This window comes from Streptomyces sp. NPDC056452, assembly GCF_042796085.1.
In the GTDB taxonomy this organism is placed as follows: Bacteria; Actinomycetota; Actinomycetes; order Streptomycetales; family Streptomycetaceae; genus Streptomyces.
Genome location: NZ_JBHTRI010000025.1, coordinates 1 through 111,095, shown reverse-complemented (window position 1 = coordinate 111,095; position 111,095 = coordinate 1). Strand labels below are relative to the sequence as shown.

The window sequence follows — 111,095 nt, the reverse complement described above, 5'->3', positions numbered from 1 at the left end:
AGGCACGGGGTCCGCGTCACCGCGGTCACGCTGGCCGAGGAGCAGGCGGCCTACGTACGCGGTCAGGTCGCGGAGCGCGGCCTGGAGGATCTCGTCGAGGTGCACTGCTGCGACTACCGCGACGTCGCCGCCCTGCCCGGCTTCCAGGGCGGGTACGACGCCGTGTCCACCGTCGAGATGGGGGAGCACGTCGGGGACGCCGAGTACCCGGCCTTCACCGCGCTGCTGCACTCGGTGCTCCGGCCGCAGGGGCGCGCCCTGGTCCAGCAGATGTCCCGCGACTCCACCGCTCCGGGCGGCGGGGCCTTCATCGAGTCGTACATCGCGCCGGACATGCACATGCGCCCGCTCGGTGAGACCGTCGGACTCCTCGAAGGGGCGGGGCTGGAGGTGCGTGACGTGGAGTCGATGCGTGAGCACTACGTGCTGACCGTCGAGGCCTGGCACCGGACCCTGGAGGAGCGCTGGCCCGAGGTCGTCGCCCTGGTCGGCGAGGAGACCGCGCGCGTGTGGCGGCTCTACCTGGTGGGCGGCGCCCTGGCGTTCGAGGAGCGGCGCATGGGCGTCGACCAGATCCTGTCCGTGCGGCCGGATGCGGATGGATCGGCCGGCCTGCCCGCAACCCGGCACGACTGGCACACGGGCCTCGGCGCCGCGGCCGGCCAGGACGGTCGCGCCCCCGCCGAACCGGTCATCGCGGGGCCCCGCCCAGGCTCCGGCCGGTGAGCGGCTTCGCCTGGGCGGCATTCGCCCAGAACCTGGCCGCGGCGGCGGGTGCCGCGCTCGCCGTCATGCTCGTGACGTTCCTGATCGCCCTGCGCAGGCGCCTGCACCGGATCGTCGACGTGGCGTGGGGCGTCGGCTTCGCGGCCGTCGCCCTCGTCTCCTACGCCATGTCGGCGCAGGACGGGGACCAGGCGCGCAGGCTCCTGGTGAGCGCGCTCACCGTCGTCTGGGGGCTGCGGCTCGCCGTGCACATCGGACGACGGGGCCGGGGCCACGGGGAGGATCCGCGGTACGAGGCCATGCTGGCCAAGGCGCCGGGCAGTCCCGACCTGTACGCCCTGCGCAAGGTGTACCTGCTGCAGGGGGCGTTGGTCTGGCTCATCTCCTTGCCGGTACAGGCCGGTTACTACGTGCCGGAGCCGCTGGACGGGTGGGCCTGGGCGGGCACCGCGCTGTGGGCTGTGGGGCTCGGCTTCGAGGCGGTGGGGGACCGGCAACTGGCCCGGTTCAAGAGCGATCCGGCGAACAAGGGCCGGATCATGGACCGGGGGCTGTGGTCCTGGACCCGGCACCCGAACTACTTCGGCGACTTCTGCGTCTGGTGGGGGCTCTTCCTCGTCGTGTGCTCCGACCCCGCGGTCGCGGCGGCGACCCTCGTGGCGCCCGTGGTGATGAGCCTCCTGCTGATCAAGGGCAGCGGCAAGGCGCTGCTGGAGCGGCACATGGCCGGACGGCCCGGTTACGAGAGCTACCGGGCCCGCACCAGCGGATTCCTCCCGTGGCCGCCGGGCAGAAAACGCTGAACAGCCCCTGGGCGCACGCGCCCAGGGGCTCCTGGCCCGGACTCAGGCGCCCGGGAAGTCCATCAGGGCCAGCGGCGCCGAGGTCGGCTGCTCGGATCCACCCGCCGGCTCGACGGTGATGCCCATGCCGGACGCCCCGTCGACCGGCCCGTCCAGCAGTACGGCGTCGTCCGGCGCCGACGGGTTCATCAGACCGGCGGACCGCATGGTCCCGTCGTCGTTGAACCAGAGCTGGTAGACCTTGCCCCCGGGCGGCCGGGCCAGGCCGGAGGCCAGGAAGACCGCCTGGTTCTCGCTCTGCGAGACGACGACGGCCCCGCGTGCCCCGCCGTCCAGGGCTCCCGAGCCGGTCCTGGCATCCGGCGCCGAGAGCACTCGGGCCAGCTGCTCGTTGTGCTGCTGTGCCCGGTGCGCCTCCTGACGGGCGTCCTGCGCGACCTGGTTCTGCCACACGGCGACCCCGCCGAACGCGGCAGCGGCGGCGACACATGCGGCGAGCGCGTACGTCGACCAGCGGCCCGCCCGGCCCGCGGGGGCACCGGCGCGGCCGCTCCGGCCGTGGGCCGGCGGCTCCTGCCGCACCGTCGTGATCTCCCGCAGCACCCGGTCGCGCAACGCGGGCGGCGCAGTGATGGACACCGCGAGTCCGAGCCGGGCGGCGGTGGCGGACAGCTCCCGTACCTCCTGGGTGCACGCCTCGCAGGCCTCCAGATGCCGCTCGAACGCGAGGCGTTCGTCCTCCGGCAGAGCGTGCAGGGCATACGCCCCGGTCAGCGTGTGCAGATCGGCGGTGCTCATGCGTTCACCCCCAGGCAGTCGCGCAGCCGGATCAGCCCGTCGCGCAACCGTGTCTTGATCGTTCCCAGTGGTACGGAGAGCAGCTCGCCGACCTCGCGATAGGTCAGCCCCCGGTAGTACGCCAGGGTCACGGACTGACGCTGGAGCTCGGAGAGCGTCCGCAGGCAGCGCCGGACCTGTTCCCTCTCCAGCCGGGTCTCGACCTGTTCGGAGACTTCGTCGAAGTCGGGCGTGCGGTCCAGCAGCGCAGCCCTGTGCTCCCGCGCCGCGCTCGCCTCGGCCGACCGGACCCGGTCGACGGCGCGGTGGTGGGCCAGGGTGAGGACCCAGTTCATCGCACTGCCGCGGGACGGCTGGAAGCGGGCGGCCGTGCGCCACACCTCGACCAGCACCTCCTGGGCGACTTCCTCGGACTGGGCGGGGTCGCGCAGGACACTGCGCACCAGGCCGAGGACCGACCCGCTGACCATGTCGTACACCTCGCTGAAGGCGTCCTGGTCCCCACGGGCGACCATGACGAGCAGCGCCTGCAGATCGGGCCCCGGCGCGGGTGCCCCGCTGATGTATACGGCCTCTTTCACGCGGATGTTCCTCCCAGGGCACGCATCGGTTTCCTGGGTGATTCGAAGCCGACGGCCGTACGGATTGGTCGGTGGGCCGGAATCGTCGCACGGCCCGGCCACCGTCGACGGGACAGGGACCGGGCCGCAGGGGTGGTCGGGCTCGCTACGCGGCCTTCTCCTGCTCGCGCTCGACCTGCTCGTTCCACTCGCGCTTGACCGAGCGCCAGGCGTCGTCGTTCTGGCCGAGGCGCCAGTAACCGGAGATCGACAGCTGGGCGAGCGGGATACCGCGCTCCAGCCGAAGGTGCCGGCGGATCTCCTTCACGAAGCCCGCCTCGCCGTGGACAAAGGCCTGCACCTCGCCCTCGGGGAAATCGAGCCCTGTCACCGCGGCGGTGAGAGCCTCTCCGACGGGACGGCCGCCCCGGTGCAGCCAGGTCACCACGGCTCCGTCGGGCGTGACGATCTTCTGCTCCTCCGCGGCGTCCGCGACCTCGACGAAGGCGTGCACCAGCGCGCCCGCCGGCATCTGCTCCAGGGCCACGGCGATCGCCGGCAGCGCGCTCTCGTCGCCGACGAGCAGGTGCCAGTCGGCCGAGGCCTGCGGCCCGTAACCGCCGCCGGGGCCCAGGAACGTCACCTGGTCGCCGGGCTGTGCCCGGCTCGCCCACGGACCCGCGAGGCCCTCGTCGCCGTGCACCACGAAGTCGATGGCGAGCTCACGGGCGGCCGGGTCCCAGGAACGCACCGTGTACGTACGGGTGGTGGGCCACTGCTCGCGCGGGTACTCCTCGCGGATCCTGGCCATGTCGAAGGGGTGCGCGTAGTCCGCGCCCTCGGGCGCGAAGCACAGCTTGACGTAGTGGTCGGCGAACCCCGCGAGCTCGAAGCCTGCCAGGCCGTCGCCGCCGAGAACGACCCTCACCATGTGCGGGGTGATCTGCTCGGTGCGCACGACCTGCGCCCCCTGCGCCGTCGGTGCCCGGCGTTCCTGCCGCTCTGCCACAAGGGACTCCCTGCTCTGGTGGGCAATGAACCTCTGTACTTAGGTTTGCCTAAGTTAGCACTTTCACGCCTGGAGTGTGACGAGCAGGCGCTGCAGTGCGCCGCCCAGGCCCCACTGGGCCGCGAGGGCCTCGAGAGCCGCCGGGTCGCGCGGCTCGTCGGGAAGTGCCGGGTCGAATGCGGGCAGCGGTACGTCGCCGGCGACCCGGACCACCTTCGGCGCGACCGCCACGTAGTCCCGCGCCTCGTCGAGACGCTTGCGCTGCGACGGGGTCAGCTTCGAGGCCGGATCGTCGACCGCGGCCATGATCCCGGCCAGATCGCCGAAGGCGTCCAGCAGCTTCGCCGCCGTCTTCTCGCCGATGCCGGGGACTCCCGGCAGTCCGTCGCTCGGATCTCCGCGCAGCAGTGCGAGATCGACGTAGCCGGCGCCGTCGACGCCGTACTTCTCCCGCAGCCATGCCTCGTCGGTCATCTGGAGCGTGCCCACGCCCTTCAGCGGGTACAGCACCCGCACCTCACGGGCGTCGTCGACCAGCTGGTACAGGTCGCGGTCGCCGGTCACGATGTCCACCGGGCCGGTGGCCCGGCCGGCGAGCGTGCCGATCACGTCGTCCGCCTCGTACGGATCGACGCCCACCCTGGCGATGCCGAGTGCGTCCAGGACGTCCTCGATGATCGGGACCTGCGGGGAGAGGGTGTCGGGGGTCTCCTCCTCGTCCGGGACCCCGGCGGGTGTCTCGGCCGCCACCCGGTGCGCCTTGTAGGTGGGGATCAGCTCGACCCGCCAGTGCGGCCGCCAGTCCGCGTCCATGCAGGCGACCAGGTCGTCGGGCCGGTGGTCCTGGACCAGCCGGGCGATGAAGTCGAGCAGCCCGCGCACGGCGTTGACCGGGGTGCCGTCCGGTGCGCGCACCGAGTCCGGTACGCCGAAGTAGGCGCGGAAGTAGAGGGAAGCGGTGTCGAGGAGCATCAGGCGTCGCGTCACACCCCGATGATGCCGCACCGCACCGACACCGCCCGGCGCCTACGCCTGCCGTCCCTCGGCCGCCGTCCCTCGAAGGTGAACTGGATCACACACGTGTTTGGGTTGCGTAAGTGCGGGCAGGCGCGCCACCGGAGCGGACCACGTCCATTTTTCCCGATGCACGTGTTTTGCGGACCGAATCCGCACTGCTCCACGGTCTGCCGGTGGGGGTGGCAGACCGTTTTGGTTCAACGCGTGAGGTGTATGTGTCAAGGCTGCAAGCAGAACACCTGTACAAGGTGTTCGGCAGACGACCCGATCAAGCCGTGCAGAAGCTCGAGAGCGGTACCCACCGCGACGAACTGCGCGCCGACGGAACGACCGCAGCGGTGATCGACGCCTCGTTCACCGTGGAACCGGGCCAGATCTTCGTCGTCATGGGGCTCTCCGGATCCGGAAAGTCCACATTGCTGCGGATGCTCAACGGGCTGCTCGAGCCCACCGCCGGACGTGTGCTGTTCGACGGGCAGGACCTGACCGCCCTGAGCCCTCGCGAGCTGCGCGGCGTCCGCTCCTCCAAGATCAGCATGGTGTTCCAGCACTTTGCGCTCTTCCCCCACAGGAGCGTGCTCGAGAACGCCGCGTACGGGCTGGAAGTGCAGGGCGTACCGCGTGCCGAGCGCGAGAAGCGCGCCGCCGACGCCCTGGAGATGACCGGCCTCGCCGGCTGGGAGAAGTCCTGGCCCGACGAGCTGTCCGGCGGTATGCAGCAGCGAGTCGGCCTGGCCCGCGCGCTCGCCACCGACGCCGATCTCCTGCTGATGGACGAGTCCTTCAGCGCCCTCGACCCGCTGATCCGCCGCGACATGCAGGACCAGCTGCTCGAACTGCAGAAGCGCCTGAAGAAGACCATCGTCTTCATCACCCACGACCTCAACGAGGCCATGCGCCTCGGTGACCGCATCGCCGTGATGCGGGACGGCGAGATCGTCCAGCAGGGCACCGCCGAGGACATCCTCGTCCGGCCGGCCAACGACTACGTGGCCTCCTTCATCCAGGACGTCGACCGCTCCCGCGTGCTCACCGCCGGATCGATCATGGAGAAGCCCGAAGCGGGCCGCTCCGACGAGGACCTGATGGCCGAGGCCCCCGCGACGGTGTCCGCCGAGACGCCCATCGCGGAGCTCTTCACCCCCTGCTCCACCAGCGGGGTCGCCGTAGCCGTCACCGACGCGGAAGGCGGCGTCATCGGCGTCGTGCCGCGCAACCGTCTGCTCGCCGCACTCGGCGAGGAACCGAAGGTCGAGAACGTGCTGCCGGCCCAGCGTGACATCAAGAAGGTGAACGCCGGTGCCTAGGGTCTCCTTCGGCGAGTGGGTCGAGAGCGCCGTCGACTGGCTCCAGTCGAACCTCACCTGGATCTTCGACGCCATCAAGGCCGTCCTCGGCGGCATGTACGACGGTGTCAACGCGGTGCTCGGCGGCGGTGAGCCGCTGCTGATGGCGGCGATCTTCGCCGTGATCGCCTTCTGGCTGCGCGGCATCGTCCCGGCCGTGCTCACCTTCGCGGGCTTCGCGCTGATCGACTCCCTCGCCCTGTGGGACGAGGCGATGGCGACGCTCTCGCTGGTCGTGGTGGCAGCCGTCATCACCATCGTGATCGCGGTGCCCATGGGTATCTGGGCCGCGCGCAACAACAGGGTCAGCGCCGCGCTGCGGCCGGTGCTCGACGTCATGCAGACGATGCCGGCCTTCGTCTACCTGATCCCCGGCGTCATGTTCTTCGGCGTCGGCGTCACCCCGGGTGTCATCGCCACCATCGTCTTCGCGATGCCCCCCGGCGTCCGGATGACCGAGCTCGGCATCCGCCAGGTCGACAGCGAGCTGGTCGAGGCGGCCGCAGCGTTCGGCACCACGCCCAAGGACACCCTGACCCGGGTGCAGCTTCCGCTCGCGCTTCCGACGATCATGGCCGGAATCAACCAGGTCATCATGCTGGCCCTGTCGATGGTCGTCATCGGCGGTATGGCCGGCGCCGGAGGCCTCGGCGAGAAGGTGTACGCCGCGATCACCCAGCTCCAGGTCGGCCTCGCCGCCGAGAGCGGGATCGCCGTCGTCATCCTCGCCATGTACCTCGACCGGATGACCGGAGCGCTCAACGAGCGGGTCTCGCCGCTCGGCCGCCGAGCGGCCGCCAAGGTCGCCGCCGGTGCGCGTCGTCTGAAGTTCACGCACTACAAGCCGGGAACCGCCGTGGCGATGACCGGTGTCGTCGTCCTCGCGCTCGTCGCGGGCGGTCTGAACATCGCCGGCCCGGGCTCGAACGACTCCGGGACCGCCACGGCCGACAGCGGGAACGTCGGCAAGGGCCAGAAGATCAACCTGGGCTACATCCCCTGGGACGAGGGCATCGCCTCCACCTTCCTCTGGAAGGAGCTCCTGGAGCAGCGCGGCTACACCACGGGCATCACCCAGCTCGACGCCGGCCCGCTCTACTCCGGCGTCGCCCGTGGCGACATCGACTTCCAGACGGACTCCTGGCTGCCGACCACGCACAAGGACTACTGGGACAAGTACAGCGGCCAGCTGGACGATCTCGGTTCCTGGTACGGGCCGACCTCGCTGGAGCTGACCGTTCCCTCGTACGTCAAGGGCATCGACTCGCTCGATGACCTCAAGGGCCAGGGCAAGAAGTTCAACGGCAAGATCATCGGCATCGAGTCGAGCGCCGGGATGATGGGCACGCTGAACGAGAAGGTGCTCAAGGAGTACGGCCTGGAGGGCGAGTACAAGGTCGTCTCCTCCAGTACTTCCTCGATGCTGGCCGAGCTGAACGCCTCGATCAAGAAGAAGGAGCCCGTCGTGGTGACCCTGTGGTCGCCGCACTGGGCCTACGGCAAGCACGACCTGAAGAAGCTCAAGGACCCCAAGGGTGCCTGGGGCAAGGGCGAAGAGGTCCACACCGTCGCCCACAAGGGCTTCGCCAAGAAGGCTCCGGCTGTCGCCGACTGGCTGAAGAAGTTCAAGCTCACCGAGAAGCAGCTCACGAGCCTGGAGAACGAGATCCAGGGAGCCGGCCAGGGCAAGGAGCAGGACGGCGTACGCAGCTGGCTGAAGAAGAACCCCGGCCTCGTCGACAAGCTGGCGCCGGTGCCCGGCGGTGCGGGCGGCGCGAAGCAGGGCAAGGACGCGGGCAAGACCGTCAACATGGGGTACTTCCCGTGGGACGAGGCCATCGCCTCCACCTACCTCTGGCAGAACATGCTGGAGGACCGCGGGTACAGGACCACCGTCAAGCAGCTCGACCCGGGCCCGCTCTACACCGGCCTCGCGCAGGGGCAGCTGGACGTCCAGTTCGACTCCTGGCTGCCGACCACGCACAAGGACTACTGGGAGCGGTACAAGGACAACCTCACCGATCTCGGTTCCTGGTACGGGCCGACCTCGCTGGAGCTGACCGTTCCCTCGTACGTCAAGGGCATCGACTCGCTCGATGACCTCAAGGGCCAGGGCAAGAAGTTCAACGGCAAGATCATCGGCATCGAGTCGAGCGCCGGGATGATGGGCACGCTGAACGAGAAGGTGCTCAAGGAGTACGGCCTGGAGGGCGAGTACAAGGTCGTCTCCTCCAGTACTTCCTCGATGCTGGCCGAGCTGAACCGGTCGATCAAGAAGAAGGAGCCGGTCGTGGTGACCCTGTGGTCGCCGCACTGGGCCTACGGCAAGCACGACCTGAAGAAGCTCAAGGACCCCAAGGGTGCCTGGGGCGAGGGCGAGCAGATCCACACGGTCGCCAAGAAGGACTTCGCCAAGGACTTCCCGGAGTTCACCGGCTGGCTGAAGGACTTCAAGCTCACCGAGGCGCAGCTGGCCTCGCTCGAGGTGGAGATCCAGAAGGGCGGGGCGGGCAAGGAGAAGGAGTCCGCCCGCCACTGGATGGACGCCAACCCGGATGTGGTGGACCAGCTGGCCCCCGTCGGCAGCTGAGTCGTCCGCGTCAGCCGTCAACACCCTGAAGGGGACGGTCCCGGCAGTGAGCCGGGGCCGTCCCCTTCGGGCTGGTCGGAGCCCTCCCGGAACGTTTCCCGGCCATTCACTTCGCCTCCATCGCGCAAACGACATGCGTAGGGTGCTGGCAACCGGGAGGATGGCGATCCGGGGAGGGAGCCGGACATGGACGACAAGGAAGCCCTTCGAGTGGGTGCCGCGGTTCGCCGACGGCGCAGGACCCTGGGCCTCACGCTGGCCGCGGTGGCCGGGCGCAGCGGCCTGTCCGTGCCGTTCCTCAGCCAGATCGAGAACGAGCGGGCCAGACCCAGCGCCCGTTCCCTGGACCGGGTGGCCGAAGCACTGGAGACCACGACCGAGCGGCTGCGGGCCGCGGCGGACTCGGCGCGTTCCGTGGACGTCGTGCGGGCGGGTGACGACGACGGCGTACGCAGACTGGTGCGCGGACGCCACCAGCTCAGCGTCCTGGAATTCGTCGGCGAGCAGGACCTCGGACGTGAGTTCCAGCACCGCAACGACGAGGTGATGTACGTCGTGGAGGGCGCCGCAGAGGTCGAGGCCGAGGGCCAGGCCTACCGGCTGGGCCGTGGCGACACCCTCTTCCTCTCCGGCGGGGTCCGGCACCGGTGGCGCGCGACGGTACCCGGCACCCGGCTGCTCGTCGTCGCCGTCGCCGAGCACATCGACGCGACGTACGACTCGCGTCGCTGAGCCGAAAGGGTTTCGCCGTGCGCGTCGTGTCCCTGGTTCCCTCACTGACCGAAGCGGTGGCCGTCACCGCCCCCGGCCTGCTCGTCGGTGCCACCGACTGGTGCACCCACCCGCCGGAGCTCACCGCCGCCCGGATCGGCGGTACGAAGAATCCCGACGTGGCGGCCGTCGTGGCACTGCGCCCCGACCTCGTCGTGGCCAACGAGGAGGAGAACCGGGAACCCGACCTCGCCGTCCTGCGGGAAGCCGGACTGAACGTCCTGGTCACCGAGGTCCGCACCCTCGGCCAGGCCTTCACCGAACTGGACCGGGTCCTGGTCACCGGATGCGGCCTGAGCCGGCCGCGCTGGCTGGACGAGGCCGAGGCCGCCTGGGCGGCGCTGCCGCCTCCCGCCACCCCGCGCCCCGCGGTCATCCCGGTCTGGCGCAGGCCCTGGATGGTGCTGGGCCGCGACACGTTCGCCGGTGACCTGCTGGCACGGTTCGGCGTACGCAACGTCTACGCGGACCACCCGGAGCGCTATCCCCGTATCCCGGTGGCCGAGCTGAACGCGGCAGGCGCCGAGCTTGTCGTCCTGCCCGACGAGCCGTACCGCTTCACCGCCACCGACGGCCCCGAGGCCTTTCCCGGACTGCCCGCCGCGCTCGTCGACGGGCGTCACCTCACGTGGTACGGGCCGTCGCTGACCGAAGCGGCTGCGGCGCTGCGAGCAGCACTCCGCTGAGCAGCCCCCGCAGCGTCCGCACGCCCGCCACCGCCCAGGCGGCCACCAGCAGCACGTAGAGCGCGACGGCCAGCCAGACGAATGCGGTGAGCCCGGTGTGCCTGGCCAGTCCCGCCGCGCCCGTGACACACGTACCGACCGGGAACGTGAAGCCCCACCACGTCATCGTGAACCGCATACCGCGCCGCGCGGCCCGCACCACCATCGCCACGGACAGAGACAGCCACAGCAGCGCGAACCCCATCACCGGCACCCCGTACAGCACGGCGAAGGCGCCGAACGCCGAGGCGTACGGCGCCCCGATCGCACCCGGCGCCACATCGGCCAGCTGATTGACCGCGGTCGTCGACTGGCCCAGCGGGCCGAGCACCAGGAAGAGGGTCGGTGTCAGCGCGAGCGGCAACGGGCCCTGGTGCACCAGCCGGCCGAAGACCAGCGGAACGATCACCAGGGTCGCCAGCAGCGACAGCCCGAACATCGCGTAGCAGGCGAGCAGCAGCGCCTCGCGCCACTGGCCCGCGGGCAGTTCCGGCACGAGCAGCGGACCGACAGCGGCGGAGACCATCGGCGCCACGAGGGGGAGCAGCCAGACCGGCGACGCGGTGCCCGGTGCCGGACGGTGCCGTACGACCATGAGGTACGGGATCGCGACCGCCGCGGCGAGGCCGGCCACCGTGCCGAGTGTGAACAGCACCGCGTCCACGGCGACCGCGGCGGAATGACCGATGACGTCCCGGCCGACCAGCAGGGTGCCCGCGCCGACGGCGAGCAGCGCCATGGAGAGGCAGCCGTAGAACGGGGCGACGGCAGGATCCAGGAGGTGGGCACGGGCCTGGTCCCGGTGCAGGATCCAGTGCCCGGCGCGGGCCGCGAGGACCACGACGAGCAGTACCGCGGACACGGCCCAGACCGCGAGGCAGACACCGCGCAGCCCCGGCACATGGACGGGCAGCCCTGCCCCTGCCGTGGCGACGATCGCCGTGCCCATGACCGTCGCGTACCAGTTGGGGCCGAAGTACCGCAGGGACGGGAGCCGGAGAGGGGCGGGAGCGGGGGCGAGCACCCGGGACTGGATCTGCGGAAAGATGGCCATGCCACGATTCTCGGCGGGCGGGTTCCTGCCCACCAGGGAGCCCGGACCTATGACGTCATAAGCTGGGCTTATGTCCCGATCGATGTCCAGCGCCCCGCCGCCCAGCCCCGATGACGAACACGGCCCCCTGTCCCACCGGGTCCCCGACCTCGGAGCGATGGTGCTGCTGCTGGCCGTCGCCCGGCACGGCAGCCTGGGCCGCGCCGCGCGGGACGTCGGTATCACCCAGCCCGCTGCCTCCAGCCGCATCCGGTCGATGGAGCGGCAGCTCGGCGTCGCGCTCCTGGACCGTTCGCCACGCGGCTCCCGGCTGACCGACGCGGGCGCCCTCGTCACCGACTGGGCGCGCAGGGTCGTCGAGGCGGCCGAGGCGTTCGACGCCGGTGCGCAGGCGCTGCGGGACCGGCGTGACTCCCGGCTGCGGGTCGCGGCGAGCATGACCATCGCGGAGTACCTGCTGCCGGGCTGGCTGATCGCCCTGCGCGCCGCACGCCCCGGAACCGCCGTGTCCCTGACCGCGGGCAATTCGGCTGTGGTCGCCCTGCGGCTGCTCGCCGGTGAGGCCGACCTCGGCTTCGTCGAGGGGCTGTCGGTGCCGGAGGGGCTCGACGGCACGGTGATCGCGCACGACCGCCTCGTCGTCGTGGTCGCGCCCACCCACCCGTGGGCCCGCCGCCGCAGTCAGCTGACCCCGCAGGAGCTGGCGGCGACACCCCTGATCCTGCGGGAGCACGGCTCGGGCACCCGGCAGGTCCTGGACGCCGCACTCGCCGTGCACGGCGGACTCGCGCGGCCGCTGCTGGAGCTCTCCTCGACCACGGCGGTGAAGGGGGCGGCGGAGAGCGGGGCCGGTCCCTGTGTGCTGAGCGAACTGGCTCTCGGTGAGGAGCTGTCGGCCCGGCGCCTGGTCAAGGTCCCCGTGGCGGGTGTCCGGCTCAGGCGTCAGCTGCGGGCGGTCTGGCCCGCGGGCCACCGCCCCACGGGCCCCGCCCGCGACCTGCTCTCACTGACGGCCGACGAGTCGTAGGCCCCGGGACCTGTCCGCTTCCCGGGCCCCGCTGCTCCTGGCCCCGCTGCTCCTGGGCCCCGGACCGCTCCGCGGCCGTTGTCCTCAGACGGCGGACGGGCTCGTCCGCGCCAGGGCCGCCGTGACCAGGGCCCGCATGATCCGGAGGTCCTCGCCCATCTCGGGGTGCCACTGCACCCCGAGCACCCACTGCGGACCCGGCAGTTCGACCGCCTCGACCGTGCCGTCCGCCGCGTACGCGGACACCACGAGACCCGGAGCGAGCCGGTCCACGGCCTGGTGGTGGTAGGTGGGTACGGACGCCTCGTCGGGCACGAGCGAGGCGTACAGCGTCCCCGCCACCGGCGACACCGCGTGCTCGCCGAGGACCCCCGCCTTGCCGAACGGACCGGTGTGCCCGTCCAGATGCTGGCTCAGTGTGCCGCCAAGGGCCACGTTGAGCAGCTGCATGCCGCGGCAGATGCCGAGCACCGGGGTGCCGGCCTCCATCGCCGCGCGGAGCAGCGCGAGCTCCCAGGCGTCGCGCTCGTGCGCGGGCGGCCCCGTCCTGAAGTCGCGCTCCGCGCCGTACAGTCCGGGGTCGATGTCCGCGCCGCCCGCGATCACGAGCCCGTCGAGCCTGGCGACGACGGCCGACGCGCGCTCCGGGGCGTCCGGCGGCAGCAGGGCCGCCAGGCCGCCGGACCGCTGGACCAGCCGGGGATACGCCGAGGGGAGCACCGCTGCAGGGAGCTCCCAGACACCCCAGCGAGCCGCCGGCTCCAAGTAGGTGGTGACGCCGATGAGCGGTTCGTGCATGGTGCGGTCCCTCCGGCGGGCGGTCCGCGGACCGGGCCCGGTGCAATGGTGATGCGTCATACCTTTGTGCGTACCGGGCCGGTACGCAAGAGACGCGATCCGGAAGATCGGGTTCAAGCCAGGAAACCGCGGAGCAGCGCCGCCGTTCCGGCGCAGTGCTCGCGCATCACCGCGCGCGCGGCCTCCTCGTCGCCGTCGAGCACCGCGTCGACGAGCACCGTGTGCTGGTGCTGCGAGTGCTCGAGGTTCCGCACCAGCAGGGGTATGCAGTCCAGCAGGTCGTTCACGGTCGCCCGGACGGCGGCGTACTGGGCGGTGAGCGAGGGGGAGCCGGAGAGCTCGGCCAGCGTCAGGTGAAACAGGGTGTCGAGCCTGCGGTAGTCGGGCAGGGGTGCTTCGTGTGTCGCGATCAGTGCCCTGCGCAGCCGGTCCACGCCCTCGTCGTCGAGGCCGTGCGCCGCGCACAGCCCGGCCGCCCCGGCATCCAGCACCTCGCGGAAGCGCAGGACGTCCTCGATGTCGACCCCCTCCACCCGGCGGCGCAGCTCGCCGCCGCCGGCCCCGCCGGCGCGGGGGAGGACGAACGTGCCGCCGTACCTGCCCCTCCTGGACTCGACCAGCCCCTGGTCCTGGAGCACCTTCAGGACCTCGCGCAGGGTGACGCGGCTGATCCCCAGCAGCTCCGCCAGATCCCGCTCGGCGGGCAGCCGCCCTCCGCCGGGCACCAGGCCGAGCCGGACCACCTGGAGGACCTGCTCCAGCGCCTCCTCGAAGCCGTTGCCCGCGCGCACCGGCCTCAGCACGGGCAGCAGCCGGTCGAAGGGCCCGGTCTCCCCGGTCTCCTGCGCCACGTCCCGATCCCCTTCCCCTCAATGGTTCTGTCCCATACCTTAAGCCTTCCGGCTGACCGAACGAGGAGTACCCCGTGGCAGACCGAACACCCCCGCTCCGGCCCGAGGAGCTGCGTCTGCTCGTCGCGAGCGGCGAGATCGACACCGTCGTCCTTGCCTTCCCCGACATGCAGGGCCGGCTGCAGGGCAAACGGTTCGCGGCGTCCTTCTTCGTCGACGAGGTGCTGGAACACGGCACGGAGGGCTGCAACTACCTGCTCGCCGTCGACACGGACATGAACACCGTCGACGGATTCGCCATGTCCTCCTGGGCCAACGGCTACGGCGACTTCGCGATGCACCCCGACCTGGCCACCCTGCGCAGGGTGCCCTGGCACGAGGGCACGGCCATGGTCCTCGCCGACCTCGCCTGGGAGGACGGCTCGCCCGTCGTCGCCGCGCCCCGCCAGATCCTCCGCCGCCAGCTGGAGCGGCTCGCCGCGCACGGCCTGACCGCCCATGTCGGCACCGAGCTCGAATTCATCGTCTTCAAGGACACCTACGAGCAGGCCTGGGACCGCAACTACCGCGATCTCACCCCGGCCAACCAGTACAACATCGACTACTCCGTCCTCGGAACCGGCCGCATCGAGCCCCTGCTGCGCCGCATCCGCAACGAGATGGCGGCCGCCGGCCTCACCGTCGAGTCGGCCAAGGGTGAGTGCAACCCCGGCCAGCACGAGATCGTCTTCCGCTACGACGAGGCACTGGTCACCTGCGACCAGCACGCCGTCTACAAGACGGGTTCCAAGGAGATCGCCGCCCAGGAGGGCGTCGCGCTCACCTTCATGGCCAAGTTCAACGAGCGCGAGGGCAACTCCTGCCACATCCACCTCTCCCTCCGGGACGAAGGCGGACAGAGCGTCATGGCCGGCGAGGACGGCACGATGTCCCCCGTGATGCGGCACTTCCTTGCCGGACAGCTCGCCGCCCTGCGCGACTTCTCCCTGCTCTACGCGCCCAACATCAACTCCTACAAACGCTTCCAGCCCGGCTCCTTCGCCCCGACGGCCGTCGCCTGGGGCCACGACAACCGCACCTGCGCCCTGCGCGTCGTCGGACACGGCCGCTCGATGCGCTTCGAGAACCGGCTCCCCGGCGGAGACGTCAACCCGTACCTCGCCGTCGCGGGCCTCGTCGCCGCCGGACTCCACGGCATCGAGCACGGACTCGAACTCCCCGAGGCCTGCGAGGGCAACGCCTACACCGCCGGATACGACCAGGTCCCCACCACACTCCGCGAAGCGGCCGCCCTCTGGCAGGACAGCGACGTGGCCCGGGATGCCTTCGGCGAGGAGATCGTCGCGCACTACCGCAACATGGCGCGTGTCGAACTCGAGGCCTTCGACGCCGCGGTGACCGACTGGGAACTCCGCCGCTCCTTCGAACGCCTGTGAGGCACCTGTGATCACCGAGCACCGCGTACTGAACCCGGCGACCGAAGAGCTCGTCGCCACCGTCCCCGCCACCACCGTCGCCGAGGTGGACGCCGCCGTCACGCGGGCCGCGGCGGCGCAGCAGGTGTGGGCCGCCCTGGCGCCCGCCGACCGTGCCCGGCTGCTGCGCCGCTTCGCCGTCCTCGTCGACGAACAGGGCGAACGGCTCGCGCGGCTGGAGGTCACCGAGGCGGGCCACACCCTGGGCAACGCCCGCTGGGAGGCCGGCAACGTCCGCGATCTGCTGGACTACGCGGCCGGGGGAGTGGAGCGCCTCACCGGGCGTCAGATTCCCGTGCCCGGCGGAGTCGACATCACCTTCCTCGAACCCCTGGGCGTCATCGGGGTGATCGCCCCCTGGAACTTCCCCATGCCGATCGCCGCCTGGGGCGTCGCCCCGGCACTCGCCGCGGGCAACGCCGTACTCCTCAAACCGGCGGAGACGACCCCGCTCACCGCCCTGCACCTGGCCGGGCTCGCCCGGGAGGCGGGGCTGCCCGAGCACCTCTTCCAGGTGCTGCCCGGCGCGGGCGAGGTCGCGGGCAGGGCCCTGGTGGAACACCCCGGAGTGGCCAAGATCGTCTTCACCGGCTCCACCCGGGTCGGCAAGCAGATCATGGCCGCGTGCGCCGACCGCGTGAAGCGGCTCACCCTCGAACTCGGCGGCAAGAGCCCCAGCATCGTCTTCGCGGACGCCGACATCGAGGCCGCCGCAGCCGCCGCACCCATGTCCTTCCTGGACAACGCGGGCCAGGACTGCTGCGCCCGCAGCCGCATCCTCGTCCAGCGCTCCGTCCACGAACGCTTCCTCGAACTCCTCGCCCCCGCCCTCGCCTCGGTGGTCGTGGGCGACCCCTCCGACGAGAAGACCCAGATGGGCCCGCTGATCTCCCGCACCCAGCTGGAGCGGGTCCGCAGTCACGTCCCCGACGGCACCGCCGGCCTGCGGGGCAGCGCCCCCGAAGGGCCCGGATTCTGGTTCCCGCCGACCGTCCTCACCGACGTCCACGAGAACGCGCCCGTCGCCACCGAGGAGGTCTTCGGGCCGGTCGCCGTCGTGCTGCCCTTCGAGGACGAGGCGGACGCGGTCCGGCTCGCGAACGCCACCGAGTACGGCCTGGCCGGCTCCGTCTGGACCCGCGACGTGGGCCGTGCGCTACGGGTCTCACGGGCGGTGCGGGCCGGGAACCTGTCCGTCAACTCCCACTCCGCCGTTCGCTACTGGACACCGTTCGGCGGCTACAAGCAGTCCGGACTCGGCCGCGAACTGGGGCCCGACGCCCTCGCGGCATTCACCGAAACCAAGAACGTCTTCATCGGCACGGAGGCCTGAACACGCATGACCACCGACACCGGGAACATCTGCCGCCGCCTGGCCGGCCGCACCGCCGTCATCACCGGAGCGGGCAGCGGAATCGGTCTCGCCACCGCCCGCAGGCTGGCATCCGAAGGCGCCGATGTCGTCTGCGGCGACATCGACGAAACCGCGGGCCGAGCGGCAGCCGAGGAAGCCGGAGGCATTTTCGTACAGGTCGACGTGACCGACCCCGAGCAGGTCGAGGCGCTGTTCAAGGCGGCGTACGACACCTACGGGTCCGTGGACATCGCCTTCAACAACGCCGGAATCTCGCCCCCCGACGACGACTCCATCCTCACCACCGGGCTCGAGGCGTGGAAGCGCGTCCAGGACGTCAACCTCACCTCCGTCTACCTCTGCTGCAAGGCGGCCCTTCCCTACATGCGGCGCCAGGGGCGCGGCTCGATCATCAACACCGCGTCCTTCGTGGCCCGGATGGGAGCGGCGACCTCCCAGATCTCGTACACCGCGTCCAAGGGCGGGGTGCTCGCGATGTCCCGCGAACTCGGTGTGCAGTTCGCCCGGGAGGGGATCCGGGTCAACGCCCTGTGCCCGGGGCCGGTCAACACCCCGCTGCTCCAGGAACTGTTCGCCAAGGACCCGGATCGGGCCGCCCGCAGGCTGGTGCACATCCCGGTCGGCCGCTTCGCCGAGGCCACGGAGATCGCGGCCGCCGTCGCCTTCCTGGCCAGCGACGACTCCTCGTTCGTCAACGCCACCGACTTCCTCGTCGACGGCGGGATCTCGGGGGCGTACGTGACTCCCCTCTAGGGCCGCCCGCACCGGAATCTAGAGTGGGGGCATGAGCAACGCGACCCCTCCCGGCTGGTACCCGGACGCGAGTGCCTCCGGCGTCGAGCGCTGGTGGGACGGCACGGCCTGGACCGGGCACACCCGGCCATCCGCCGTCGCACAGCCCGTCGCGTTCCAGCAGCAGTTCGCACCCCAGGCTCCGGCCCCCGCCCCGGGCGGCGGCCGGACCACCCGGGTCGTCGCCGTCGCGCTGGCGGTCCTGGTGATCGCCGGCGCGGCCGTCACCGGAATCGTGGTGCTGGGCCAGGACGACGGGACCGGCACGCAGGCAGGCCCCGGGCCCAGCAGCTCCGCACCGGCGACCGGCACCCCGGGCACGGACACCCCGTCGGCCGACGACGCCCCCGCGGACGACCCGAAGCTGCTCGTCGACCAGCTCAACGGGATCACCCTGCCGGTCCCCCAGGGCTGGGAGAAGCCGGAGAGCACGCTCGACGACGCGACGACGATGCGTACGGTCGAGTCCTACACCTGCCCCGGCGATTCCGGCAGTTACTGCTACCACGGCACGGTCACCGTCCGCACCGCGAGCGGCACCGACGTCACCTCCGTCGAGGCTCTGGCCAAGCAGGACATCGGGACGGCCGCCGACAAGGCCTACGGGGAGAACTTCGTGGGGGACCCGGTCCACGGCGGCATCACGGCGCAGAAGGAACTGGCGTCCAAGTCCGTGACCGTGGCCGGGCGGACCGGGTATCTGGTGCGCCGGCAGGTCACCACGGGCAAGGGCCCCGGCGGATTCGTGCAGTCGCTCGTCTTCCCCTCGGCGGTGGGCAGCGAAACGCCGGTCATCGTCCGCTTCGCGTTCGACGCCGGCCAGGACAAGCTGCCGGTCTCCCTCATGGACACCATCATCCGGGGCATCCGCCCGCTCGGTGACAGCGCCACCGGCGGAGGCGTCGGCAGCTCAGTGGGGCCCTGACCCCGCCCCTCCTCATCCGGCCCGAACCGGACGGAAAACCGCTAGAGGAACGTACGGCCCTCGCCCCGGTAGGTCGGCACGGTCGCCGTGATCCGGTCGCCCTCGATCAGCTGCAGTTCGTCGAAGCGCTCGCACAGCTCACCGGCCTTGGCGTGCCGGAACCACACCTTGTCCCCGATCAGCAGATCGTCGGCGGGCGAGCCGAGCAACGGCGTCTGCACCTCTCCCGGACCCTCCTGCGGGTCGTAGCGCAGCCCCTCGGGCAGGTACGGGACCGGCAGCCGGTCCGCGCCCGCGGCCCCGGACGCCGGATAGCCGCCACCCAGCACCGTCACCACGCCCACCCCCGGCCGCCGCACCACGGGCTGTGCGAACAGGGCCGCCGGACGGCCCGTGAACGAGGTGTAGTTGTCGAACAGCCGCGGTACGTACAGCCCCGAACCGGCCGCGATCTCGGTCACCGCCGATTCCGCCGCGGTGTGCTGCACACTGCCGGTGCCGCCCCCGTTGACGAACTCCAGGTCCGGCGTCACCGCCCGGACGGCCCGCACGACCTCCGCCCGCCGCGCCGCCAGCTCCTTGCGGGCCGTGGCCTGCATCAGGCGGACCGCACGCGACCGCAGCGGCCGGCCGGCAACCGAGTCCCCGACCCCCGCGACATGACCCTCGTACGCCATCAGCCCCACCAGCCGGAAGCCCGGCCTACGGGCCACCGAACGGGCCAGCTCGGCCAGTTGGGCCGGGGAGCGCAGGGGGGAGCGCAGCGCGCCGATCCTGACCCGGCCGCCGAGCATCCGCAGTGAGGTGTCCAGCTCCAGGCAGACCCGGATCTCCTCGGTGCCGCCGGCCCGTGCCGCGTCGATCAGCTCCAGCTGTGCGTGGTCGTCCACCATCACGGTCACGGCCGCCGACAGCTTGGGATCGGCCGCCAGCTCGGCGTACGCGGACCGGTCGGCCGACGGATAGGCCAGCAGCACGTCGTCGAAACCGGCCCGGGCCAGCCACAGTGATTCCGCGAGGGTGAACGACATGATCCCGGCGAACCCGGGACGCGCGAGCACCCGCTCCAGCAGGGCGCGGCAGCGCACCGACTTGCTCGCCACCCGGACGGGCTTCCCGGCCGCCCGGCGCACGAGGTCGTCGGCGTTGTCGTCGAAAGCCTCCAGATCCACCACGGCCACAGGGGCGTCGAGATGGGCGGTGGCCCGGTTGTAACGGGTCCGGTCAGCGGCGCGGGCAGTCATGGCCGCAGCTTGCCAGACGGTCGTACCACTGGGTAGGGGGACGTTCGGTGCAGATCCCCCGCACCCCCGGTCCTGTGCCCACGGGGCGTCCTCCACCCCGTAGAGTGACGGTCACGCGGATGACCGACGGCCGGTCCGGGACTGTGATCCGCAGGCGGTACGGGGACGTGAACCAGGGGGCCGGATGAGTACCGAAGCGCAGCGCGCTCCTGTGCCGCCCCGCCCGACCACCCCACCGCCCGTACCGGCCCAACCTCCGGCTCCGCCCACGGCCCAGCCCCCTGCCGCGCCGCCCGCAGCCCCCGCACCGCGCACGGGCGGGCAGCCCACGCAGGCTCCCGCCGCACCGCGCACCGGCGCGCCGACCCCCGCGCCCCCGGCCGCACCGCGCACCGGCGCGCAGCCCACGCACGCCCCCGCACCCCGCCCGCAGGTCCCCGCGGACGACGCGCCCCCGCCCGTGGAGACGACCACCCAGCTGCGCATCGTGCCCCCCGCACCCCCCGCCGCGCCGCCGCCGCCTCCTCCTCCTCCTCCCGCGACCAGGCGCAGGCCCGTCGGCGCGGTGGATCTCACCCCGCGCCCCGGAGCCACCCCCGCCCCGCCGGGCGCGTACTACGCGTACGCCGAGACGCCCGTCGAGACCACCACCCGCCTGCGTCCCGTAAAGACCCGGAACCCGGCCAGGGCCGCGGCCGCCGTGGCCTGTGTCGTGCTCGGTCTCGGGCTGATCGGCGGCGCGGTCACCGGCACCTGGCTCACGGGGGACTCCGCGGCCGAGCCCGGAGCCGGTACCGCGTACACGGTCGGCCGCTCCGCCTGGCACAGCGTCCCCGTCGACACCCTCTTCCCCCGCACCCTCAAGGGCGACGGTGCGGGACCGGGGGCCACCGACCGGGTCTGGACCCGCGTCGCCGTCGCCACCGACAGCGGCTGCGCGGCGGGCCTGGACCCGCTGCTCCTCAAGACGCTCCGCCCGGTCGGCTGCGAACGCATGGTGCGGGCCACCTACACCGACGCGACGCGCAGCAGCGTGACGACGGTGGGCATGGTCTTCACCGAGGCGGACAGCGAAGGGATGCGCGCACTCGGCACCCGGTTCACCGGCCAGCACCTCGACATACGGGCCGACCTGATGCCCCGTACCTACCCCGCCAAGGGCACCGCCGCGGCGGCGTTCGGTGACAAGCAGCGTGCCAGCTGGACGGTCAACGTACTGACCGAGGTGCCCGTCGTCGTGTTCGCCGTCTCCGGTTTCGCCGACGGCCGTACGGTCGCCGAACCGCAGCCCGCAGCCGTCGCCATGGCGGAAGGCGCCACGACGGCGGTCGCCCAGGCCGGACTCGGCCACGAGGCGAAGGGCATCGCCGACCGGGTGGAGCGCACGCTGCGCAGGACCGTCACCGACCTCACGGAGAAGCCGGAATGACCCGCCCCCGCCGGCTCCGCGCGTTCGCCGCGCTGACCCTCGCCACCGCGTTCGCGGTACTGCCCGCAGTACCCGCCCAGGCCGACGCCCTCCGGGACCGGCAATGGGCCCTGGAGGCACTCCACACCGACCGGGCCTGGCAGACCACGAAGGGGAAGGGCATCACCGTCGCCGTCCTGGACACCGGAGTCGACGGCAGCCACCCCGACCTCCAGGGCCAAGTGCTCCCGGGCAAGGACCTCATCGGCTTCGGCGCCGGACAGGGCGACCGGGCCTGGGCCGTGCACGGCACCGCGATGGCCGGCATCATCGCGGGCCACGGCAACGGGCCCGGGCGGAGCGACGGCGTCCTCGGAGTCGCACCGGACGTGAAGATCCTGCCCGTGCGGGTCATTCTCGAGTCCAACGACGCGTCCCGCGCCAAGGCCCGCCAGTCGCGGGGTACCGCCCTCGCCGACGGCATCCGCTGGGCCACCGACCACGGTGCCGACGTCATCAACCTCTCCCTCGGCGACGACAGCAAGTCCGCTCACCCCGAGCCCGGTGAGGACGCGGCCGTCCAGTACGCCCTGAGCAAGGGCGTCTCCGTCGTCGCCTCCGCCGGAAACAGCGGTGAGAAGGGCAACGGCGTCTCCTACCCCGCCGCCTACCCCGGTGTGATCGCTGTCGCCGCCGTCGACAAGTACGGCACCCACGCCGCGTTCTCCACCAGCCGCTGGTACGCCACCGTCAGCGCGCCGGGTGTCGACATCGTCGTCGCCAACCCCGACCGCCACTACTACATCGAGTGGGGCACCTCGGCCGCCTCGGCGTTCGTCTCCGGAGCCGTCGCCCTCGTACGCGCCGCCCACCCCGGGCTGTCGCCCGCCCAGCTCAAGACGCTGCTCGCGGACACCGCCCGCAACTCCCCGGCAGGCGGCCGCGACGACGCCCGGGGCTACGGGCTCGTGGACCCGGCCGCCGCTATCGAGGCCGGGGAGAAGCTCCGCCCCGACAACCTGGATGCCAAGTCCGCCCCGGCCGGTTACCGCAAGCAGTACTTCGGATCCGGCCCCGACCCGAAGGCCGAGGACGACGGACCTGCCGGCTGGCTGGCCCCGTCCGCCGGCGCACTCGGCGCCGCGCTGCTGGCCCTGGCCGTGGTCCTGTGGCGCGGCAGGGGAGCCCACACGAGCGGAAGCAGCACCCTCGCCGGCGTCAGCCGGTGGCGCTGACCCCTCCGGCCACGCCGACAGCGGCCTTCGCCACCGACTCGACGAGGGCGACACCGGCCTCCTTCGTCGCGTGCCCGCGCGACAGCACGGCCACCAGGTAGCTGCTCCCGCCGCTCTCCACCCGCCCGATGCTGTTGATGTCCCACAGCCCGGTCGTCGTGCGGGGCATCCAGCCGTTCTTCAGCGCCGCGCCGCTGCCCGCCGCCGACACCCCCCACCGCTGGTCCGCCTGGACCTCACCCATCAGCTCCGTCAGGTACGCGCGCGACGTCTCCGACAGCTCCGAATCCGTACCGAACACCGCCTTCAGCAGAAGCACCTGGTCGGTGGCCGTGGTCTGCGTCAGCCCCCACGCGTGCGCGGCGGTCGTCCCGGTCAGCCCCAGCCGCTCGTTCGCCGCGTCCAGCCCCTCGGCACCGCCGACCGTCTTCAGGAGTTCGGTGGCCGACGTGTTGTCGCTGCGCCGGATCATGGCCTCCGCCCACGCGTGCTCGGCGCCGTTCAGCTCCCGCCCCTCGTCCTGGGCGAGGAGCAGCAGGGCCGCCAGGATGTCGACCTTGACGATGCTCGCGGTGTCGTAGGCCCCGTCCCCGTACACCGCACCCGCCCCGCTCGCCGTGTCCAGCACGGCCACCGACACGTCGGCGCCGCCGTTCAGGGGCGCCAGTGCGTCGGCCAGCTCCGCGTCGAGATCCACCTCGGGCTCCTCGCTCGTGCTCGCCGCGGCCGACGGGCTCGATGCGGACGATACGGATGCCACGGCGGAGGGCGCACGATCCGGCGAGCGACCCACCAGATACGCGCCCCCGGCGGCGGAACCCGCCAGCAGCACGACGGCCGTCACGGATGCGGACAGCGCGGACCTGCGAATTCTGTGGCGGGACATGATCCGGACGCTAGGAATCGCAGCTGGCAGCAGCCTGTGCCCGACCTGTCGCCCGGATGAGAGAACCGGTCCACTACGCTCGTCGTGTGGCGCTCAAGAACATTCCGGACCCCGGTTTCTCCGACGACGACGGCACGGCCGCCCCCGAACTGACGGCGGCGCTCGCCGCGTGGGCGGAGGACCGTACGGCCGTCGGCCCCGTCCTGGCGGCGCTCCGCGGCGCCAGGCTCCTCGTCCCGGTCGTCGCCGTCCTCGGCGAGGTCGAGGAGGACGAGAACGGGCTGCGTCGCGAGAAGACCAGCGACATGGCCGTGCCGACCCTCCAGGCCGGTGACCGGCGCGCCCTGCCCGCGTTCACCTCCACCGCCTCGCTGGCCCGCTGGGACCCACAGGCCCGCCCCGTCGCCGTACCCCTGCACCAGGCCTTGCAGGCCGCCGCCCACGAGAACGCGGACACGGTGGTCCTGGACCTCGCGGGGCCCGTCGCCTTCGAACTGACCGGCCCGGCGCTGCTCGCGCTGGCCGAGAACCGCAGCAGCACGGACCCGCTCGACGACCCCGCCGTGGTCGCCGCCGTACGGGAGGCGGTCGCCGCCGAACCTGCGGTGATCCGCGCCCACCTGGGCCCGGGGCAGGCCGACGGCACCCTCGCCCTGGTCCTCCGCCCGGACGCGGTGGTGGCCGACGCCGCCCGGCGGGTCGCCGACGCGCTGTCGGCCAGCGAGGTCCTGCGCGCCAGGCTGGTGCGCGGTATCGACCTCGCACTCCTGCCGGCCGGGGCCGAGGCACCCGGCGAGCCCCTCTTCACCCGCTGACACACGCGAGAGCCCGCCGCCTGTCGCAGGCAGCGGGCTCGGAGGTGTGCGGTGCGGAGGGGTCAGCCGTAGACAGGGCCCGTGTACTTCTCGCCGGGGCCCTGGCCGGGCTCGTCCGGTACGAGCGAGGCCTCGCGGAAGGCCAGCTGGAGCGACTTCAGGCCGTCGCGCAGCGGGGAGGCGTGGAAGGTGCTGATCTCGGTGGTGCTCGCGTCGAGCAGACCGGCCAGTGCCTGGACCAGCTTGCGCGCCTCGTCCAGGTCCTTGTGCTGCTCGCCCTCCTCGGTCAGACCGAGCTTCACGGCGGCCGCGCTCATCAGATTGACGGCGACGGTCACGATCACCTCGACCGCGGGGACCTCCGCGATGTCGCGGGCCATGTCGTCGAAGCCGGGGTTCTCGGTGCTGGGGGTCGCGTCACTCATGCCCCACACGATAAGGCCACGTCCGCACGGCTCTGTCCGTGGGAGCACCTGCGGGGCGGTGCGGGGCCGCGGGTTAGCCGCCGCCCCGTGAAGCTGCTAACCTTGTGTAACGACCGGCCGGACACCTATGTGCTCGGCCCACAAGTGGAGGCTCCGATCTCCCACCTAGCTGTCCTCGCGGACGGCAGGTCACCGGTCAGGTAGCCACCATCGTTCCGTACGGACGATGGAGCTGCTCGATGCGCCCCGCGGTTGACCGCGGCGGTGTTCCGGTATTTCCAGGAGCCCCGCCTGTGTCCCGTCCGGGGCATTTTTCCTTTCCCGGCTCGGTTGGTCTTACGAAACAGACGTTACGCGGCTGTCCGCCAGGCGGTCGCGTGGTGCTACCGAGGAGGATCCATCAGCGCCGAGCCCCGCATCAACGACCGGATTCGCGTTCCCGAGGTGCGACTTGTCGGTCCCAGCGGCGAGCAGGTCGGGATTGTTCCGCTTGCCAAGGCCCTGGAGCTCGCACAGGAGTACGACCTCGACCTGGTCGAGGTGGCGGCGACAGCCCGTCCCCCCGTGTGCAAGCTCATGGACTACGGGAAGTTCAAGTACGAGTCGGCCATGAAGGCCCGTGAGGCGCGCAAGAACCAGGCGCACACGGTCATCAAGGAAATGAAGCTCCGGCCGAAGATCGACCCGCACGACTATGACACCAAGAAGGGTCACGTCGTCCGGTTCCTCAAGCAGGGGGACAAGGTCAAGATCACGATCATGTTCCGTGGTCGTGAGCAGTCCCGCCCCGAGCTGGGCTTCCGACTGCTCCAGCGTCTCGCTTCGGATGTCGAGGACCTCGGCTTCATCGAGTCCAACCCGAAGCAGGACGGCCGGAACATGATCATGGTTCTGGGCCCGCACAAGAAGAAGACCGAAGCCATGGCCGAAGCCCGTGAGGCCCAGGCCGCCCGCAAGGCGGAGCGTCAGGGTTACGCCCACGACGCCGAGTCCGAGGGTGAAGCCGCTGAGGCCCCGGCCGCAGCTGCCGAGGCTCCGGCCGAGACACCTGCAGACACACCTTCCGAGGCGTGACCTCTGGGGGCCGCCATCCAGGCGCCCCCGGGTCCCTCGGGAACCACCCAAAGATCTGACGCCCCTGCAGTCCGGTGCTCCGCACCGTGAGGGGCGCCACTGACGAGGAGAGAACGGCGCGATGCCGAAGAACAAGACGCACAGCGGTGCCAGCAAGCGCTTCAAGATCACCGGCTCCGGCAAGGTGCTCCGTGAGAAGGCCGGCAAGCGCCACCTGCTCGAGCACAAGTCGTCCAAGAAGACCCGCTCGCTGACCGGCACGGTCGTCGTGGCTCCGGCCGACGTCAAGAAGGTCAAGAAGCTTCTCGGCAAGTGAGGACGCGGCCTCCGGTGAACCCGGAGGCGCGACCTCGATCCGACCGGGACCAATTCGTTTCCGGGCCGTGTGAGTCCAACCACGGCCCCGCTGTAAGGAGTCAAAAGTGGCACGCGTCAAGCGGGCAGTAAACGCCCACAAGAAGCGCCGGGCGATCCTCGAGGCCGCCAAGGGTTACCGCGGTCAGCGCTCGCGCCTGTACCGCAAGGCCAAGGAGCAGGTCACCCACTCCCTGGTCTACAACTACAACGACCGCAAGAAGCGCAAGGGCGACTTCCGTCGGCTCTGGATCCAGCGCATCAACGCCGCTGCCCGCCAGAACGGCATGACGTACAACCGCCTCATCCAGGGTCTGAACGCCGCCAACATCGAGGTGGACCGCAAGATCCTGGCCGAGCTCGCGGTCAACGACGCCAACGCGTTCGCCGCTCTCGTCGAGGTCGCTCAGAAGGCCCTTCCGAGCGACGTCAACGCCCCGAAGGCCGCCTGATCCAGGCAGCTCTTCACAGGTGTGAGCCGGACCCGCAGGCGCAAGCCGTCTGCGGGTCCGGTGCGTTGCAGGACGCTGTGCGTACGTAGTCATCCGTACGCAGAGAAACGTACGCAGAGAAGCAGAGATACGCAGAGAGGCTCGCCGCCGACCATGGGCACCCCCGAACTGATCTCCGCGCGGTCGCCGCGCGTCGCCGCCGCACGACGGCTGGCCAGGCGCAACTTCCGCGGCAAGGAGCGCAGGTTCATCGCCGAGGGGCCGCAGGCCGTGCGCGAGGCCGCGGCGCACCGGGGCAGCGACGGCGAGCCCACGCTGACCGAGCTCTTCGCCACCGTCGAGGCCGCCGACCGGTACGCCGACATCATCGACGCCGCCCACGAGGCGGGCGCCCGGGTGCACCTCGCGGACAGCGACGTGCTGGCCGACGTCTCGCAGACCGTCACCCCGCAGGGCCTGATCGGCGTCTGCCGCTTCCTGGACTCGCCCTTCGAGGAGATCCTCGCGGCGAAGCCCACACTCGTCGCCGTACTCGCCCACGTACGGGACCCCGGGAACGCCGGCACCGTGCTGCGCTGCGCCGACGCCGCGGGCGCCGACGCCGTCGTGCTCACCGACGCGTCCGTGGACCTGTACAACCCCAAGTCGGTCCGTGCCTCGGTCGGCTCTCTCTTCCATCTGCCGGTCGCCGTCGGCGTGCCCGTCGAACAGGCCGTACAGGGGCTGCGGGACGCGGGCGTGCGCATCCTGGCGGCCGACGGGGCGGGCGCGGACGACCTCGACGACGAACTCGACGCAGGCACCATGGGCGGGCCCACCGCCTGGGTGTTCGGCAACGAGGCATGGGGGCTGCCGGAGGAGACCCGGGCACTGGCCGACGCCGTCGTCCGGGTCCCGATCCACGGCAGGGCGGAGAGCCTCAATCTCGCCACCGCCGCCGCCGTGTGCCTCTACGCCTCCGCGCGGGCCCAGCGCCCGCGGCACACCGGCTGAGCCGCCCCGGTACCGAAGCTCCACCGATCGATCCAAGCCACACCCGCCGGTGCGCCGCCTCGGGGTGTCGCTCGCCGTCCGGCGCCTAGTAGGGTGACGAACTCGGGGGCCCACTGCACCGGTTCGAGAGGTGGGGTACGGGAATATGGCTGTCGGCATGAGCAGGCCGCGTCAGACACACACGGCCGCCGTGCGCGCCATCACCGACGGGGAAGGTACGAGCGGCATCATCGGGGACACGGCGACGGGCATCGACCCGGACGACCTGCCCGACGGCCTCGTCGTCGCCGACGAGAGCGGCAGGGTCATCTGCTTCAACTCGGCCGCGGCGCGGATCACCGCCACACCGCGGGCCGCGGTCCTCGGCCGTTCCCTCGAGCACGCGCTGCCCCTCGAAGACCTCAAGGGCCGCCGCTGGTGGGCCCTGACCGACCCGTACGGGGGCCTCGCCACCCGGGTCGGACAGCCCGAGCGGAACCTGCTGCTCCCAGGCGGCCGCGAGGTCCTGGTATCGGCACGGTACGTACGCGACGCCCCGAGGGGCCCGGTCCGCCGGCTGGTCGTCTCGCTCCGCGGCACCGAGGCGCGCCGCCGCACCGAGCGCAGCCACGCCGAGCTGATCGCCACCGTCGCCCACGAACTGCGCTCCCCGCTGACCTCGGTCAAGGGGTTCACCGCGACTCTGCTGGCCAAGTGGGAGCGTTTCACCGACGACCAGAAGCGGCTCATGCTGGAGACCGTCGACGCCGACGCCAACCGCGTCAACCGGCTCATCGCGGAGCTGCTCGACATCTCCCGCATCGACTCCGGGCGCCTGGAGCTGCGCCGCCAGCCCGTGGACATCTCCGCCGCCGTCGAACGCCACGTCCAGGCCCACACGGCGAACGGCCAGGCGCCGGACCGCTTCCTCGTCCGCACCCGGCAGCCGCTGCCCGACCTCTGGGCCGACCCCGACAAGGTCGACCAGGTCCTGGGCAACCTCCTGGAAAACGCGGTGCGCCACGGCGAGGGAACCGTCACTATTGAGATCGCCCCTGCACCCGCACCGGGGAAGAGCGACGAGAGCGGAACGGCAGTCACCGTGAGCGACGAAGGTCCCGGCATCCCGGAGGAGTCGATGGGCCGCGTCTTCACCCGCTTCTGGCGGGGCAGCAAGCGCGGCGGGACCGGCCTGGGCCTCTACATCGTCAAGGGCATCGTCGAGGCGCACGGCGGCACGATCACGGTCGACCGGGGGCCCGGTGGCGGCGCCGAGTTCCGATTTATCCTGCCCGTGAGCGCCCCGGCCTATCTGGCCTGAGCGGCCCACGGGCTCCTTCGCCCCTCCCCGGCCCTTAGACTCGACTTTTGGCACCTTTGCGTCCTCAGTCGTCGAGCGAGGGGCCGCGGGGTCCGGGGTTTCCCCGGTTCAGCGCAGTATCAGCCAATCGGAAGCACGGGAAGAGATGTCGGCACCGAACAAGTCGTACGACCCAGTCGAGGTCGAGGCACTGAAACCGGAAGAGATCGAGCGCATGCGGGACGAGGCGTTCGCCGCCTTCGCCGCTGCCGGCGACCTCGACGCGCTCGCCCAGGCGAAGACCGCGCACACCGGTGGCACCTCGCCCCTGTCGCTCGCCAACCGCGAGATCGGCGCCCTGCCGCCGCAGGCCAAGGCCGAGGCGGGCAAGCGCGTGGGCCAGGCCCGCGGCGCCGTCTCCAAGGCCCTCGCCGCCCGCCAGACGGAGCTGGAGGCCGAGCGTGACGCCCGTGTGCTCGTCGAGGAGGCCGTGGACGTCACGCTGCCCTACGACCGCACCCCGGCCGGTGCGCGCCACCCCCTCACGACCATCATGGAGCGCGTCGCCGACGTCTTCGTCGCCATGGGCTACGAGATCGCGGAAGGCCCCGAGGTCGAGGCGGAGTGGTTCAACTTCGACGCCCTGAACTTCGTGCCCGACCACCCGGCCCGGCAGATGCAGGACACCTTCTTCGTCCAGGGCGCCGACGGTGCCAGGAACGACGAGTCCGGTGTCGTGCTGCGCACGCACACCTCGCCGGTCCAGGCCCGCTCGCTGCTCAGCCGCAAGCCCCCCGTCTACGTGGTCTGCCCCGGCAGGGTCTACCGCACCGACGAGCTCGACGCGACGCACACCCCGGTCTTCCACCAGATCGAGCTGCTCGCCGTCGACGAGGGCCTCACCATGGCCGACCTCAAGGGCACCCTCGACCACATGGTCCAGGCGCTCTTCGGACCGGACATGAAGACCCGGCTGCGGCCGAACTTCTTCCCGTTCACCGAGCCGTCCGCCGAGATGGACATGGTCTGCTACGTCTGCCGCGGCGAGTCCGTCGGCAACCCGGACCGCCCCTGCCGCACCTGCGGCAGCGAGGGCTGGATCGAGCTCGGCGGCTGCGGCATGGTCAACCCCAAGGTGCTCGTCGCCTGCGGGGTCGACCCCCAGAAGTACAGCGGATTCGCCTTCGGGTTCGGCATCGAGCGGATGCTGATGTTCCGCCACAACGTCGAAGACATGCGAGACATGGTCGAGGGTGACGTCCGGTTCACCCGGCCGTTCGGGATGGAGATCTGATGCGCGTCCCGCTTTCCTGGCTGCGGGAGTACGTCGACCTGCCGGCGACCGAGACCGGCCGTGACGTACAGGCCAAGCTCGTCGCCGTGGGCCTCGAGGTAGAGACCGTCGAGCAGATCGGCGCGGGGCTCAAGGGCCCACTCGTCGTCGGTCAGGTTCTGACCATTGAGGAGCTGGAGGGCTTCAAGAAGCCCATCCGCTTCTGCACCGTCGACGTCGGCACCGCCAACGGCACCGGCGAACCGCAGGAGATCGTCTGCGGCGCCCGTAACTTCGCCGTCGGCGACAAGGTCGTCGTGGTCCTCCCGGGTGCCGTCCTGCCCGGCGACTTCGCGATCGCCGCGCGCAAGACGTACGGCAGGACCTCGCACGGCATGATCTGCTCCACCGACGAGCTCGGCATGGGCGACGACGGTACGCACGGCATCATCGTGCTGCCGCCCGAGCACGAGGTCGGCACCGACGCGATCGAGCTCCTCGAGCTCATCGACGAGGTCCTCGACATCGCCGTCACCCCGGACCGGGGCTACTGCCTGTCGATGCGCGGCGTCGCCCGCGAGACCGCGATCGCCTACGGTCTGCCGCTGCGCGACCCGGCGCTGCTGGACGTGCCCGCGCCGAACGCGTACGGCTACCCGGTGAAGGTCGCCGACCCGATCGGCTGCTCGCGCTTCACCGCGCGCACCGTCGTCGGTCTGCAGCCCGAGGCACGCTCCCCGATCTGGATGCAGCGCAGGCTGCAGAAGGCCGGGATGCGCCCGATCTCGCTCGCGGTCGACATCACCAACTACGTGATGCTCGAGCTCGGCCAGCCGCTGCACGCCTACGACCGGACCCGCGTCGCAGGGGCGATTGGGGTGCGCCGCGCCCAGCAGGGCGAGAAGCTCACCACGCTCGACGGCTCCGTGCGCGTCCTGGACGCCCAGGACCTGGTCATCACCGACGACCGCGGGCCGATCGGTCTCGCGGGCGTCATGGGCGGTGCCGACACGGAGATCGCCGACGTGCAGGCCGAGGAGGCCGGCACCACCGAGGTCGTCATCGAGGCCGCGCACTTCGACGCGATCTCCATCGCCCGGACCGCGCGCCGCCACAAGCTGGCCTCGGAGGCGTCCAAGCGCTTCGAGCGCGGCGTCGACCCCCAGGCCGCCGCCGCTGCCGCGCAGCGCACCGTCGACCTGCTGGTCCTCCTCGCGGGCGGCACCGCCGAGTCGGGCGTCACCGAGATCAGCGCCCCGTCCGCACCCCGCACCATCGCCATGCCCGCCGATCACCCCGACAGGGTGGCCGGTGTCGGCTACGGCCGCGAGACCGTCGTACGGCGCCTCCAGCAGGTCGGCTGCGACGTCTACGGTCAGGACGAGCTGATCGTCACGGTGCCGTCCTGGCGCCCCGACCTCGCCGCGCCGAACGACCTGGCCGAGGAAGTCATCCGGCTCGAGGGCTACGAGAACCTCCCGTCCACGCTGCCGACGCCGCCGTCCGGCCGGGGACTCACCGACCGCCAGCGGCTGCACCGGCGCATCGGCCGGGCACTCGCGGGCGCCGGTTACGTCGAGGCGCTCAGCTACCCGTTCATCGGCGACGCCGTCCTCGACCAGCTCGGCCTGGACAAGGACGACGCCCGCCGCCGCACGGTCACGCTCGTCAACCCGCTGTCCGACGAGGAGCCCGCGCTGCGCACGACGCTGCTTCCGGGTCTGCTCGGGGCACTGCGGCGCAACGACGGGCGAGGCAGCCACGACCTCGCGCTCTTCGAGACCGGTCTGGTCTTCCGGCCGTCCGGCGAGGAGACGAAGGCCGTACGGCTGCCCGTCGACCGCCGTCCCACCGACGAGGAGATCGCCGGTCTCGACGCGGCGCTCCCGCGCCAGCCGCGCCGCGCCGCCGTCGTCCTCGCGGGCGCCCGCGAGCAGGCCGGCTGGTGGGGCAAGGGCCGTCCCGCCGACTGGGCGGACTCCGTCGAGGCGGCGCGCACGATCGCCCGTGAGGCGGGCGTCGAGCTGACCGTCCGCGGCGATCAGCACGCCCCGTGGCACCCCGGCCGGTGCGCCGCGCTGTACGTCACGGTGAACGGCGAGGAGACCCTCTTCGGGCACGCGGGCGAACTGCACCCGCGCGTCATCAAGGAGCTCCACCTGCCGGAGCGGACCTGCGCCATGGAGGTCGAGCTCGACGTCCTGGAGCAGGCCGTCGACGGTGCGCTCCAGGCGCCGCGGATCTCCACCTTCCCGGTGGCGACCCAGGACGTGGCGCTCGTGGTCGGGCAGGACGTGTCCGCCGACACGGTCGAGAAGGCGCTGCGCGAAGGCGCCGGCGACCTCCTCGAGTCGCTGCGGCTGTTCGACGTCTTCACCGGCGACCAGATCGGCGAGGGAAAGAAGTCCCTGGCGTACGCGCTGCGCTTCCGCGCCACCGACCGCACGCTCACCGTCGACGAGGCCTCCGCGGCCCGCGACACCGCGGTCGCTCTGGCCGCCGAGCGCACGGGCGCGGTGCTGCGCGGCGCGTAGCACCCCGCGCACCGCCCTTGCCGACGAGGGCTCGCGCACAGTTCGCGCACAGTGAGGAGGGGCGTATCCGGCCACCGGATACGCCCCTTCTCATGTCTCGCCGGGCGGGTGGACCGCACGCGGGCCCCGGGGCGGCGCCGGGGGGAACCCCGGTCCGGCCGGTCCCGCATCCACCCTCCTGTCATCGGGGCAGTAGGTCGTGCGATCCGGCGCCGTCCGCCCTGCCACGGAGTGTCGGGCAGGTCGGCAGAACGGACGGCGCGGGTGCGGGTCGTCGAACTTTACGAGGGGGAGCCGACGACCCGGCCGCCTCTTGCGAGGCACTCATTCAAGCGACCGGTGCCCCGGCGCGGCAGAGCGCACAGCAGGATGGTTCGGGCATTCCGTTCACACCCCGTGTGAATCGTGCTCCACTAGGGTCATTGCGACGCGCACATGGGGGGGGCAATGGAGCCCAACGTCCTGCTCGAATCCCTGATCGACGAAGCGGGTGTGTCCCGCGCAGGGCTTGCCGGCCATGTCAACCAGGCAGGCCGCACCCGAGGCCTGTGCCTGAAGTACGAGCACACGGCGGTCTCCCGCTGGCTCAAGGGCCAGCGCCCGCGCGGTCAGGTGCCGGACCTCATCTGCGAGGTCCTCGGCAGCCGGCTGGACCGGCCCGTCACGCTTGACGACATCGGTATGGGGACCTCGGGGGCGTACACGGTCGCGCACGGCTCGACCCTCCCGGGATTCGTCGAGCACGCGACCGCGCTGTGGCGCTCCGACGAACAGCAGCGCCCGAACCTCGTCACGGCTCCCGCTGTCACCGGTACGACAGCGGTGATGCCCGTCTGGGAGTGGGAGAACCCGCCCGAGGACGCCGATGTGTCCCGCCCCGGGCCGTCCCGCGTGAGCATGGCCGACATAGCGATGCTGCGTGCTGCCCGCGCCCACTACGAACAGATGTACCGAAAGGCGGGCGGCATCGCGACCAGGGCGCGCGTCGTCGGCTTCCTCAACGCCGAGACCGCACCGCTCCTGCGCGGCGGGTACAGCGACGCGACGGGCCGTCAACTGCACCGTGCGACGGGCGGGCTGGTGGCTGTCGCGGGGATCTGTGCCTACGACTCGGACGCCCATGGACTCGCGCAGCGCTACTTCCACCAGGCGCTGCGCCTCGCCAAGGCCAGCGGGGACCGGGGGCTCGGCGGCTATGTGATCGCGCTGCTCGTCAACCAGTCGCTGTTCCTGGCCGACTACCGCCGGTCCGTCGCGTTCGCCGAGGCGGCACTGCGGGCCGCGGGCTCCCACATCACCCCGGCCCTGGCAGCCGATCTGTACGCGATGCAGGCCAAGGCCTACGCGCAGCTCGGCGACCACCGCAGCGCCCTGGAGTGCATCCGCCGCGCCGAGTCCCAGGACGGCCGCATCCACCCGGGCCACGAACCGGACGAGACGGGATACGTGCAGCCGGGACTCGTCAACGTCCAGGTGGCGGAGGCGCTGCTCAGGCTCGGGGACCTCGCCGGGGCCAGGGAGCACGCCGCGGCGGCCGTACGCTCCCCCGCGCACGACCGCGGCACCGTGCACAGGCTGGCGATGCTCACCCATCTCGAACTGCTCCAGGGAGAGCCGGACAAGGCGGCCCGCACCGCCTCGGAAATGGCAGAACGCGCCCGGGGCATGGAGTCGCGGCGGCTGCGCGACCGGCTGCGCTCCGTGCGGGAACATCTGGCCGCGAGCGGCTGCGCGGACGCCCAAGCGGCGGCCGGCCTCATCGACGGGGCGCTGCGCGTGCCTCTGTGAGCTCCGCCCGAGGTGCCGCCGCACGTTCCCTTGCGGGGCTGACCCTGCTCCGATGTTGCCATCGACCAGTCGGAAGGTGGCAAAACTGTGCAGTGGATGAACTTAGGCGAACAGACTGTGTATGAGAACCGCTGGTTCCGGGTCAATCTGGCAGATGTCGTCCTCCCTGACGGCCGGCATCTCGAGCACTTCCTCATCCGGCTGCGGCCGGTGGCCGCGGCGACCGTCGTCAACGAGGCGAACGAGGTGCTCCTGCTGTGGCGGCACCGGTTCATCACCGACAGCTGGGGCTGGGAGCTCGCCGCGGGTGTCGTCGAGGACGGCGAGGACATCGCGGCCGGGGCCGCCCGGGAGATGGAGGAGGAGACCGGCTGGCGCCCGGGCGAACTGCGCCCGCTGATGACGGTGGAGCCGGCCAACGGCCTCATCGACGCCCGGCACCATCTCTTCTGGACGCGGGAGGCGACCTACACCGGCCCCCCGGCGGACGGCTTCGAGTCCTCGCGCCGTGAGTGGATACCGCTCAAACTCGTGCCCGACATGATCGCGCGCGGCGAGATCCCGGCGGCCAACATGGCGGCCGGTCTGCTGATGCTCCATCACATGCAGCTGGGCTGAGTGCACACGGACGCGCGAAAGGGCCGGCCGGGGGTGTCCCGGCCGGCCCCTTCGCGTACAGGTACAGCGCCTGGCGCGTGATTGCGGCGCCGTGGGAATTTCAGCCGTACGGGTAGAAGCCGGAGCCCGTCTTGCGGCCGAGACGGCCCGCGTCGACCATGCGCTGGAGCAGCGGGGGAGCGGCGTACAGCGGCTCCTTGTACTCCGCGTACATCGAGTCGGCGACCGAGGCCACGGTGTCCAGACCGATCAGGTCGGCGAGCTTGAGCGGCCCCATCGGGTGGGCGCAGCCCATCTCCATGCCGTTGTCGATGTCCTCGCGGCTGGCGATGCCCGACTCGAACATCCGGATCGCCGAGAGCAGATACGGGATCAGCAGGGCGTTGACGACGAATCCGGAACGGTCCTGGGCGCGGATCGCGTGCTTGTCGAGCACGTTCTGCACGACGGCTTCGGCGCGCTTTATCGTCTCGTCCGACGTCGTCAGAGCGGGGATCAGCTCGACGAGCTTCTGCACCGGGGCCGGGTTGAAGAAGTGGATGCCGATGACCTGGTCCGGCCGGGAGGTCGCCACGGCGAGCTTCACCAGCGGGATGGAGGAGGTGTTCGAGGCGAGGATCGCGTCCGGCCGGGTCACCACCTGGTCGAGCACCTGGAAGATCTCGGTCTTGACCTGCTCGTTCTCCACGACGGCCTCGATGACGAGATCGCGGTCCGCGAACTCACCGAGGTCGGTGGTGAAGCTGAGGCGGCCGAGTGTCTCGTCGCGCTCCTCCGCAGTGATCTTGCCGCGTTCCGCGGCCTTCGAGAGGGAGTTGTGCAGCCGGGTACGCCCTATTTCCAGGGCCTCGCCGGTGGTCTCGGCCACCATGACATCGAGGCCGCTGCGGGCGCACACCTCCGCGATGCCTGCGCCCATCTGGCCACAGCCCACCACTCCGACGCGTGCAATGTCGGCCATAGAGTCCGTCACCTCGTGCCTTTCGCTGATCTTCGTGCGGCAGTTCCCGTCTGATTCCGGTGCCCGCCTCGACCCCACGACGTTACTCCGCGATCCGGCCGCGGTGACCTGCGGGTCGGGAGCTCCCGGGGTGGGCATGATCTGCGTCACCGGCCATGACCGGAGCGATACGGGAACGGCACAGGGTACATACGCATGAAAGGTGTGATGAATGCGGCATATGGGCCGGAGATCCTTCGCGATGGGTGCGGCCGGGATGGTGGCCGCGCTGATGACGGCGGGCGACGCGGTCGCCGGGCCCCGGCCCGGCTCCGCCCACAGGCGCCGCAGGGCGGCTCCGGGTGAGCTGAGGGGCGTGTGGATCGCGACGGTGGCCAATCTGGACTGGCCCTCCGCCCCGGGCCTGACCGCCGCGGCCCAGCAGGCGGAACTGGCCGCCCATCTGGACCGTGCGGTCGAGCTGCGGCTGAACGCGGTCTTCCTCCAGGTGAGGCCGACCGCCGACGCCCTGTGGCCCTCGCCGTACGAGCCGTGGGCGCAGTGCCTCACCGGGGTGCAGGGCCAGGACCCGGGCTGGGACCCGCTGGGGACAGCGGTGCGCGAAGCGCACGCCCGCGGTCTGGAACTACACGCCTGGTTCAACCCGTACCGGGTCGCGAACCACACGGACCCTTCACGGCTCGTCGCCACCCACCCGGCCAGACTTCATCCGGACTGGGTACTTCCCTACGGCGGGAAGCTCTACTACAACCCGGGGCTCCCCGAGGTCAGGGCGTTCGTCCAGGACGCGATGCTCGACGCGGTCAGCCGCTACGACATCGACGGGGTCCACTGGGACGACTACTTCTACCCCTACCCGGTGGCGGGCCAGGTCTTCGCCGACGACGCCGCGTACGAGGAGTACGGCGCGGACTTCCCGGACAAGGCCGCCTGGCGCCGGGACAACACCGACCTGCTCGTCAGCGGGACGGCCGAACGGATCAAGGAGATCAAGCCGGCCGTCCGCTTCGGGATCAGCCCCTTCGGGGTGTGGCGCAATGCCGCCACCGATCCGCTGGGCTCGGACACCAGGGCGGGTGTGCAGACGTACGACGATCTGTACGCCGACACCCGCACGTGGGTGAAGGAGGGCTGGATCGACTACATCTGCCCGCAGATCTACTGGAACATCGGCTTCGCCGCCGCCGACTACGCGAAGCTGCTGCCCTGGTGGGCCGAGACGGTCCGGGGCACGGGAGTGGGTCTGTACGTGGGGGAGGCGCTCTACAAGGCCGGTGATCCCGCCCAGCCCGCCGCCTGGCAGGACCCGGCCGAACTCTCCCGCCACCTCGACCTCGCCGCCACCCACCCGGAGGTGGGCGGCCATGTCTTCTTCTCCGCCCAGCACGTGAAGGCCGACAGGATCGGAGCCATGGCCCGCGTGGTCGCCGACCACTACCAGGTGCGGGCCCGCACGCCTCGCTGAGCGGGGGACGCGTGTGCCGGGGGCCCGCTCGGGTCCTCGGCACACGCGTGCGGCCCGGTTACCGGTTCCGGTCCTCGGGGGCGGTGTGCTGGACGACGCTGTCGGGGCCCGGGGACATGATCGACTCATGCCCGTCCTTGAAGCGCAGGCGGTACGGGGGGCTGCCCCCGGTGCCGAGCACTTCGATGATGTCTGCGACCCGGTCGTGCTGTCCCACGGTCCTGCCGTGCATCAGCAGCCGGTCGCCCGCATGTGCCTCCATCGGGAGTGACCTCCTCAGGGGTGGCGGTCCATGTCGACAAGTCTATGACCGGACGCGGGAGCCGCCTCTCGTGCGGTCGGTCCCACGGGCCCCGGAGCGCCCTGCGCCCCTGCCCGCGCGCTGGGTGACGGCGATGCACACCAGCACGGCCACCGCCGCCACCGGCGCGGCCGCGGGCACCTCCTCGCCGAGCGCGAAGAACGACCAGACCAGGGTGAGCAGCGGCTGCGCCAGCTGGAGCTGGCTCGCCCGCGCCACCCCGATCTCCGCCATGCCCCGGTACCAGACGTACAGGCCGAGGAAGGTCGACCCCGCCGCGACCCAGACCAGTCCGACCAATCCGTGCGCGGTGATCCGCACCGGCTCGAAGGGCAGCGCCACGGCAGCGCCCGCCACGGCGAGCGGCAGGCAGAGGAGCAGGGCCCAGCCGACGACCTGCCAGCCCGGCATGACACCGGCGAGCCTGCCGCCCTCCGTGTACCCGGCCGCGCAGACCAGCAGCGCGCCGAACAGGTACAGATCGCCGCGGGAGAGGACCCCGCCGCTCTGCTGGACCGTGAAGGCGATCACCACGGCGGCGCCGGCGAGCGCGGCGATCCAGAAGGCGCGGGGCGGCCGGGAGCCGGTGCGCAACGACGCGAAGAGCGCGGTCGTCAGCGGCAGCAGCCCCACCACCACGGCCGCGTGCGAGGTCGTGGAGGTCTGCAGGGCGAGCGTCGTCAGCAGGGGGAACCCGACCACGACACCGCCCGCGACGACCGCGAGGCCGCCCCAGTGGCGGCGGTCCGGCACCGGCACCCGGCCCGCGAGCAGGAAACCGCCGGCGATCAGAGCGGCGACCAGGCTGCGCAGCGCGACCAGGGACCAGGGCCCGAAGGTCTCCAGCCCCCACACGGTGGACGGAAAGGTCAGCGAGAAGGCGAGGACGCCGAGTCCGGCGAGCAGGACGCCGCCACGGCCCGCATGCCGACCGACCGCTATCGTGGTGGGCGCAATAGCGCTATCCTGTGCTGTCATGCATGAGCGTAGCAGTGTGGCCGAGCTGGTGAGTTCCCTGCGCGAGGAGCTCAACCGCTACTCACCGGGTGGAAAGCTCCCGTCGAGCCGAGCTCTCGTCGAGCGCTACCGGGTGAGCCCCGTGACCGTCTCCCGGGCCGTCGCGCAGCTGGCCGCCGAAGGCCTGGTCGTCACCCGGCCCGGCTCCGGCGCCTTCCGGGCCGAGACCCGCACCGGCGCCCCCGCACCGGGCGACACGTCCTGGCAGGAGGTCTCGCTCAGCGGCGACAGCGGACCCGAGGTCGTACCGCGCACCGTCGACGCCTCCGGAGTACTGGTCACGCTCGCCGCGCCGCGGCCCGGAGTCATCGAGTTCAACGGCGGCTACCTCCACCCCTCGCTCCAGCCCGAACGGGCCATGTCCGACGCGCTGGCCCGGGCCGGCCGTCGCCCCGGAGCGTGGGGGAGACCGCCCACCGACGGCCTGGGCGAGCTCCGCGCCTGGTTCGCCCGCGAGATCGGCGGCACGCTCACCGGCGCCGACGTCCTGATCACCGCGGGGGGCCAGAGCGCGCTGGCCACCGCACTGCGTGCCCTCGCCCCGCCCGGTGCCCCCGTTCTCGTCGAATCGCCCACCTACCCCGGCATGCTCGCCGCCGCCCGCGCCACCGGGCTGCGGCCGGTGCCCGTGCCGGTGGACACCGACGGCGTACGCCCGGACCTTCTCGCCGCCGCGTTCCGCGCCACCGGGGCCCGGCTCTTCGTCTGCCAGCCGCTCTTCCAGAACCCGACCGGCGCGGTCCTCGGGCCGGACCGGCGTGCGCAGATCGTGCGGACCGCCCGGGAGGCCGGCGCCTTCGTCGTCGAGGACGACTTCGCCCGCCGCCTCGCCCACGCGGACGCCGGCCCGCTGCCCGAACCCCTGGTCGCGCACGACCAGGACGGTGTCGTCGTCCACGTCCGCTCCCTCACCAAGGTCACCTCGCCGAGCCTGCGCGTCGGCGCGCTGGCGGCCCGCGGCCCCGTCCTGGAGCGACTGCGGGCCATCCAGGTCGTCGACAGCTTCTTCGTGCCCAGGCCGCTCCAGGAGGCCGCACTCGAACTCGTCGGCTCACCGGCCTGGGGACGCCATCTGCGTGCGGTCGCCGCCGAGCTCGGCAGCCGCCGCACCGCGATCACCGCCGCGGTCCGGAGCCGTCTGCCCGAACTCGCTCTGCCCCACGTGCCGTCGGGTGGCGGCAGTCTCTGGCTCAGGCTCCCCGGGCCGGGGGCCGACGAGCCTGCCCTGGTCTCCGCCGCCCTGCGGGCCGGCGTCGCCGTCGCCCCCGGCCGCCCGTACCACTGCGCCGAGCCCCCGGCCGGTCACATCCGGCTGAGCTTCGCCGCGGTCGCCGGCCCTGCGGAGATCGCCGAGGGCGTACGGCGTCTGCGCACCGCCTGCGACGAGCTCTTCGACCGCCCGGGCCCGGCGGATAGCCTGCGCGCATGACCGATACAGACGCCTCCGCCCCCGGTGCGACCGGTGCCTCCTCTGCCGGTGCCTCCTCTGCCGACGCCTCCTCCGCAGGGGCCTTCGAGCAGCGCTACGAGATCTCCAGCGACCCCTCCCGGCTGGACCCTGCCCGCATTCACCACTGGCTCTCCACGGACGCCTACTGGGCGCTGGGCCGCAGCCGCGAGCAGCAGGACCGTGCGATAGCCGGATCCCTCAGCTTCGGCGCGTACGACGTCACCTCGGGTGAACAGGCCGCCTACGCCCGCGTGGTGACCGACCACGCCTCGTTCGCCTGGATCTGCGACGTGTACGTCGACCGGGCGGCCCGCGGCCACGGAATCGGCACCCGGCTCGTCACCGAGATCCGGGACCGACTGGCCCCGACGGGCGTGCGCAGGTTCCTCCTCGCCACGGACGACGCCCACGGGGTCTACGCGAAGGTCGGCTTCGCCCCGCTCGAAGTACCGGGAAAGTGGATGTGCCTCCAGGTGGGCTGACCGGAAGCGCTTGGGGTCCGCCGCGCCGCCCTCTTGACCGGCGCGGCGTTCGGCTCCACGATCGCGCCCATGAGTGTTCGTGTCTCCCTGGTCGCAGCTGCGCGCAGCTCCGCCCTGCTCGCCGAGCGTTTCGACGACGACCGGCCGCTCGACCACACGGGCTGGCACGAGGTGCAGCTCGCCGCGCACGCCCTGGTGCCGCTCGGCGCGGCCGAGCTGCGCTACTGCTCACCCACACCGCGCAGCCGCGCCACCGGTGACGCCCTCGGCTTCGCGCCCATGGCCCAGCCCGCGCTCCGCGACTGCGACATGGGCCGTTGGCGCGGTCTGACCCTCGCGGACGTGGCAGCCCGGGAGCCGGCCTCCGTCGACGCCTGGCTCGCCGACCCGCGATCCGCCCCGCACGGCGGCGAACCGCTGCTCGCCTTCATCTCCCGGATAGGCGGCTGGCTCGACACCCGTCCGGCGTGCGACGGCTCCATCGTCGCCGTAGCCGAACCCGCCGTCGTCCGGGCCGCCCTCGTCTACGCGCTCAAGGCCCCGCCGTCGACGTACTGGAACGTCGACGTCCGCCCGCTCTCCACCGTCACGCTCACCGGGCTGCCCGGCCGCTGGAGCCTGAGCCTCGAAGCGCTTCCGCGCTGATCTCCCCCCGATCGAAGGAACCCGGAGTACGACTTCTTCCCGCCAGTCCGACCAGTCGGTACGGTGAGGGCTCCCGAGACGAGGAGTGATCCGTGCCGGACTTCCATGGCCACTGCGACGACCGGTTCGCGGCGGTGCGCGACGCGTTCGCGGCGAACTTCGACGAGCGCGACGAACTGGGTGCGGCCGTCACCGTCCTCGTCGACGGTTCCCCCGTGGTGGACCTCTGGGGCGGCTGGGCCGACAAGGACCGGACCCGTCCGTGGGAGCGGGACACCGTGGTCAACGTGTGGTCCACGACGAAGGGCCCGACCGCGCTCTGCGCCCACATCCTCGTCGACCGAGGCCTCCTCGACCTGGACGCTCCCGTGGCCACGTACTGGCCCGAATTCGCTGCCGCCGGCAAGGAGTCCGTGCCCGTACGCCATCTGCTCTCCCACCGGTCGGGCGTCGCGGGCCTGCGGGATCCGCACACCCTGGCGGAGCTGTACGACTGGGAGCTGACCACGGCCCGCCTCGCCGCGACCGAACCGTGGTGGGAGCCGGGCACCCGCTCCGGGTATCACGCCATCTCGTACGGCTTCCTCATCGGCGAGGTCGTCCGCCGGATCACCGGCCTGCTGCCCGGGGAGTTCCTCCGGCAGGAGATCACCGGCCCGCTGGACATCGACTTCACCATCGGTCTCCCGGAGAAGGACGCCCACCGGGTCGCCGAGCTCGTCCAGCCGAAGAGCGTCTCGCGTGAACAGGCCGCGCTCTTCTCCCGGATGGAGCCGGTCGCCATCGCCTCCCTGCTCAACCCCGGTACGGGCACGGCCGCCGCCAACACCCCCGAGTGGCGGGCCGCCGAGATCCCCGCCGCGAACGGCCACGGAACAGCCCGCGCGGTCGCCGCGCTCTACGGCATCCTCGCCGGACGGGGCAGCATCGACGGCCGTCGGATCCTCTCCGAGAAGGCAGCGGAACGGGTCCGCGAGGGGCAGGGCAGCTGCCGGGACCTGGTGCTCGGCGCGGGCTTCGCCCACGACACCGAGCTGGGCCTCGGCCTCTGGCTGAGCGGCGAGAACGCCTCCTACGGCCCCAACCCCCGCGCCGTCGGGCACGACGGGGCGGGCGGTTCCTGCGGCTTCGCCGACCCGGAGGCAGGCATCGCACTCGGCTACGTCATGAACCGCATGGGCGCGAACATCGCCGACGACCCACGCAAGATGGCGCTGATCGACGCGGTGTACGCGTCCCTCTGACCGGGCGAACGGCGTGCCCCGTTCCCGTGCCGCGGCGGCGTCCGGTCAGTAGCCGGCCGGGCGCACCAGCCCCGACTCGTACGCGAACACCGCGGCCTGCGTCCGGTCGCGCAGGCCCAGCTTGACCAGGATCCGGCTCACATGGGTCTTCACCGTCTGCTCCGCCACGACCAGCCGCCCGGCGATCTCCGCGTTGGACAGTCCCTGCGCGACGAGGAACAGGACCTCGGTCTCGCGTTCCGTGAGATCACCGACACGGTCCCTGCTCGGGGCGCGCGGCGCGGTGCTCGCCCGGGAGAACTCGGCGATCAGACGCTTGGTGATGTTCGGGGCGAGTAGCGCGTCGCCGGCCGCCACCACCCGTACCGCCTGCGCGAGTTCGGCAGCCGACGCGTCCTTCAGCAGGAAACCGGAGGCGCCCGCGCGCAGCGCCTCGTACACGTACTCGTCTAGGTCGAAGGTGGTCAGGACGAGGACCTTGACGGTGGCGCCCGGCGCTTCGGTGATGCGGCGGGTCGCGTCGATCCCGCCGAGACGGGGCATCCGTATGTCCATCAGGACGACATCGGGAGCCAGTTCGGCGACCTTCTCCACCGCGTCGACGCCGTCCACGGCCTGGCCGACGACCTCGATGCCGGGCTCGGCGTTCAGCAGCACCGTGAAGCCCTGGCGGACCATCATCTGGTCGTCGGCGATCAGTACGCGGATGGTCATGCGGGTTCCTCCAGGGGAAGTGTCGCCACTACTTCGTAACCCCCGCCGGGGGTGGGGCCGTGGGTGAGTTCGCCGCCCAGCATGGCGGTGCGTTCGTTCATTCCGAGCAGCCCGTGCCCGACACCGGCGGACCGTGCGGGCGGGACGTCCGGGGCGGAGTTGGTGACCCGGACCGTGACGGCCGCCGTGTGGTAGCCGACCTCCACCCGGGCGCGTGCCCCCGGGGCGTGCCGCATCACGTTGCTGAGCGCCTCCTGCACGATGCGGAACGCCGACAGCTCGACGCCGGGCGGCAACGGCCGCCGGGTGCCCGCCGTCTCCGCGGTGACGGTGATGCCGGCGCCCCGTACCTTCCCGATCAGTTCGTGCAGCATGTCGAGGGTGGGCTGCGGCGCGTGCCGTACGCCGTCCGCCAGTGCGTCCTCCGAGCGCAGTACGCCGAGCACGCGGCGCAGTTCGGCGAGCGCCTCCACGGCGTTCTCCCGGATGCCCGCGAGGTTCTCCTTGAGCTCGTCCGACGGGTTCTCCACCAGGTGCGGGGCGACCTGGGCCTGGATGGAGATCACGGACATGTGGTGGGCGACCACGTCGTGCAGTTCGCGCGCGATCCGGTTGCGCTCCTCCAGGAGCGTGCGGCGGGCCCGCTCCTCCTCCGTCAGCTCCGACTGCTCCACCAACTGGGTGCGCGCCACCCGCAGGGCGCGCAGCGCGGAACCGATCACGACGGCCACGACGACGACGAGGGCGGCGCGGTCGAGGGCGTAGTTGTGGGCCCGGGTGGCGAAAGTGCTGACCGCAAGCCCCGTCAGGAGACTGACCACCAGTGCGGTGACCGCCCGGCGTGGCCGGACCCGGAGCGCCAGCAGGAACAACGCACCGCTCTGCAGGGCGATTTCGGGCATGGTCCACGGGAACAGCTCGTCGGGCCCCAGCACCGGCTCGGCGAGCCGCACGCTCACGACCATGAGCCCGAGCGACGCCCACCAGGCGTACAGCGGCCGGGCCATACCGGAGATCAGCGCCGCCGACTGGAGCACGGCGAGAAGAACCGCGTACACGGGGATGCCGGAGCCGTGCGGTATCAGGTCGTACACATGGAACAGCGTGATCGCCGACGCGACGGTCGCCAGCAGCATTCCGAACACCGGCCGCCATATCGGTGCGCCCGGCCGGCCCGGTGGCGGTACCGGATCGACGGGCGAGGTCCACAGATCCTCGCGCAGCGTGCGCGGCAGCCCCCGCAGAGCGGCCGCCAGCCGTCGCCCGCCCGCCCCGACCCCCGCCCACCCCGTCATGTTCTCCACCTTAAGCACGTCGTGACTCCTGGATCAGGGCGGGGGAACTCCTGCGTACGACCGTCGATCCGCTGCTCCGCCCCTGTTCGTACGCACCGAAGGCGTGCCGGAGCACCAGCAGCACCAGGGCGAAGACCGGCAGCCAGGCCAGCCGTGCGAGGACCCAGAGGGGGCCGTCGGGCACGGTGTGCAGACCGGGCAACGGGCCGCCGGCGAACAGGACGGTCGAAGTGACCACGATCATCGCGGTCTGGTGCCACAGGAAGACGGTCATCGCGGACAGGTTCACCAGCGCCACGGCCGCCCAGACGGCGGGCCGCGCCAGGACCCGGCGCAGCGGTCCGAGCAGCAGCAGCGCCGCCCCGCACTGGGCGAGACCGAACGTGACGACCGCGAGCGTCGGCGGGTCGAGGTTGGACAGCTCGCCGCCGGGCACCCCGACCATGGACGCCGGATAGCCGGCGAACAGGACGAGCCCCGCGGTTGCCGCCGCGCCCCCGAGCAGAAGCGCCCAACCGGTCCGGCGGCTGCGCAGCCCGCCCCGCGCCCAGGCGGCGCCCAGGCAGTACGGGACCAGCCAGCCCGCCGCCACGTTGACCCTGCCCAGGGCGTCCGGGCCGTCGAGGCCCAGGCGGATCAGGTCGACGTGGAGGACCACGGCGAGCGGCCACAGCGGATGCAGCCGCGCCACGAGCGGGGTCGCCGCCGTCAGCGCCGCGAAGACCAGCAGGAACCACAGCGGCGACCACACCAGCTTGACCAGCGCGCGCACGGTGTCCTGGTCCACCCCGGAGGCCAGCATCACGCACGCCGCCACGGCCCACACCACCAGGACGACGGCGACCGGCCGGAACAGCCGCCCCATCCGGGCCCGCAGCCACCGCCCGTAGGACTCGCCCCTCGCCCGGGCGGAGGCATAGCCCTTGGCTCCCACGTGCCCGCCCACCAGGAAGAAGACCGCGAGCGTCTGGAACACCCAGGAGACCGGGGTGAACTGCGGCATGTACTGGAGCGGACTCGCACCGTGCACCGTGCCGCTGTCGGCGACCAGAGCCGTCACCAGCCAGTGGCCGCACACCACGCCCAGGATGGCGAGGCCGCGCAGGGCGTCGAGCGCACGGTCGCGGTCCGGAGGCGTCGCGGACTCGATACGCCGCACGAGCTCACGCATGACGGCCCGCCGTCCCCGCGACGATCCGGCCGATGCTGCGCAGCGAGACCGATCCGGGCTTCAGGTAGTCGCTGTGTCCGCCGTCGCCCGCGTCGAAGACCTCGGCGCCGAACTCCGGCGAGACCGGGTCGGTACCGAACCCGACCGTGACGAACGGCAGTCGCACCCGTATGTGGGGTACGTCCGCGATCCAGTCGTCACCGCCCCGGCCGGCCCGGACGGTGGCCCGGGTGTGCAGCGAGGCGGCGCTCTCGGCGCCGGTGCCGGGACTGCCGTACAGCACGATCTCCGCGACATCGAGCCGGGACGCCGCACGGGCGCAGACGACGGAACCGTAGGAGTGGCAGAGCACCGAGACCCGGGCGGCAGGCTGCGCCGCAGTCAGCTCCCGTACGAAGGACGTCAGTTGAGGTGCCGCTTCGACGGCCCGGCCCGAGGTCAGTGCCCCGGGGCTCACCGTGACCGGAGTCCGGTACCCGAGCCAGGCGACGACGGCCGACCCGCTGCCCAGCTCCCCGAGAAGCGCCTCGGCATCGCGCCGTAAACGCCAGTAGTGGTCGAGGTCGACGCCCGCGCCCGGTACCAGTACGGCGATCCGTCCGGCCCGGGACAGATCCCCGAAGACCTCGGCGGTGCGGCCGCCGTCGCGCCCGTCGAACGTGAGGAAGTGCCGGGCTGACCCGGCCATGTCCCGCAGCGAAGCGGCGCGCTGCCGGTCCCCGTTCCTGGCGGCCATGCGCTCGGCCGCCCTGATGCCGTCACGGTTCGCCGTGTACCGCGCCGCCAGCGCGTCCGGGGCCGCGGTGTCCAGCGGGCCGAGGGCCGCCGGTGCGGGTGCCGGAACAGCGGCGGGGCGGGCCGCCCCCGAAACCGGCAGTGCCACGGACGCGGTGACGAGCGCGGAGAGCAACGCGCGACGCAAACGGCTGCTGCGTGGGCGGGACGCCATGGGTGGTCCTTCCGTACCGGATGTGCCTGATGAATCCGGTACCGAAGCTATGGACCGCCCCGTGTGGTCGGCGTCCCGCTGAGGAGCCCACCTGTCACGTAGCTCTGGAGTACTACGAGTAGGGGGTGCCCCTCCCGATGTCCGCTACGGGCGACGCCGGGGCTTGCCGCGCTTGCCGCCGCCGGACGCGCCCCGGGGGTTCTTGCCCGTCGCCTTGCCGGCTGCGGGCTTGCGCGGTGCGCCGCCCTTCTTCTCCGGGCGCTTGGCCTTCGGCTGCGGGGGTGTCGGGGGGCGGCCCCGGGTGCTGTTCACGGTCCGCCCGCGGACGATCCCGATGAACTCCTCCACCAGGTCGGTGGTCTTCTCCTCCGGCCAGGCCAGGGCGATGCGCGACTCGGGAACGTCCGAGAGCGGCCGGTAGGTGAGGTCCTTGCGGTGGTGCAGACGGGCCAGCGACTGCGGGACGACGAGCAGCCCCACCCCTGCCGCCACCAGCTCGACGGCGTCCTCCGTCGTCGCGGGGCGCTCCAGCGCCGGCCGGCCCGGCGGACGCTCCCACTCCAGGGTGTCGTCGAGGGGGTGCAGCACGATCTCGTCCGCGAGATCCGCGGCCGACACCTCGTCGACGGCCGCCACGAGATGGTCCTTGGGGACCACGACCACGGTCGTCTCGGTATAGAGGGGGATCGCGCTGAGATCCGTACGGTCGACCGGGAGGCGTACGAAACCGGCGTCGGCGTCGCCGCCGCGCAGCACACCGGCCGCCTCGGCCGCGGGTACGCCCACAAGGGTCAGCGGGACGCCGGGCAGCCGCTCGTTCCAGATCCGCACCCATTTGGTCGGGGTCACGCCCGGGACGTAGGCGAGCCGGAACGAAGAGGGGGTTTCCGAGCCTGTCACTCCGCCAGGTTACCGGCCGTGGTCGGAGGCGGCGCACATGCTCGATACCCTGGACACCATGACGTCGCACCAGACCACCCAGACAATGAAGCCCGCCACCGCGGCGAAGAAGCTGGGTGTGTACCTCGAAGCCACCCCCGCCGAGTTCCAGGAGGGCGTCGTCTCGCGCAGCGAGCTGAACGCACTCCAGGCCGATCCGCCCGAGTGGCTGCAGGAGCTGCGGCGCAACGGTCCGCACCCCCGGCCCGTGGTCGCGTCGAAGCTGGGCATCTCCATCGCCGGCCTCGCGCGGGGCGGAGTCACCGAGCCGCTCACGACCGAGCAGATCGACGCGCTCAAGAACGAGAGCCCCGAGTGGCTGCAGAAGGAGCGCGCCACCCAGGCCGAGGTCCGCAAGGAAGCGGTCCGTATCAAGGAGAAGAACGCGGCGCGGCCCGAGCAGTCCGGCGACGCGCGTTCCTGACGCGTGCGGGGCCTGACGGGCGCCGTACTTTCCAGATCTTCCGGACCTTCCGGACCTGGAGCGGTCGTGAGGACTCCGGACCCTGAGGGCCCGTCCTACTCCCCGCTCTGCGCCCCGGTGTAGGCCGCGATCGTCGCCGTCGTCGTGGCCGCCACGACCTGCGGGTCCGCGCCCGACGCGGCGTACGCGGCGCCCCACTCGTGGCCGGAGCGCGCCATGACCGCCTTCGCCTCGGGCGTGGACTGCCAGGCGGCGGCCTCCTCCGGGGTGATGTCGCCGCCTGCGAGGTGCGTGGCGAGGCCCAGAAGCGTCAGGTCCCAGCCGATCCCGACCGCTCCCGGCCCGAACTGTGCCCGGAACTCCTCGGGCACCACGGCCACGTGCTCCAGCTCGAACACCGTCCGGCCGTCGCCCTCCGGCGTCAGCCGTACCTCGACCTCGCTGAACCCCGGCTCCGGCCCGAACAGCCAGGACACCCGCAGGCGCTCCGGCGGGACGCACTCGAGGATCTCGCCGCCGGCGTTCCCCTCCAGCTGATAGCGGCCGCCGAGCACGAACTCCCCGCTCACCGGCAGGAACCAGCGCGCGATCCGTTCGGGCGAGGTCACCGCGTCCCACACGTCCGAGGCCGCCGCCTCATAGGTGCGCCGCAGCAGTACCGTGCCGGCCTCCTGCGCCCCGGCCTGCCGCGTGCCGACCTCGCGGTGCACCCGGTTGATCTCGTCGACGATGCCGCTCATGTCCGCTCACTTCCTCTGCCGGTCCGCGCTCGCGCCTTCTCCCGCAGATGCTGAGACACTGCCGACCGGGACCGGAGATCTGCTCGCCGGATGCGAGTGGATCCAGTATCCGGCGCGGGACAGGGTTCCCGCGAACGTCGAAGGCGTGCACGACGGACACCGTGCCGCTCGCGCACGTGCAAAGCGACGCTCAAGTCTTTGCATAAAAGTGCAGGCCTGCGTATAGTCATGCCATCGACTAGGAGGCATTTCGATGGTGGTACGTGCGGCAGTGGCAGGGGCGAGCGGATATGCCGGCGGGGAACTGCTCCGCCTGCTCCTCACCCATCCACAGGTCGAGATCGGCGCCCTCACCGGCCACTCCAACGCCGGACAGAAGCTCGGCGCCCTGCAGCCGCACCTGAGGCCGCTGGCCGACCGGGTGCTCCAGCCGACCACGGCCGAGGTGCTCGCCGGGCACGAGGTCGTCTTCCTGGCCCTGCCGCACGGCCAGTCGGCCGCCGTCGCCGAGCAGCTCGGCGACGAGGTGCTCGTCGTCGACATGGGTGCCGACTTCCGGCTGAAGTCCGCCGCCGACTGGGAGAAATTCTACGACTCCCCGCACGCGGGCACCTGGCCGTACGGCCTGCCCGAGCTGCCCGGAGCCCGCAGCGCGCTGGAGGGGTCCAAGCGCATCGCGGTGCCCGGCTGCTACCCGACCGCGGTCTCCCTCGCCCTCTTCCCGGCGTACACGGCCCAGCTCGCCGAACCGGAGGCCGTCGTCGTCGCCGCCTCCGGCACCTCGGGGGCCGGGAAGGCCGCCAAGCCGCACCTCCTGGGCTCCGAGGTCATGGGCAACATGTCCCCGTACGGCGTCGGCGGCATCCACCGGCACACGCCCGAGATGATCCAGAACCTCAGCGCCGCAGCCGGTGAGCCGGTCACCGTGTCCTTCACGCCGACCCTCGCGCCCATGCCCCGCGGCATCCTCGCCACGTGCAGCGCGAAGGCGAAGCCGGGCGTGAGCGCGGAGTCACTCCGCGCCGCGTACGAGAAGGCCTTCGCGGACGAGCCGTTCGTCGACCTGCTGCCCGAGGGCCAGTGGCCCGCCACCGCGGCCGTGTACGGATCCAACGCCGTCCAGATCCAGGTCGCGTACGACGAGGCAGCCGGCCGGATCATCGTGATCAGCGCCATCGACAACCTCGCCAAGGGCACCGCGGCGGGAGCCCTGCAGAGCATGAACATCGCGCTCGGGCTGCCCGAGGACACAGGTCTGTCCACCATCGGAGTCGCACCGTGAGCGGCGCACGCGCAGCCGCCGGGCTGCGGGAGACGACGAAGACCGCGCCGCCGCGCAGCGCGGGCGGAGAAGCGAACGAGGAGATGCAGTGAGCGTCACGGCAGCCAAGGGATTCACGGCGGCGGGCATCGCCGCCGGAATCAAGGAGAGCGGCGGACCGGACCTGGCCCTCGTGGTCAACAACGGGCCCCGCCGCGCCGCCGCGGGCGTCTTCACCTCCAACCGCGTCAGGGCCGCACCCGTCCTCTGGTCGGAGCAGGTGCTCAAGGGCGGCGAAGTGACCGCCGTCGTCCTCAACTCCGGTGGTGCCAACGCCTGTACGGGCCCCCAGGGCTTCCAGGACACCCACGCGACCGCCGAGAAGGCCGCCGAGGTCCTCACCGGTCACAGCGCGGGCGAGATCGCGGTCGCGTCGACCGGACTGATCGGCCTGCTGCTCCCCATGGACAAGCTGCTGCCCGGCATCGAGAAGGCCGCAGCGGCCCTGAGCGAGCACGGTGGCGAGAAGGCCGCCATCGCCATCAAGACGACCGACACCGTGCACAAGACCGCGGTCGCGGACGGCGCGGGCTGGACCGTCGGCGGTATGGCCAAGGGCGCCGGCATGCTCGCCCCCGGCCTCGCCACGATGCTGGTCGTCCTGACCACCGACGCCGACGTCGACGCCGCGGGCCTCGACTCCGCGCTGCGCGACGCGACCCGGACCACCTTCGACCGGGTCGACTCCGACGGCTGCATGTCGACCAACGACACCGTGCTGCTGCTCGCCTCGGGCGCGAGCGGAATCGCTCCCGGGCAGGCCGAGTTCGCGGCCGCAGTCCAGACCGTCTGCGCCGACCTCGCGCGCCAGCTGATCGGTGACGCGGAGGGCGCTTCCAAGGACATCCGGATCGAGGTCGTCAACGCCGCGACCGAGGACGACGCCGTCGAGGTGGGCCGCAGCATCGCCCGTAACAACCTCCTCAAGTGCGCCATCCACGGGGAGGACCCCAACTGGGGCCGTGTCCTGTCCGCCATCGGCACCACGAAGGCGGCCTTCGACCCCGACCAGCTGAACGTCGCCATCAACGACGTGTGGGTCTGCAAGGGCGGCTCTGTCGGCGAGGACCGCGACCTCGTCGACATGCGCTACCGGGAAGTCAAGATCACCGCCGACCTGGCGGCCGGCACCGAGACGGCCGTCATCTGGGCCAACGACCTCACCGCCGAGTACGTCCACGAGAACAGCGCGTACAGCTCATGAGTGCCGCGAGGAAGCACACGGCGCTGCCGAAGGCGCAGATCCTCATCGAGGCGCTGCCCTGGCTGACCCGGCACAACGGAAAGACCGTCGTCATCAAGTTCGGCGGCAACGCCATGATCGACGAGGAGCTGAAGGCCGCGTTCGCCCAGGACGTCGTCTTCCTGCGGCACGCCGGTCTCAAGCCCGTCGTCGTGCACGGCGGCGGTCCGCAGATCAGCGCCCAGCTCGACAAGCAGGGCCTGGTCAGCGAGTTCAAGGCCGGCCTCCGCGTCACCACGCCCGAGGCCATGGACGTCGTACGCATGGTGCTGGCGGGCCAGGTCCAGCGTGAGCTCGTCGGGCTGCTCAACCAGCACGGCCCGCTCGCCGTCGGCATGACCGGCGAGGACGCCCACACCATCACCGCCACCCAGCACCGCCCGATGATCGACGGCGAGGCCGTCGACATCGGCAGGGTCGGCGAGATCACCGCCATAGACACCGGAGCCATCCAGGCACTGCTGGACGACGGCCGGATCCCGGTCATCTCCTCCATCGCGCGCTCCGCCGAGGACAACCACGTCTACAACGTCAACGCCGACACCGCCGCCGCGGCTCTCGCGGCCGCGCTCAACGCCGAGACGCTGATGGTCCTCACCGACGTCGAGGGCCTCTACGAGGACTGGCCCAACAGCGACGACGTGATCAGCCGGCTCACCGCCACCGAGCTGGAGAAGCTGCTGCCCGATCTCTCCAGCGGCATGGTGCCCAAGATGCAGGGCTGCCTGCACGCCGTACGCAACGGCGTCGAGACCGCCCGCGTCATCGACGGCCGGGTCCAGCACTCGATCCTGCTGGAGATCTTCACCGACGAGGGAATCGGCACGATGGTCGTGCCCGACGCACAGGCCGGCACAGAAGCCGACGCACAGACCGACGTACACACCGAGACGCAGCCGCACGCGCAGGGGGAGTCATGACCAACGAGCAGTTCTCGCAGCGCTGGCAGGGGGCGCTGATGGACAACTACGGAACCCCGCAGCTGTCCCTGGTCCGCGGCGCGGGCGCCCGTGTGTGGGACGCCGACGGCACCGAGTACCTCGACTTCGTCGGCGGCATCGCGGTGAACGCCCTCGGCCACGCGCACCCGGCCGTCGTCGAAGCCGTCTCCGCCCAGGTCGCCTCGCTCGGCCACGTCTCCAACCTCTTCATCGCAGAACCGCCCATCGCGCTCGCGGAGCGCCTGCTGCAGCTCTTCGGCCGGACGGGCAAGGTCTACTTCTCCAATTCCGGGGCCGAGGCCAACGAGGCCGCCTTCAAGATCGGCCGGCTCACCGGGCGCAGCCACATGGTCGCGACCGACGGCGGCTTCCACGGCCGGACCATGGGCGCGCTCGCCCTGACCGGCCAGCCCAAGAAGCGCGAGCCCTTCGTGCCGCTGCCCGGCGACGTCACCCACGTGCCGTACGGCGACGTGGAGGCGCTCCGGGCCGCGGTGACGACCGACACCGCCCTGCTGATCATCGAACCCATCCAGGGCGAGAACGGTGTCGTCGTACCGCCCAAGGGCTACCTGGAAGCAGCCAGGGAGATCACCCGGGCCACCGGCACCCTGCTCGTCCTGGACGAGGTGCAGACCGGGATCGGGCGCTGCGGGCACTGGTTCGAGCACCAGGCCCACCAGGGCGTCGAGCCCGACCTCGTCACGCTCGCCAAGGGCCTCGGCGGGGGACTGCCGATCGGCGCGACCGTCGCGTTCGGCGCGGCGGCCGACCTGCTGAAGCCCGGCCAGCACGGCACGACGTTCGGCGGCAACCCGGTCGCCTGCGCCGCCGGTCTCGCCGTCCTCGACACCCTCGCCGCCGACGGCGCCCTGGACGAGGTGAAGCGACTCGGTGAGAAGATCAGGGACGGTGTCGAGGGGCTCGGCCACCCGTTGGTCTCCCACGTCCGCGGTTCCGGCCTGCTGCTGGGCATCGTGCTCACCGGGCCCCTCGCAGCGCAGGTGCAGAAGGCGGCCCAGGACGCCGGACTCCTGGTGAACGCTCCGGCCCCCGATGTCGTACGGCTCATGCCGCCACTGATCATCGGCGACACCGAGGTGGACGCGTTCCTGCGGATTCTGCCCGGAGCTCTTGACGCGGCCCACGGGGACGGACGATCCGGAGAATGAGGCGACGACGATGACCGAGGCGCAGGAATCCGAGCACGGCGGGCCGTCGGTGCCACAGACCCGCACCGCCCGCCACCGGCGGATCGTGGACATCCTGAACCGGCAGCCGGTGCGCTCACAGAGCCAGCTGGCCAGGCTGCTGGCCGACGACGGGCTGAGCGTCACCCAGGCGACGCTCTCCCGGGACCTGGACGAGCTCGGCGCGGTGAAGATCCGCAACACCGGCGGCGAGCTGATCTACGCGGTGCCCAGCGAGGGCGGCTTCCGTACCCCGCAGGCACCGCTCGGCGGGTCCGCGAAGGAGGAGCGGATGCGCAGGCTCTCCTCCGAGCTGCTCATCTCGGCGGAGGCCTCGGCCAACCTCGTGGTGCTGCGTACGCCGCCGGGCGCCGCCCAGTTCCTCGCCTCGGCCATCGACCAGGCCGAGCTCCAGGCGATCCTCGGCACGATCGCGGGTGACGACACGCTGATGCTGATCAGCCGTGACCCGAACGGCGGCCAGGCACTGGCCGACCACCTGCTGAGGCTCGCCCAGAACGAGCGCTGAGCGGCCGCCCGTCAGTAGCGCGTGATCGCGGTCGGGCCGGACTCGGTCCCGACCGCGATGTGCGGACGCCGGGCCGGGTCGGCCCAGGCCAGGATCCGGTCCATGTCGGCGGCCGGTACGGAGACACAACCGGCTGTCGCGCCCCTGCCGTTGACGTGGAGGAAGATCCCGGCACCCCGGCCCCGTACGGGCCGGTGGTAGTTGAAGCCGATGACGAGCGCACGCGCGTACTGGGTCCCGTACGTCACCAGATGCTCGGCCTCCTCCGCCCGGCAGTCCGCGGGCAGCGGTTCCACCCAGCGGTTGTACGCCCGCGACGCGTTGTCCTGGCACCACCACGAGCGCTCGCCCACCCGGCGGTAGGGGAAGCGGGTCCCGTCCGGGGCGGCGGCGACGCCGAAGGCGTACGGCAGGTCGTACAGACCGGTGGGCGTGGTGTTCGTGCCCTGCGTACGCGCGGCACCCTCGGCCAGTCCGTTCGCACCGAAGCGGGCAGGCGCGGAACCCGCACGGACCCATGTCCCCGACCGCCGGTCCCACCACGTCACCGTGCCCGTCGTGGAGTCCGTGCCGGGGGCCTCGGCGGTGATCAACTGGCTGCCGCCGCCCGTGTCGGCCAGCCGTTCCGGAAGGGGCGGTGGTTCCGCCGGCCGCGCCGCGAGGGACGCCAGCGCCAGCAGAACCGACACGGTCACCAGGGGTCTGCGCATGTTCCGGACCGTACGGCCCGCGGCGGCACGGCCCCACCGCGCCTGCTCCGTACGGCCCAGTGCCTCACCCCGCGGGCGGCGCCGGCAGGGCGGGCAGCGGCAGGGGAAGCCCCGGCAGCCCGTCGATGCTGGTCGCGATGTGCTCCTTCTTCCCGAAGTACGCGCTCAGGCTGGCGTCGTCCTCGCGCCGGAAGCGGTCGGCGTGCAGGGAGCGGTCCTCGTCGTACGCCATGAAGGGCACCCCGTATCCGCAGCTGTCCCGGATCAGTTCGGCCGTCACCACGATGATCGCGCGCAGCCCGTGCGAAGCCGGGTCGACCGAGGGGAAGTGGCCGAGCAGGGCCGGGAACCGTGGATCGTCACGAAAGACCGGTTCGCCCCGGCCGTGCACCCGGACGATGTTCGGCGGCCCCTGGAAGGCACACCACATCAGCGTGATGCGTCCGTTCTCGCGCAGGTGGGCGACGGTCTCGGCGGTGCTCCCCGCGAAGTCGAGGTAGGCCACGGTCCGTTCGTCGACGACGGCGAACGAACCGCTGACGCCCTTGGGGGAGAGGTTCACCGTCCCGTCGGCGTCCAGAGGGGAGGTGGCGGTGAAGAAGATGTGCTGCTCCTCGATGAAGGTCCGCAGCCGTCCGTCGATACGTTCGTACGTTTTTCCCATGGAGTGAAGTATCCGTCGCCGAACGCCTCTGCCCGTAGGGTTTCTCACCTGCCGGAACCGGCGGGCGGCGGCTCGTAGCGGGCACGCTGCGCCTCGTGGGCGACCTCGGGGTCCTCGTCGTCCTCCAGCGCGGCCAGCACGCGTTTGCGCAGAGCGAGGCCGTGGGCGCAGAGCAGCCGGAGAGCGGACCGCCGCACGTGCTGGGGTCGGCCGGGGTCGACCAGGGCGGCCAGCCACTCCTCCGGGACGAGCAGGACGTAGGGGACCAGTGCCTTTCGGGCGGTGCGCACCACCGGCGGATGCGGGTCGTCCATGGCGGCCATCAGCTCGTCGGGGGAGACCGCGTCCAGCATGCGCAGGGCGGCGAGTGCCGCGGCGCGCACCCGGCCCTCCGGATGGGCCGTCAGCGGCCGCAGCAGGGCCACCGCGTCGGGCGCTCCGGACTCGGCCAGGCCGAACAGGGCTCCTGGCGGCAGGCCCGGTGCGGCGGGGTCGGAGCACATCCGGTGGTAGAGCTCCCGCGAGTCCTGGCCCTCCAGGCGCAGGACCAGACGGGCGGCGGAACGCACGCGCGCCGACTTGTCGGTCAGGCGGGACGCGGCCTCCGCTCCACGGTCCGCCCGGTGCAGGGCCATCACCGCGGAGGACCGCGTCACGGCCGAGGAAGCCGTGAGCAAGGGGTCCAGGAGCCGCTCCGGATCACCTGCGGCGACCTTGGCCAGCAGCTCGCCGGTGCACCCGTGGCGGACGAGCCGGTCCGGGGCGGTGAGCGTGAGCTCCGTCAGTCCGGCGGGCGTGAGCAGATCCCGTTCCAGGGCCAGTCGCGTCCCGAAGATCCGGACCTCCGGCGCATGGCTCGCGCAGAGCAGGCCCGGCAGCCCGGGCAGGGGTCCCGCGGCTGCAAGGACCCGGTCCAGGGCCCATCCGCCGTGCGGGAGCAGGGCCAGGCGCAGGGCCAGGGACACCAGTTCCGAGGGCTCGGCCCCCGGCTCCTGCAGGGCCGCACGCATCATCCGGCGGGCCCGCTCCCGTACGCGTGTGTCACGGTCGGCGCAGCGCGTCAGCAACAGGGGCAGGAGGGCGGGCCGGCCGGGGGTGAACGCCAACGCGGCCTCGCGGACCTGCCGGCGGTCGTGGCAGAGGGCGATCGCGGTCTCCGCTTCGCGGGGCGGGAACTGCGACCAGGTGACGTCCTTCGCCTCCTCGTCCCAGTGGGGTGCGGTCGCCCAGTCCACCGATCCGCGTCCGCCCGTATGACGTTCCCGGAGCAGGGACACCAGCGGCAGGACCCCGCTCCGCCGCGCGGTCTCCGAACGTATCCGCCGGTCGAGGTCGACCCACGCCTCCGGATCGGCGGTGTCCAGCGCCGCGGCCAGGGGCTTGCCCACCAAGAGGCGGTCCTGCGGGGAGAGGTACAACGTGGGGGACAGGGGGATCACGTTCCGCATGGGTCCAGCCTAGGGATCGCACGCGCCTCCCACCAGCAGCTTTGACAAACCATACGGAGGACTGCATAGTTATACCTACCAGTGACCGCACCGCGCAGGGCTTCATCGAGATCTTCGGTCCTTCCCCGAAGATCGCGGCCACGTGCGACCTCGTCCGATCCCGCGTCACCCACCGCCTCCCCTCCGTACGCGTGCGGGGAGGCGGTCGCACATCCCACCCTTGCACTCCCGAGGAGCACGCAGTGAGCAACGGCACCGGCAACAGCGACGTACGCCTCTGGGGCGGCCGTTTCGCCGACGGACCCGCCGAGGCGCTGGCCAAGCTGTCCGCCTCCGTCCACTTCGACTGGCGGCTCGCCCCGTACGACATCGCCGGCTCCCGCGCCCACGCGCGTGTGCTCAACAAGGCCGGCCTGCTCACCGAGGACGAGCTCGACCGCATGATCGCCGGCCTCGACTCGCTCGAAGCCGCCGTCGCCGACGGCTCGTTCACCGGCACCATCGCCGACGAGGACGTCCACACGGCGCTGGAGCGCGGTCTCCTGGAACGTCTCGGCCCGGACCTCGGCGGCAAGCTGCGGGCCGGCCGGTCACGCAACGACCAGGTCGCCACGCTCTTCCGGATGTACCTGCGCGACCACGCCAGGATCATCGGCGGCCTGATCGCCGAACTCCAGGACGCGCTCGTCGGGCTGGCCGTGGCCCACTCCGACGTGGCCATGCCCGGCCGTACGCACCTGCAGCACGCCCAGCCCGTCCTGTTCGCCCATCACATCCTGGCCCATGTGCAGCCCCTCATCCGGGACGCCGAGCGGCTGCGGCAGTGGGACGAGCGGACCGCCGTCTCCCCGTACGGCTCGGGCGCGCTGGCCGGTTCGTCCCTCGGGCTCGACCCGGAGGCGGTCGCCGCCGACCTCGGCTTCGAGCACGGATCCGTCGCCAACTCCATCGACGGCACCGCGTCCCGGGACTTCGTCGCGGAGTTCGCGTTCATCACCGCGATGATCGGCATCAACCTCTCCCGGATCGCGGAGGAGATCATCATCTGGAACACGAAGGAGTTCTCCTTCGTCACCCTCCACGACGCCTTCTCCACCGGGTCCTCGATCATGCCGCAGAAGAAGAACCCGGACATCGCCGAGCTGGCCCGCGGCAAGTCCGGCCGCCTCATCGGCAATCTGACCGGCCTGATGGCGACCCTCAAGGCCCTCCCGCTCGCGTACAACCGCGACCTGCAGGAGGACAAGGAGCCCGTCTTCGACTCCTGCGACCAGCTGGAGGTCCTGCTCCCCGCCTTCACCGGAATGATGGCCACGCTCACCGTCAACCGTGAGCGCATGGAGGAGCTGGCCCCGGCCGGCTTCTCGCTCGCCACGGACATCGCCGAGTGGCTGGTCAAGCAGGGCGTCCCGTTCCGGGTCGCGCACGAGGTCGCCGGCGAGTGCGTCAAGGTGTGCGAGCAACAGGGCATCGAGCTCGACGAACTGACGGACGAGCAGTTCGCCAAGATCTCCGAGCACCTCACCCCCGAGGTGCGCACGGTACTCAACGTGCCCGGCGCGCTCGCCTCCCGCAACGGCCGCGGCGGCACCGCCCCGCTGGCCGTCGCCGTCCAGCTCGCCGAGGTGAAGGCCGATCTGGCGACGCAGCACGCCTGGGCGACCGCGCGCGGCTGATCCGGCGGCATCGCGGGCTACGTTGGTCGGGCAGGTACATGAAACCGACCAGGAGGAGTCCGCGATGCCCTTCGCCCGCCTGAACCGAGCGACCACCCCGACCGCCCACATCGGGCTGGGCCTGGCCGCCGTCGGCAGGCCCGGTTACATCAATCTGCACCGCGACCGGGACCTCCCTGCCGACCGCAGCGCGGACGCGCTGCGCTCCCGCACCCACGAACTCCTGGACGCCGCCTACGCGCAGGGCGTCCGGTATTTCGACGCGGCCCGCTCCTACGGCCGGTCCGAGGAGTTCCTCGCCGACTGGCTGACCGCCCGGCCCGAGGTGACGGACGTGGTCATCGGCAGCAAGTGGGGCTACACCTACACCGCCGACTGGCGCGTCGACGCCGAGGCGCACGAGGTCAAGGACCACAGCCTCGCCACGTTCGAACGCCAGCGCGCCGAAACGGCCGGACTGCTCGGCGAACGGCTCGACCTCTACCAGATCCACTCGGTGACCGCCGACAGCCCGGCACTGAGCGACAAGGACCTGCATGCGCGCCTGGCCGCGCTGGCCGCGGAGGGCACCACCGTCGGTCTCTCCACCAGCGGCCCCGCCCAGGCCGACGCCATCCGGGCCGCCCTTTCCGTCACGGTGGACGGCGAGCCCCTCTTCCGTACCGTCCAGGCCACGTACAACGCGCTGGAGACCTCGGCGGGGCAGGCACTCTCCGAGGCGCACGACGCCGGGCTCACCGTCATCGTCAAGGAGGCCATGGCCAACGGCAGGCTCGCCGGGACCGAAGCCCCCGCCGTCGTCCAGGAGATCGCCGCCGAAGCCGAACTGGGGGCGGACGCCGCCGCCCTGGCCTTCGTGCTCCACCGGCCGTGGGCGGGCGTCGTCCTGTCGGGAGCGGCCACCGTCACCCAGCTCGCCGGCAATCTGCACGCACCGCTCCTCGACCTGGACACGGAGCGGCTGGACCGGCTGGACGCGCTGGTGGAGGAGCCGGAGGCGTACTGGAGGCACCGCTCCTCGCTGCCCTGGAGCTGAGCCGGCCTCACACCCAGGCGGCGAGTGCGTCGAAGTCCGCCCGCACCAGCCCCACCCGGGGGTCGACCGGACGCAGCAGCGCCCGCCCCGGGTGGTGCCCCGCCACCCAGCCCTTGTCGAGGTCCGTGATCTCGTCGTCGACCCAGGCGAACGGCCTCCCGGCCGCGTACTCGACGACGTACGGCGTCTTCCAGTACGTCCCGTCCGCGGTGGCGCCGTGCATCGCGGGCCAGTCGATGTACGGCAGCGGGGGCAGCCCGAGGTGCGGACCGATCCACTCGTTGGCCTCGCCCTTCCAGGTGGTCGCCCAGACGAGTTCGTACCGGTCGGTGAGGGCCAGCAGTTCGTCGCCGTGCTCCGGGTTGAGCAGGACCGGCAGCGCCGGCCCCGCCGTCCACCCCGTCGGCCGCATGCTGTGCCGCCGGTAGCCCTCCGGCGTCCTGCGGCGGGACAGCGCCATGTACGGATTGAGCGGGCCGTCGATGTCGATCAGCAGCAGCGGCTTCATCGCCTCATGGTGCCCGCTGTCACCGCCGGACAGGGTGGAAGGCTTCAGGAGCTCGTGAGGATGACGAGCTGCTGGGTCGCCCTGGTCATCGCGACATAGCGGTCGACCGCCCCTTCGACGCCCTCGCCGAACTCCTCCGGGTCGACGAGGACGACCAGGTCGAACTCGAGCCCCTTCGACAGCTCCGGGGTCAGCGACCGGACGCGCGACGTCGAGCGGAACGCCGGATCGCCGATGACACAGGCGATCCCGTCGGCATGCTCGGCGAGCCAGGCGTCCAGGACCGGGCCCAGCTCCGCAACGGAACCGTGCACGACGGGAACGTTGCTGCTGCGGATGGAGGCCGGAACGTTGGCGTCCGGGAGCACGGCCCGGATGACCGGCTCGGCCTCCGCCATGATCTCCTCCGGCGTCCGGTAGTTGATGCTCAGCGAGGCCAGGTTGATCCGGTCGATCCCCACCCGCTCGAGCCGTTCCTGCCACGACTCCGTGAACCCGTGCCTGGCCTGGGCGCGGTCCCCGACGATGGTGAAGCTGCGGGACGGGCACCGGAGCAGCAGCATCTGCCACTCCGCGTCGGTCAGTTCCTGGGCCTCGTCCACGACGACGTGGGCGAACGGGCCGGCGAGCAGATCCGGTTCGGTGCCCGGCAGCGCGCTCTCGTCGATCAGGGAGTCCTGCAGGTCCCGGCCGTGCAGCATCCCCAGCGCGCCCTCGCTCTCGTCGATCACCATGTTCTGGAGCATGCTGGTGATGGACTCGGCCCTGCGCTCGCGTTCGTCGGCGACGGCGGCCTCGTTCCGACGCCTGCGCCGCGCCGCCTCGGGGTCCCCGACCCGCTGCCGCGCCGCGTCCAGGATCGGCAGGTCGGACACGGTCCAGGCCTGGGCGTCCCTGCGCTGCAGCCGCTTGATGTCGTCGGGGCCGAGCCAGGGAGCGCACTTGCGCAGGTAGGCGGGTACCGACCACAGGTCTCCGACGAGGTCGGCCGCTTCGAGCAGCGGCCACGCCCGGTCGAAGGCCGTGAGCAGTTCCCTGTTCCTCAGCAGCGACCTGCGCAGCAGGTACTCCGAGCCTTCGCCCTCGTACTTGTCCATCAGGATCGTGAGCAGTTCCTCCCAGACCTGGTCGCGCGCCTCGTTGTGCGGCGCGCCGGGTCCTGCCGCTTCGAACGCCACGGCCCAGTCGGCGGCGCTCAGCCGGATGTCGGACCACTGGGTCGTGACGATCATCCCCTCGGTCGGCGGCTCCTCGTAGAAGCTGACGGCCGCCTCCACCGCCTTCACGAGGTTCGCCGACGACTTCAGGCGGGCCACCTCCGGGTCGCTCTCCACGCCTGCCGCGGCTCCCTCGGTGACGAGGTCCCGCAGGGTGCAGGTCTGCACGCCCTCCTCCCCGAGGCTGGGCAGGACGTCGGCGACGTAGCCGAGGTAGGGCTGGTGCGGACCGACGAACAGGACGCCGCCCCGGCGGTGACCGAGGCGGGGGTCGGAGTAGAGGAGGTAGGCGGAGCGGTGCAGCGCGACGACGGTCTTCCCCGTACCCGGACCGCCGTCGACGACGAGAGCGCCACGTGATCCCGCGCGGATGATGGCGTCCTGGTCCGCCTGGATGGTGCCGAGCACATCCCGCATCCGCGGCGACCGGTTGCTGCCCAGACTGGCGATGAAGGCGGACTGGTCGTCGAGCGCGGCGTGCCCGGCGAAGCCGTCCGGGGTGAACACCTCGTCCCAGTAGTCGTTGATGCGGCCCCGTGTCCAGCGGTACCTGCGGCGGCTCGCCAGACCCATGGGGTTGCCGTGGGTGGCCCCGAAGAACGGCTCGGCAGCGGGTGAGCGCCAGTCGAGCAGCAGCCGGCGGCCCGAGCTGTCCGTCAGGCCCAGGCGTCCGACGTACACCGGCTCGGAGGTGTCCGCACCGACCATGTGCCCGAGGCACAGGTCCATGCCGAAGCGACGCAGTGTGCGCAGACGGGCGGTCAGCCGGTGGATCTCGGAGTCCCTGTCCATGGCCTGCCGGCCCACCCCGCCGGGGGTCCTGAGCTCGGCGGCGAGGCGGTCGGACAGTTCGCCGATCGACTGCTCGAGGCACTCCGCGATGGCCGCGAAGTGCTGCTCGTCACCGGCGATCAGTGCCGGGTCGGCCTTGTTGGAGAGGCGGTCGGGAAGGTCAAAGGCGCTGGTGGTCAGCGGGTTCACGGCGTTGGCTCCGATCTGAGGTCGCTTGCAACCATTGCGCGCAGCAAGGTGTCTGGACCGGTGTGAAGAATTCTGGTGACCGTGGCGGGCAACGGCCACCAGGGGTGTTGCGGTCTCGTGTTCCGGGCTTCCGGGCTTCCGGGGTTCCGGGGTTCCGGGGTTCCGGGGCGAGGATCCCGCGTGGCTCACGCGGAACTCGGCGGCCCATCGGCGGCCACCCGTCCGGCCCAGTGCGGCCGCCCCGGCGGCCTGGGTGCCACCAGCGGTTCGGCACCCCCGCGCCATCCGTACGCAGATGACAGCACGCGCACGTCGTGGCTCCCTCATTTCCGCAGGTAGTGGCTTCGGCTGATGATTCTGGGGCATGAGGGGGGCCTTGCCGCAAGGCCCCCCGTGCGCTATATGTTGAGAGTGGAAAGGAGTGGGTACTCCTCTTTTCCCTCTGCCGTCCGCTCCGGACGGACCCCCTCCTCGCGAATCCGCGGTGCGCCGCGTGCGCCGGTACCGTCGGCCCAGGAGGGTCCCCCGTTAGCCTACGGATGCGGCGACGGTTTCGAGAATTCCCTCAGGATGCGCGGCACGGCCGTGGGTTGCGACGCACCCAGCTCTCGGAATGAGACATTCTTGTCTCATGTGGGCTAGTGTCGTCTCATGACTCTCGACCGTGAGCAGGTGCTGCGCAGTGCCGCCGCACTGCTGACCCGTAGATCGACCGCCACCATGGACGAGGTCGCCAAAGCCGCGGGCATCGGCCGTGCCACCCTGCACCGCCACTTCGCCGGACGGGATGCGCTGGTCAGGGCGTTGGAGAACCTGGGTATCCAGGAATTCGAGGCCGCACTGGACGCCGCCGAACTCGACGAGGGAACCGCCGAGGAAGGACTGCGACGCCTCGTCGCGGCCGTCGAGCCCGCTGCCGGGCTGCTGTCCTTCCTCGTCAACGAGAACCAGCTCTTCGAGGGCGACCAGGTGAACGAGGGGTGGAACCGGCTCGACGCCCGGGTCTCCGCCTTCTTCCGCCGCGGCCAGGAGCGTGGCGAATTCAGGATCGACCTCACACCGGCCTGGCTGACCGAGGCCCTGTACGGGCTCGTCGGCACCGGCGCGTGGGCCGTACAGGCCGGCCGGGTCGCCGGACAGGACTTCCAGTACATGATCGTCGAGTTGCTGCTCGGCGGAGCACGCCGGAGCGTGGAGAAATGACCAGCAGCGAGCACCGCCCCGGCATCTCGGGCGACCCGTACCACCCGGGGCGGTGGATCGCCCTGGCGGTCCTCGTCCTCGCCGTCCTGCTGGTGGCCGTCGACGCCACCGTCCTCGGCCTCGCGACCCCGTTCCTCAGTGAGGACCTCGAACCGACGGCGACCCAGCTGCTCTGGATCGGCGACGTCTACTCCTTCGTCATCGCCGGACTCCTGGTCTCCATGGGCAGCCTCGGCGACCGCATCGGCCGCAAGAAGCTGCTGCTGACCGGGGCCACCGCCTTCGGCGCGGTCTCCGTGCTCAACGCGTATGCGAACAGCGCCGAGATGATGATCCTGGCCCGGGCGCTGCTCGGTGTCGCGGGAGCCACCCTGATGCCGTCCACGCTCGCCCTGATCCGGAACCTCTTCCACGATCCGCGCGAGCGAAGCTTCGCCATCGGCATCTGGGGTGCCATGGCCTCCGCGGGCGCGGCGGTCGGCCCCGTCATCGGCGGTGTCCTCCTCGAGCACTTCTGGTGGGGCTCGGTCTTCCTGATCAACCTGCCGGTCATGGCGGTCCTCGTGGTCGTGGGCATCAAGATGATCCCGGAGTCGAAGGACCCGGCGCCGGGGCCGTGGGACCTGCCCAGCGTGGGGCTCTCCCTCATCGGCATGGTCGGCGTCGTGTACGCCATCAAGGACCTGGCGGCGCACGGCATCAGCTGGGCCGTCGCTCTCTCAGCCGTGGTCGGTGTGCTCTCGCTCGTCTGGTTCGTACGGCGGCAGTTCCGGCTCCCCGCACCCCTGCTGGACATGCGGCTCTTCCACCACCGGGGCTTCTCGGGGGCGGTCCTCGCCGACCTGCTGACCATCCTCGGCCTGTCCGGCCTGGTCTTCTTCCTCTCCCAGTTCCTGCAGCTGGTCCAGGGGCGCAGCCCGCTGGAGGCCGGGCTCGCAGAACTGCCCGCGGCGATCGGCGCGGTGACCGCCGGGCTGCTGGCGGGCAGGGCTGCCCGGCGCTTCTCGGTCCGGTCCGTCGTCGCGGGCGGGCTGGGGGCGATCGGGCTGTCGCTCGCGGTCGTCACCCTCATCCACAAGGAGACCGCGTATCCGCTGCTCGGAGCTCTGCTCCTGGTGGTCGGCGTCGGCGCCGGATTCTCCTTCACCGTCACCGCCGACGTCATCCTCTCCAGCGTCCCCCATGAGCATGCCGGCTCCGCGTCCGCCGTCTCCGAGACGGCGTACGAGCTCGGCGCGGCCCTCGGCATCGCGCTGCTCGGCTCCATCGTCACCAGCGTCTACCAGGGCTTCGCCACCCCGGAGGGAGTCCCGGCGGCCACCTCCGCGGCGGCCCACGAATCACTCGGCGGCGCCGTGGAATCGGCCGAGGCACTCCCCGCGCAGCAGGCGGAGGCACTGGTCTGGGCCGCGCAGGAGGCGTTCGTCAACGGGCTGAGGGTCGCCGCGGGCGTCGGCGCCGCGGTGCTCCTGGCGACCGCCGTATCCGCGTGGTACCTGCTGCGCGGCCAGAAGCTGGAGGAAGGCATCGTGCCGGACGACCGGCCGTAGGGCCTTTCGCGCCGGCCAAAGGTCCACCCGAGCGGCGGGCACACGAAAGGGCCCGTACCCCGCCATCCGGGGGTACGGGCCCTTTCACGCCGGACGCGGCCGGATCAGGCGGCCTTGGCCTTCGTTGCGTACATGTCGACGTACTCCTGGCCGGACAGCCGCATCACCTCGGCCATCACCGAGTCCGTCACCGCCCGCAGCACGTAGCGGTCGCGGTCCATGCCCTCGTAGCGCGAGAACTCCATCGGCTCACCGAACCGGACCGTCACCTTGCCCGGACGGGGCAGCCCGGCGCCGCCCGGCTGCAGCTTGTCCGTGCCGATCATCGCGAACGGCACCACCGGCGCACCCGTCATCAGCGTCAGCCTCGCGATGCCCGTACGGCCCCGGTAGAGCCGGCCGTCGGGGGAGCGGGTGCCCTCGGGGTAGATGGCGAAGGCGTTGCCCCCGTCCAGCACCCGGCGGCCCGTCATCAGGGCGGCGACGCCTCCCCGGCCCCCGTCCCGGTCCACCGGGATCATTCCGCAGCCCGTGAAGAACCAGGCCATCAGCCGGCCCTTGAGGCCCTTGCCGGTGACGTACTCGTCCTTGCCGATGTAGAACACCGGCCGGTCGCAGCAGATCGGCATGATCATCGAGTCGATGAACGTCAGATGGTTGCCCGCGAGAATCACCGGCCCGGTCCCCGGAATGTTCTTGGCGCCTTCCACCTGGGGGCGGAACATCAGGCGCAGGATCGGTCCGAGCACTGCCTTGATGACCGTGAGTCGGGACAACGCATCCTCCGGTGTAGTGGCCGGGCCGGCCGGGTCGGGAATTTTAAGGGTCTGTGCAGGTGAGGACGATACTCGCGGGTACCCCCGAATCGCACATCGGGTTCACCGAGTGGATACGCAGTGTTGACGTGTGTTTCCGCCATGTTCGTCCACGTGCCGCCCCACCGATGGCGTAGCTGCCTACGATCAAGCCACTCGAGCCTCTCGTACGGATGGGGCCGGGCTCGCGTGCACCGTTACTCCGTCTCCCCGTCGTCGGGCAGCTCCTCCGCCCCGCGATCCACGGCACCTGACCCCGACCCGATCCGGCCTGATCCACACGGAAGACCCCGGCTCGACAGGTGCCGGACATCACATGCGAGGAGTACTCATGACAGAGCGTGCGCAGAGTCCCGGCCGGCGGACCCTGCTGGGAGCGGCCGTCCTCGGTGCGGCGGCCCTCGGACCGGTCGGTACGGCGAACGCGGCCGGGCACGGCCGGTCCGGACAGGGCGGCGGCCACGGCTCCTACCGGGACCTGCCCGTGCCGACCGTCATCGGCCACCGCGGCGCCAGCGGCTACCGGCCCGAGCACACCCTCGGCTCCTACCAGCTGGCCCTGGACATGGGCGCGCACATCGTCGAGCAGGACCTGGTGCCGACCAAGGACGGCCATCTCGTCTGCCGCCACGAGAACGACATCACCGGCACGACGGACGTCGCGGACCACCCCGAGTTCGCGGGCCGCAGGACCACCAAGACGGTCGACGGAGTCTCCCTCACCGGCTGGTTCACCGAGGACTTCACCCTCGCCGAACTGAAGACGCTGCGCGCCAAGGAGCGGATCCCCGGCAACCGCCAGGAGAACACCCTCTACGACGGCCGCTGGGAGATCCCCACCTTCGAGGAGGTCCTGCGCTGGGCCGACCAGGAAGGACGCAGGCGCGACAAGCCCGTCTGGCTCTACGTCGAGACCAAGCACCCCTCGTACTTCCGGGGCCTCGGGCTCGGTCTGGAGGAGCCGCTGGCCCGGCTGCTGCGCCGCCACAACCGGCACCGCGCGAACTCCCCGCTGATCCTGCAGTCCTTCGAGCCGACCTCCGTGCAGCGGCTGTCGAAGCTCGTCGCCACGCCGCGCGTCGTCCTGCTGTCCGGACCGAAGGAGCGGCCCTGGGACTTCGTCGAGTCGGGCGACCCGCGCACCGTCGCCGACCTCGTGAAGCCCGCCGGGCTGACGTGGATCGCGTCCTTCGCGCAGGGCATAGGCCCGACGCTGGACCTGGTCATCCCCAAGGACTCGGCGGGCCGGCTCACCACACCGACCACCCTGGTCCGGGACGCGCACGCGCGCGGCCTGATCCTGCACCCGTACACGATGCGCAACGAGAACTCCTTCCTGCCCGCGGACTTCCGGCGCGGCACGGACCCGAACGCGTACGGCGACGCCTTCGGCGCCTTCCGCACCTACTTCGCGGCCGGCATCGACGGGGTCTTCTCGGACAACCCGGACACCGCGCTGCTCGCGGCGGCCGACTTCGCCGGGGACACCGCCGGCCACTGAGCCACCGCCGTCAGCGGCCCGGCCGGGATGCCCCGGTCGGGTGGAGCTCCCCGTGCACGGCAACCGGCTGTGGACGGGGGGCGTTGACGTGGCATGACGCTTCTCGATCAAGCTCCCGCGGCCCGCGGCCCGCTCACCCCGGCCGCTGTCGTCCGGGCCCTGCTCCCGCTGGTGCGTGCGGAGGCGACGGCCGAGGCACCGGCCGCCGAGGTCGATCCGGCGGACCTGGAACAGGCCGTGTGGCTGCGGCTGCTGGAGCGGCCGGCAGGACAGGGTGCACCCGCGGATCCCGCCCGCTGGGTCCGCACCGCCGTACGGGCGGAGGTGCGCCGCGCACGCCGCAGAGCCCGGCGCGAGCGCGCGTACACCGCGGGCGAACCCCCGGGGGACTGGAGCGGCTGCCCGGAGCGCCTCGCCCTGGGGGCGGACGAACGCCGGGTGCTGCGTGCGGCAGTGGACCGGCTGCCCGGCCGGTGTCCCCGGCTGCTGGCGGCGATGCTCGCTCCCCACGATCCGACCTACCGGGAAATCGCAGGGGAGTTGGGTATGTCACAGGGGAGCTTGGGCCCGATCCGTTCCCGATGCCTTGGATGTCTGCGCAGAATGCTCGCGGCGGAGGTTGTAGCTCCTGAAGTGCGGGGATAGGAGCGGTAGACAACCGGCGGACCAGGTGAGCGGGAGGCATGCACACATGGGCATGAGCGTGACCATCTCGGCGGCGACAGCACAGGACGTCGAGCAGATTTTCAAGCTTCAGTACCTCTGCTTCCAGAGCGAGGCGGAGCTCTACGGCAACTACCGGATCGACCCACTCATCCAGACCCTCGAATCGGTACGCGGCGAAGTCGCCACGGACCTGGTGTTCGTGGCCCGGCTCGGTGAGGAAGTCGTCGGTTCGGTACGTGGCTTCACCGACGGGGACAGCACCGGCCTCATCGGCAAACTCTGCGTCCACCCCCGGCTCCAGGGACACGGCCTCGGCGCACGTCTGCTGCGTGCCGCGGAATCGGGCCTGGCCGACGGGCGTTCGGCCAGGCGCTTCCGGCTGCACACCGGAGAGCGCAGCGAGGCGAACCTGCGGCTCTACAGCAAGGCCGGCTACTCCAGGGTGGGCAACGCCACCGGCGAGGACGGCGTCCGTCTGATCCTGCTGGAGAAGGACGCTGCCGCACCGGCCTACGTGGCCAGTGCCTGAAGGACCGCGGCAGGCCTGAGAGTCACGCGTTCCGCGCGCGGCGCAGCCAGATCATCCCGGTGACCGGCAGGATCACCGGGATGAACAGGTAGCCCATGCCGAAGTCCGACCACACCGTGGCATCGGGGAACGCGGACGGCTCCAGCAGGGTCCAGGTGCCGACGACCAGCACCCCCGCGAGCTCGGCGGCGCAGCACACCAGCGCCGCCCTGCGCGCCTTCTCGCCGCCCCGCACCAGCGAGTAGGTGATGAAGCCGTATACGAGTGCGGCGACGGCGGACAGTACGTAGGCCAGCGGCGCCTTGTCGAAGTCAAGGATCATCTCGACGATGGAGCGGGACGCGGCGGCCACGGTGAACACCCCGTAGAACCAGACCAGTACGCGCCCGGGTCCGGTGCCGAGCTCGAACTGCGGCTTCGGGCCCGCGGGTGCGGGGGAAACGCCGGGGTCGCCGGTGCGGTCGGTGTCGGTCACGGTCAGTTTCCCCAGATGTCGTAGAGCCGCACTTCGAGCACGGCCAGTACGACCGCGCCGGCCGCCACCGTCACCGAACCCCAGCGGGTCCGCTCGCTCAGCGACAGGAAGCCCGCCGCGGGCACGGCCGCGAAGGCGCCGATCAGATAGGCGATGAAGATCGTCATGCCCTGGTCGGGCCGCTCACCCCGGGCCATCTGCACGATCCCCACCAGCAGCTGGGCCAGCGCCAGCACGGAGACGACGGCCATCCCGATGAAGTGCCAGTCCTTCGTGGGCTGGTCCCGGTAGGCGGCGTAACCGCACCAGGCGGCGAGGGCGAGCGCGGTCACGGCGACCGCGACCGTCAGGGCGTCAAGCATGCATTGAGGGTATTACGGACCCCGGGACCCGCCGCGTGCGGGCCCGGCCCCCGGGCGGGCACCGGCGTCCGGGCCGCCCAGGTGTCCGGACATCGTGGCCTTGACCACAGCAGGCGCCCGGTCAGGGCGGGCCGGGTGCGGTGGACGTGGCCTGCCGCACCCCGTATCACCGCAGGTCAGAGCGGTGCTCAAGAGGAATGGGGCCGGAGGGCGGGTGTCGCGGAGCGACCATCCACGACTGTCCGCTATCCGGACAGCTGGATCTTCCGGAACGTCACGTCTGTTTTACTGGGGCCCATGACCACGACGAGCTCCCGCATCCCTGCGACCGAGGCGATCACCGCGCCCGGTGCTCGTTGTATGTGTCGAATGCGCGCCTTCTGAGGGCCCCCGCCTGAGCCTCGCGCCCCGAAGCGAGACCGAGCCCGCGCCGTCCGTAGCCAACGGATCGAGCCCGCCCGGGCATGTGCCGCGCCGCCGTCCACCGACGGGCCCGGCCGTGCCGAGACTCCCACCGGTCGACCACGAGACCACCGAGAACAGTCTCTTCAGACGAATGCCCCGTGCCCGGCGGACACCGCGCCGTGCACTCGACAGTGACGGAAACCCCCTGTGATCACCACTTCGGGCCTCACGAAGGTCTACCAGTCACGCGGCCGTGAGGTCACCGCCCTGGACGGCGTGGACCTCCATGTCCGCGAAGGCGAGGTCTACGGCGTCATCGGACAGAGCGGCGCCGGAAAGTCCTCCCTCATCCGATGCGTCAACCTGCTGGAACGCCCCACCGCCGGCACGGTGACCGTGGCCGGCCAGGACCTCACCGCCCTCGCGGGCCGCGGCAAGCGGGCCGGCAAGGAGCTGCGCGAGGCGCGCAGCCGTATCGGCATGGTCTTCCAGCACTTCAACCTGCTGGCCTCACGCACCGTCCTCGGCAACGTCGAGCTGCCCCTGGAGATCCTCGGTGTCTCCGGCCAGGCACGCACCCGCAAGGCACGTGAGCTCCTCGACCTCGTCGGACTCGCCGACAAGGCGAAGGCCTACCCGGGCCAGCTCTCCGGCGGTCAGAAGCAGCGCGTCGGCATCGCCCGCGCCCTGGCCGGCGACCCGAAGGTGCTGCTCTCCGACGAGGCGACCTCCGCCCTCGACCCCGAGACCACCCGCTCCATCCTGCAGCTGCTGCGCGACCTCAACCAGGAGCTCGGCCTCACCGTCCTGCTCATCACGCACGAGATGGACGTCGTCAAGACGATCTGCGACTCGGCCGCGCTGATGAGGAAGGGCCGCATCGTCGAGTCGGGCACCGTCGGCACACTGCTGGCCACGCCCGGTTCGGAGCTGGCCCACGAGCTCTTCCCCGTGGGCGGCACGGCCTCCGGCCCCGACCGCACGGTCGTCGACGTCACCTTCCACGGCGAGGCCGCGGCCCGGCCGCTGATCTCGCAGCTCTCCCGTACGTACAACGTCGACATCTCGATCCTGGGCGCCGCGATGGACACCGTCGGCGGCCGGCAGATCGGCCGGATGCGCATCGAGCTGCCCGGCCGGTTCGAGGAGAACGTCGTCCCGATCGGCTTCCTGCGCGAGCAGGGCCTCCAGGCCGAGATCGTGGACAGCAGCAGCACCACCGCCATCCCCGCACAGACCCCCGCCCCGCTCACCAAGGAGGTGGCGAAGTGACCTGGTCCGAAATGCAGCCACTGCTCACCCAGGGAACCGTCGACACCCTCTACATGGTGCTGTGGTCCGCTGTCGTCACCGTCCTCGGCGGACTGCCGCTCGGCGTTCTGCTGGTCCTCACCGACAAGGGCGGGCTGCTCCAGAACACCGTGGTCAACAAGGTCATCGGCGTGATCGTGAACATCGGCCGCTCGCTGCCCTTCATCATCCTGCTGATCGCCCTGATCCCCTTCACCACCTGGGTCGTCGGCACCTTCATCGGCCCGTCGGCGATGATCGTGCCGCTCGCAGTCGGCGCCATTCCGTTCTTCGCGCGCCTCGTCGAGACGGCGATCCGCGAGGTCGACCACGGGCTCGTCGAGGCCGTCCAGTCGATGGGGGGATCCATCCCCACGATCGTCCGCAAGGTCCTGCTTCCGCAGGCGCTGCCCTCGATCGTCTCCGGTGTGACCACCACCGTCATCGTGCTCATCGGCTACTCCGCGATGGCCGGCGCGGTCGGCGGCGAAGGGCTCGGCTCCAAGGCCGTCACCTACGGATTCCAGCGCTTCGACAACCAGTTCATGCTCATCACCGTCGTGCTGCTGATCGTCATCGTGACCCTGATCCAGCTGATCGGCGACGGAGCCGTACGCCTGCTGGCCCGCCGCGGCCGCACCACCTCCTGACTTCTCCTCCCCAAGAAGCCCGAACTCCTTGTCCGGGCGCACCACCATCACCACCGGAAAGAGGCACTCTTCGTGCGTAAGAACATCAAGATCACCGCTGCAGCCGCCGCCACCGCCGCCCTTGCCTTCGGCCTCAGCGCCTGCGGCACGGACTCCGACCCGGCCGCCAAGGGCGAGACCGGCGCCAATGCCGACACCTCCAAGGCCCTCGTCGTCGCCGCGTCCCCGACGCCGCACGCCGACATCCTGAACTTCGTCAAGGAGAACCTGGCGGACAAGGCGGGCCTCAAGCTCGAGGTCAAGGAGTTCACGGACTACGTCCTGCCGAACACCGCCACGGAGAACGGCCAGGTCGACGCCAACTTCTTCCAGCACAAGCCGTACCTGGACGACTTCAACAAGAAGCAGAAGACGCACATCGTCCCGGTCGTCAACGTGCACCTGGAGCCCCTCGGCCTCTACTCGAACAAGATCAAGGACGTCAAGGACATCAAGGCCGGCCAGACGGTCGCCGTGCCCAACGACACCACCAACGAGGGCCGCGCGCTCCAGCTGCTCGCCGAGAACGGGCTGATCACCCTCAAGGACGGCGTCGGCACGGACGCCAAGCTCAGCGACATCACGGACAAGAAGGGTCTGGAGTTCAAGGAGCTGGAGGCCGCGACCGTGCCCCGCGCCCTGAACGATGTCGACGCCGCGGTCATCAACGGCAACTACGCCATCGAGGCCGACCTGAAGCCGGGCAAGGACTCGCTGGTGCTCGAGAGCGCCGACGGCAACCCGTACGCCAACTTCCTCGCCGTCAAGGAAGGGAACGAGAAGGACGCCCGCGTCCAGAAGCTCGTGAAGCTCCTCAACTCCGACGAGGTCAAGAAGTTCATCGAGGACACCTACCAGGGCTCGATCGTCCCCGCCTTCGGGGTGCCCGCCAAGTCCTGACCCTCCGGGGCCACTTGTCCCACGAGCCCCGCACACCCCGCCCGGGGTGTGCGGGGCTCGGCCGTGCGGACCCGGCCATGCACATCAACGGCCCGATGCTGCATGCTGTGCCTTTACACGGTCTTCGGCATGGAGCTGCGCATGAATACCACCTTCCCGTCCATCTCCATCAGCACGGACAGGTTGGTGCTGCGCCCCTTCGACATGGCGGACATCCCCGCGTACATCGAAATGATGAACGACGAGCTGGTCACCGCCTGGACCGATGCGCCACACCCCTACACGCAGGTCGACGCGGAACGGTGGGTCCGCAGGATCGCCCCCGCCGAGCGCACCCAGGGCAACGGCATCGTCTTCGCCGTCACCGAATTCCTCACCCAGCGCCTCGTCGGCTCAGTCCGGCTCCACAACACCGACTGGCGCACCCTGGCGGCCGAGGTCGGCTACATCACCGCCCCCTGGGCACGGGGCGAGGGATACGCCACCGAATCCGTCCTGGCCCTCGCCGAGTGGCTCTTCCGCGACCAGGGCTTCGAGCGCATCGAGCTGCGCACGGCCGCCGACAACACCGCCTCGCAGCAGGTCGCCCAGAAGCTGGGCTGCATCAGCGAAGGAGTGCTGCGCAACGCACGGATAGCGCGCACCCGGACCGAGAACGGTACGGACGGCGGCTGGACGGACATCAGGACCGACCTGATCGTCTGGGGGCTCCTCCCGGAGGACCTCGAAGGCGTCGCCGAGCAGCTGGCCGACGCGGGCGGCTACGGCACCTACAACGACTGGAACTGACGGCCTCCTCCGGGCTCCGGGAAGCCGCTGGCCGGCCCTTGGTACGGACCGGATACGCTCACCCTTGCTCCGCCGCTCCCGCGCAGAGCCCACGCCTGCGACACACCAGGAGACTGACGACGATGGCCGACCGGGTCACGGTGATCGGCTGGGACGGCTCGCCACTGACCAGAGCGGCCACGGCCGCGCTCTCGGCCGCCACGCTCGTCGCCGGAGCCGCCCACCACCTGGCGCTCCCCGAGGTCCCCGGGAGCGCCGAACGGATCCGCCTCGGCAGCATCGACCTGGCCGCCCGCAGGATCGCCGGGCACCGGGGCAGCGCCGTGGTCCTCGCCGACGGCGATCCCGGCTTCTTCGGGGTCGTACGCACCCTGCGCGCACCCGAACACGGCCTCGAGGTCGAAGTCGTCCCCGCCGTCTCCTCGGTGGCCGCCGCCTTCGCCCGCGCGGGAATGCCCTGGGACGACGCACAGGTCGTCGTGGCCCACCCGCGCACCCTGCGCCGCGCGGTCAACGTCTGCCGCGCCCACCACAAGGTCGCCGTCCTCACCTCCCCGGGCGCGGGACCCGCCGAGCTCGCCCTGCTCATGGAAGGCGTCCACCGGACCTTCGTGATCTGCGAGGAGCTCGGCACCGAACGCGAACGGGTCACCGTCCTCACCTCCGACAAGACCGCCGACCACACCTGGCGCGACCCGAACGTCGTCATCGTCATCGGCGGCGGGCCCGAGAGCCCCGCCACCGGCGCATGGATCGCCGGCCGCGAGCCGGTCCACCCCCGGGGCGCCCGCGGCTGGGCGCTGCCGGCCGGCACCTACGGACCCGTCGGGGCGGAGCCCGGCGAGGGCGAGTCGCCCGGCCTGCGGGCCGCCCAGCTGGCGCGCCTCGGTCCGCGCACGGGCGACCTGGTCTGGGACATCGGCTGCGGCAGCGGCGCCCTCGCCGTGGAGGCCGCCCGCTTCGGCGCGGCGGTCCTGGCCGTGGACAGCGACCCGGACGCCTGTACCCGTACGACGGCGGCGGCCCGGACCTTCCAGGTCCCGGTCCAGGTCGTCCACGGCCGGGCCCCGCACGTTCTCGAACGCCTGCCCGAGCCCGACGTCGTACGGATAGGCGGCGGCGGCGTTCCCGTGGTCACCGCCGTCGCCGCCCGGCGCCCGGAGCGCATCGTCACCCATGCCTCCAACCGGGACGAGGCCGAAGCCCTCGGCGCGGCGCTCACGGAGAACGGCTACACCGTCGAATGCGCACTGCTCCAGTCCGTCGAACTCGACACCTCTGCCTGGGTCGAGCGCGAACGGTCCGTCGTGTTCCTGCTCTCCGCGCTCCGTTCCGACCTCGCCCCCTGAGCTGCTCGCCACGGAGCGCGAGGTAGGCTGACCGATTGTTGTACCGCGCCCGGCCGTTCGTCGCTTCGTTCGTCAATGTCCGGAAAAGTGGCCCGTTTTGGTCCGCGATGTGGTACGGCGAAACCGGGGGACGCGCAACGTGGCGCAGTCCACAGCAAGCCGTGGCAGAACTGCCTGTCGCGGCGGCGAACGACCGCGAGAATGTATAGCTCCGCGCGCGTTTCGTGCCGCGCGGCGAGCCCGCTCGTTCTAGTTGACGAGCACCGGCGTGCCGTGGTTCGGGCATCCCGGGCGAAGGGCCGAAGGAGCACTGACGATGGGCGAGGGGTACGCATGACTGACACCGGCCAGATCCCGGGCGAGGGACTGCCGGAGAACGCAGGCATGGTGGAGCAGCCGGGCATCCCCGCCCCGGACGCGTACACCTACCTCGACCCCTCCGAGCACGCACCCGAGGACGAAGACCTTCTGCTGATGCCCGCGCCCCAGGGCGCGTGGAGCGACGCACCCGCCGCACCGGCGCCCGCGCCGTCGGGCCTGCCCGAGCAGTCGGCAGGACAGCAGTCCGCCTTCCAGCAGCCGCAGCACCACGCGCATGTGCCGGCGCAGGGCCAGCCCCTGTACGCCGCCGAGGCGCAGACGGCCGCGACCGGCACGCACGAGTCCGGAGGCCGTGACTCCGGCTCCGTCGACCTCAACGGAGTGCGGATCCCGGCCCCCGCCCCCGCCCCGGTGCAGGCTCCCGTCCAGGTCTCCGTCGCCGCCCAGTCCGCCGCCCCCACGCGGCGCCCGCTGCACCGCGGCCCCGTCTCCGGGGATGCCCCCTCCTACGGCGGTGCCCCGAGCGGCGGCGTCGTGCGCTCACTCGCCGACCGCGGTCCTGCCGGTGCCCCGCAGAGCCCGATGCCCGCACGGCACGCCGGGCCGCCCACGACAGGTCCCGAGTACTTCGACATCCCGGCCGACGGCCAGGCCCCGCTGCCGGGCCCGCAGCTGGGCGAGATCCCGCCCCAGCTCGCCGACCCGTGGGGCGCGCAGGCACCCGAGCCGGCTTTCCGGCCCGAACCCGTCCCGGCCGCGCCGGCAGAAACGGCCGCCCCCGCAGAGGCAGTCGTCCCGGCAGAAACGGTCGCCCTGGAACCGGTAGCCCCGGAACCGGTGGCCGAGACGGCACCGGACGCGCAGACCGGGACCCCCGAAGGGCTTCCCGAGGAGGTTTCCGGGGAAACTCCCCTCACGACGCCCCTCGATGCGCCGGTCGAGACCGCCGCAGCCGAGCCCATGGGGCAGTTCGTGCCCGTGGAAGGCTCCGTGCCGACGACTCCGCACCTCGCCCCGACGCCCGCCTCCCCGGCAGCCGGCCCCGTACAGCCGGAAGCCGTGGCTGCGACGGCTGAGGAGGCCCGGCCCGACGCGGCCGTCGAGCCCGAGCCCGTGGCCGCTCCTGTCGCGTTCGCGCCCGAGGCCGCCCCGGAGGAAGCCGTTGCGCCGACCGCGCCGCAGCCCACCGCTCCTGTGGTGGCCCTCGCCCCGGTGCCGGTGGAGGCCCCGGAGCCCGCGCAGGCGGTTGAGGAGCAGGACCTCGTCGCCCCGGTCACGGTTGCCGAACCGGCACCTGCGGCGGAGCCCGTCGCGGTGGCCGAGCCGGTTGCCGTGCCGGAGCCCGAGCCGGTTGCGCTCGTGACGCCGGCACCCGTCGCGGAGCCCGACCCCGAACCCGTCGCGGAGCCCGTCCCCGTACCGCAGGCCGAACTCCCCGTGGAGGCCGAGACCGAACCCGGCACCGGACCGGAGATCATCGAGACTCCGGCCCTGGATGTCCCTGCCCCGGTTGCCGAGCTCCCGGACAGTGCGGCGCCCGAAGCCGTGACGACGGACGCCGCTCCCCGCGAGGCCGAGGCGGTGTCCGCGGAAGCGGCTCCCGCCGGGGCAGTCTTCGTCGAAGCGGCTCCGGCCGAGGCTCTTGCCGCCGAGGTCGCTCCTGCCGTGGCCCCCGAGCCCGCCGAACCGTCACCCGTGTCCCCGCCCGCTCCCGGCTACGACGATGCCGAGCGCGAAGCCGTCCTCAAGGTCATGCGCGAGCGCCGCGACATCCGCAACGGATTCCGCAGCGACCCCATCCCGCACGAGGTGCTGCTCCGCGTGCTCGAAGCCGCGCACACCGCACCGAGCGTCGGCCACTCCCAGCCGTGGGACTTCGTCGTCATCCGTTCCGCGGAGACCCGGCGTTCGATGCACGAACTGGCGCAGCGCCAGCGGGAGGCGTACGCCAAGTCGCTCCCCAAGGCCCGGGCCAAGCAGTTCAAGGAACTGAAGATCGAGGCCATCCTCGACACTCCGGTGAACATCGTCGTCACCGCGGATCCCACCCGCGGCGGCCGCCACACCCTCGGCCGGCACACCCAGCCGCAGATGGCCCCGTACTCCTCGGCGCTCGCCGTCGAGAACCTGTGGCTCGCCGCCCGCGCCGAGGGCCTCGGAGTCGGCTGGGTCAGCTTCTTCGACGAGCGTGAGATGGTCCGCGCACTCGGCCTGCCCGATCACCTCGAAGTCGTCGCGTACCTCTGCGTCGGTTACGTCGACGAGTTCCCCGAGGAGCCCGAGCTGATGCAGGCGGGCTGGTCCAAGCGCCGCCCGCTGTCCTGGGTCGTCCACGAGGAGACGTACGGCCGTCGTGCCCTGCCCGGCGAGGAGCCGCACGACCTGCTGCAGGACACGATCGCGAGCATCCGCCCGCTGGACGCGAAGGCGCTCGGCGAGGCATGGGAACGCCAGAAGCGGATGACGAAGCCCGCAGGCGCGCTCGGCATGCTGGAGATCATCTCCGCCCAGCTGTCCGGACTCTCGCGGGTCTGCCCGCCGCCGGTCCCGGAGCCCGCCGCCGTCGCGATCTTCGCCGGTGACCACGGGGTGCACGCCCAGGGCGTCACCGCGTGGCCGCAGGAGGTCACCGGCCAGATGGTCGCCAACTTCCTCGGCGGCGGAGCCGTGTGCAACGCGTTCGCGGCCCAGGTCGGCGCCGAGGTCTGCGTGGTCGATGTCGGAGTCGCCTGTGATCTGCCCGCGACACCCGGCCTCCTTCCCCGGAAGGTACGCCCGGGGACGGCCGACTTCACGACGGGCCCCGCGCTCACCCGCGACGAGGTCCTCGCGGCGATCGAGGTCGGCATCGAGACCGCGCGGGACCTGGTGGCGGCAGGCAACAAGGGCCTCCTCACAGGTGAGATGGGCATCGCCAACACCACAGCGTCGGCGGCCCTGATCTGTGTGTACACGGGCATGGACCCGGCCGAGGTGACCGGGCGGGGCACCGGGATCAACGACGAGATGCACGCCCGCAAGGTCGATGTGGTCCGGCGCGGCCTGGAGCTGCACCAGCCCGACCCCGCCGACCCGATCGGCGTGCTGGCTGCCGTGGGCGGCCTCGAGCACGCCGCGATGGCGGGCTTCCTGCTGGGCGGCGCTTCGCTCCGCACACCCGTCATCCTCGACGGTGTGAGCGCGGGCGCGGCCGCCCTGGTCGCCCGTGCGATCGCCCCCGAGGCGCTCGCCGCCTGCATCGCCGGACACCGCAGCGCGGAACCCGGCCATGTCGCCGCCCTCAACAAGCTGGGCCTGCGCCCGCTGGTCGACCTGGACCTCAGGCTCGGCGAGGGCACGGGCGCCCTGCTCGCACTGCCGATCGTGCAGAGCGCGGCGCGCGCGATGCACGACGTGGCGACCTTCGACTCCGCAGGAGTCACGGAGAAGTAGCGGGCTCCGCGCCGCAGGAGGACCGGTCCCACCCGGGTGGGACCGGTCCCCGGGTGCGGGGACGACCGAGGGCCGGGGGCGGGCCGAGCCCCGGTCACAGGCAGGGCGGGCGCGGGAACAAACCTGCGGCGTGCGCCCACCGGACCCCCGCACCGCCACCCCACCCCCGTCCCCACCACCCCGTATCGTGGTTCCACACGCCAAAGCCTCACGCCAAAGCCTCACGTCACAGCCGCTCCACCGCCGCAGCGGCCCGCAGCACACCGCACCCTGCACCCCTGCACGAGGAGCCCGCACCGCCATGGCCGAGCACGACGATCACCCTGCCTACCCCGTCGGACTGCGCCTGACCGGGCGCCGCGTCGTCGTCGTCGGCGGCGGCCAGGTCGCGCAGCGCCGGCTGCCCGCCCTCATCGCGGCCGGCGCCGACATCACCCTGGTCTCCCCGTCCGCCACCCCGTCCGTCGAGGCGATGGCCGACGCCGGTGAGATCCGCTGGGAGCGCCGTCGGTACGAGGACGGGGACCTCGCGGACACCTGGTACGCCCTCGTCGCGACCACGGACGCCGCGGCCAACGACGCCGCGTCCGCCGAGGCGGAACGCACCCGCACCTGGTGCGTCCGCAGCGACGACGCGGAGGCGGCAACCGCCTGGACACCGGCCACCGGCCGCAGCGAGGGCATCACGGTCGCCGTCCTCACCACCACCTCGCAGGGCCGGGACCCCCGCCACTCCGCCGCGGTCCGCGACGCGATCGTCGAGGGCCTGCGCGACGGCACCCTCGCCGCCCCGCACCACCGCACCCGCGCCCCCGGCGTCGCCCTGGTCGGCGGCGGCCCGGGTGACCCCGACCTGATCACCGTCCGGGGCCGGCGCCTCCTGGCCGAGGCCGACGTGGTCATCGCCGACCGGCTCGGTCCCCGCGATCTGCTCGACGAACTGCCGCCGCACGTCGAGGTGATCGACGCGGCGAAGATCCCGTACGGCCGCTACATGGCCCAGGAGGCGATCAACCAGGCGCTGATCGACCACGCCAAGGCAGGCAAGGCCGTCGTCCGGCTCAAGGGCGGCGACCCCTTCGTCTTCGGCCGCGGGATGGAGGAGGCCCAGGCACTGGCCGCCGAAGGCATCGCCTGCACCGTCGTCCCCGGCATCTCCAGCTCGATCTCCGTACCGGGGGCGGCGGGTATCCCCGTCACCCACCGCGGAGTCGCCCATGAGTTCACCGTGGTCAGCGGGCACGTGGCCCCCGAGGACCCGCGCTCGCTGGTCGACTGGGAGGCCCTCGCACAGCTGCGCGGCACCCTCGTCCTCCTGATGGCCGTCGACAAGATCGGCGCCATCGCCCGTGCGCTCATCTCCCACGGCAAGTCCCCCGACACCCCGGTCGCCCTGGTCCAGGAGGGCACCACGGCCGCTCAGCGCAGGGTCGACGCGACCCTCGGAGACGTCGGGGAGCGGGTCGTCGCGGAGGACGTGCGTCCGCCTGCCGTGATCGTCATCGGCGCCGTCGTCGGCGTCGGCACCGGCCCGGTCACCGGTGAGGAAGCGTCGTCCCGTGGCTGAACTCATCACCGTCGACGACCCCGACGACCCGCGTCTGAGTGACTACACCGGCCTCACGGACGTCGAACTCCGGCGCCGTCGGGAGCCCGCCGAAGGCCTCTTCATCGCCGAGGGCGAGAAGGTCATCAGACGGGCCGGGGACGCCGGGTACGAGATGCGGTCCATGCTGCTCTCCGCCAAGTGGGTCGACGTGATGCGCGATGTCATCGACGAGGCCCGCGCACCCGTGTACGCGGTCACCCCCGAGCTCGCCGAACGCGTCACCGGCTATCACGTGCACCGCGGAGCCCTCGCCTCCATGCAGCGCAAGCCGCTGCCCGACGTCGGCTCCCTCCTGGCCCCGGAGTCCGGGAACGTCCGCCGGGTGGCCGTCTTCGAGGACATCGTCGACCACGCCAATATCGGCGCGGCCTTCCGCAACGCTGCAGCACTCGGCGTCGACGCCGTCCTCCTCACCCCGCGCTGCGCCGACCCGCTGTACCGGCGGGCGGTGAAGGTGTCGATGGGTTCCGTCTTCCTGGTCCCGTGGACCAGGCTCGGCTCATGGCCGAAGGACGTCGGCCTGCTCCGCTCGGCCGGCTTCACCACCGCCGCGCTCTGCCTCAGCGAGCGGTCGATCACCCTGGACGCCCTTGCCGCACGCCGGTACGAGAAGCTGGCGCTCGTCTTCGGTACCGAGGGGGACGGGCTCACCCCCGAGGCGCTCGCCGCCGCGGACGCACACGTCCGCATCCCGATGGACGCCGGCGTCGACTCGCTCAACGTCGCCGCGGCCTCGGCCGTCGCCTTCTACGCGACGCGGCCCGTCTCCGCCTGAGCGGACCGCGCCACCTGCTGATCCACGGCCCGGTACGCCTCGTGGGTCCGGGACGGGTTGCCGCCCAGCCCCTGCGAGGGGCCCTGGCAGCCCTGTGCGGCCGCGATCCCCAGCGCCACGAGCAGGGTCACGACGACGAACACGACGAGCCGCTGGCGCAGCAGCCGCGGATTGGCAGGCCGCCGCTTGCCGCCCTTCCCGGTGGAGGTCGTCCGGACCCCGGGGCGGGTACCCGGTCGGCCGTTCGTTCCGTTGGTGCCCTGCGGACGCTTCCCGGGGTGCGCGGTGCCGCGCGACGCCTGGGGGCGTGAGCCGCCGGTACGGGGCGGAGCCGAGCGCGACGACGAGGGGCGCCCGGCCGCGGGACGGGGCGCCGGAGTGGGGCCGGCCGCCGCGCGCCGGGTGTGCTGCTCGGTGTACGGGCCGTCGAGGAGACCGGTCGGCCGGTCCAGCTCCTGCTCGGCCCGCTGGGCGGGCGGCCTGCGCTCCTGCAGTCCCTGCGCCTCGCGCGCGGCGATCTCCTTGAGCCGCATCGAGAGCTGCAGCGTGCTCGGCCGCTCCTCCGGGTCCTTCGCCAGACAGGCGCGCACCAGCGGGGCGAGCGCGTCGTGCACCTCGAAGAGATGGGGCTCCTCGTGCACCACGCGGTAGAGCATCACCTCGGAACTGCCGTGCCCGAAGGGCGAGTCGGCCATCGCCGCGTACGCCAGGGTGGCGCCGAGCGAGAACACGTCCGTGGCGGGCGTCACCGCCGCGCCCCGCACCTGCTCGGGCGCCAGGAAGCCCGGCGAGCCGACAGCCGTCCCGACATGGGTGAGCGTGCTCGCCCCGGTCGCCCAGGCGATGCCGAAGTCGATGATCCGGGGGCCCTTGGGGGAGAGGAGGATGTTCGACGGCTTCAGATCACGGTGGACGACCCCGGCCTCGTGCACCGCCACCAGCCCTTCGGACAGCGCCGCACCGATCGAGGCCACCTCGGCCGCCGACAGCGGCCCCTCCTCGACGACCTTGTCGTGCAGCGAAGGCCCCGGTACGTACTGCGTCGCGAACCACGGGCGGTCCGCCTCCAGATCGGCGGCCACCAGACGTGCCGTGCAGCCCCCGCGGATCCGTCGTGCGGCGGACACCTCGCGCGCGAACCGCGAACGGAACTCCTGGTCCTCCGCCAGATCCGGCCGGATCACCTTGAGCGCCACCCGCTGGCCCCTGCGGTCGGAACCCAGATAGACCACGCCCATGCCGCCCGCACCGAGCCGCCGGTGCAGCCTGAACGAGCCGACGACACGCGGGTCCTCGCGCCGGAGCCGCATCATCGCCATCGTCTGCCCATCCCCGCTGCCGGTCCGCCTGACGAGGCACAGCTTACGTACCCGTGGCGCGGCGCGCTCAGAGGCCGCGCCCTCGCCGGCCCATCGATTGTCAGTGCCCGGTGGGAGAATTGAGGAGTGGTCAGGGAGCCGGAGATCCAGGCCCTGTGACCCGTGCGAGATCTCAAAGGACCGTCGCAGAAGGGGGATTGGATCAATGAAGGGCGATCGCGTGGAGATAGTCGTGGACGCGGGAGACACGACTCGGACGTACGAGGTGGTGGCCTCCAGAGCAGGCCGCCGGGTGGAGACAGCAGTCCGTCGAGGGGTGGTCGAAGTGAGCGAAGTCACCCGAAGTGGATCAGTTGTCCGAACCGCCCGCTTCATGGCGACCAGGGTGCTCGCCCTGGTCGAACAACCGGTCCCCAGGGAGGACGACTCCGAGCGTCCCCTCCGGGAAGACCCCAAGGTGTAGCGCCGGATCTCCACCCAGGGGAGTACACCGAATGCCGACGGCTCATCCTCCGGGAGGCCCGGTAATCGGTACGCGGGCATGACGCCCGAGGGCTTCCGCCTCCCTAATGTTGAAGTCAAGCGGCGGGCGCAGAACTCGTCCCCCGAGGTCGAACGCCCGCCGCTCCGAAAACAGGTCAGGAGAGGAACCATGGCGGACACGGCAACGCGGACCATGATCCGCGCACAGGGACGCAGGGCTTACGCCTCGTTCGGTGCACGCCCGTCCGGTACGCGCCACCCCCTGGTGGCGACAGCCATGGTCCTTCCCCTGGCGGCCCTGCTCGTAGTCGTCTTCGGCGGCTGGGACGCAGTGGTCACACAGGCGTCGTCCGTGGGCGTGATGCTGGGGCGCTGAGCGGCGTCCCGGGTCCGGAAGAGCGGTCCGGACCAGGACATCCGGCCAACAACCCCGTGGGGACGGGGGTGCGGCGGACGGCAGCGTTTGTCCGGCCAGCTGGGGAGCTGGCCGGACATCGCGCTGTCCGGGCCCTTTCGGGCTGCGGGGCGGGCCTCCGGCCGGGCGCTCACGCCCCGTACGCTCGTCGCCGGGACCGGCCGCCGGGCCGGCCGACCACCGCCGGGGGAGCCCAGCCGATGACCACCACCCCTGTCGTCCGCGTACTGGGCGACCTCGCCCATGCCGGCAGCCACGCCCGTACCGTCGTGTGCGACTGCCCCCCGCCCCGGGTGCTCGCCGACCGGCCCGACGGAACGGTGGTCCGCAGCGGGCCGGTGGTGGCCAAGGCGCACGCCCCGGACACCGACCGCCCGGCCCTGGCGTCCCGCATCGCCCTGGCCGCCGCACCGCTCCTCACGGGCATCCTGCTCCCGCCCCTGCCGGTCCCCTCGTCCCGTCAGGCGCCGGAAACCGCGGCGCACCCCGCGTCGGGCCGGCCGGCGGGCGCGCCCCCGGCCGTCCTTCCCGGGGTGACACCCGACGGCCGCCCCGTCAGCCTCTGGCCGCACGGCGAACCCGTCGACCCGTCGGACCCCGATGCCGCTCCCTGGGAGGAGGCGGCGACCCTCCTGGCCCGGCTGCACCGCACCCCGCCGCCCCATCCGCTGCCGCCCATGCGCGGACCCGCCAAGGCCGCCCGGGCCGTCGCGCGGATGCGGGCCGCCAGGCCCGGCGACCCGGACACCGCTCCGGTGCTCGCCGCCTGGCGCGGCCTGCCCGCCTGGGCCCGTGGCGAGGCGTCGGCCGACGGAACCAGGGCCGGCTTCGTCTGCCACGGAGACCTGCACCTCGGGCAGCTCGTCCGCCACCCGGCCCCGCACGGCCCCTGGCTGCTGATCGACGTCGACGACGCGGGCCTGGGCGACCCCGCCTGGGACCTGGCGCGCCCCGCGGCCTGGTACGCGGCAGGGCTGCTGGCGCCCGAGGTCTGGCTGCGCTTCCTGGACGCCTACCGGGCCGCGGGCGGCCCCGCCGTACGCGCCGAGGGGGACCCGTGGCCCGACCTGGACGTCGCCGCGCGCGCACTCACGGTGCAGACGGCGGCGCTCGCCTTCGCCAAGTCCGCGGCGGAGGGCCGAAGTCCGGATGAGGTGGAACAGTTGATGATCGACGCGTGTGTCCGAATTGCGTCCCTCCCGCCCGAGTTGACACCCGAGCTCTCGTCGTAGGGTGAACCGACTGCCGCCGGGCATGCATTCCGGCGACATCGAAACGACGGTGAGGAGCCGGCCCGATGATCCAGTGTCCCAAGTGCCATGCCCAGATGAACACGTACAACCGCAACGGTGTCCAGATCGAGCAGTGCAGCGGCTGCCGCGGCATATTCCTCGACTACGGCGAGCTGGAGTCGCTGACCCGCCTCGAGTCGCAGTGGTCGCAGCAGGCCCCGCCCGCTCCGCCCGCCCCGCAGGCGTACCCGGCCGCCCCGCAGGCGTACCCCGCGGCCCCGGCTCCCGCGTGGGGCGCGCCGCACCACGGCGGGCACCACGGACACCACCGCCAGAAGAGCTTCGGCCGGATGCTCTTCTCCTCCTGAACCCCTGCGGGGCCCGGGCGCGTTGCGTCCGGGCCCGTCGCGTCCGTATTGCATACCGTCGACGAAGTTCGGTTCCTGATCTAGTCATGGGCATGATCGCTGCCTAGAGTGCGGGGCCATGAACTTCCTCGACAGGTCCCGAACTGTCGCACCCCCGGGCTGGAGCCGCTGGCTCGTGCCACCCGCCGCGCTCGCCGTGCACCTCTCCATCGGACAGGCCTACGCCTGGAGCGTGTTCAAGCCCCCGCTCGAATCCGCCCTCGGGCTGTCGGGCACCGTGAGCGCCCTCCCGTTCCAGCTGGGCATCGTGATGCTGGGCCTCTCCGCGGCCTTCGGCGGCACACTCGTCGAACGCAACGGTCCCCGCTGGGCGATGTTCGTCTCCCTCGTCTGCTTCTCCTCCGGCTTCCTCGTCGCCGCCCTCGGTGCGGCCACCGGCCAGTACTGGCTCGTCGTTTTCGGCTACGGCTTCATCGGCGGGATCGGGCTCGGCATCGGCTACATCTCTCCGGTCTCCACCCTCATCAAGTGGTTCCCCGACCGCCCCGGCATGGCCACGGGCATCGCCATCATGGGCTTCGGCGGCGGCGCCCTCATAGCCTCGCCCTGGTCCACGGGCATGCTCGAGAGCTTCGGCACGGACCGCTCCGGCATCGCGACCGCCTTCCTCGTCCACGGCGTCGTCTACGCGGCGTTCATGGCGCTCGGCGTCCTCCTGGTGCGGGTGCCGCCGGACGGCTGGCTCCCCGACGGCTGGGAGCCGAAGCAGGAAACCCGCAGGCTCGTCACCAACGCCCAGGTCTCCGCCCGCAACGCCCTGCGCACACCGCAGTTCTGGTGCCTGTGGGTGGTCCTGTGCATGAACGTCACCGCAGGCATCGGCATCCTCGAGAAGGCCGTGCCCATGATCCAGGACTTCTTCGCGGACACCTCCACCCCGGTGTCGGTCTCCGCGGCGGCAGGCTTCGTCGCCCTGCTCTCGCTGGCCAACATGGGCGGCCGTCTTCTGTGGTCCTCCACCTCGGACCTGATCGGCCGCAAGAACATGTACCGCGTCTACCTCGGTGTCGGCGCGCTGATGTACGTGATGATCGACCGGCTCGGCAACGACTCCAAGCCGCTCTTCATCTGCTGCGCGCTGGTGATCCTCTCCTTCTACGGAGGAGGGTTCGCGACCGCTCCCGCCTACCTGAGGGACCTCTTCGGCACGTACCAGGTCGGAGCCATCCACGGCCGGCTGCTGACCGCCTGGTCCACGGCGGGCGTACTCGGTCCGCTGATCGTCAACAGGGTCGCCGACGCGGGGGAGCGCGCGGGCCACAGCGGTCCCAGCCTCTACTCGACCTCCCTGACCATCATGATCGGGCTGCTCGTCGTCGGCTTCGTCGCCAACGAGTGCATCCGCCCCGTCCATCCGCGCTTCCACGAGACACCGGAAGGGAGCAGCCCCCGTGTCCACCAGGAGTCGTAAGCCGCTCATGGTCCTCGTCTGGCTCTGGGTCGCCGTGCCGTTCGGCTACGGGCTGTACGAACTGGCCCGCAAGGCCACCCAGCTCTTCACCGGCTGACCCGCCGGGACAACGACAAAGCCCCCGGTCGTCGAGACGACCGGGGGCTTCGAACGGTGCGCGATACTGGGATTGAACCAGTGACCTCTTCCGTGTCAGGGAAGCGCTCTCCCGCTGAGCTAATCGCGCAGGGTGACCCTGCGTGTACTGCGTGCGCGATACTGGGATTGAACCAGTGACCTCTTCCGTGTCAGGGAAGCGCTCTCCCGCTGAGCTAATCGCGCGGGGGTCCTTGCGGACCGGTGGACGATACTGGGATTGAACCAGTGACCCCTTCCGTGTCAGGGAAGTGCTCTCCCGCTGAGCTAATCGTCCTTGGAGGTGGAGACGGGATTTGAACCCGTGTAGACGGCTTTGCAGGCCGTTGCCTCGCCTCTCGGCCACTCCACCAGGGATGGGGGTTCGGGAAGATCCCCCACCTTCTGCGAGCGGACGACCAGGTTCGAACTGGCGACCTCAACCTTGGCAAGGTTGCGCTCTACCAACTGAGCTACGTCCGCTTGTCATTCCCGGTCGGCTTGCGCGTCCCGGTGACGTGTTGAACTCTAGCGGATTCCCGGGCCAGCACAAAAACGCGTTTGCGCAGCGTGCTGCGCTGCCTCCGCCCCGCCGCAGGTCACCCTGCACCGTTCTAGACTCACCAGAGTGCACGACCTAGCTCCCATGGCCCGCTTCGGCGGCCTCATCGCCTCAGGCCTGCAGGATGTGACCAGCGATCCTGCGGCTCTCGAATCGTCCGGTTTCTGGGCTGTATCCGCTGATTTCGAGGGCCGTCTCGTCTGCGCCCGCTTCTCCACCGTACGGACCGAGCAGGTGCCCCTTCCCGTACCCGGGGCCTGGCGTGGACCGGCACCGCAGGACTGGATCTCATCGCTCGACGAGGACGCCTACAAGGCAGGAGTACGGCGGATCCGTGAACACATCGCGGCGGGCGAGGTCTACCAGGCCAACCTCTGCAGGGTCATGTCCGCGCCGCTGCCCGGCCCCGCCGCCGACGTCGACGCCCTCACCGCCCTGCTGGCCCGCGGCAACCCCGCTCCCTACGCGGGGACGATCCGGCTGCCGGCCCAGGGCGTCGAGATAGCCACCGCCTCCCCGGAGCTCTTCCTCAGGCGCGAGGGCCGGATCGTCGAGTCCGGACCGATCAAGGGAACCGGCCGGACCGAGGACGATCTGCTGGACAAGGACCACGCCGAGAACGTGATGATCGTCGACCTGGTCCGCAACGACCTGGGCCGGGTCTGCGCGACCGGCAGCGTGAGCGTCCCCGACCTCTGCGTGGTGGAGAAGCACCCCGGACTCGTCCACCTCGTCTCCACCGTGCGCGGCCGGCTGGCCGACGGCGCCGGCTGGCCGGAGCTGCTCGCCGCCGCGTTTCCGCCCGGATCCGTCACCGGTGCCCCCAAGTCCAGTGCGCTGCGGATCATCGACGCCCTCGAGACATCGCCGCGCGGTCCGTACTGCGGAGGAATCGGCTGGGTCGACGCGGACAGGGGCACCGCGGAACTGGCCGTCGGAATAAGGACCTTCTGGATCGACCGCACGGGCACCGCTCCCGAGCTGCGCTTCGGCACCGGAGCCGGCATCACCTGGGGATCCGACCCGCAGCGCGAATGGGCGGAGACCGAGCTGAAGGCGTCCCGGCTGCTCGCTGTAGCGTCGGGCGCCTACGAGGAGACAGGAAGGACCGCGTCATGAGGATTTGGGTCAACGGCGGACTCCGGGACGCCGATGACGCACGGGTGTCCGTGCTCGATCACGGGCTGACCGTGGGGGACGGCGTCTTCGAGACGGTCAGGGTCGCCCAGGGCCGCCCCTTCGCCCTCACCCGGCATCTCGACCGGCTGACGCGCTCGGCCCGGGGCCTCGGGCTGTCCGACCCCGACCCCGACGAGGTCCGCCACGCCGCGGAGACCGTCATCGCGGCCAACCCCATGGCGCTCGGCCGGCTGCGGATCACGTACACCGGCGGCCTCTCGCCCCTCGGCTCCGACCGCGGGGACGCGGGTCCCAGCCTCGTCGTCGCGCTCGGCGAGACGTCGCGCCGCCCCGACAGCACAGCGGTGATCACCGTCCCGTGGACGCGCAACGAACGCAGCGCGGTGGCCGGGCTCAAGACCACCTCGTACGCGGAGAACGTCGTCGCCCTCGCACGCGCCCACGAGCAGGGTGCATCCGAGGCGCTCTTCCCCAACACGGTCGGGCAGCTCTGCGAGGGCACCGGATCCAATGTCTTCGTCGTGCTCGACGGCAGGATCCACACCCCTCCCCTCACCTCCGGCTGCCTTGCCGGGATCACCCGCGCACTGGCCGTGGAGTGGACCGGTGCGCAGGAGACCGAGCTGCCGCTGGACATCCTCGAGACTGCCGAGGAGGTCTTCCTGACCTCCACGCTCCGCGACATCCAGGCCGTCCACCGGGTGGACGGACGGGACCTGCCGGGCGCTCCGGGGCCGGTGACCGCCAAGGCGATGCGGATCTTCGACGAGCGTGCGGGCGACGACCTCGATCCCTGAGCCCGTCCGGCAAAAACAGGTGACGGACCGGGGCCCAGCGGATAGAACACCCCTGATGACCACCACCCTCCGGCCGACCGGGCCGATCCAGCAAGGCGCCGACGGCGCGAAGGAACGCACGTACGACGTGTGCGACAACGGGCGTCCCGTCGGTGCCGTCGCGATCTCCACCGATCCGGTGTTCGGCGCGTCGGCCGGAATAGTCCGGTCGCTGCGCATCGAGGAACCGCACCGCAGGCGGGGCCGGGGCACCATCGCGGCCCTCGCCGCGGAGGAGGTGCTGCGCAGCTGGGGCTGCACCCAGGTCCGGCTGGTGGCTCCCGCGGAGAACGAGGCCGCCCGGGGGCTCGGGGCCGTGCTCGGCTACACCGAGCGCAGCCGGAACATGGTCAAGGAGCTCCGGCGGACCGCACCCGCACTCCCGGACGGGGTCACGGGGCGCCCCATGAGCGCCCAGGAATTCGCCGACTGGGCGAGCACCAGCGTCGAGACGTATGCGCGGAACTGGATCGAGCGCGGCGTCCCGGAGGAGCAGGCCCGGCGGAAGTCCGAGACCGACCACGCCACGAACCTGCCGGACGGTCTGGCCACCGAGGGCATGCACTTCCACGTCCTCGTCCACGGCGGCGAGGTCATCGGCCATGTGTGGGTGGCGCGGCACGAGACGCCGCAGGGCGAGGCGATGGGGTACGTCTTCGACGTCGAGGTGCGGGGGGAGCACCGCGGACGCGGGTACGGCCGTGCGCTGATGCACCGTGCCGAGGACATCACGCTCGACTCGGGGCTCGGCAGGCTCGGCCTGCACGTCTTCGCTTCCAACACACCCGCGCTGCGGCTGTACGAGTCGCTCGGTTACGAACCGACCCAGTACAACCTGGCCAAGGCGTTGTAGGCGGCCCTCGCGGCCGGCGGCGGCCCGCCGCCGGCAGGCGGACCCGACGTCAGACGCGGTCGGCCAGCAGACGGTCGGCGATCTCCTCGATCCGCTCGCGCAGCCCTTCCTGGCTCTTGCCGCCGTCCAGCCGCTCGTCACCGATCACATACGTCGGGGTTCCGGTGACTCCGATGGCCTTTCCCTCGGCCTGGTCCGCGTCGACGATCAGCATGTGCCGGCCGTCGATCAGCGCGGTGTCGAACTCCTCGGCGTCCAGACCCAGTTCGCGTGCCACGTCGAGCAGCACGGGCTCACCGGTACGGGCGAGATCGGCGGTGCGGGCCAGTACGGCCTCGATGTACGGCCATCCCTTGCCCTGCTCGACGGCCTCCTCGGCCGCCTGCGCCGCGGCGTACGCGTGCTTGTGCTTCTCCAGCGGGAAGTGGCGCAGCCGGATCTCCAGCCGGTCGCCGTAACGGGCGCGAAGTGCGTGGACATCGGAGAGGGCCAGATGGCAGTCGGGGCACTCGAGCTCGCACCAGATGTCCAGGACGACCGGTGCTGCGGGGGTGGAATCGCTCATGGGATCAGTCTTTCAGGCCGGACCTGCGCTTCCCAATCGGCACCTGGGGAGGACCGCAGCCCTGAAATGTCCCTGATGTGGCCCGGGACCGTGGCCCCTGAGCCGTGACCGGTGCAGGATGGAAGGGACGTTTCCCGATGTGCTGGAGGCACCGATGCTTGCCGAGACCATCTGTTCCGCGGTGTCGGCGGCAGGCCTGGGCATCGCCGCGATCACCGCGTACCGCAAGCGATTCCTCGCGGCGACCAGGATCGCCGCGTACTCGCTGGTGCCTGTCGGCCTCGTCATGACCGGTGTCGTCGAGTGGTTGTCCGACATCGTGTTCAAGCCCAGCGTCTGGCTCGGCTTCGGGCTGCTCGCACTGGCGTGGCTCCTCTTCATGACCACACGGGCGGTGGAGCGTCGGGGTGGCTCCACCCGCAAGGAACGCAAGGCCGCGCGGGCCGCGTCGCAGGGTGATGCCGTCTCCCCGGCCGCGTCGACGCCCTCGCTGACGTCCGCGAGCACGACGGCCCGCCCGCAGCCGCAGCCGCAGTCGAAGAAGAAGCCGCAGCAGGCCGCCGCGCCCGGTGAGGACTTCAGCGACATCGAGGCGATCCTGAAGAAGCACGGCATCTGACAGGGCGCGCCCGGGACCGCGAGGCACTTCGTTGGTGCCTGTAATATGAATCGATTCATGCGCGGAGGCGTGCGCGCGCCGCTCGCCTCCGCTTCACGCATCGATATATTTGGGGTTGCCTCGATCCGATCTTGACGGTATGCGGGGATGGAGCTAGCGTCCCGAACGGATTGAAACAATTCATTCCTGGGCCGCAGGGCAAGGGCGACGGGTCGGCCGATCATGCCGGATACCGTCGGCAGGACAGGGATACGCTGCGCCGATGCGCGGCGGCCGGACGCATCAGTGGGGCAGGGCAAGTGGGGCGTGTGGCAGGGATCAAGGATGTGGCCCGGCAGGCCGGAGTCTCGGTGGGCACCGTCTCCAATGTGATCAACCGCCCCGAGGCGGTGCTTCCGGACACCCGGGCCCGCGTGCTGGCGGCGATCGAGGAGCTCGGTTACGTACGCAGCGAGTCGGCCAGGCAGCTCAGGGCGGGCCGCAGCCGGATCGTGGCCCTGCTCGTCCTCGACATGGGCAACCCCTTCTTCGTCGACATCGCCCGCGGCGCGGAACGCGCGGCCCGGGACGCCGGCCTCGGCGTGATGGTGTGCAACAGCGGCCAGAGCGCGGAGGAGGAGGCCGAATACCTCGGTCTCTTCGCCGAACAGCGTGTCTGCGGGGTGCTCGTCACCCCGGCCGACGCCACCGGCGGCAACCTCGAGGCGTTCGGCCGCCACCGGATTCCGTACGTGCTCGTGGACCGGGTCGCCCCGGGCGCCGAGACCTGCGCCGTCTCCGTCGACGACGTACGCGGCGGCAAGCTCGCCGTCGGGCACCTCGTCACGGCGGGGCACCGCTCCGTCGCCTACGTCAGCGGCCCCGGCGACCTGCACCAGATCAGGGACCGCCGTGAGGGCGCCCTCTCCGCCCTCGCCGAGGCCGGACTCGGCCCCGAGGCCCTCGTCGAGATCCCGTCCGACCGCCTGGACGTGGCGGCGGGCCGGGACGCCGGGGCCCGGCTGCTCGGCCTCGTACCGCGGCCGACCGCCGTCTTCTGCGCCAACGACCTGCTGGCCCTCGGTGTCCTCCAGTCGCTCTACGCGGCGGGCGTCCGGGTGCCGCAGGACGTCGCCATCGTCGGTTACGACGACATCGAGTTCGCCGCGGCGGCCGCCGTGCCGCTGACCTCGGTCAGGCAGCCCGCCGTGCTCATGGGCAGGATGGCGGCGGAGCTTCTTCTCGAGGAGGCGGACGACGGGGACGGCAGCCACCGGCACCGCAGTGTCGTGCTCCAGCCGGAGCTCGTCGTACGCGCGTCCAGCGCCGCTCCGCGCTGACGCGCGGACCGGCGTCGTACGCGCGTCCAGCGCCGCTCCGCGCTGACGCGCGGACCGCGTCCGGAGCGGGGTCCACGGGCCGTGGACGGCGGGTACGAATGTGTGACGGGGGATCGGACGCCGGAGCGAATCCGCCCCGTACACAGGGGGTGAACTCCCCGCGCGAAAAGGCGTGTTGATCGCCAACGGGGGTGCCTCTGCGTCATGATCGCTTCGAGATGGTGGACACATACCGGGGCGAGGCCCCCGCACCCCCTGCCGAAGAGCCGCGTGGCTGCCTCTTCGCGCTGTCCCAGCCACCCCTGATGATCTTTCTGACGGTGATCGGCAGTCTCCTGCTGATGGCCGCGCTGCATGATCTTTTTCTGCTGTGAGCGGGCACCGGCCTCCGGGACCGCCGCTTCGCCCGCCGCGCCGCAAGGGCCCGTCCGGCGCGTGCGGCGACCGTCAGCGCGCCGCTTCCCGGCGCCGGGCCCGGTACGCGGCGACGTGGAGCCGATTACCGCAGGTGCGGCTCGAGCAGTAGCGGCGCGAGCGGTTGCGGGACAGATCGACGAACGCGCGCCGGCAGTCCGGCGCCTCGCACCGGCGCAGCCGCTCCTGTTCGCCCGCCACGACGATGAAGGCGAGCGCCATGCCGCAGTCGGCCGCGAGATGGTCCGCGACGGAGGCGTCCGGTGCGAAGTAGTGGACGTGCCAGTCGTAGCCGTCGTGGTTCGTGAGCTGCGGGGTGGTGCCCGCGGCGGCCACCAGCCGGTTGACGAGATCGGCGGCCGTACGGGCGTCGGGCGCCGCGAACACCTCGGCGAACAGGCTCCGTACGTCCCGTACGGCGCGCAGGTCCTTCTCTCCGAGCTCGCCCACGCCGCTGATGAGATGGCGCTCCGCGAAGTCGTAGAGCGCATCGATGTCGGGGAGCCCGTCGGCCGGCTCGCTCTCCGGCGCGGTGTTCACCAGATCGACGACCGTGTCGAGGGCGATCCGGGTGTCGTGTGGGATCAGCACGCTTTGCTCCCTGGCCTCCGGCGGGCGGGTGCCCGCCGATGCCGGGTGACTCTACTGGCTCGGCGAAGGCGCCACGGGCCCGGTACGGGCTTACGGGCGAGCGGGAGGACCTTTGCTGGTCGGATGTGCCGCCGGAGCGTGTGACGGCCGCCTGGCGGCTCTGGTGGTCACTCGTGAGGCGCTTCGGTGCCTGTGGGGCGGGTGGGACACGTGGGGTCACAGAGGGCGGCACCGGGACCGTAGGTCCCGGCGGCACCGGGACCGTCGGTCCAGGGGGCCCGCGAGACCGGCGGTCCCGGTCCCGGAAGGACCTGCGCCCCCGGCGCGCGCCGACGCCGTCGCCGCGGTGGGTTCCGCGGCGACGGCGCCGGTGTCTGCCGTATGAGGTTGTCCGCGCGACGCCGTCTCCCCGAGTCGGACGGCGTCCCGCAGCTCTCGGCCTGGCTCAGCTCTCGGCCAGGATGTGTGAGAGCTCCGTATCGAGATCGAAGTGACGATGCTCGGTGCCCGGCGGAACCGCGGCGTCGGTCCTCTTCAGGAACGACTCCAGGGCCCTTGCCGGAGCTTCGAGCAGGGCTTCTCCCTCCGGGGAGCTCAGTGCGATGCAGACGACGCCCTGGCCGTGACTACGTGATGGCCAGACACGGACGTCTCCGGTGCCGGTGGGCCGGTGCAGCCCCTCGGCAAGGAGGTCACGGGCGAAAACCCACTCGACCGTCTCCTCCGCTCCGGTGTGGAAGGTGGCGTGCACGGCATAGGGATCGGCCGTGTCATACCGCAGGCCCGCGGGTACAGGCAGTGAGGACTCGCTCGACACAACGAGGCGCAGGTGCAGCTCGCAGCTGACCGTGGTGTTCATAAGCGCCAGGGCCTTTCGCTCAGTGTGCGCTCGGGGATTCGCACGTCGGCGAAATCGACATGCCACCTACGGTGGCGTTGTAAACCCCTCTGACCTATTTGTGATGCTTCGGGCGTGTTGTGGGGCGGTGTGTAACTTTGGGTGATGCGTCCATTCCAGTGACCGACACCGTTCGGGTAGGTTGGGGTTCATGAATGCGGAGAGTGACGAGCGGAGCGAGGTCGCCTCACGGCCGGCCACGGAGTCCGCGACGGGGGATGCGGCGAAGGCCGAGAGGGAGCTGGGCTCGCGGGCGCCGGGGTTCATCAAGGCGTCCCGGCTGTTGCATGTGAGCTGGCAGGTCGGCATTTTCGTCGTCGGCCTCGCGGTGGTCGGAGCGGGCATCGTGATGCTGCCGCTGCCGGGCCCCGGGTGGCTGGTGATCTTCGGGGGCATGGCGATCTGGGCGACCGAGTTCGTCTGGGCGCAGCTCGTCCTGCGCTGGACCCGGCGCAAGGTCACCGAGGCCGCTCAGCGCGCCCTCGATCCCAAGGTGCGGCGGCGCAACATCATCCTCACCACGGTGGGGCTCGTGATCATCGCCGTACTGGTCGGGATCTACGTCTGGAAGTTCGGGATCACCATGCCGTGGAAGATCGAGCAGTGACCCGCTGATGGTCCGGAGGCACCGCTGACATGGGGTAATGTGTGCGGTGCGCCGGGGCGATTAGCTCAGTGGGAGAGCGCTTCGTTCACACCGAAGAGGTCACTGGTTCGAACCCAGTATCGCCCACCCCGTACCGATGGCCCGGAAGCTTCAGTCGAAGCTTCCGGGCCATCGGTGTTTCCGCATGCAGGTGTTCGACCGGCCGGGCATTCCGCCGCAGTTGTTCGGCGGGCCGGGCGTTCCGCCGATTTTCGTCCGAACCGTTGACGAGCCGGGTGCCGCTCCTTACTTTGACCCAGCAAGCGCTTTCTAAAACGATTCAATGCGATGGTGGGGGCAAGAGATGTCTCGGAACAACGGCATGGACCGGCGGCAGATGCTCAAGCTGGCCGGCCTCTCGGCGGCCGGTCTCGGACTGACCGCAGCCGGTTGCGGCTCGGGCGGAAGCGGCAGTTCCGGGGGTACGGTCACCATCCGGCACTCCTGGTGGGGCGCCGACGACCGGGCGAAGAAGGTCCAGCAGTGCGTCGCCCTCTTCGAGAAGAAGCACCCGAAGATCAAGGTGAAGACGGACTTCCAGCAGTACCCGGACTTCTGGAAGAAGTTCAACACCCAGGCGGCCGGCGGCAACGCCCCGGACGTCATCCAGAACGCCGTGACCTTCCTGCGCAAGTACGAGGCGAAGAACGTCCTCCTCGACCTCCACCCCCAGGTGGAGAAGGGCAACCTCAGCCTCGACGGCTTCCGTTCCGGCCTGGAGAAGTTCGCCGAGGTCGACGGCAAGCTCCTCGGCGTGCCGGTGGGCAGCAACTCGATGGCCCTCGTCATCGACGAGAGGGTCTACGAGAAGGCCGGCATCGCCCCCGAGATCGGCTGGACCTGGGACGACTGGTACGCGGGCCTGCAGAAGATCAAGAACGGCCAGAAGATCGCCGGTGACGCCGGCCCGCACGGCGTGATGTACCTGTACGACCTGATACTCCGCCAGAACGGCAAGGCCTTCTTCACCGAGGACGGCATGGGCTTCGGCGAGACCGAGCTGCTGCCGTACTGGACCGAGGCCCTGGAGCGGGTCAAGTCGGGTGTCTACGCCGACCCCAAGAAGGTCGAACAGATCAAGCCCGCCTCCGCGACCGCCAAGGGACTCTCCGCCGGTGAGTTCACCTGGGACAACTTCTCCGTCCGCTACAGCGCCGAGGGCAAGAGCAGCTACGGCCTCGCCCCCATCCCCAGCACCGACGGCAAGAAGACCGGCCAGTACCTGGGTTCGCTGATGCTCAGCGGCACGGCGCGCACCAAGCACCCGGCCGAGGTGGCCACCTTCATCGGCTTCATGACCCACGACCCCGCGGTCGCCAGGATCATGGGGTACGACCGGGGCGTGCCCGCCACCACCGCCCAGTTCGAGGCCTACCAGCCCACCGACGCCCCCAGCAAGGCGATCGCCGCGTACGAGTCCGCGATCGCCGACGCGGGCATCCTCGAGCCCATCACACCGCACCCGGCGGGCGCCGACGTGATCGAGGCGGCCTTCCTGCGCATCTCCGCGGACCTCTCCCTGGGCAAGGCCTCGCCGAAGGACTCCGTGAAGCAGTTCTTCTCCGAGGCCAAGACCGCCCTCGCCTCGAACTGAGAGGGACCGTGGTGACTCACATCCAGACCTCCCCGGGCGCACGCGCGCCCGGGGACGACCGGACTGCCGAGAAGCGGAACGGTCTCGCAGGAAACGCGCCGCCTGCAGGCTCCGAGCGGGCCGGCAGCCGCGAGAACCTGGCCGGCTACCTGTTCATGTCGCCCTGGATCGCGGGCTTCCTGTTCCTGGTCGCCGGGCCCATGGTGTTCTCGCTGTACCTCTCGTTCACCGAGTACAACCTGTTCGAAGCCCCGCGCTGGATCGGCCTGCAGAACTTCACCGACATGTTCGCCGACCCCCGGTGGCGCCAGTCGGTCAAGGTCACCTCCTGGTACGTACTGATCGGCACCCCGGTCAAGCTGGCCGCCGCACTCGCCGTCGCGATGCTGCTCGCCCAGAAGCGGTGGGGCCAGTCCTTCTACCGGGCGGCCTTCTACGCCCCGTCCCTGATCGGCGCGAGCGTGTCGGCGGCCATCGTCTGGCGCGCGCTGTTCTCGGACGACGCACTCGTCGACCGTACCCAGAAGGTGTTCGGCGTCGAGGTGGGCGGCTGGATCGGCGACCCGGGGATGATCATCTACGCGCTGATCGCCCTGACCGTCTGGCAGTTCGGCGCCCCGATGGTCATCTTCCTGGCCGGTCTCAAGCAGGTCCCGCGCGAGCTGTACGAGGCGGCCGAGGTGGACGGAGCCGGCCCATGGCGCAGGTTCTTCCACATCACCCTGCCGATGATCTCGCCGGTGCTGTTCTTCAACGTCCTGCTGGAGACCATCCACTCCTTCCAGATCTTCGGCTCCGCCTACATCGTCAGCAACGGCAGCTGCGGACCGGCCGACGCGACGCTCGTCTACACCTGCTACCTGTACGAACAGGGCTTCGTGAACAGCCGGATGGGCTTCGCCTCCGCCATGGGATGGCTGCTGCTGGTCGCGGTGGGCCTGGTCACCGCCGTGCTGTTCTGGTCCCAGAAGCGCTGGGTGCACTACGAGGAGGGCGGCCGATGAGTCTCCTGGACGCAGCCGTACGACGCCGGGGACCCGGCGCATTTGCCTGGCACCTCGGTGCACTCGTCATCCTCGCCGTGGTCCTCTACCCGGTGGTGTGGACGATCGGCGCCTCGTTCAAGCCCAGCGCCGACATCATCGGCGCCCTGGACCTGTTCCCGGCCGACCCCATCACGGACAACTACACCCGGCTCACCGAGGGCATCGCCGACATCCCCATCTCGACGTTCTTCCTGAACTCGGCCTACATCGCGGTCGGTTCGGTCATCGGCGTGGTGCTGTCCTGCTCGCTGACGGCGTACGCCTTCGCGAAGGTCCGCTTCGCCGGCCGCAACGTCATGTTCGCCATCATGATCGGCACCCTGCTCCTGCCGTACCACGTACTGATCATTCCGCAGTACGTGCTGTTCCAGAAGCTGGAGCTGATCAACACCTTCACACCGCTGCTCATCGGCAAGTACCTGGCCACCGACGCCTTCTTCGTCTTCCTGATGGTGCAGTTCATGCGTGGTCTGCCCAAGGAGCTCGACGAGGCCGCGAGGCTCGACGGCTGCGGGCACCTGAGGATCTACTGGTCGATCGTCATGCCGCTCTGCCGGCCCGCGCTCATCACCAGCGCCATCTTCACCTTCATCAACGCCTGGAACGACTTCATGGGCCCCCTGCTCTACCTCAACGAGCCGGACAAGTACACCGTCTCCATGGGGCTGAAGATGTTCATCGACCAGGACGCCGTGGCCGACTACGGCGGCATGATCGCCATGTCACTGGTCGCCCTGCTGCCCGTGCTGGCCTTCTTCCTCGCCTTCCAGCGCTATCTGATCGACGGCATGGCCACCTCCGGCCTGAAGGGCTGAGGCGACCGTGACGACGAAAACCCGCACCGCGGAACGGCGTTCGCGTGTCATGGACCGCTTCGGCCTGTTCTCCGAATGCCTGCTCACCGGGGTATGGATCGCCGTCGCCGCCCTGCCGCTCCTCACGTTCCCCGCGGCCTTCGCCGCGGGGACCCGGCACCTGCGCCGCCATCTGGCGGGCGAACACGGCGGTCTGCGGGAATTCGTCACCGACGCACGCGCCGCGGCCCGCGGCGGCTGGCTCGTCGGCGTGTCCGTGTGGGCCGCCGGAGCCCTGCTGTGGCTGGACCTGTCGGCCGTGCGGGCCGGGCTGCCCGGCGGCCCCTTCGTGGGCGCCGTCGGCATCCTCGCCCTGATCGGCTACCTGGTCGCGGTCGTACGCGCCGCCGCGTGCTGGGAGCCCGGCGACAACTGGCGGACCCTTCTCGCCGCCGCGGGCCGCCGCACGGTCCGCGACCCGGCCGGCTCCCTCCTGCTCGTCTGCGGGATGGCCGTCGTCGTGCTCTCCGGCGCACTGGTACTGCCGCTGGCCGTCCCCGTCGTCGGGGCCGTCGCCGCGGCGGCCACCGCCGTCGAGGCACGCCGTCCCGCCCGCTGAGACCCCTGTACCGCCCTTTCGATGTCCCCCATCCGCACGGAGAGAGGCACAGCCATGTCCAGGATGCCCCGCAGAACACTCCTGAAGGCCGCAGCGGCGGCCGGCGCAGCCGCCCAGTTCAGCTGGTCCCTCGGCGCCACCACCGCGACCGCCGCCCCGGGCGCGGAGAGCACCACCGAGCCCGTCCCCCTCACCTGGCTCGAGTCCGGCGGCCTCGGCGCCGCGCCGGGATCCACGCTCGGTGTGCCCTGGCCCCAGGGGCAGCACGCGAAGGACCAGACGTTCGCGCTGGCCACCGAGGACGGCAAGGACGTCCCCGTACAGACCTGGCCGATCGGCTACTGGCCCGACGGCTCGCTCAAGTGGACCGCGCACGCGGTCGGACCCGAGGTCACCGCGAAGAAGTTCGCACTCACCACAGGGACGCCCGCCGCCCCGGAGAACAAGGTCACCGTCACCCGCGCGGGCGGCACCATCACCGTCTCCACCGGGGTGATCACCGCCGGACTGGGCACCAACGGCTCGACCCTGGTCAGGACCGTCACCCGCGGCTCCACCGAGATCGCCCGCAACGGCCGGCTCGTCCTGCTGCGCCAGGGCGAGATCGAGGACGGCGACCAGGGCAACGAGAAGTACGAGCGCTTCGAGAGCGTCATCGACACGGCCGAGACGGAGCAGGACGGCCCCGTCCGTGCCGTCGTGCGCATCGACGGCAAGCACCGCAAGGGCTCCCGCTCCTGGATGCCGTTCTCCGTACGGTTCTACTTCTACGCGGGCGCCGACTCCTTCCGGATGATGCACACCATCACCTACGACGGCACCCAGGAACCCGGAAAGGCGAGCGGCGACTTCATCCGCGGCCTCGGTGTCCGCTTCGGCGTCCCGATGCGCGACGCCGCCCACGACCGCCACATCCGCATCGGCGGCGACGGCACCGGCCTCCTGCGCGAGGCCGTGAAGGGCATCACCGGACTGCGCCGCGACCCCGGGGTCGCCGTGCGCGAGGCACAGTTCGCCGGCCGGAAGCTCCCCGACCCCGCCACCTGGGACCAGCGGGTCACCACCCGGCTCCAGTACATCCCCGAGTGGGGCGACTACACGCTCTCCCAGCTCTCCGCCGACGGCTTCGGACTGCGCAAGCGCACGAAGAAGGGCCACGGCTGGATCGCCGCCGGAGGCGGCACGCGGGCCTCCGGCTTCGGATACGTCGGCGGGCCGAGCGGCGGATTCTCCTTCGGACTGCGCGACTTCTGGGAGAAGCACCCCGCCCAGCTCGACATCCGCGGGGCCCAGACCGACGAGGCCGAGGTCACCCTCTGGCTCTGGTCACCCGAGGCCCGGCCCATGGACCTGCGCTTCTACCACGACGGAATGGAACAGGACACCTACGCCGAACAGCTCGAAGGCCTCAACATCACCTACGAGGACTACGAACCCGGCTTCGGCACCCCGTACGGCATCGCGCGGACGAGTGAACTCCTCTTCTGGGCCAACGAGTCCACCCCCGCCGCCGAGACCCTCGCCCAGCAGGTCGACGCCGTACGCACCCCGCCCCAGCTCGCCGCGCCGCCCAAGCAGCTCATCAAGGCCAAGGTCTTCGGAGGGCTCTTCGCCGAACCCGACCGGTCCACCGCCGCCAAGTCGAAGATCGAGGACCACCTGGACTTCCTCTTCACGTACTACAAGGACCAGGTGGAGATGCGCCGTTGGTACGGCTTCTGGGACTACGGCGACATCATGCACACCTACGACCCCACCCGCCATCAGTGGTGCTACGACGTCGGCGGCTACGCCTGGGACAACTCCGAACTCTCACCCGACCTGTGGCTCTGGTACGCGTACATGCGCTCGGGCCGCGCCGACATCTACCGCTTCGCCGAAGCCATGACCCGGCACACCGGCGAGGTCGACGTCTACCACCTCGGCAAGTGGGCCGGACTCGGCACGCGCCACGGCGTCCAGCACTACGCCGACAGCGCCAAGCAGCAGCGCATCGCCAACACCACCTACCGGCGGATGTTCTACTTCCTCACCGCGGACGAGCGCGTCGGCGACCTCATGCACGCCAACGTCGACTCCGACGAGACCTTCCTCGCCCTCGACCCCATCCGCAAGATCCGCACCGAGCCCTACACCCCCGACCGGCACGCCCTGTCGATCGGCTTCGGCACCGACTGGAGCGGCCTCGTCTCCGCCTGGCTCACCGAGTGGGAGCGTCGCGGCCCCAAGTGGGAGAAGGCCAGGGACCGGGTGCTTTCCACCATGGAGACCATCGCCGCCCAGCCCAACGGCTTCGTCCAGGGCGTCGGTCTGTACGACCTGGACACCGGCAAGTTCGCGATAGCCGAGAAGCCCGAGGTCGGTGTCTCGCACCTGTCGGCGATGTTCGGTCTGGTCGAGCTCAACGCCGAACTCATCGACATGATCGACATGCCGAAGTTCGAGGCGGCCTGGATCGACTACTGCCGCTACTTCAACGCCACCAAGGCAGAACAGGCCGCCCGCTACGGCAGCAACTTCGGGACCCTGCTGCTGTTCCAGGGCCACTCCCGCCAGGACGCCTACGCCGCCGTGCGGACCGGCGACGTCACCCTGGCCACCCGGGCGTGGAAGCAGTTCTACAGCAGCGCCGACACCTGGGACTACAAGGAGAGCACCGACTGGAGCACCCACAAGGTCGAGGGACCGACCGGACCCGTACCGGGCAGTGAGGCGGCCTGGGTCAGCACCAACTCCACCGCCCTGTACGGACTCGCGGCGATCCAGAACCTCGCACTCGTGGGGGACAAGATGCCTTAGGGGCTTTCGTTTGGGTCAGGCCGGATCAGGGTGCGTGCCAGACCCCGCGAGCCCTGCATGACCCAAACGAGAGGCCCTAGCGCATCCGGCCGAGGCTCTCCCGCACCCGGCGCGCGTCGCGCAGCCGCTGTTCGTACGTCGCCCCGAGCGCGAGCAGCAGCAGCCCGGCGAGTGCCGGGGGCGCCCAGCGGGGGAGTGCGTCGAAGACCTGGACGACATGGGGGGCCAGCTCGTGCAGCCCGACCAGGGCCAGGACCGAACCGCCCAGCACCAGGGGCGCCTGAAGCCGGAAGCGGGCGCCCGCCAGCGTGACCACCAGCGCCGCCACGCCCAGTAGCAGGGGCCGCAGCCAGTGCGGATCGACCCACGCCACGACGAGGCTCGGCACCATCGTCATCGAGAGCGCGGGGCCGTACGCCACCCAGGAGGACGCGGCCGGGTCCGTGCGACGGCGCAGGTACCCGACCGCGAACGCGATCAGTGACACCGGCAGGGTGTACGCCTCCGGGTCCGACACCTCCGAAGCCGCCAGCCGCACCCACGCCGCCAACACGAACAGCGCCGCCGCCAGGTACCCCGCCACCGGCCGGCGGTCGGGCCGCACCGCGGTACCCGCGGCCAGCACCCCGCACAGCGCCAGCACCAGCGCCAGGAAGGGCGCGTCCGTCACCGCGAGCCCCACGGCCACCACCGCTCCGAACGCCCCGGTGAGCTCCAGCGTCAGCGCCACGGCGGCCACCCGCAGCCGTGCCCCGAGCAGCACCGTCACCGCCGGAACGACCAGGACCAGCGGAGCCGTGTGCGGCGCGCTCCACCCCAGCGAAGCCCCCGCCGCCGAGACAGGCACGATCGCGCACAGGACGGAGACACCGGCCAGCACCGACCGCACCGCAGCTGCCTTCGACCTGGCCGCCGCCCCCGCGCACAGCACCGACAGGCCCACGAACACCGCGTACGTGGCCGGCTCGGAGGCCAGCGCGAGCAGGCCCGCACTCGCGGCGCCCACGAGCGCGCACACCAGAGCCGTGAGCCCGAGCGCGCCGGCCCCCTGCCGCACGGTCACCACCAGCAGCCCCGCCACCAGCAGCAGTTCCACGCCCACCGCCACCGCGTACGGGACGTCCACGACCGCCGCCAGTGCCAGCGCCGCACCCCAGCCCAGGACCATCGCCCCGGCCGCCGCGGTGACACGCCACCCCGGCCGGGGCGACAGCAGCGTGCCGCGCATCCGGTCCCACCCGGCGTACAGAGCCGCCGACAGGCCCGCCACGAGCACCAGAACCACCGGCGATGCGGCCGACTCCGGCCACGGCATCGACGGTCCCAGCGCGCCCCGGACACTCCCCGGCGCCCCGGCCCACACATCGGTCAGCAAGGACACCGGCCCCAGCAGCACGGCGGCCACCGCAGGCAACGCCCACAGCACCGCACCCGCCGTCACCGCCGCGGACGCCACCAGCACACCCCGGCCCACCGGCTGCGGAACCCGGACGCGTACCACCGCCGTCAGCGCGGCACCGCACAGCAGGTACACCACGACCGACCAGTTCCACGGCAGACCCGTACGCAGCACACCGCCCACCGCGGCCACCGCGGCGAGGCCCGCCACCGCACCCGCCGCAACGGCCCACTCCTTCGGCGCGCGCCACGCCCCGAACAGCGCCACCGCCGCACCGCCCAGCAACAGCGCCCCCGGGCCCGCGGCCGCGAGCGGTCCATCGGCCGACACGGACTGGCCCAGGCCGATCAGCATCGCGACCAGTCCGGTCGATGCCGCCCCGACGCCCGCCGTGATCCGCACCGCGAGCCCCCGGCCCCACAGCGCCACCGCGACATCCGCGGCCGCCGTCACCAGCAGCGCCCAGCCGAAGACCGCCGCCTGCGCCCCGGCGGCCCACGCCCCCAGCACCAGCGGCAGCTGCCCCGCCACCACGGCGGCGGGCAGCGGCAGCCGCAGCCGTCCCAACGCCAGCCCGTACACCGTCCACAACGCCGTCAGCACCGCGGACGAGACCGCCGCGAAGCCGAGCCCGTCCGTGTCCGGCAGGGCCACCGCGTGCAGCGCGTACGCGTCCAGCACCGTCAGCACCAACGCCAGAGCCGCCAGCGCCTCCGCCGTCGCGGACAGCCTGCGCCGCAGCAGCAGCGCGGGAGCCGCGAGCGCGGCCACCGTCACCGTCGCCAGCACCGCCGAACGGCCGGCGATACCCATCTCGCCCCAGCTGAACAGGGTGAACGCGATCGCCGCGATCGTCAGCAGCAGACCACCGAGGACCAGCAGCACGTTCTGCACACCGGACGCCGGGGCAGCCTGAACGGCCCCGGCCGGCGGCCCCCAGGCGACCGGCGCGGCAGGAAGCCGTGCGGGAGGTGCCGCGAACGCGGACGGCGCGACCGGCGGACGCAGCACCTCCATCAGCCAGGCACGGCGGTTCAGCAGCTGCAGCCGACGGGCGTCGAGCCGGACCAGTTCTTGGTCGAGGAGCGCCAATTCCTCGGCGGGTGGCGGCACATGTTCCATGCTGGGAGTGTGGCGCCGACCACACGCCCGTACATGCGCTCGGATACTCAGTTCCGTCACTGAGTAGGTCCGGCACGCGCAAACTGGACCCATGGACTGGAACCACTACCGCTTCACCAGCGTCTGGGACCTGCCCGCCGCTCCCGACACCGTGTACGCGGCCCTGGAGGGCGCCGAGGACTACCCCCGGTGGTGGCCGCAGGTCCGCGAGGTCACCCCCGTGGACGACACCTCCGCCACGACGCGCTTCCGCTCCTTCCTCCCGTACGACCTGGTCGTGACCGTCAGGCAGAGCCGCCGCGAGCCCGCGTCACGGATCCTTCAGGCCGCCATGACCGGGGATCTCGAAGGCTGGGTCCGCTGGACCGTCACCGCGCACGACGGCGGGAGCCGTGTGCTCTACGAGCAGGAGACCGTGGTCCGCAAGAGGCTGCTGCGCCGCCTCGCCGTGCCCGGACGCCTTGTCTTCCGCGCCAATCACACGCTGATGATGCGCGCCGGACGCCGCGGGCTGGCGGCACGGCTGCAAGGAGTTTGAACGTAGCCCGCCGGGCCCTGTATGGTTCAACCCGTTCCCGGGCGATTAGCTCAGTGGGAGAGCGCTTCGTTCACACCGAAGAGGTCACTGGTTCGAAACCAGTATCGCCCACCCGGGAAGAGCCGGTCCGTCAGCACCACCGACGGACCGGCTTTCGCGTACCCGGCCCGGATCAGGCCGCCGCCGGCAGCTCCGGACGCAGCGGCCACGCCGGATCCACCGCCTCCGCCTCGCCGTTCTTCTCGAACCACGCCTGCAGACCGCGCGCCTGCGCCGCGTGCCACACCGCCTGCAACGAGTGCAGCTCGGCCGGCGACAACCGCTCCAGCCGGGCGGAGAACCGCCGCCCCACCGCGCGCACCAGCTCCAGCGAGGCCGCCGCGTCGGCCGCCGCGTCATGCGCCCCGTCCAGCACCACCCCGTACAGCTCGCACAGGTCCGTCAGCGTGCGGCGGCCCTTGCGGTAGCGGTCCAGATGCTTGTCCAGGACACGCGGGTCCAGCACGCACAGGGGCGTGTTCTGCAGATAGGCGCCCAGCGACGACGCCCGGTGCCGCTTCAGCTCCCGGTCCAGCAGCGTCAGGTCGAACGGCGCGTTCATCACGACGAGCGGCCGGCCCGTCGCGCACTGCTCGGCCAGCGCCCGTGCTATCTCCTCGACGACCGGCGCGGGCCACCGGCCGTTGCGCTGCAGGTGGTCGTCGGTCAGACCATGGATCTCGGTGGCCCCGACGGGTACCGGTATCCCCGGATTGACCAGCCAGCGGGTGACGCGAAGGCGTCCGCCCGCGGTGTCCTGGACGACGAGGGCGGCCGAAACGATCCGGTCCTCCTCGACGTCCACGCCTGTTGTCTCCGTGTCAAAAGCGGCCAGCGGCCCTTCGAACCAGTGCATCATCCCCGAACTCCTCGCCCCTGCTCGGCAGATGACGGGATTCCTCTGCCCGATTCGGTGATACCCGGGCCCTTTGCCTGATACGCCGTTTGCGGGCCGTCTCCTGCGGTGACAACACAGGAGACGGGAAAGGAAGTTGGCCGTCCCGTCAGCGGAGACCGGGCAACCGGTCGGCACAGCCCGGAAGGCACACGGAGCCATGGCGCTCGCGCAGCCGAACCCAGGGGGTCCCGCCCGCGCCGAGGACTACGGGGGAGGACCGCCGCCGCAGCGGATCGCACCACCACTGCGCGGCACACTCGCCACCACCGCCTGCATGGAGACCCTCCAGGTGGGCTACTTGCACGCGGTAGCGGCCGCGGCGGGGTGTTCCCTGTCGCAGCCCTTTCCCGACAACGGCATCGACTGGCACGTCAGCCACGGCGCCCCCGACCACACCGTCGACGACGAAGTGACCATCAAGGTGCAGCTCAAGTGCACCTACCAGATTCCCCCGCACCCACCCGGCGCGGCGTTCTCCTTCACGCTCGACAACGCCCACCTCGTGAAGCTCGCACGGACACCCGTGTCGGTGCACAAGATCCTCGTCGTGATGATCGTGCCCCGCAGCCAGGACGACTGGCTGCGGGCCGGGCACGACCGTCTCGACCTGCGGCACTGCTGCTACTGGACCAACCTGGCCGGCCACGCGGTGACGGGCCGGCACAGGACCACTGTGCGGATCCCGACCTCGCGGATCTTCGACGACCGAGCACTCTGCGAGATCATGGCCCGGGTCGGGGCGGGAGGGAGACCCTGATGCACCGGTCGATGGACGAACCCGCCGGCGGGACGACGCCGGCGGGCACACGCGCGCACCCCTATGCCGAGGACGTGGACCAGGGGCCCGACCCCGCCCTCGTCGACCCGGCCGTACTCGGCACGCTCCTGCGCCGGCACGGCTGGCAACGTCGCGGGGGAGCCACCGGGCGCTACAGCCGGTGGACCCCGCCCGGTTCCGCCGCCGCGGGCACCAGCCTGCTCGTGCCCGACACCGCCGCCTTCCCCGACAGCGAGGACCTGCTCGCCGAAGCCCTCACCGCGCTCGCCCGCAGCGCCGCGCCGTCGGCACGTGACGTCCTCGTCTCCCTCGCCGTGCCCAGCGACGAGATCCGCTGGTGGCGTGATGTCCCCGAGGAGACGGCCGGAGCCGCGGGCTGGACGGAGGCCGAACAACTGCGCACGGCCGCCCGGCAGATCCTGCTCGCCGGAGCACTCGCCGTACGCGGCCTCGCCGGCTACCACGGCGCACGCCACCGGGGAAAGGCGCGGGCGGCCCTGGACGGCACCCTCGTCGGACCCGCGCCGGGTGGCCGCCGGCTCACCGTGTTCGTCCCCGTCTCCTCGGGGCGGGCCGTCGCCGTACAGCTCTACCAGGCACTGCACGCCACCAGGGAGGCCGTCGACTACCAGCGCGCCACCGGAGGCATGGAAGCGTTCGACAGCGCCGTCGCGGCGGGGGTCAGCAGGGAGCTGACCGAGGCGGTCGTCGCTCTGGTCCGGGGATCGGAAGGCACCAGGATCACGCTGGACTGGGCACCCGCCGCCGGGACGCCCGAGGGCTGCCCCGCGCGGCCCGAGCCCGTCGAGTTCTCCCCGGGCGACCTGCCCGCCCTGCGGCTGGCAGGGGTGCGCTACCTCCAGGACGAGCCCGCCGTCCCGGTACGGATCACCGGGGCCGTCGTACGGCTGCGCCGCTCCGGGCCCCGCGGCCCGGGCATCGTGCGGCTGCGGGTGCTGGCCGGGGCCGAGGTCGCGCACGTCCGGATCGAGCTCGACGAGGAGGCGTACCGGATCGCGGGCCACGCCCACCTCGTCGGCCTGCCGCTGCGGGTGGAGGGCCGGCTGGAGAACCGGGGCGGCTTCCGGCGGCTCACCGGAGCCTCGCAGGTCGCGCCCGTCCAGGTGGACGAGGCGGAGCGGGACCGGCTGATGAAGTCGCTCCAGGAGAACGTCGACTTCTTCGAGGAGGCGTGCACGGGGGACGAGGGATAGCCCCCGGGGTGCCCCCGCGGTATCCCTTTCGCGTCCGGGGCCTCCGGCTCGGTACGATTCCTCTTGCGCGCAGAGGAATGCGACGCACCCCCTCAGTCAGGAGAGACCGGTGTCAGACGTCCGTGTGATCATCCAACGCGATTCCGAGCGGGAAGAGCACGTGGTGACGACGGGAACGACGGCCGGCGAGCTCTTCCCCGGACAGCGCACCGTCGTCGCCGCACGGGTCGGGGGCGAGCTGAGGGACCTCGCGTACGAGCTCGCGGACGGCGACGTCGTCGAGCCCGTCGAGATCTCCTCCGAGGACGGCCTCAACATCCTGCGGCACTCCACCGCGCATGTGATGGCCCAGGCCGTGCAGGAGCTGCACCCCGACGCCAAGCTGGGCATCGGCCCGCCGGTCAAGGACGGCTTCTACTACGACTTCGACGTCGAGAAGCCGTTCACGCCCGAGGACCTCAAGGCCATCGAGAAGAAGATGCAGGAGATCCAGAAGCGGGGGCAGAGGTTCTCCCGCCGGGTGGTCACCGACGAGGCCGCCCGTGAGGAGCTCGCCGACGAGCCGTACAAGCTGGAGCTCATCGGCATCAAGGGCTCGGCCTCCTCGGACGACGGCGCGGACGTCGAGGTGGGCGGCGGCGAGCTGACCATCTACGACAACTTCGACGCCAAGACCGGCGAGCTGTGCTGGAAGGACCTCTGCCGTGGTCCGCACCTGCCCACCACCCGGTTCATCCCGGCGTTCAAGCTGATGCGGAACGCTGCGGCGTACTGGCGGGGCAGCGAGAAGAACCCCATGCTGCAGCGCATCTACGGCACCGCGTGGCCCACCAAGGACGAGCTCAAGGCGCACCTGGAGTTCCTGGAGGAGGCCGCCAAGCGCGACCACCGCAAGCTCGGCAACGAGCTGGACCTCTTCTCCTTCCCCGACGAGATCGGCCCCGGCCTCGCCGTCTTCCACCCCAAGGGCGGCGTCATCCGCCGGGCCATGGAGGACTACTCGCGGCGCCGCCACGAGGAGGAGGGCTACGAGTTCGTCTACAGCCCCCACGCGACCAAGGGCAAGCTCTTCGAGAAGTCCGGCCACCTGGACTGGTACGCCGACGGCATGTACCCGCCCATGCAGCTCGACGACGGGGTGGACTACTACCTCAAGCCGATGAACTGCCCGATGCACAACCTGATCTTCGACGCGCGGGGCCGTTCGTACCGCGAACTCCCGCTGCGCCTCTTCGAGTTCGGCACCGTGTACCGGTACGAGAAGTCGGGTGTCGTCCACGGGCTGACCCGCTCGCGCGGCTTCACCCAGGACGACGCGCACATCTACTGCACCAAGGAGCAGATGGCGGAGGAGCTCGACCGGACCCTCACCTTCGTCCTGAACCTCCTGCGCGACTACGGGCTGACCGACTTCTACCTGGAGCTCTCCACCAAGGACCCGGAGAAGTTCGTCGGCTCCGACGAGATCTGGGAGGAGGCCACCGAGACGCTGCGCCAGGTCGCCGAGAAGCAGGGCCTGCCCCTGGTCCCGGACCCGGGCGGCGCCGCGTTCTACGGCCCGAAGATCTCGGTGCAGTGCAAGGACGCCATCGGCCGTACCTGGCAGATGTCGACCGTGCAGCTCGACTTCAACCTGCCGGAGCGCTTCGACCTGGAGTACACCGGCCCGGACGGCACCAAGCAGCGCCCGGTCATGATCCACCGCGCACTGTTCGGCTCCATCGAGCGCTTCTTCGCGGTGCTGCTCGAGCACTACGCGGGTGCGTTCCCGGTGTGGCTGGCCCCGGTCCAGGCGGTCGGCATCCCGATCGGTGACACCCACATCCCCTACCTCCAGGAGTTCGCCGCCGAGGCGCGGAAGAAGGGCCTGCGGGTGGAGGTCGACGCCTCTTCGGACCGGATGCAGAAGAAGATCCGCAACCACCAGCGCGCCAAGGTGCCGTTCATGATCATCGTCGGTGACGAGGACATGAACGCCGGCACGGTGTCCTTCCGCTACCGCGACGGTTCGCAGGAGAACGGCATCGCCCGCGACGAGGCGATCGCCAAGCTCGTCGACGTCGTGGAGCGCCGCGTCCAGGTGTGATCCCCGCTTGAGGAGGCCCCCGGCGAGCTACACGCTCCCCGGGGGCCTCTTCTCGTCCTCCCGGGCGAACACCTGCAGCAGCCACGACGAGAACGATCCCGTCACCGCCCCCAGCAGGGCCAGCCCGCAGGCCATCAGCCCCGCCGCGATGACCCGGCCGCCGAACGTGACGGGCACGGCGTCCCCGTACCCCACCGTGGTGAGCGTCGCGCACGCCCACCACACCGCGTCACCGAACGTACGGATGCTGGCGTCCGGGGCCGAGTGCTCCAGGTGGTACACGGCCAGCGACGCCGAGAAGCCGAGCAGCACGGTCGTGAGCCCCGCGTAGGCGATCACTCGGGCGTACAGGCTCAGCCTCGGCTCGTCCCGGCGCTTCTGGACCGCCGTGTAGATCTGGACCACACGCAGGGGGCGCAGCAGGGGCAGTACGAGCACCACGGTGTCCAGCAGGTGGGTGCGCACGAAACGCCGGCCAAGGCCGCTGAGGCGGAGCCGTACGCCGTAGTCCACCACGAACAGGAACCAGGTGGCGTAGACGAGGGCGAGGGCGATGTCGCGCCAGGGTTCGCTGTCGTGGGGGGCGAGGACCCGGACCGCGTAGCCGACGAGGAAGAGCAGCGCCGCGACGAAGAGCGGGACCTCCGTACGCTGCTCCCATTCCGTCAGCCGGGAGGGTGCGGGAGGGGCGGGGCGGTCGCTCATGGCCTCAGCATTGCGGTGCGCTGCCCGGTCGGGCCCCGGCGACACGCTCCGCCGGGGTGAAGCAATATGCTGACCGGCATGACCAGTGAGCCGGAGCAGCAGATCGGAGTGGGGACGCCCGACGCGTTCCAGCGCCTGTGGACGCCCCACCGGATGGCCTACATCCAGGGTGAGAACAAGCCGAACGGTCCGGGGGCCGAGGACGGCTGTCCGTTCTGCGTGATTCCCTCCAAGTCGGACGAGGACGGGCTCGTCGTCGCGCGCGGCGAGAAGGTCTACGCCGTGCTCAACCTGTACCCGTACAACGGCGGGCACCTGATGGTCGTGCCGTACCGGCACGTGGCGGACTACACGGAGCTGGACGGCCCGGAGACGGCCGAACTCGCCGACTTCACCAAGCGGGCGATGATCGCACTGCGGGCTGCCTCCGGAGCTCACGGCTTCAACATCGGGATGAACCAGGGTGCGGAGGCCGGGGCGGGAATCGCCGCGCACCTGCACCAGCACGTGGTGCCGCGCTGGGGCGGGGACACCAACTTCATGCCGGTCGTCGCCCACACCAAGGTGCTGCCGCAGCTGCTGGGGGACACCCGGGCGATGCTGGCCGGCGTGTGGCCTGCCGAGCAGCCCTCCGGCTGAGTCTCTCCGCGTCGCAGTGGTGGGCGCCCCGGCCAGGTG

105 protein-coding genes and 7 tRNA genes (1 of these 112 running past the window's edge) are annotated in these 111,095 nt (G+C 71.4%); 73 read left to right on the top strand and 39 right to left on the bottom strand.

Annotated elements, in window-relative coordinates; all coding sequences use genetic code 11:
• Both ACFQ6X_RS24135 and ACFQ6X_RS24130 read left to right on the top strand, forming a co-directional pair.
• On the top strand, positions 1-726 hold the 3' portion of the coding sequence (locus ACFQ6X_RS24135) for a class I SAM-dependent methyltransferase (RefSeq protein WP_383184426.1). The gene continues 669 nt to the left of window position 1, outside the view; only the last 726 of its 1,395 coding nucleotides appear in the window; its start codon lies beyond the left edge, outside the window; the stop codon is at positions 724-726.
• Entirely contained in the window at positions 723-1,529 is an 807-nt protein-coding gene (locus ACFQ6X_RS24130; protein ID WP_383184425.1) for a DUF1295 domain-containing protein, read from the top strand. Before ACFQ6X_RS24135 ends, ACFQ6X_RS24130 begins: the two co-directional genes overlap by 4 nt.
• 42 nt (positions 1,530-1,571) lie before the next feature.
• On the opposite strand, the gene ACFQ6X_RS24125 is transcribed toward ACFQ6X_RS24130, so the two are convergent.
• From ACFQ6X_RS24125 to ACFQ6X_RS24110, 4 genes are all read right to left on the bottom strand, one after another.
• Complete coding sequence (locus ACFQ6X_RS24125; RefSeq protein ID WP_383184424.1) at positions 1,572-2,327, bottom strand: anti-sigma factor domain-containing protein; 756 nt, start codon at positions 2,325-2,327, stop codon at positions 1,572-1,574.
• The gene (locus ACFQ6X_RS24120; protein ID WP_383184423.1) at positions 2,324-2,908 is read right to left on the bottom strand and encodes a sigma-70 family RNA polymerase sigma factor; all 585 of its coding nucleotides are present in this window, start codon (positions 2,906-2,908) and stop codon (positions 2,324-2,326) included. Before ACFQ6X_RS24120 ends, ACFQ6X_RS24125 begins: the two co-directional genes overlap by 4 nt.
• Before the next feature lie 145 nt (positions 2,909-3,053).
• Positions 3,054-3,896: a siderophore-interacting protein gene (locus ACFQ6X_RS24115; protein ID WP_383184422.1), complete on the bottom strand. Its 843-nt coding sequence runs from the start codon at positions 3,894-3,896 to the stop codon at positions 3,054-3,056.
• Between the two features lie 63 nt (positions 3,897-3,959).
• Positions 3,960-4,868, bottom strand: coding sequence for a 5'-3' exonuclease H3TH domain-containing protein (locus tag ACFQ6X_RS24110; RefSeq protein WP_383184442.1), 909 nt, complete (start codon positions 4,866-4,868; stop codon positions 3,960-3,962).
• A gap of 260 nt (positions 4,869-5,128) precedes the next feature.
• Here ACFQ6X_RS24110 and ACFQ6X_RS24105 point away from each other — a divergent pair, with 260 nt between their 5' ends.
• The 4 genes from ACFQ6X_RS24105 to ACFQ6X_RS24090 all read left to right on the top strand — a co-directional run bounded on the left by ACFQ6X_RS24105 (position 5,129) and on the right by ACFQ6X_RS24090 (position 10,306).
• Positions 5,129-6,220, top strand: a complete 1,092-nt coding sequence (locus ACFQ6X_RS24105) for a glycine betaine/L-proline ABC transporter ATP-binding protein (protein WP_383184421.1) — start codon at positions 5,129-5,131, stop codon at positions 6,218-6,220.
• Positions 6,213-8,849, top strand: coding sequence for an ABC transporter permease/substrate binding protein (locus ACFQ6X_RS24100; protein WP_383184420.1), 2,637 nt, complete (start codon positions 6,213-6,215; stop codon positions 8,847-8,849). Before ACFQ6X_RS24105 ends, ACFQ6X_RS24100 begins: the two co-directional genes overlap by 8 nt.
• Before the next feature lie 186 nt (positions 8,850-9,035).
• Positions 9,036-9,581 carry a cupin domain-containing protein gene (locus ACFQ6X_RS24095; RefSeq protein ID WP_329212810.1) on the top strand — a complete coding sequence of 182 codons (546 nt, stop codon included), beginning with the start codon at positions 9,036-9,038 and terminating at the stop codon, positions 9,579-9,581.
• 17 nt (positions 9,582-9,598) lie between these two features.
• On the top strand, positions 9,599-10,306 hold the full coding sequence (locus tag ACFQ6X_RS24090; protein WP_383184419.1) for a helical backbone metal receptor: 708 nt from the start codon (positions 9,599-9,601) through the stop codon (positions 10,304-10,306).
• Here ACFQ6X_RS24090 and ACFQ6X_RS24085 read toward each other — a convergent pair.
• Complete coding sequence (locus ACFQ6X_RS24085; protein WP_383184418.1) at positions 10,245-11,399, bottom strand: TDT family transporter; 1,155 nt, start codon at positions 11,397-11,399, stop codon at positions 10,245-10,247. The two genes, ACFQ6X_RS24090 and ACFQ6X_RS24085, sit on opposite strands and share 62 nt — an antisense overlap.
• 82 nt (positions 11,400-11,481) lie before the next feature.
• On the opposite strand from ACFQ6X_RS24085, the gene ACFQ6X_RS24080 reads away from it, so the two are divergent.
• Positions 11,482-12,426, top strand: coding sequence for a LysR family transcriptional regulator (locus ACFQ6X_RS24080; RefSeq protein WP_383184441.1), 945 nt, complete (start codon positions 11,482-11,484; stop codon positions 12,424-12,426).
• An 84-nt stretch (positions 12,427-12,510) separates the two neighbouring features.
• Here the strand turns inward: ACFQ6X_RS24080 and ACFQ6X_RS24075 are convergent, their stop codons facing one another.
• On the bottom strand, positions 12,511-13,224 hold the full coding sequence (locus ACFQ6X_RS24075; RefSeq protein WP_383184417.1) for a gamma-glutamyl-gamma-aminobutyrate hydrolase family protein: 714 nt from the start codon (positions 13,222-13,224) through the stop codon (positions 12,511-12,513).
• 113 nt (positions 13,225-13,337) lie between these two features.
• Positions 13,338-14,075 carry a FadR/GntR family transcriptional regulator gene (locus ACFQ6X_RS24070; RefSeq protein ID WP_383184416.1) on the bottom strand — a complete coding sequence of 246 codons (738 nt, stop codon included), beginning with the start codon at positions 14,073-14,075 and terminating at the stop codon, positions 13,338-13,340.
• 74 nt (positions 14,076-14,149) lie between these two features.
• On the opposite strand from ACFQ6X_RS24070, the gene ACFQ6X_RS24065 reads away from it, so the two are divergent.
• The 4 genes from ACFQ6X_RS24065 to ACFQ6X_RS24050 are packed head-to-tail and all read left to right on the top strand — an operon-like array spanning position 14,150 to position 18,642.
• Positions 14,150-15,511 (top strand): glutamine synthetase family protein, encoded by a 1,362-nt coding sequence (locus ACFQ6X_RS24065; RefSeq protein WP_383184415.1) that lies wholly within the window; start codon positions 14,150-14,152, stop codon positions 15,509-15,511.
• Between the two features lie 7 nt (positions 15,512-15,518).
• Positions 15,519-16,883, top strand: coding sequence for an aldehyde dehydrogenase family protein (locus ACFQ6X_RS24060; RefSeq protein WP_383184414.1), 1,365 nt, complete (start codon positions 15,519-15,521; stop codon positions 16,881-16,883).
• A 6-nt stretch (positions 16,884-16,889) separates the two neighbouring features.
• Positions 16,890-17,678: a 3-oxoacyl-ACP reductase gene (locus ACFQ6X_RS24055; RefSeq protein ID WP_383184413.1), complete on the top strand. Its 789-nt coding sequence runs from the start codon at positions 16,890-16,892 to the stop codon at positions 17,676-17,678.
• Between the two features lie 31 nt (positions 17,679-17,709).
• A complete protein-coding gene (locus ACFQ6X_RS24050; RefSeq protein ID WP_383184412.1) occupies positions 17,710-18,642 on the top strand; it encodes a DUF2510 domain-containing protein in 933 nt (310 codons plus the stop codon).
• Between the two features lie 41 nt (positions 18,643-18,683).
• Here the strand turns inward: ACFQ6X_RS24050 and ACFQ6X_RS24045 are convergent, their stop codons facing one another.
• Complete coding sequence (locus tag ACFQ6X_RS24045; protein ID WP_383184411.1) at positions 18,684-19,886, bottom strand: amino acid deaminase/aldolase; 1,203 nt, start codon at positions 19,884-19,886, stop codon at positions 18,684-18,686.
• A gap of 565 nt (positions 19,887-20,451) precedes the next feature.
• Here ACFQ6X_RS24045 and ACFQ6X_RS24040 point away from each other — a divergent pair.
• Positions 20,452-21,315: a hypothetical protein gene (locus tag ACFQ6X_RS24040; protein ID WP_383184440.1), complete on the top strand. Its 864-nt coding sequence runs from the start codon at positions 20,452-20,454 to the stop codon at positions 21,313-21,315.
• Complete coding sequence (gene mycP / locus ACFQ6X_RS24035; RefSeq protein ID WP_383184410.1) at positions 21,312-22,529, top strand: type VII secretion-associated serine protease mycosin; 1,218 nt, start codon at positions 21,312-21,314, stop codon at positions 22,527-22,529. The genes ACFQ6X_RS24040 and mycP overlap by 4 nt, the downstream gene beginning before the upstream one ends.
• Here mycP and ACFQ6X_RS24030 read toward each other — a convergent pair.
• The gene (locus ACFQ6X_RS24030; protein ID WP_383184409.1) at positions 22,513-23,415 is read right to left on the bottom strand and encodes a serine hydrolase; all 903 of its coding nucleotides are present in this window, start codon (positions 23,413-23,415) and stop codon (positions 22,513-22,515) included. The two genes, mycP and ACFQ6X_RS24030, sit on opposite strands and share 17 nt — an antisense overlap.
• An 86-nt stretch (positions 23,416-23,501) precedes the next feature.
• On the opposite strand from ACFQ6X_RS24030, the gene ACFQ6X_RS24025 reads away from it, so the two are divergent.
• Positions 23,502-24,230, top strand: coding sequence for an SseB family protein (locus ACFQ6X_RS24025; protein WP_383184408.1), 729 nt, complete (start codon positions 23,502-23,504; stop codon positions 24,228-24,230).
• 62 nt (positions 24,231-24,292) lie between these two features.
• On the opposite strand, the gene ACFQ6X_RS24020 is transcribed toward ACFQ6X_RS24025, so the two are convergent.
• On the bottom strand, positions 24,293-24,655 hold the full coding sequence (locus ACFQ6X_RS24020) for a DUF1844 domain-containing protein (protein WP_329212824.1): 363 nt from the start codon (positions 24,653-24,655) through the stop codon (positions 24,293-24,295).
• Between the two features lie 330 nt (positions 24,656-24,985).
• Here ACFQ6X_RS24020 and infC point away from each other — a divergent pair, with 330 nt between their 5' ends.
• The 9 genes from infC (at position 24,986) to ACFQ6X_RS23975 (ending at position 35,020) form a co-directional block, all read left to right on the top strand.
• Positions 24,986-25,729 carry a translation initiation factor IF-3 gene (gene infC, locus ACFQ6X_RS24015; protein ID WP_383184407.1) on the top strand — a complete coding sequence of 248 codons (744 nt, stop codon included), beginning with the start codon at positions 24,986-24,988 and terminating at the stop codon, positions 25,727-25,729.
• A gap of 121 nt (positions 25,730-25,850) precedes the next feature.
• The gene (gene rpmI / locus ACFQ6X_RS24010) at positions 25,851-26,045 is read left to right on the top strand and encodes a 50S ribosomal protein L35 (RefSeq protein ID WP_031097481.1); all 195 of its coding nucleotides are present in this window, start codon (positions 25,851-25,853) and stop codon (positions 26,043-26,045) included.
• Between the two features lie 106 nt (positions 26,046-26,151).
• On the top strand, positions 26,152-26,535 hold the full coding sequence (rplT, locus tag ACFQ6X_RS24005) for a 50S ribosomal protein L20 (protein ID WP_329212826.1): 384 nt from the start codon (positions 26,152-26,154) through the stop codon (positions 26,533-26,535).
• Between the two features lie 153 nt (positions 26,536-26,688).
• A complete protein-coding gene (locus tag ACFQ6X_RS24000) occupies positions 26,689-27,528 on the top strand; it encodes a TrmH family RNA methyltransferase (protein ID WP_383184406.1) in 840 nt (279 codons plus the stop codon).
• Between the two features lie 145 nt (positions 27,529-27,673).
• Positions 27,674-28,828: an ATP-binding protein gene (locus tag ACFQ6X_RS23995; RefSeq protein ID WP_383184405.1), complete on the top strand. Its 1,155-nt coding sequence runs from the start codon at positions 27,674-27,676 to the stop codon at positions 28,826-28,828.
• A 145-nt stretch (positions 28,829-28,973) separates the two neighbouring features.
• Positions 28,974-30,101: a phenylalanine--tRNA ligase subunit alpha gene (gene pheS, locus ACFQ6X_RS23990; protein ID WP_351172822.1), complete on the top strand. Its 1,128-nt coding sequence runs from the start codon at positions 28,974-28,976 to the stop codon at positions 30,099-30,101.
• Positions 30,101-32,614, top strand: a complete 2,514-nt coding sequence (gene pheT, locus ACFQ6X_RS23985; RefSeq protein ID WP_383184404.1) for a phenylalanine--tRNA ligase subunit beta — start codon at positions 30,101-30,103, stop codon at positions 32,612-32,614. The genes pheS and pheT overlap by 1 nt, the downstream gene beginning before the upstream one ends.
• A 447-nt stretch (positions 32,615-33,061) precedes the next feature.
• Positions 33,062-34,402 (top strand): transcriptional regulator, encoded by a 1,341-nt coding sequence (locus ACFQ6X_RS23980; RefSeq protein ID WP_383184403.1) that lies wholly within the window; start codon positions 33,062-33,064, stop codon positions 34,400-34,402.
• Positions 34,403-34,489: 87 nt separating this feature from the next.
• Positions 34,490-35,020, top strand: a complete 531-nt coding sequence (locus ACFQ6X_RS23975) for an NUDIX hydrolase (protein WP_351172831.1) — start codon at positions 34,490-34,492, stop codon at positions 35,018-35,020.
• A 100-nt stretch (positions 35,021-35,120) separates the two neighbouring features.
• On the opposite strand, the gene ACFQ6X_RS23970 is transcribed toward ACFQ6X_RS23975, so the two are convergent.
• Positions 35,121-35,981, bottom strand: a complete 861-nt coding sequence (locus ACFQ6X_RS23970) for a 3-hydroxybutyryl-CoA dehydrogenase (RefSeq protein WP_383184402.1) — start codon at positions 35,979-35,981, stop codon at positions 35,121-35,123.
• A gap of 211 nt (positions 35,982-36,192) precedes the next feature.
• Here ACFQ6X_RS23970 and ACFQ6X_RS23965 point away from each other — a divergent pair, with 211 nt between their 5' ends.
• Positions 36,193-37,446 carry a glycoside hydrolase family 10 protein gene (locus ACFQ6X_RS23965; RefSeq protein ID WP_383184401.1) on the top strand — a complete coding sequence of 418 codons (1,254 nt, stop codon included), beginning with the start codon at positions 36,193-36,195 and terminating at the stop codon, positions 37,444-37,446.
• A gap of 58 nt (positions 37,447-37,504) precedes the next feature.
• On the opposite strand, the gene ACFQ6X_RS23960 is transcribed toward ACFQ6X_RS23965, so the two are convergent.
• The gene (locus ACFQ6X_RS23960; protein ID WP_383184400.1) at positions 37,505-37,708 is read right to left on the bottom strand and encodes a DUF1918 domain-containing protein; all 204 of its coding nucleotides are present in this window, start codon (positions 37,706-37,708) and stop codon (positions 37,505-37,507) included.
• A 42-nt stretch (positions 37,709-37,750) separates the two neighbouring features.
• Positions 37,751-38,725, bottom strand: a complete 975-nt coding sequence (locus tag ACFQ6X_RS23955; protein ID WP_383184399.1) for a DMT family transporter — start codon at positions 38,723-38,725, stop codon at positions 37,751-37,753.
• On the opposite strand from ACFQ6X_RS23955, the gene ACFQ6X_RS23950 reads away from it, so the two are divergent.
• The 4 genes from ACFQ6X_RS23950 (at position 38,724) to ACFQ6X_RS23935 (ending at position 42,585) form a co-directional block, all read left to right on the top strand.
• Entirely contained in the window at positions 38,724-40,193 is a 1,470-nt protein-coding gene (locus ACFQ6X_RS23950) for a PLP-dependent aminotransferase family protein (protein WP_383184398.1), read from the top strand. The genes ACFQ6X_RS23955 and ACFQ6X_RS23950 overlap by 2 nt on opposite strands.
• The gene (locus ACFQ6X_RS23945) at positions 40,190-40,696 is read left to right on the top strand and encodes a GNAT family N-acetyltransferase (RefSeq protein ID WP_383184397.1); all 507 of its coding nucleotides are present in this window, start codon (positions 40,190-40,192) and stop codon (positions 40,694-40,696) included. Before ACFQ6X_RS23950 ends, ACFQ6X_RS23945 begins: the two co-directional genes overlap by 4 nt.
• Before the next feature lie 69 nt (positions 40,697-40,765).
• Complete coding sequence (locus ACFQ6X_RS23940; RefSeq protein ID WP_383184396.1) at positions 40,766-41,341, top strand: histidine phosphatase family protein; 576 nt, start codon at positions 40,766-40,768, stop codon at positions 41,339-41,341.
• A gap of 92 nt (positions 41,342-41,433) precedes the next feature.
• Positions 41,434-42,585, top strand: a complete 1,152-nt coding sequence (locus ACFQ6X_RS23935) for a serine hydrolase domain-containing protein (RefSeq protein ID WP_383184395.1) — start codon at positions 41,434-41,436, stop codon at positions 42,583-42,585.
• Between the two features lie 45 nt (positions 42,586-42,630).
• On the opposite strand, the gene ACFQ6X_RS23930 is transcribed toward ACFQ6X_RS23935, so the two are convergent.
• The 5 genes from ACFQ6X_RS23930 to ACFQ6X_RS23910 all read right to left on the bottom strand — a co-directional run bounded on the left by ACFQ6X_RS23930 (position 42,631) and on the right by ACFQ6X_RS23910 (position 47,614).
• Positions 42,631-43,299, bottom strand: a complete 669-nt coding sequence (locus ACFQ6X_RS23930) for a response regulator (RefSeq protein ID WP_383184394.1) — start codon at positions 43,297-43,299, stop codon at positions 42,631-42,633.
• Positions 43,296-44,594 carry a sensor histidine kinase gene (locus tag ACFQ6X_RS23925; RefSeq protein ID WP_383184393.1) on the bottom strand — a complete coding sequence of 433 codons (1,299 nt, stop codon included), beginning with the start codon at positions 44,592-44,594 and terminating at the stop codon, positions 43,296-43,298. Before ACFQ6X_RS23925 ends, ACFQ6X_RS23930 begins: the two co-directional genes overlap by 4 nt.
• A 10-nt stretch (positions 44,595-44,604) precedes the next feature.
• Positions 44,605-45,765: an acyltransferase gene (locus ACFQ6X_RS23920; protein WP_383184392.1), complete on the bottom strand. Its 1,161-nt coding sequence runs from the start codon at positions 45,763-45,765 to the stop codon at positions 44,605-44,607.
• Positions 45,758-46,714: an alpha/beta hydrolase gene (locus ACFQ6X_RS23915; RefSeq protein WP_383184391.1), complete on the bottom strand. Its 957-nt coding sequence runs from the start codon at positions 46,712-46,714 to the stop codon at positions 45,758-45,760. The genes ACFQ6X_RS23920 and ACFQ6X_RS23915 overlap by 8 nt, the downstream gene beginning before the upstream one ends.
• 144 nt (positions 46,715-46,858) lie before the next feature.
• The gene (locus ACFQ6X_RS23910) at positions 46,859-47,614 is read right to left on the bottom strand and encodes a LysR family transcriptional regulator substrate-binding protein (RefSeq protein WP_383184390.1); all 756 of its coding nucleotides are present in this window, start codon (positions 47,612-47,614) and stop codon (positions 46,859-46,861) included.
• Between the two features lie 58 nt (positions 47,615-47,672).
• Here ACFQ6X_RS23910 and ACFQ6X_RS23905 point away from each other — a divergent pair, with 58 nt between their 5' ends.
• Complete coding sequence (locus ACFQ6X_RS23905; RefSeq protein WP_383184389.1) at positions 47,673-48,077, top strand: DUF5997 family protein; 405 nt, start codon at positions 47,673-47,675, stop codon at positions 48,075-48,077.
• Positions 48,078-48,172: 95 nt separating this feature from the next.
• On the opposite strand, the gene ACFQ6X_RS23900 is transcribed toward ACFQ6X_RS23905, so the two are convergent.
• On the bottom strand, positions 48,173-48,817 hold the full coding sequence (locus ACFQ6X_RS23900) for an SRPBCC family protein (protein WP_383184388.1): 645 nt from the start codon (positions 48,815-48,817) through the stop codon (positions 48,173-48,175).
• A gap of 253 nt (positions 48,818-49,070) precedes the next feature.
• Between ACFQ6X_RS23900 and argC the strand changes: the two genes are divergently transcribed.
• The 5 genes from argC (at position 49,071) to ACFQ6X_RS23875 (ending at position 54,041) form a co-directional block, all read left to right on the top strand.
• Positions 49,071-50,099 (top strand): N-acetyl-gamma-glutamyl-phosphate reductase, encoded by a 1,029-nt coding sequence (gene argC / locus ACFQ6X_RS23895; RefSeq protein ID WP_383184387.1) that lies wholly within the window; start codon positions 49,071-49,073, stop codon positions 50,097-50,099.
• A gap of 88 nt (positions 50,100-50,187) precedes the next feature.
• Positions 50,188-51,342, top strand: coding sequence for a bifunctional glutamate N-acetyltransferase/amino-acid acetyltransferase ArgJ (argJ, locus tag ACFQ6X_RS23890; protein WP_383184386.1), 1,155 nt, complete (start codon positions 50,188-50,190; stop codon positions 51,340-51,342).
• Positions 51,339-52,301: an acetylglutamate kinase gene (argB, locus tag ACFQ6X_RS23885; protein ID WP_383184385.1), complete on the top strand. Its 963-nt coding sequence runs from the start codon at positions 51,339-51,341 to the stop codon at positions 52,299-52,301. Before argJ ends, argB begins: the two co-directional genes overlap by 4 nt.
• Complete coding sequence (locus ACFQ6X_RS23880) at positions 52,298-53,494, top strand: acetylornithine transaminase (protein ID WP_383184384.1); 1,197 nt, start codon at positions 52,298-52,300, stop codon at positions 53,492-53,494. Before argB ends, ACFQ6X_RS23880 begins: the two co-directional genes overlap by 4 nt.
• Before the next feature lie 10 nt (positions 53,495-53,504).
• Complete coding sequence (locus tag ACFQ6X_RS23875) at positions 53,505-54,041, top strand: arginine repressor (protein ID WP_329212851.1); 537 nt, start codon at positions 53,505-53,507, stop codon at positions 54,039-54,041.
• Positions 54,042-54,052: 11 nt separating this feature from the next.
• Here the strand turns inward: ACFQ6X_RS23875 and ACFQ6X_RS23870 are convergent, their stop codons facing one another.
• From ACFQ6X_RS23870 to ACFQ6X_RS23860, 3 genes are all read right to left on the bottom strand, one after another.
• Positions 54,053-54,751: a L,D-transpeptidase gene (locus tag ACFQ6X_RS23870; RefSeq protein ID WP_383184383.1), complete on the bottom strand. Its 699-nt coding sequence runs from the start codon at positions 54,749-54,751 to the stop codon at positions 54,053-54,055.
• 64 nt (positions 54,752-54,815) lie between these two features.
• Entirely contained in the window at positions 54,816-55,415 is a 600-nt protein-coding gene (locus ACFQ6X_RS23865) for a pyridoxamine 5'-phosphate oxidase family protein (protein WP_383184382.1), read from the bottom strand.
• Between the two features lie 44 nt (positions 55,416-55,459).
• Positions 55,460-56,863: a HEAT repeat domain-containing protein gene (locus ACFQ6X_RS23860; RefSeq protein WP_383184381.1), complete on the bottom strand. Its 1,404-nt coding sequence runs from the start codon at positions 56,861-56,863 to the stop codon at positions 55,460-55,462.
• A 242-nt stretch (positions 56,864-57,105) separates the two neighbouring features.
• Between ACFQ6X_RS23860 and argH the strand changes: the two genes are divergently transcribed.
• Both argH and ACFQ6X_RS23850 read left to right on the top strand, forming a co-directional pair.
• Positions 57,106-58,539 carry an argininosuccinate lyase gene (gene argH, locus ACFQ6X_RS23855; protein ID WP_383184380.1) on the top strand — a complete coding sequence of 478 codons (1,434 nt, stop codon included), beginning with the start codon at positions 57,106-57,108 and terminating at the stop codon, positions 58,537-58,539.
• A 64-nt stretch (positions 58,540-58,603) separates the two neighbouring features.
• Entirely contained in the window at positions 58,604-59,575 is a 972-nt protein-coding gene (locus ACFQ6X_RS23850) for an aldo/keto reductase (RefSeq protein ID WP_383184379.1), read from the top strand.
• A gap of 7 nt (positions 59,576-59,582) precedes the next feature.
• Here the strand turns inward: ACFQ6X_RS23850 and ACFQ6X_RS23845 are convergent, their stop codons facing one another.
• The gene (locus ACFQ6X_RS23845; protein ID WP_383184378.1) at positions 59,583-60,083 is read right to left on the bottom strand and encodes a hypothetical protein; all 501 of its coding nucleotides are present in this window, start codon (positions 60,081-60,083) and stop codon (positions 59,583-59,585) included.
• Between the two features lie 44 nt (positions 60,084-60,127).
• Positions 60,128-62,281 carry an RNA polymerase recycling motor ATPase HelR gene (gene helR / locus ACFQ6X_RS23840; RefSeq protein ID WP_383184377.1) on the bottom strand — a complete coding sequence of 718 codons (2,154 nt, stop codon included), beginning with the start codon at positions 62,279-62,281 and terminating at the stop codon, positions 60,128-60,130.
• A 651-nt stretch (positions 62,282-62,932) separates the two neighbouring features.
• Here helR and ACFQ6X_RS23835 point away from each other — a divergent pair.
• Together ACFQ6X_RS23835 and ACFQ6X_RS23830 are read left to right on the top strand one after the other, a co-directional pair.
• Positions 62,933-63,484, top strand: coding sequence for a TetR/AcrR family transcriptional regulator (locus ACFQ6X_RS23835; protein WP_383184376.1), 552 nt, complete (start codon positions 62,933-62,935; stop codon positions 63,482-63,484).
• Positions 63,481-65,034 carry an MFS transporter gene (locus ACFQ6X_RS23830; RefSeq protein ID WP_383184375.1) on the top strand — a complete coding sequence of 518 codons (1,554 nt, stop codon included), beginning with the start codon at positions 63,481-63,483 and terminating at the stop codon, positions 65,032-65,034. Before ACFQ6X_RS23835 ends, ACFQ6X_RS23830 begins: the two co-directional genes overlap by 4 nt.
• A gap of 104 nt (positions 65,035-65,138) precedes the next feature.
• On the opposite strand, the gene ACFQ6X_RS23825 is transcribed toward ACFQ6X_RS23830, so the two are convergent.
• Entirely contained in the window at positions 65,139-65,810 is a 672-nt protein-coding gene (locus ACFQ6X_RS23825) for a lysophospholipid acyltransferase family protein (RefSeq protein ID WP_329212861.1), read from the bottom strand.
• A 370-nt stretch (positions 65,811-66,180) separates the two neighbouring features.
• On the opposite strand from ACFQ6X_RS23825, the gene ACFQ6X_RS23820 reads away from it, so the two are divergent.
• The 3 genes from ACFQ6X_RS23820 (at position 66,181) to ACFQ6X_RS23810 (ending at position 68,545) form a co-directional block, all read left to right on the top strand.
• Entirely contained in the window at positions 66,181-67,350 is a 1,170-nt protein-coding gene (locus ACFQ6X_RS23820; protein ID WP_383184374.1) for a glycerophosphodiester phosphodiesterase, read from the top strand.
• Positions 67,351-67,443: 93 nt separating this feature from the next.
• On the top strand, positions 67,444-67,995 hold the full coding sequence (locus ACFQ6X_RS23815) for a sigma-70 family RNA polymerase sigma factor (RefSeq protein ID WP_383184373.1): 552 nt from the start codon (positions 67,444-67,446) through the stop codon (positions 67,993-67,995).
• A gap of 46 nt (positions 67,996-68,041) precedes the next feature.
• The gene (locus ACFQ6X_RS23810; protein ID WP_351170721.1) at positions 68,042-68,545 is read left to right on the top strand and encodes a GNAT family N-acetyltransferase; all 504 of its coding nucleotides are present in this window, start codon (positions 68,042-68,044) and stop codon (positions 68,543-68,545) included.
• Between the two features lie 22 nt (positions 68,546-68,567).
• Here the strand turns inward: ACFQ6X_RS23810 and ACFQ6X_RS23805 are convergent, their stop codons facing one another.
• Together ACFQ6X_RS23805 and ACFQ6X_RS23800 are read right to left on the bottom strand one after the other, a co-directional pair.
• Complete coding sequence (locus tag ACFQ6X_RS23805; protein ID WP_383184372.1) at positions 68,568-69,020, bottom strand: hypothetical protein; 453 nt, start codon at positions 69,018-69,020, stop codon at positions 68,568-68,570.
• A gap of 2 nt (positions 69,021-69,022) precedes the next feature.
• Positions 69,023-69,382: a hypothetical protein gene (locus ACFQ6X_RS23800; RefSeq protein ID WP_356415617.1), complete on the bottom strand. Its 360-nt coding sequence runs from the start codon at positions 69,380-69,382 to the stop codon at positions 69,023-69,025.
• A gap of 612 nt (positions 69,383-69,994) precedes the next feature.
• On the opposite strand from ACFQ6X_RS23800, the gene ACFQ6X_RS23795 reads away from it, so the two are divergent.
• From ACFQ6X_RS23795 to ACFQ6X_RS23760, 8 genes are all read left to right on the top strand, one after another.
• Positions 69,995-71,059, top strand: a complete 1,065-nt coding sequence (locus ACFQ6X_RS23795) for a methionine ABC transporter ATP-binding protein (RefSeq protein ID WP_383184371.1) — start codon at positions 69,995-69,997, stop codon at positions 71,057-71,059.
• Entirely contained in the window at positions 71,056-71,727 is a 672-nt protein-coding gene (locus ACFQ6X_RS23790; protein WP_383184370.1) for a methionine ABC transporter permease, read from the top strand. The genes ACFQ6X_RS23795 and ACFQ6X_RS23790 overlap by 4 nt, the downstream gene beginning before the upstream one ends.
• Before the next feature lie 72 nt (positions 71,728-71,799).
• Positions 71,800-72,666 carry a MetQ/NlpA family ABC transporter substrate-binding protein gene (locus ACFQ6X_RS23785; RefSeq protein ID WP_383184369.1) on the top strand — a complete coding sequence of 289 codons (867 nt, stop codon included), beginning with the start codon at positions 71,800-71,802 and terminating at the stop codon, positions 72,664-72,666.
• Positions 72,667-72,768: 102 nt separating this feature from the next.
• Positions 72,769-73,455, top strand: coding sequence for a GNAT family N-acetyltransferase (locus ACFQ6X_RS23780; RefSeq protein ID WP_383184368.1), 687 nt, complete (start codon positions 72,769-72,771; stop codon positions 73,453-73,455).
• Positions 73,456-73,577: 122 nt separating this feature from the next.
• A complete protein-coding gene (gene cbiE / locus ACFQ6X_RS23775; protein WP_383184367.1) occupies positions 73,578-74,804 on the top strand; it encodes a precorrin-6y C5,15-methyltransferase (decarboxylating) subunit CbiE in 1,227 nt (408 codons plus the stop codon).
• A 333-nt stretch (positions 74,805-75,137) separates the two neighbouring features.
• Complete coding sequence (cobT, locus tag ACFQ6X_RS23770) at positions 75,138-78,557, top strand: nicotinate-nucleotide--dimethylbenzimidazole phosphoribosyltransferase (RefSeq protein ID WP_383184366.1); 3,420 nt, start codon at positions 75,138-75,140, stop codon at positions 78,555-78,557.
• A 301-nt stretch (positions 78,558-78,858) separates the two neighbouring features.
• Complete coding sequence (gene cobA / locus ACFQ6X_RS23765) at positions 78,859-80,124, top strand: uroporphyrinogen-III C-methyltransferase (RefSeq protein ID WP_383184365.1); 1,266 nt, start codon at positions 78,859-78,861, stop codon at positions 80,122-80,124.
• The gene (locus ACFQ6X_RS23760) at positions 80,117-80,941 is read left to right on the top strand and encodes a TrmH family RNA methyltransferase (RefSeq protein ID WP_383184364.1); all 825 of its coding nucleotides are present in this window, start codon (positions 80,117-80,119) and stop codon (positions 80,939-80,941) included. The genes cobA and ACFQ6X_RS23760 overlap by 8 nt, the downstream gene beginning before the upstream one ends.
• Here ACFQ6X_RS23760 and ACFQ6X_RS23755 read toward each other — a convergent pair.
• The gene (locus ACFQ6X_RS23755) at positions 80,914-82,260 is read right to left on the bottom strand and encodes a protein kinase (RefSeq protein ID WP_383184363.1); all 1,347 of its coding nucleotides are present in this window, start codon (positions 82,258-82,260) and stop codon (positions 80,914-80,916) included. The two genes, ACFQ6X_RS23760 and ACFQ6X_RS23755, sit on opposite strands and share 28 nt — an antisense overlap.
• Positions 82,261-82,465: 205 nt before the next feature.
• Here ACFQ6X_RS23755 and ACFQ6X_RS23750 point away from each other — a divergent pair, with 205 nt between their 5' ends.
• The 5 genes from ACFQ6X_RS23750 to ACFQ6X_RS23730 all read left to right on the top strand — a co-directional run bounded on the left by ACFQ6X_RS23750 (position 82,466) and on the right by ACFQ6X_RS23730 (position 86,229).
• Positions 82,466-82,723, top strand: a complete 258-nt coding sequence (locus tag ACFQ6X_RS23750; protein WP_383184362.1) for a hypothetical protein — start codon at positions 82,466-82,468, stop codon at positions 82,721-82,723.
• Between the two features lie 189 nt (positions 82,724-82,912).
• Positions 82,913-83,119 carry a hypothetical protein gene (locus tag ACFQ6X_RS23745; protein WP_329212877.1) on the top strand — a complete coding sequence of 69 codons (207 nt, stop codon included), beginning with the start codon at positions 82,913-82,915 and terminating at the stop codon, positions 83,117-83,119.
• A 239-nt stretch (positions 83,120-83,358) separates the two neighbouring features.
• Complete coding sequence (locus tag ACFQ6X_RS23740; RefSeq protein WP_383184361.1) at positions 83,359-84,390, top strand: phosphotransferase; 1,032 nt, start codon at positions 83,359-83,361, stop codon at positions 84,388-84,390.
• A 65-nt stretch (positions 84,391-84,455) separates the two neighbouring features.
• Positions 84,456-84,758: a zf-TFIIB domain-containing protein gene (locus ACFQ6X_RS23735; RefSeq protein WP_383184360.1), complete on the top strand. Its 303-nt coding sequence runs from the start codon at positions 84,456-84,458 to the stop codon at positions 84,756-84,758.
• Between the two features lie 118 nt (positions 84,759-84,876).
• Complete coding sequence (locus ACFQ6X_RS23730; protein WP_383184359.1) at positions 84,877-86,229, top strand: OFA family MFS transporter; 1,353 nt, start codon at positions 84,877-84,879, stop codon at positions 86,227-86,229.
• Between the two features lie 154 nt (positions 86,230-86,383).
• On the opposite strand, the gene ACFQ6X_RS23725 is transcribed toward ACFQ6X_RS23730, so the two are convergent.
• The 5 genes from ACFQ6X_RS23725 to ACFQ6X_RS23705 all read right to left on the bottom strand — a co-directional run bounded on the left by ACFQ6X_RS23725 (position 86,384) and on the right by ACFQ6X_RS23705 (position 86,826).
• A tRNA-Val gene (locus tag ACFQ6X_RS23725) sits at positions 86,384-86,455 on the bottom strand.
• Between the two features lie 23 nt (positions 86,456-86,478).
• Positions 86,479-86,550 (bottom strand) — tRNA-Val (locus ACFQ6X_RS23720).
• Between the two features lie 19 nt (positions 86,551-86,569).
• Positions 86,570-86,641, bottom strand: a tRNA-Val gene (locus ACFQ6X_RS23715).
• A gap of 1 nt (position 86,642) precedes the next feature.
• Positions 86,643-86,716, bottom strand: a tRNA-Cys gene (locus ACFQ6X_RS23710).
• A gap of 37 nt (positions 86,717-86,753) precedes the next feature.
• Positions 86,754-86,826 (bottom strand) — tRNA-Gly (locus ACFQ6X_RS23705).
• Positions 86,827-86,989: 163 nt separating this feature from the next.
• Between ACFQ6X_RS23705 and ACFQ6X_RS23700 the strand changes: the two genes are divergently transcribed.
• Genes ACFQ6X_RS23700 through ACFQ6X_RS23690 form a run of 3 tightly spaced genes read left to right on the top strand, consistent with a single transcriptional unit; the run spans position 86,990 to position 89,734 of the window.
• A complete protein-coding gene (locus ACFQ6X_RS23700) occupies positions 86,990-88,024 on the top strand; it encodes a chorismate-binding protein (RefSeq protein ID WP_383184439.1) in 1,035 nt (344 codons plus the stop codon).
• Complete coding sequence (locus ACFQ6X_RS23695) at positions 88,021-88,842, top strand: aminotransferase class IV (RefSeq protein WP_383184358.1); 822 nt, start codon at positions 88,021-88,023, stop codon at positions 88,840-88,842. Before ACFQ6X_RS23700 ends, ACFQ6X_RS23695 begins: the two co-directional genes overlap by 4 nt.
• Positions 88,843-88,897: 55 nt before the next feature.
• Positions 88,898-89,734: a GNAT family N-acetyltransferase gene (locus ACFQ6X_RS23690; RefSeq protein ID WP_383184357.1), complete on the top strand. Its 837-nt coding sequence runs from the start codon at positions 88,898-88,900 to the stop codon at positions 89,732-89,734.
• A 49-nt stretch (positions 89,735-89,783) separates the two neighbouring features.
• Here ACFQ6X_RS23690 and ACFQ6X_RS23685 read toward each other — a convergent pair whose 3' ends face one another.
• Positions 89,784-90,299 (bottom strand): DsbA family protein, encoded by a 516-nt coding sequence (locus ACFQ6X_RS23685; protein ID WP_383184356.1) that lies wholly within the window; start codon positions 90,297-90,299, stop codon positions 89,784-89,786.
• A 154-nt stretch (positions 90,300-90,453) separates the two neighbouring features.
• Between ACFQ6X_RS23685 and ACFQ6X_RS23680 the strand changes: the two genes are divergently transcribed.
• The 3 genes from ACFQ6X_RS23680 (at position 90,454) to ACFQ6X_RS23670 (ending at position 92,611) form a co-directional block, all read left to right on the top strand.
• Entirely contained in the window at positions 90,454-90,918 is a 465-nt protein-coding gene (locus tag ACFQ6X_RS23680; RefSeq protein WP_383184355.1) for a hypothetical protein, read from the top strand.
• 308 nt (positions 90,919-91,226) lie between these two features.
• The gene (locus ACFQ6X_RS23675; protein WP_383184354.1) at positions 91,227-92,237 is read left to right on the top strand and encodes a LacI family DNA-binding transcriptional regulator; all 1,011 of its coding nucleotides are present in this window, start codon (positions 91,227-91,229) and stop codon (positions 92,235-92,237) included.
• 218 nt (positions 92,238-92,455) lie between these two features.
• Positions 92,456-92,611: a hypothetical protein gene (locus ACFQ6X_RS23670; protein ID WP_351180752.1), complete on the top strand. Its 156-nt coding sequence runs from the start codon at positions 92,456-92,458 to the stop codon at positions 92,609-92,611.
• A gap of 73 nt (positions 92,612-92,684) precedes the next feature.
• Here ACFQ6X_RS23670 and ACFQ6X_RS23665 read toward each other — a convergent pair whose 3' ends face one another.
• The gene (locus tag ACFQ6X_RS23665; protein ID WP_383184353.1) at positions 92,685-93,242 is read right to left on the bottom strand and encodes a CGNR zinc finger domain-containing protein; all 558 of its coding nucleotides are present in this window, start codon (positions 93,240-93,242) and stop codon (positions 92,685-92,687) included.
• Positions 93,243-93,687: 445 nt separating this feature from the next.
• Positions 93,688-94,101, bottom strand: coding sequence for an SsgA family sporulation/cell division regulator (locus tag ACFQ6X_RS23660; protein WP_003959770.1), 414 nt, complete (start codon positions 94,099-94,101; stop codon positions 93,688-93,690).
• Positions 94,102-94,291: 190 nt separating this feature from the next.
• Between ACFQ6X_RS23660 and ACFQ6X_RS23655 the strand changes: the two genes are divergently transcribed.
• The 7 genes from ACFQ6X_RS23655 to ACFQ6X_RS23625 all read left to right on the top strand — a co-directional run bounded on the left by ACFQ6X_RS23655 (position 94,292) and on the right by ACFQ6X_RS23625 (position 101,638).
• The gene (locus ACFQ6X_RS23655) at positions 94,292-94,747 is read left to right on the top strand and encodes a TIGR02611 family protein (protein ID WP_383184352.1); all 456 of its coding nucleotides are present in this window, start codon (positions 94,292-94,294) and stop codon (positions 94,745-94,747) included.
• Positions 94,748-94,801: 54 nt separating this feature from the next.
• Positions 94,802-94,873: transfer RNA gene (locus tag ACFQ6X_RS23650), tRNA-Val, on the top strand.
• A 217-nt stretch (positions 94,874-95,090) separates the two neighbouring features.
• The gene (locus ACFQ6X_RS23645) at positions 95,091-96,380 is read left to right on the top strand and encodes an ABC transporter substrate-binding protein (protein WP_383184351.1); all 1,290 of its coding nucleotides are present in this window, start codon (positions 95,091-95,093) and stop codon (positions 96,378-96,380) included.
• An 11-nt stretch (positions 96,381-96,391) separates the two neighbouring features.
• Complete coding sequence (locus ACFQ6X_RS23640) at positions 96,392-97,384, top strand: carbohydrate ABC transporter permease (RefSeq protein ID WP_383184438.1); 993 nt, start codon at positions 96,392-96,394, stop codon at positions 97,382-97,384.
• Positions 97,381-98,241 carry a carbohydrate ABC transporter permease gene (locus ACFQ6X_RS23635; protein WP_383184350.1) on the top strand — a complete coding sequence of 287 codons (861 nt, stop codon included), beginning with the start codon at positions 97,381-97,383 and terminating at the stop codon, positions 98,239-98,241. Before ACFQ6X_RS23640 ends, ACFQ6X_RS23635 begins: the two co-directional genes overlap by 4 nt.
• 49 nt (positions 98,242-98,290) lie before the next feature.
• Complete coding sequence (locus tag ACFQ6X_RS23630; RefSeq protein ID WP_383184437.1) at positions 98,291-98,839, top strand: hypothetical protein; 549 nt, start codon at positions 98,291-98,293, stop codon at positions 98,837-98,839.
• A 54-nt stretch (positions 98,840-98,893) separates the two neighbouring features.
• Positions 98,894-101,638 (top strand): Tat pathway signal sequence domain protein, encoded by a 2,745-nt coding sequence (locus ACFQ6X_RS23625; protein ID WP_383184349.1) that lies wholly within the window; start codon positions 98,894-98,896, stop codon positions 101,636-101,638.
• A 76-nt stretch (positions 101,639-101,714) separates the two neighbouring features.
• Here ACFQ6X_RS23625 and ACFQ6X_RS23620 read toward each other — a convergent pair whose 3' ends face one another.
• Positions 101,715-104,159 (bottom strand): SCO7613 C-terminal domain-containing membrane protein, encoded by a 2,445-nt coding sequence (locus ACFQ6X_RS23620; protein WP_383184348.1) that lies wholly within the window; start codon positions 104,157-104,159, stop codon positions 101,715-101,717.
• A gap of 91 nt (positions 104,160-104,250) precedes the next feature.
• On the opposite strand from ACFQ6X_RS23620, the gene ACFQ6X_RS23615 reads away from it, so the two are divergent.
• Together ACFQ6X_RS23615 and ACFQ6X_RS23610 are read left to right on the top strand one after the other, a co-directional pair.
• The gene (locus ACFQ6X_RS23615; RefSeq protein ID WP_383184347.1) at positions 104,251-104,697 is read left to right on the top strand and encodes an SRPBCC family protein; all 447 of its coding nucleotides are present in this window, start codon (positions 104,251-104,253) and stop codon (positions 104,695-104,697) included.
• A 39-nt stretch (positions 104,698-104,736) separates the two neighbouring features.
• A tRNA-Val gene (locus ACFQ6X_RS23610) sits at positions 104,737-104,808 on the top strand.
• Positions 104,809-104,869: 61 nt separating this feature from the next.
• Here the strand turns inward: ACFQ6X_RS23610 and ACFQ6X_RS23605 are convergent.
• Complete coding sequence (locus ACFQ6X_RS23605; protein ID WP_329212894.1) at positions 104,870-105,595, bottom strand: 3'-5' exonuclease; 726 nt, start codon at positions 105,593-105,595, stop codon at positions 104,870-104,872.
• A gap of 196 nt (positions 105,596-105,791) precedes the next feature.
• On the opposite strand from ACFQ6X_RS23605, the gene ACFQ6X_RS23600 reads away from it, so the two are divergent.
• The 3 genes from ACFQ6X_RS23600 to thrS all read left to right on the top strand — a co-directional run bounded on the left by ACFQ6X_RS23600 (position 105,792) and on the right by thrS (position 109,712).
• Positions 105,792-106,391 (top strand): DUF4365 domain-containing protein, encoded by a 600-nt coding sequence (locus ACFQ6X_RS23600; protein ID WP_329212895.1) that lies wholly within the window; start codon positions 105,792-105,794, stop codon positions 106,389-106,391.
• Entirely contained in the window at positions 106,391-107,626 is a 1,236-nt protein-coding gene (locus tag ACFQ6X_RS23595; protein ID WP_383184346.1) for a hypothetical protein, read from the top strand. Before ACFQ6X_RS23600 ends, ACFQ6X_RS23595 begins: the two co-directional genes overlap by 1 nt.
• Positions 107,627-107,735: 109 nt before the next feature.
• Entirely contained in the window at positions 107,736-109,712 is a 1,977-nt protein-coding gene (thrS, locus tag ACFQ6X_RS23590) for a threonine--tRNA ligase (protein WP_383184345.1), read from the top strand.
• 27 nt (positions 109,713-109,739) lie between these two features.
• On the opposite strand, the gene ACFQ6X_RS23585 is transcribed toward thrS, so the two are convergent.
• Entirely contained in the window at positions 109,740-110,417 is a 678-nt protein-coding gene (locus ACFQ6X_RS23585; protein ID WP_383184344.1) for a potassium channel family protein, read from the bottom strand.
• 66 nt (positions 110,418-110,483) lie between these two features.
• Here ACFQ6X_RS23585 and ACFQ6X_RS23580 point away from each other — a divergent pair, with 66 nt between their 5' ends.
• Entirely contained in the window at positions 110,484-111,056 is a 573-nt protein-coding gene (locus ACFQ6X_RS23580; protein WP_383184343.1) for an HIT family protein, read from the top strand.
• The last annotated feature ends 39 nt before the right edge of the window (positions 111,057-111,095 follow it).

Bases quoted from the DNA above. Each gene is read 5' to 3' on its own strand.
- ACFQ6X_RS24125 (WP_383184424.1), bottom strand. From the start codon at position 2,327: ATGAGCACCGCCGATCTGCACACGCTGACCGGGGCGTATGCCCTGCAC.
- ACFQ6X_RS24110 (WP_383184442.1), bottom strand. From the start codon at position 4,868: ATGCTCCTCGACACCGCTTCCCTCTACTTCCGCGCCTACTTCGGCGTA.
- ACFQ6X_RS24095 (WP_329212810.1), top strand. From the start codon at position 9,036: ATGGACGACAAGGAAGCCCTTCGAGTGGGTGCCGCGGTTCGCCGACGG.
- ACFQ6X_RS24085 (WP_383184418.1), bottom strand. From the start codon at position 11,399: ATGGCCATCTTTCCGCAGATCCAGTCCCGGGTGCTCGCCCCCGCTCCC.
- ACFQ6X_RS24080 (WP_383184441.1), top strand. From the start codon at position 11,482: ATGTCCAGCGCCCCGCCGCCCAGCCCCGATGACGAACACGGCCCCCTG.
- ACFQ6X_RS24075 (WP_383184417.1), bottom strand. From the start codon at position 13,224: ATGCACGAACCGCTCATCGGCGTCACCACCTACTTGGAGCCGGCGGCT.
- ACFQ6X_RS24055 (WP_383184413.1), top strand. From the start codon at position 16,890: ATGACCACCGACACCGGGAACATCTGCCGCCGCCTGGCCGGCCGCACC.
- ACFQ6X_RS24050 (WP_383184412.1), top strand. From the start codon at position 17,710: ATGAGCAACGCGACCCCTCCCGGCTGGTACCCGGACGCGAGTGCCTCC.
- ACFQ6X_RS24045 (WP_383184411.1), bottom strand. From the start codon at position 19,886: ATGACTGCCCGCGCCGCTGACCGGACCCGTTACAACCGGGCCACCGCC.
- mycP (WP_383184410.1), top strand. From the start codon at position 21,312: ATGACCCGCCCCCGCCGGCTCCGCGCGTTCGCCGCGCTGACCCTCGCC.
- ACFQ6X_RS24030 (WP_383184409.1), bottom strand. From the start codon at position 23,415: ATGTCCCGCCACAGAATTCGCAGGTCCGCGCTGTCCGCATCCGTGACG.
- ACFQ6X_RS24020 (WP_329212824.1), bottom strand. From the start codon at position 24,655: ATGAGTGACGCGACCCCCAGCACCGAGAACCCCGGCTTCGACGACATG.
- rpmI (WP_031097481.1), top strand. From the start codon at position 25,851: ATGCCGAAGAACAAGACGCACAGCGGTGCCAGCAAGCGCTTCAAGATC.
- ACFQ6X_RS24000 (WP_383184406.1), top strand. From the start codon at position 26,689: ATGGGCACCCCCGAACTGATCTCCGCGCGGTCGCCGCGCGTCGCCGCC.
- ACFQ6X_RS23995 (WP_383184405.1), top strand. From the start codon at position 27,674: ATGGCTGTCGGCATGAGCAGGCCGCGTCAGACACACACGGCCGCCGTG.
- pheS (WP_351172822.1), top strand. From the start codon at position 28,974: ATGTCGGCACCGAACAAGTCGTACGACCCAGTCGAGGTCGAGGCACTG.
- pheT (WP_383184404.1), top strand. From the start codon at position 30,101: ATGCGCGTCCCGCTTTCCTGGCTGCGGGAGTACGTCGACCTGCCGGCG.
- ACFQ6X_RS23980 (WP_383184403.1), top strand. From the start codon at position 33,062: ATGGAGCCCAACGTCCTGCTCGAATCCCTGATCGACGAAGCGGGTGTG.
- ACFQ6X_RS23970 (WP_383184402.1), bottom strand. From the start codon at position 35,981: ATGGCCGACATTGCACGCGTCGGAGTGGTGGGCTGTGGCCAGATGGGC.
- ACFQ6X_RS23965 (WP_383184401.1), top strand. From the start codon at position 36,193: ATGCGGCATATGGGCCGGAGATCCTTCGCGATGGGTGCGGCCGGGATG.
- ACFQ6X_RS23960 (WP_383184400.1), bottom strand. From the start codon at position 37,708: ATGGAGGCACATGCGGGCGACCGGCTGCTGATGCACGGCAGGACCGTG.
- ACFQ6X_RS23950 (WP_383184398.1), top strand. From the start codon at position 38,724: ATGCATGAGCGTAGCAGTGTGGCCGAGCTGGTGAGTTCCCTGCGCGAG.
- ACFQ6X_RS23955 (WP_383184399.1), bottom strand. From the start codon at position 38,725: ATGACAGCACAGGATAGCGCTATTGCGCCCACCACGATAGCGGTCGGT.
- ACFQ6X_RS23945 (WP_383184397.1), top strand. From the start codon at position 40,190: ATGACCGATACAGACGCCTCCGCCCCCGGTGCGACCGGTGCCTCCTCT.
- ACFQ6X_RS23940 (WP_383184396.1), top strand. From the start codon at position 40,766: ATGAGTGTTCGTGTCTCCCTGGTCGCAGCTGCGCGCAGCTCCGCCCTG.
- ACFQ6X_RS23930 (WP_383184394.1), bottom strand. From the start codon at position 43,299: ATGACCATCCGCGTACTGATCGCCGACGACCAGATGATGGTCCGCCAG.
- ACFQ6X_RS23925 (WP_383184393.1), bottom strand. From the start codon at position 44,594: ATGACGGGGTGGGCGGGGGTCGGGGCGGGCGGGCGACGGCTGGCGGCC.
- ACFQ6X_RS23920 (WP_383184392.1), bottom strand. From the start codon at position 45,765: ATGCGTGAGCTCGTGCGGCGTATCGAGTCCGCGACGCCTCCGGACCGC.
- ACFQ6X_RS23915 (WP_383184391.1), bottom strand. From the start codon at position 46,714: ATGGCGTCCCGCCCACGCAGCAGCCGTTTGCGTCGCGCGTTGCTCTCC.
- ACFQ6X_RS23905 (WP_383184389.1), top strand. From the start codon at position 47,673: ATGACGTCGCACCAGACCACCCAGACAATGAAGCCCGCCACCGCGGCG.
- ACFQ6X_RS23900 (WP_383184388.1), bottom strand. From the start codon at position 48,817: ATGAGCGGCATCGTCGACGAGATCAACCGGGTGCACCGCGAGGTCGGC.
- argC (WP_383184387.1), top strand. From the start codon at position 49,071: ATGGTGGTACGTGCGGCAGTGGCAGGGGCGAGCGGATATGCCGGCGGG.
- argB (WP_383184385.1), top strand. From the start codon at position 51,339: ATGAGTGCCGCGAGGAAGCACACGGCGCTGCCGAAGGCGCAGATCCTC.
- ACFQ6X_RS23880 (WP_383184384.1), top strand. From the start codon at position 52,298: ATGACCAACGAGCAGTTCTCGCAGCGCTGGCAGGGGGCGCTGATGGAC.
- ACFQ6X_RS23875 (WP_329212851.1), top strand. From the start codon at position 53,505: ATGACCGAGGCGCAGGAATCCGAGCACGGCGGGCCGTCGGTGCCACAG.
- ACFQ6X_RS23870 (WP_383184383.1), bottom strand. From the start codon at position 54,751: ATGCGCAGACCCCTGGTGACCGTGTCGGTTCTGCTGGCGCTGGCGTCC.
- ACFQ6X_RS23865 (WP_383184382.1), bottom strand. From the start codon at position 55,415: ATGGGAAAAACGTACGAACGTATCGACGGACGGCTGCGGACCTTCATC.
- ACFQ6X_RS23860 (WP_383184381.1), bottom strand. From the start codon at position 56,863: ATGCGGAACGTGATCCCCCTGTCCCCCACGTTGTACCTCTCCCCGCAG.
- ACFQ6X_RS23850 (WP_383184379.1), top strand. From the start codon at position 58,604: ATGCCCTTCGCCCGCCTGAACCGAGCGACCACCCCGACCGCCCACATC.
- ACFQ6X_RS23845 (WP_383184378.1), bottom strand. From the start codon at position 60,083: ATGAAGCCGCTGCTGCTGATCGACATCGACGGCCCGCTCAATCCGTAC.
- ACFQ6X_RS23835 (WP_383184376.1), top strand. From the start codon at position 62,933: ATGACTCTCGACCGTGAGCAGGTGCTGCGCAGTGCCGCCGCACTGCTG.
- ACFQ6X_RS23830 (WP_383184375.1), top strand. From the start codon at position 63,481: ATGACCAGCAGCGAGCACCGCCCCGGCATCTCGGGCGACCCGTACCAC.
- ACFQ6X_RS23820 (WP_383184374.1), top strand. From the start codon at position 66,181: ATGACAGAGCGTGCGCAGAGTCCCGGCCGGCGGACCCTGCTGGGAGCG.
- ACFQ6X_RS23815 (WP_383184373.1), top strand. From the start codon at position 67,444: ATGACGCTTCTCGATCAAGCTCCCGCGGCCCGCGGCCCGCTCACCCCG.
- ACFQ6X_RS23810 (WP_351170721.1), top strand. From the start codon at position 68,042: ATGGGCATGAGCGTGACCATCTCGGCGGCGACAGCACAGGACGTCGAG.
- ACFQ6X_RS23800 (WP_356415617.1), bottom strand. From the start codon at position 69,382: ATGCTTGACGCCCTGACGGTCGCGGTCGCCGTGACCGCGCTCGCCCTC.
- ACFQ6X_RS23780 (WP_383184368.1), top strand. From the start codon at position 72,769: ATGCTGTGCCTTTACACGGTCTTCGGCATGGAGCTGCGCATGAATACC.
- cbiE (WP_383184367.1), top strand. From the start codon at position 73,578: ATGGCCGACCGGGTCACGGTGATCGGCTGGGACGGCTCGCCACTGACC.
- cobT (WP_383184366.1), top strand. From the start codon at position 75,138: ATGACTGACACCGGCCAGATCCCGGGCGAGGGACTGCCGGAGAACGCA.
- cobA (WP_383184365.1), top strand. From the start codon at position 78,859: ATGGCCGAGCACGACGATCACCCTGCCTACCCCGTCGGACTGCGCCTG.
- ACFQ6X_RS23755 (WP_383184363.1), bottom strand. From the start codon at position 82,260: ATGGCGATGATGCGGCTCCGGCGCGAGGACCCGCGTGTCGTCGGCTCG.
- ACFQ6X_RS23750 (WP_383184362.1), top strand. From the start codon at position 82,466: ATGAAGGGCGATCGCGTGGAGATAGTCGTGGACGCGGGAGACACGACT.
- ACFQ6X_RS23745 (WP_329212877.1), top strand. From the start codon at position 82,913: ATGGCGGACACGGCAACGCGGACCATGATCCGCGCACAGGGACGCAGG.
- ACFQ6X_RS23740 (WP_383184361.1), top strand. From the start codon at position 83,359: ATGACCACCACCCCTGTCGTCCGCGTACTGGGCGACCTCGCCCATGCC.
- ACFQ6X_RS23735 (WP_383184360.1), top strand. From the start codon at position 84,456: ATGATCCAGTGTCCCAAGTGCCATGCCCAGATGAACACGTACAACCGC.
- ACFQ6X_RS23730 (WP_383184359.1), top strand. From the start codon at position 84,877: ATGAACTTCCTCGACAGGTCCCGAACTGTCGCACCCCCGGGCTGGAGC.
- ACFQ6X_RS23700 (WP_383184439.1), top strand. From the start codon at position 86,990: ATGGCCCGCTTCGGCGGCCTCATCGCCTCAGGCCTGCAGGATGTGACC.
- ACFQ6X_RS23695 (WP_383184358.1), top strand. From the start codon at position 88,021: ATGAGGATTTGGGTCAACGGCGGACTCCGGGACGCCGATGACGCACGG.
- ACFQ6X_RS23690 (WP_383184357.1), top strand. From the start codon at position 88,898: ATGACCACCACCCTCCGGCCGACCGGGCCGATCCAGCAAGGCGCCGAC.
- ACFQ6X_RS23685 (WP_383184356.1), bottom strand. From the start codon at position 90,299: ATGAGCGATTCCACCCCCGCAGCACCGGTCGTCCTGGACATCTGGTGC.
- ACFQ6X_RS23680 (WP_383184355.1), top strand. From the start codon at position 90,454: ATGCTTGCCGAGACCATCTGTTCCGCGGTGTCGGCGGCAGGCCTGGGC.
- ACFQ6X_RS23670 (WP_351180752.1), top strand. From the start codon at position 92,456: ATGGTGGACACATACCGGGGCGAGGCCCCCGCACCCCCTGCCGAAGAG.
- ACFQ6X_RS23660 (WP_003959770.1), bottom strand. From the start codon at position 94,101: ATGAACACCACGGTCAGCTGCGAGCTGCACCTGCGCCTCGTTGTGTCG.
- ACFQ6X_RS23655 (WP_383184352.1), top strand. From the start codon at position 94,292: ATGAATGCGGAGAGTGACGAGCGGAGCGAGGTCGCCTCACGGCCGGCC.
- ACFQ6X_RS23645 (WP_383184351.1), top strand. From the start codon at position 95,091: ATGTCTCGGAACAACGGCATGGACCGGCGGCAGATGCTCAAGCTGGCC.
- ACFQ6X_RS23635 (WP_383184350.1), top strand. From the start codon at position 97,381: ATGAGTCTCCTGGACGCAGCCGTACGACGCCGGGGACCCGGCGCATTT.
- ACFQ6X_RS23630 (WP_383184437.1), top strand. From the start codon at position 98,291: ATGGACCGCTTCGGCCTGTTCTCCGAATGCCTGCTCACCGGGGTATGG.
- ACFQ6X_RS23625 (WP_383184349.1), top strand. From the start codon at position 98,894: ATGTCCAGGATGCCCCGCAGAACACTCCTGAAGGCCGCAGCGGCGGCC.
- ACFQ6X_RS23620 (WP_383184348.1), bottom strand. From the start codon at position 104,159: ATGGAACATGTGCCGCCACCCGCCGAGGAATTGGCGCTCCTCGACCAA.
- ACFQ6X_RS23615 (WP_383184347.1), top strand. From the start codon at position 104,251: ATGGACTGGAACCACTACCGCTTCACCAGCGTCTGGGACCTGCCCGCC.
- ACFQ6X_RS23605 (WP_329212894.1), bottom strand. From the start codon at position 105,595: ATGATGCACTGGTTCGAAGGGCCGCTGGCCGCTTTTGACACGGAGACA.
- ACFQ6X_RS23600 (WP_329212895.1), top strand. From the start codon at position 105,792: ATGGCGCTCGCGCAGCCGAACCCAGGGGGTCCCGCCCGCGCCGAGGAC.
- ACFQ6X_RS23595 (WP_383184346.1), top strand. From the start codon at position 106,391: ATGCACCGGTCGATGGACGAACCCGCCGGCGGGACGACGCCGGCGGGC.
- ACFQ6X_RS23585 (WP_383184344.1), bottom strand. From the start codon at position 110,417: ATGAGCGACCGCCCCGCCCCTCCCGCACCCTCCCGGCTGACGGAATGG.
- ACFQ6X_RS23580 (WP_383184343.1), top strand. From the start codon at position 110,484: ATGCTGACCGGCATGACCAGTGAGCCGGAGCAGCAGATCGGAGTGGGG.